Source organism: Reyranella sp., assembly GCF_965279625.1.
Lineage (GTDB): Bacteria > Pseudomonadota > Alphaproteobacteria > Reyranellales > Reyranellaceae > Reyranella.
On sequence record NZ_OZ257251.1, the window covers coordinates 2,187,513 to 2,298,850 of the forward strand.

Here is a 111,338-nt window from a genome sequence, read left to right on the forward strand (position 1 = left end):
CGCGTCGTGTTTCATAAGGAAGTTTGCCGACCCCACGCATGGGCGTGAGTGAACGCCAAGGGATTGCTTGAGAATGCTGCTAGTTTGCTCGCGCCTTTTTCCGGTTGTGGGGACTCTTTCCTGCATATTCGGCGGGTCATCGGTTGTACTATCTCAAGCCAACTCGTCTCTACAAGCAGAGAGTGTTTGTCGGCTTGCTTTGAACGATACGGGCGACCAGTGGGATCCCGCTTCTGTATCTGGCGTGGCTGAAGCCAAAAGACGTGGATACTCTGTCGCTCAATGTCGCGGTATTCTGTCGAATAGTGAACGAGCGAAACTGGATCCTCGAGCAGCCCAGCTACCATCCAGTTCAGTTGTTGCACAGCCCCGTCCCGATCCGCTGATCTTGGCAATCCAGTCCTCTTTGACTCTTTTGGGATTTGAGCTGGGAACAGTTGACGGTTTCGCAGGGGCAAAGACGACGGCAGCGATTGAGGAGTTCCAACGCAGCCTCAACGAACCCGCTGATCCGAAGCCGTCGGAAGCCCTGAAGATGCGCGTTCAGACTGTACTCCAAGAACGACTCGAGAAAGTCCGCGCGCTTGGCGCCAAGGCAACGATCGGAGATTGGCAACTATTGCGATCTCGCGACAAGCTTAGTGGGAAGTCGATGGTGCTTCTATCGACACAGAGTATCGAAGTTTCGCCCTCCCCCGATGGTGGACGTGTTCATGGTGAACTCGTTCTGAGATGTCGGGATGGGCAAACAGCAGCGCTTGTCTATTTTCTAAAATCTCTGCCGTCTTATCAGACCCCGGTATCTTATCGCCTCGACGATAAGCAAATCGTCGGAGCAACGTGGCAAAATGCGGTCGCGTCTGGTGCCGTCGGAATCTACAGCAGCAGCAGTTCTATCCCCTTCATAAAAAGTCTTATCGTTAGCAAGACCCTCGTCATTCGAGCACAACCAAAGGGCCAATTGGAATCCACGCTAACCTTCAAATTGGATGGTTTGCGCGAGGCCATACTTCCGCTTCGGCAAACCTGTGAATGGGACGGCTCTCAAAGCGCTCAAGAAGCCGATATGGCAAATGACACTATTGACGCCAATTATCTGACAGGGCCGCAACCGTCACCTCCACCGCCGCCGTACCGATACCGTTTGCCCTTTACCACTGGCCCTAAGCATTGACCTTTGACCATTCTCGGCTGGTGATTGAGTAACGACGGCAGAGTTGGAGGCGAAGACGCCCGGCGATGTCTCCGACCTTAGCCACGTCATCACGGGCATGGATGGCTGCCGGTCGCCGACCAATCCAGCACATCGAGATTGGAAAGTTTGGTGCGATCTCTTCGGGAGATTGCAGCATCGGGATGCACGGCGGGCTCCCCCATTCACATGCGGGACAGTCACGACCGCGTGACGAGACCGAGCGTTGCTCGGATACCAGCTGGGGAGCATCCAAGCCGGTACGGAATGTCGCGTTGACAGTCGGCCCCTAAGGGGTTTGCAAATCCCGAAGCGATCTGCTATATTCCGAAAGTCGCCGATGATTATGTTCGTCGCGTTCGCGGGAGCCGCCAGTCAACCGATTGGCGGCTTTTCCTTTTTATGGGAGCTGATGTGGTCGACCAGGCATCCCAGCCGGAAAATTCCGGCATCCCAATTGTGGGACATTACTCTTGACCATTGAAACAACATGAACACGAAGAGTACTAAGAACGGTACGACGAACCTGCTTGACCTTAAGACTCGCAAGAAGAACGACTTCGTACCGCTCGAAGAAGGGGCGTATACTCGGGCGCACGTCGCGCACATCGAAGCTGCTATGGAAGGCTTGGCCACCGGCAAGCTGCGCGGCATTCGGATGGTGAAGATCGATAAGCGTACCGGTCGCTATCGCATTACGATTGGGTATGGGAAGCGTAATACTTGGTTTCCCCAGCCCTACATTCCACAAGGGGAATTTGCGGAGTGTGACAATGCGGAAGACGCGATGCGGGCTATGCGGACCATTCTAAACGCCGCTCGCGCTGGAGAATTTGATGATGCTCTTGAAGACCTTCGCAAGAGGCGGCAGGAGCATGCTCAGAAGATGATCCGTGCTCGTGACAAGTGCGGATTCCACAGGATGCACCAGCATGAAGGACAGTCGCTGCTTCCTGCTCCGGTTGAGGTGCCGATGCAGCATGTCAGCCATGGCCGGACCGTGCAGGCAGAAGCCCTGTAGACCAGACGAGCTAGAAGAACAGGTCAGCCCTAACCGGCTGGCCTTTTTTTGTCCGGACGCCAACTTGCGGTCGCGACGCGCAGTCGTGACTTCCACCGCGTTTACGACCTCATCACAACTCGGCTGTCATGCCCAAGGGTTGTTCTTGGAGGATTTCTCTTCAAGCTCTCCCAGTTTTATCAGAAGCTCTGGGGCCACGGGATCGATACTGCGAGCTTTTGCAAGAAGCACTTCCTTTTGCTTTTGCAAATCGAGCATTGCTTCTTCCAGCCCTGAAATCATTGCGACTCGCGCTTCATGCTCTGATCCGAGCAGCTTCAACTCTTCATTGGGAAGCGAAAGCTTTTCCCTCTTGAAGGTGTACTGGAAATTAACAGTCTGCGTGCTGCCGCCGATAGCGTATGCAGAAGACGAGACCATCTCCCATCCAAGGCTGCCCAACAGGTCCAGCGTCGTCGAACTGAACCCTTCCATGTCCGTACTCGCGATGGCGTATTCGAACTTGCGAGCCTGCTCAATCGAGTAGGCTTGGGTCCGTTCACCGATTAACTTCGGGAAGTTTTCAATCTCATTGGTCAAATCAGCAAGCTGACCTTTGATCTCAGCTTGTTGATTCGCAAGACTCCTATACGGATCCAACAATTCTTTCGTTAGTTCCGCCGTTATCTCTTGGGCACGCTGCAGTGCAGCGGTCTCTGCCTCGCGCATCTCTCTCGATTTGCCAAACAACGCCATTTTCGTGCCCTCAGGAGAAGCGTCTAGCGCCTAGTTGGCTCTGATGGGGAGTCCTTATCATCAGCATTCTTGCGCTCGTCAGAAGGAGCGTTCGTGCGAGCAAATTCAATAGCCTTCCGGGCAAGTCTAGCATTCTCTAGGTCACTCATTGCAGTAAGGTAGTCACTTGTATTCCGCTCGGCTCTTCCGCGCTGCTCGCCCTCAACATTGCTAGCGAGAAATTTGAACACGAGATAAATCGGAACAAATAGAAGAAAAATTACAACGCCGGCAATTAGCGCGCCGCTGGAAACTGGAATTATCATGCCGAGCCCCGAATTGGTGCGTCTTTGCGAACGGCCATTTTTGATACTTGGGTTGCTTCTTTGCCCTGCTCCTAATCATTGCAGCGACGCAAAACATTTGCAACCGCGGCCTAGTGCTAAGGCCCGACGCCTACCAGTCGAAAGTTGCGCGTACGGACACTCTGTTACGCCTGCGCAGCTCCAGGAAGCAGGTCGGTCCTAACCGGCTGGCCCCTTTTTTGTCCGGACGCCAACTTACGGTCGTGACACTCAGTCGTGACGCCGGTCACACCTTGTCACAATCTGTCACAGTGAACGTTGACAGCGCGCCCTCGTGAACCTCAAAATGTCGTTGTGATCGGCACTTGAGCCTCAATAAAGTGAGGTTAGATGGCCCTCCGAAGGCAGAGGTCGTGAGTTCGAATCTCGCCGGGTCCGCCACTTCAGTCTTTGAGTGGGCACTGCTGCCGCGGCGCCGCTGGCGGTGAGCGTCTGGAGCCGCCGGGCCTTCGATCCCATGATACGCACCTCGCCCACATCGACCTCGATTCGCTGATCGAGCGCGCGCAGCTAAATGTCCAATAGTAATCTTGATTTCTTTGCCTCCATCCTCGTGGGGCTCCCGACGACTACATTCAGTTCACACAGTAGACGTAACGCTGGTGCAGGACAGTATCGACAGTTTCTGGCGGGACTAGTGCTACTCGTAGTTATGGTGCTCATCATCATCGGGCGTGGCTCGCCATTCCGCCGTTGGCCGCCCTCCAGCGCCGTCTTCTGCTCTGTACCCGCAAGGGCTACGCCAGCATGATGCACGTACGGCATATTGGCAGCTTTGCGCCCCATCTCGGTCACTGAAGCTCGCTGCCGGTCGCCTGTAAGCGGACTTCGTTGTGGCTGGTCGGCAACGGAAACGCGCTCCGTTAGCGGCGACCGCAAGGGTTGCCGAAAGCGGCCTTGCCGAGCAAGATTGAGGGCATGATCGTTACGGTAGCGTTCGATGTAAAAAATCACGTTGAGGTGATGGAAGGCTGGCCCATCAAAACGGGCAACATGACCTTCTTCCTGGAACGCGAAGCCAATGTGCTCAAGCGCGTTTGCGTTGCCTTCTCCGGCGTGGACGTTGCACAGGCTCCGCATGTGCAGCTCGCCGGGCCAAAGGCCGAGATTCCGCACATCACGATAACGGGAGGGGAGCATGCCTCCCTGGCCCGTAAAAACATAATGAATTGGCAGGCTGTCGTAAGCGGCCAACAGATTGTCGATCTGGACTACGACAATTACGAACTGCGCTTCCGTGCGGAAAAAGTGAGTGAGGAAGCAAGTATCCATATCAAATCATTTCGATCGAACCCCGACAATGTCCTGAATCAGGAGTGCGATTTCGAGCAGATCGGAAGAGCCTTTTGCGTAGGTCCGATTGCCGATGATCGGATCGAGTCGACCTCCCATTTTCGCGAAGGGCGACTCGCCTACGGTGCCGGCCGGTACATCGACGCGTACAATAACATGTACCTGTTTCTCGAGACGCGATTCTGCGATGGAAAGACCGGCAACGAAAAGCAGACAGATCTCCTGTCGACGCAAGTAGAGTTCTGTCAGGCTGTCGAGGACAATGCGAAGGCGTTTGCCAAGCAAAAGTCGACTAGAGCGCTTGCATTCAATCTCTTCAAACCTGGGGATACCACACGCGACAAGATTCGAACGTTGGTACTCCTGCGTGGAAAGCTGCGTCATCATTCGCTCAAGAGTCCGCAACGCTGGGATCCGAACAAGCAGAATGAGTACGAAGGTGCAGCACGGTTCCTGGGTGCTGTAGTCGGCGACATCGTCATCAAGGAATCGCTTGATGACATTTACGGGCCCGCTGCACTGCAATTGTTCCGAGAAATCTCGGTCGCTACAGGTCATGAGACTAAGATCAAGGTTAACACACATCGGCTCAACAAGGAGCGGATGCTGGTATTGGACATGAGCTATCCGACGACGGTCGTGTCCAGCAAGCTTTGCCTTTCGGCGCTCCGAAACGCCGTGCAAGCATGTGAGAAAGATGGGCAACTCGGGGATACGGTTCGATTGCAGGCTTCGACCAGCCGCTCCGAACTTGAGCTGTTCTCGTTGGATTTCGATGTTTGGGCCTACACCCAGAATCGAGAGATCGAAACTAAAGACCCTATCGTCTCGGTCCGGTGCGGCTTCGAGCATTATCAGGCCGGCCTCATCGTCCGCCATGAATTCTCGATCCCCGTTCCGGCCAGCAAGCTTTCGATTCCGGACGTGTGGAAGCTGCTACGAAAATGCTTCGACCATATCGAGGAAAGGGCCCCGACGACGCGGATCATGAGCCTGAAGCTGTATTTGCGGGACGGAGACAAAGCGTTTGTCGCATATCGCGTAGGCGCTCAGGTCACCAACTGAGCTGGATTGGCGATCGAGGCATTTTATGAGTTCGGTCGGACGGCAGCTTTCAGCGATACTAGTCCGGAAGATGACAGCCCGCTACCGGCCCAGGATCGGTCAACAGGTCCCGCGTTCGGTGCGCGTTTTCAGCCGGCTCTACGGTCACAGATCGAAGGGCGGGAAAACGGCCTGCAGGCGGTCGGAGGGACCCGTAGGCGGCACTAGGGTAGTGTTACAGCGAAGATGTAGTGCTCATCATCATCGGGCGTGGCCCGCCATTCGCGCAGAAGACTGCGGATATCCTCTCGCCCCCAGTTTGACCGGTCACAGCGGCAGCCAATGCGGGCTTATCGTAGTGTAGCCTGCTTTCCCGTGCCGGCCACTATTCGGGCACACCCCGATCGCAAGCAGGCCCTTCTGCCGTATCGGTCTTCTCGCCCATTCGTCGCGGGATGACCTTCAGCCGGGCGGGGTTAATGGCGACGCCTGAGCGGGTCAGGCGTGCCATCCTGCGACGGGGGAATGTCCCGTCGCCCCCAAGGTCGTCGAGGGATTTCTCCCCCGGGATTTCTCAGATGCGCTCGATGATGATCGCCGGCGCCATACCGCCGGCGGCGCACATCGTGACGAGACCGAACTGCTTGTCCTGCCGCTCGAGCTCGTCGAGGACGGTGCCGATCAGCATGGCGCCGGTCGCGCCGATCGGGTGGCCGAGCGCGATCGATCCGCCGTTGACGTTGACCTTGTCGCGATCGAGATCGAGATCGCGCACGAACTTCTCCGAGACGACGGCGAAGGCCTCGTTGATCTCCCAGAGGTCGATGTCGCTCGTCTTGAGACCGGCCTTTTCCAGGACCTTCCGCGCCGCCGGCACCGGCGCATTGAGCATCAGCTCGGGGCTGTCGCCCATGTTCGCCATGGCGACGACGCGGGCGCGCGGCTTGAGGCCATGGGCCTTGGCGTAGTCGGGCGACGCGAGCAGCACGGCGGCCGAGCCGTCGACGACGCCGGAGGAATTGCCGGCATGATGGACATGCTCGATCTCGAGGCCGGGATAGGCCTGCAGGATCAGCGAGCGATAGGTCATGCCCTTGTCGTCGAGCGGGATGTCGGCCATCGCGGCGAAGGCGGCCTTGAGGTTTGCCAGCCCCTCGCGAGTCGTCTGCGGACGCGGATATTCGTCGCGATCCAGGGCGAGCGTGCCGTCTTCCTTGTAGACGGGGATCAGGGACTTGGCGAAGCGGCCTTCGGCGATGGCGATCGCCGCACGCTGCTGGCTGATATAGCCCGCCTCGTCCAGCGCCTGGCGCGGGATCTTCTCCAGCGTGGCGATGGCGTCGGCGCAGATGCCCTGGTGCGTCTGGGGATGATGCAGGCGCAGGCGCAGATTGCCGTTGTCCATGACCGGCGGCCCGCTGCCGCGGCTGCGGTCCATGGACATCATCTCCGTCCCGCCGGCGACCACCAGGTCTTCCATGCCCGACTTGATGCAGGCGGCGGCGAGGCTCACGGCGCTGATGCCCGAACCGCAGAAGCGGTCGATCGTGATGCCGCTCGCCTTGACGTCGTAGCCGGCATCGAGGGCGGACATGCGACCGAGATCGCCGCTCTGCTTCGAGACCTGGGCGGCCGTCCCCCAGATCACATCGCCGACTTCCTTCGTGTCGATCTTGTTGCGGTCGGCGATCGCCTTGAGAACGGTCGCGCCGAGCTGTTGCGGGTGAACCTCCCACAGCGCGCCCTTGCCCGCCTTGCCGACGCCGCGTGGCGTGCGGCAGGCATCGATGATCCATGCTTCGGTCATTGCTTGATCCTTTCCTGGGTCTCGGTTCAGCGCGGCGCCATGCGGATGGCGCCGTCAACGCGTACGTCTTCGCCATTGAGGTAGCCGCAGGTGATCATCGTATGGGCGACCTGGGCATATTCCTCGGGGCGTCCCAGACGCTTGGGGAACGGGACCGAGGCGGCCAGCGCCGCCTTGACGTTGTCCGGCGCACGCGCGAGCAGCGGCGTGTCGAAGATGCCGGGCAGGATCGTATTGCAGCGAATTCCCTCATTGGAGAGGTCGCGCGCGACGACGAGCGTGATGCCGACGACGCCGGCTTTCGAGGCCGTATAGGCGACCTGGCCGATCTGGCCGTCCTCGGCCGCGACCGACGCGGTGTTGAGGATCACGCCGCGATCCCCGTCGGCCTGCGGGGCCAGCGTCAGCATACCCGCGGCCGACTTGGTGATGCAGCGAAACGTGCCGATGAGATTGACGTTGATGATGCGCTCGAAGTTCTCCAGCGGATATTCCTTGGGAGAACCGGTCGTCCGGTCGAGCGATGCGGTCTTCTGGGCGCCGCCGCCGACACCGGCGCAGTTCACCAGGATGCGCTCCTGCCCGTTGGCGGCCCGCGCCTTCGCGAACCCGGCCTCGACCTCTTCGGTCGACGTCACGTTGACCTTGCAGAAGACGCCGCCGATTTCCTTGGCGAGCGTCTCGCCCTGTTCCTCGTTGAGGTCGAAGATCGCGACCTTCACGCCGTGCGAGGCAAGCATGCGCGAGGTGGCGGCGCCGAGGCCGGACGCGCCGCCCGTAACGACCGCGGCCACTGTCTTGTCGAGTTGCATGAGCGAAAATTCCCCCGGGGATATGACTTCGTGAGTGGTTCGCCCGGATTGTTAGAGCATCGCGACCGCGCTTGGCCAGAGGCGTGGGTCCGCTCAACGAACCGTGGAGCCGCGATCCGAAAGCGACGATGGCCGACCGGCCCGCCCCGATCATGCTTGCCTTTGCGTTGCGAGAGGGGGTGCTCGTGTCTGGCCGGATCAATCCAGATCGACCTGTCCTGCAGGCTGGCCTCGAGAGAAGCGGTGTACCAGCGACGCCGGGGCCCCGCAGGGCCCCGGCACAGCGGCAGGTCAGAGACCGTGGTCCTCCCGCATCATCTCGGCGGCGCGTTCGCCGATGATGGCGCAGGGAGCCTGGGTGTTGCCGGTGGTGACCCGCGGCATGATCGAGCCGTCGGCCACCCGCAGCCCGCTGACGCCGTAGACCCGCAGCGTGGCGTCCACGACCGACATATCGTCCTGCCCCATCCTGGCGGTGCCGCTCTGGTGCCAGTAGGTGACGGCCGCGTCGCGGATGTAGGCGTCAAGGTCCTCGCCCTTCACCTCGCCCGGCATGGCTTCGCTGCTGGCGAAGGGACGGAAGGCCTGCGCGTTGCCCAGGGCGCGGCAGAGCTCGATACAGGACGAGGCCGTCGTCATGTCCCTGAGGTCCGACAGGAAGTTCGCGTCGATCGCCAGCGCCGCGGTCGGATCGGCGCTCTGCAGGCGCAGCCGGCCCCGGCTCTCGGGATGGGCGAGGCCCGCGAACATCGTCCAGCCGTGCGCCGGCACGCCGCGCAGCGCGGTGCGTTCGCTCGGCACCGGAAACTCGACCTGGCAGAACAGCAGATCGGGCGCGTCGAGGTCGGGACGGCTCTTCCAGTACATCGTCGCTTCGCTGCCGCTGTTCCGGGGGGCCAGAGGCTCCGACAAGGCCCAGGTACAGCCGAAGGACACATGGTCCTGCAGGTTGCGCCCGACGCCCGGCAGGTTCTGCACGACCGGGATCCCGAAGCGCTCCAGCTCGCGACGCTCGCCGATCCCCGAATGCATCAGGACCTTCGGCGTCTGGAGGGCGCCCAGCGACAGCACGACCTCCGTCCGCGCGCCGATGGTCATCGTCCGTCTCCCCTGGACGAGTTCCACCCCGGTCGCCCGCGTGCCCTGGAAGACCACCCGCCGCACGAGCGCGCCGGTGAGCACGGTCAGGTTCGGGCGATCGAGCCACGGATGGACATAGGCGCGGTACAGCGACTGACGCCGCCCGTCGCGCACCAGCATGTCGGTGATCGCGGCACCGCCAACCTGCTCCATCATCCGTCCGTTGGGATGATCGAACACGGGGATGTCGAGTTCGCGCGCAGCGTCCAGCATGGCCAGCGCGAGCGGGCTCGGCGAGGCAGCGGGCTGCACCCAGACCGGCCCGCCAGTCCCTCGATACGCGGGGTCGGGAGCGCCCTGCCAGTTCTCGATGCGGCGATAGATGTCGAGCACGTTTTCGTAGCCCCAGCGCCGATCGCCGGCCTCCGAGGCGAAGAACTCCCAGTCGCTCTTATGTCCACGGGCCCACACCATCACATTGATGCTCGACCCGCCGCCCAGCCCCTTGCCCATCGACATCGGGATCTCGCGCCCGTTGAGATGAGGATTGGGCTGCGCCTGGAACCCCCAATCGCGCTCGCTGCCGAGATTGGTTGGCCACAGGGCCGGATTCAGGACGGAGTCGGACTCGTCACTGCCGCCCGCCTCGAGCAGCAGGACCTGGACGTCGGCATTCTCGGCCAGCCGCCGGGCGATCACGGAACCGGAGGAGCCGGCACCGCACACGATGAAGTCGTAACTGGGCCGAAGCGCCGCCGTCAGCCGCGCCTGGTTTTCCCGCCCGCGCCGGGCAAAGTCTGAAACGGCAGTGTCGCTCATGAGAGTGGCTCCTTGGTTTTAATATTGCGATATTCTTTATCGCGATATGTCTTAGCTGGTATCGGCAGGCAGGCTTGTCAATCGCGATAATTATCGCGATATACTTTTCCCGGCTAAGCGCCGGACCACGGTCCCGGCGAGCGCAGGAGGCGAACGTGAAGAAGGCGAAGAACGGGACCGGCGCGCCTGTCCCCCTCGAGGAGCAGCTCTGCTATTCGATCTATTCGGCGAACATGGCGATCCAGCGCGCCTACAAGCCCCTTCTGGACGGGCTGGGGCTCACCTATCCCCAGTACCTCGTGCTCAACGTGCTCTGGGTCGAAGATCGCCGGGCGGTCGGCGTCATTGCCGACCAGCTCGGGCTCGAGTCGAGCACGCTGACGCCGCTGCTGAAGCGTCTCGAAGAGGCAGGACTGGTGCGCCGCACCCGCAATCCGGAGAACGAGCGGCAGGTCCTCGTGGAACTGACGCAACAGGGCGATGTGTTGCGAACCAGGGCCGGCTGCCTGGGCGAGGCGCTGCTGTCGGTTTCCGGCGAGACGGCACCGCGGCTGGCGACCCTCAACACCCATGTCCGGCGCTTGCGCGACGCGATTTATGCGAGGATCGGCGGCTGGAACCTCTCGGGCCGATAGCATCGCTCATGGTCTCCCTCAGGCGGTCGGAATGGTGCCGCCGTCGATCACGTACTCCGCGCCGGTGATGGTCGCTGCGCGCTCCGAGGCGAGGAAGGCGATGAGATTCGCGACCTCCTCCGGAGCCGAGGGACGGCCGATGGGAATGCCGCCCAGAGCCTTCATGATGATCTCCCGGCCTCCCGCTCTGTCGACGCCGGCGTCGCTTGCGATCCGCTCCGTCAGCCGGAGAGCGGCTTCCGTTTCGATCCAGCCCGGCGAGACGCGCACGACGCGCACGCCCCTGGGCGAGACCTCCTTCGAGAGGCTCTTGCTGTAGGTGGACAGTGCCGCCTTGGCGGCGGCGTAGGCGGTCGTTGCCTCCGGCAGCGGCAGACGGCTCTGGATCGAGCCGACATGGATCACGACCCCGCGCCCCCGCTCGATCATGCCGGGCACGAGCGCGCGGTCCAGCCGAACGGCGGGCATCAGATTGAGCTCGAGCTCTCTCGTCCATTCGGCGTCGCCCAGCGCTGCGAAGCCGCCGGCCGGCGACGAAGAACCACCGAGCATGTGGACCAGGATGTCGATGTCGCCAAGCCGTTCGCGCGCCGCGGCGGCCAGGTCGGTGCAGCCCTGCGCGGTCGTGAGATCGGCCGCGACGAACAGCGATTGCGGCAACGCATCGGGGCGCGATCGCGCCGTCGTGAGGACGTTCGCGCCGAGCTGGCGGAAGAGCGCCACCGTCGCCGCGCCCGCGCCGCGGGTGCCCGAGGTGATCAACGCGGTCCTGCCTTCGAGCTGGAGAAAGCCACTCATGCACCGATCCTCAGCGCCGCGATCCGCGCGTCTGCGAGCCGGAAGGCGAAGGTGAGCATCGCGGGGCTGCCTGGAAAGCGTCCGGTCACCCTGGCGCGAACGAGGGTCAGCCCCTCCTCCTCCCTGACCTCGCACGGCTCCGCCGTATGGCGGTACTGCTCCTTGGCGGCGCGCCACCACGCAGCGATGGCGGCATGACCGGCATGGGTCCTGCCTTCGTCGGTAACGACGGCATCGGACGCGAAGGCTTCCAGCGGAGCGGCATCGCCACCGGCCTGGTCGGCCTCGAAGTAAATCTGAAGGGGCGTCGGCAGCTTCATGGTCTTTTCCCTGCTGAGTGTGTCGGACGAGAACCATGTAAGCGTGGACAAGTGTTCCGATTAGATAGACAAACTAGGACGTGTAATCCCGCTTTTAGGGATAATCAGAATGTCCCGCCTCCTGCTCAACGAGCTCGATGCCGTGGTCGCAATCGCCCGCGAGGGGTCGTTTCGCGGCGCCGCGTTGGCGCTCGGCATGTCGACGACGGGGCTGAGCAACGCCGTGGCGAAGCTCGAGGCGCAAGTCGGCGTGCGCCTGTTCAACAGGACGACGCGCAGCGTCTCTCTGACGGACGCGGGCCGCGCCTTCGTCGAACAAGTGAACCCGGCGTTGCGCGATATCCATGGGGCCCTCGACGCCGTCCGCTCACAACAGGCGACCCCTTCCGGGACGCTGCGCATCAACGCCTTCGCCGCCGGGGCGCGCGAAATCATCTCGCCCCTGGTTCTCGAGTTTCTCCGCCGGCATCCCGACGTGCATGTGGACCTCGTGACCGAGGGGCGCCTGGTCGACATCGTCGCCGACGGTTTCGATCTGGGCCTGCGCCGGGCGGACCTCGTGCCCGCCGACATGATCGCCGTCCCGCTCGGCCGACCTCAGCGACATGCCGTGGTCGCCTCGCCCGCCTACTTCAAGCAGCATGGAAAGCCGCACACGCCCACCGATCTCGCCGGGCATCGATGCATCCGGACGCGTCTGCCGAACGGGGCGCTGTTCAGGTGGCACTTCGAGAAGCGTGGCGAATCGGTGCAAATCGATGTGAACGGGCCGCTCACTCTCGACGAAGCCAGCCTTGCGCGCGCGGCGGTTCTGGAAGGCATGGGCATCGGGTTTTTCCTGGAGCAGGACGTGCGCGCGGACATGGCAGCCGGCCGCCTCACCCGCGTACTCGACGACTGGACGCCGCCGATCGCCGACCTCTGCCTCTACTATCCGGGCCGGCGCTATCCATCGGCAGCTCTCAAGGCGTTCATCGGGCTGGCCCGCGAGCTCGGCCGGAAGGCGAGAGGGCGTGACGGTGCCTGATCGTCTCCCTTGAACGAAGGTATAGGGAGACTAGACGAACGAGCCCGGCCATTAACCGTTCTGGTGGGGCCCCTCAGAACGCCCGACGCGGTATGCAGCTTCCATCCTGCTCAGGAGGCTGCACCATGCATCTTTCACCTCTCGGTCTCATCGGACGCAAGACACGGACGATTCGTGTCGCAGCGCTGGTCCTCGCCCTATCGATCGCCGCGGCTGCTCCGACCTGGGCGCAGTCGTCCGGCCCACACCCGGCAACGCCAAACGATGACCCAATGCCCGTGGTCACGGCGGCGGCAGCAATCCGCGAGGTTCCGATCTACCTGAAGAGCATCGGGACAGCCGTTGCCAGCGAGACCGCCGTCGTCCGAAGCAAGATCGAGGGCAGGCTCGCTGAGATCGACTTTGCCGAAGGCCAGCCGGTGCAGGCCGGTGACCTCCTCGCGCGCCTGGACTCTCAGCCCGAGCAGGCAAAGCTGGATCAGTTGATTGCGATCCGCGATCGCGATCAGGCCCTTCAGGCAAGTACCACCGCGCCGAAGGTACGGGCCCACCAGCTCGAACGCTCGATCGCAAACGACGAAGCCCGCGTCGAACGGGCTCGCATCGAACGGAACGCCACCGACATTCGCGCGCCCGCTTCGGGCGTTGTGGGCAAGCCACTGCACCGCGTCGGCGACATCATCGCGCCTGCCGACAAGACGGGTCTTGTCGTCATCACCCGGATCGCCCCCATCTCCGTGGTCTTCCCGCTGCCGGAATTGATGCTGCACGCGATCCCGCCGCAATCGATGGGGGATGACCAGATCCAAGTACGAGCCTACGGCAAGGACAGGCTGCATCCGCTTGCCGAAGGTCGCCTCGTCCTCGGCGGCGATGGCAGCCCGCACGAGACGGCGACGGAACGGCTCGTTGCCACGTTTCCCAACACGGATCACGCTTTGTCGCCGGGCATGTCCGTCGACGTGGTGGTTCGCGGGAATGCCAAGCGCGCCGCACTTACCATTCCCCTGGCCGCCGTCCGGCAGTCCAACATCGGCTACTACACCTACATCGTTACCGGGAGCGAAACGGTGCACGCCCGCCCGCTCATCCTGGGAACGACCACAGATGATGTCGTGGTGGTCCGCGACGGCCTGCGCCCAGGCGATGTCGTCGTGACAGACGGTCAGGATCAGCTGAGCGAGGGCAGCCACGTCGCCATTGTCGGGGGTCCGTCGCCCGGACCAGCGCTGGAGTGAACGCGGAGCGGAGCAGCGATGAGTGGCGTCCTGCCCGCGCACACGGCAGGAGACTGCGACTGCGGACGGGTTTTTGCGCTTCTTGATCGGGACCGTGTGACCTAGACTTTTAGGTCTACGTTGCAAGCGGCCTCCAAAGATGGAGATCGTGGCGTCGAGTCTCGCCGCGGACGCCGTCTTCCCTACGGACAACAGCAAAGGACAGCCGCGTGGCGCCGACTTTCCTCAACCACTTCTTCTACGAATTTGTCACCCTGATCGTGATCCTCGATCCGGTGGCCACGGTGCCGATCTTTCTCATGGTCACGGCCGGACTGCCGAGGCGACAGTCGCTGCTGGTCGCGGCCTATGCGGTGGGTGTTGCGTTCCTGATCATGCTGTTCTTCATCCTGGTCGGACGGCCGCTTCTGTCCGCCCTGCATATACCGATGGCCTCGTTCCAGCTTGCAGGCTCGCTCATCCTGCTGCTGTTCGGGCTCAAGATGGTGCTGGGCAAGGTGACCGAGGAAGCCGCTTCCCTGCCGGCCGATGCGACGCCGTTGCAGCGAGCCGTCTTTCCGCTGGCCGTTCCCGGAATCGCCGGCGCAGGAGCGATCCTCACGGTCGTGCTGCTGACCGACAACACGGTGCGCTCGTTCGGCGAGCAGGTGACGACCACGGCGATCCTGGCCCTCTGCCTCTCGCTTCTCTTTGTGTCCTATGCCCTCGCGGGAACCCTCGTCCGCCTGCTCGGCAAGCCCGGCATCGAGATCGTGAGCCGGGTGTTCGGCCTCATCCTCTCGAGCATCGCCGTCACCGGACTCGTGATCGCCATCAAGCTGAGCTTCGGCCTCGGCTGAAGGCTCAGAGCCGCAGCACCCAGGCCTCGACTTTGCCCTTGCCCTTGACCTCGAGCTCGCCGCGCGCCTCGAAGACGAACTGGTCCTTGAGCTTCTCGTAGACCGGGCGCGTGACCTGCACCGAATCGGGAATACCGCCCGATTCCATGCGGCTCGCCAGGTTCACCGTATCGCCCCACAGATCGTAGATGTACTTGCTCTTGCCGATCACGCCGGCCACCACCGGACCGCTGTTGATGCCGACGCGCAGCTTCATCGACACGCCATGCTCCATCGCATGCTCGCGCGTGATGTGGACCATGCGGATCGCCATGCGCACCATGCGTTCGGCATGGTTGGGCACTGGGACCGGCAGGCCGCACACCGCCATGTAGGCGTCGCCCACGGTCTTGATCTTCTCGATGCCAAGCTCGCTCGCCGCGACATCGAAGCGGGTGAACAGGCCGTTCAGCAGGGTGACGACCTCGGACGGCGGCATTTCCGACGACAGCTGGGTGAATCCCACGAGATCGGCAAACGCGACCGTCACTTCCGCAAAGCCGTCGGCGATCCCCTTCTCGCCGCCGCGCAGTCGGTTGGCGATCGGCGCCGGCAGCACGTTCAGAAGCAGCTCCTCGTTCTCGCGGTTCTTCGATTCGATCACGACGTTCTTCTGGTTGATGTCGTCGATCATCCCGTTGAAGGCGAGGCAGAGCTGTCCGATCTCGTCGCGCGTCCGCACCGGCACATGGGCATCGAGATCGCCGGCCGCGAAACGGCGCACGCCGGCGGTCAGCTCGCGCAACGGGCCGAGCAGCGAGCGCGACAGCCAGGCGCCGGTCACGATCACCACGAGGAAGGCGATCGCGCCCACGATCAGGAGATCCCGCTCGAGGCGATAGACCGGCGCGAAGGCCTCCGAAGCGTCGATCTTGGCAACGAGCGCCCACTTGACGCCGGGAATTCTGATCGGCCCCCACGAGGCCAGTGTCGGAACGCCGCGATAGCCGACAACCTCGCCGACTCCCTCGACGCCGCCGATTGCCGCCCGGGTCGCGGCCGTGTCGGCATGCTGGTGAAGGATGGGCGAACCGTATCGCTTGATGGCGGCAAGTTCCTCTTCCGATGCGCCCCCCGCCTTCAGCTCGGAGAAATAGAGGTCGGCATTCTCGAAGTAGTTGCGGCCGCTCGAGCGAACCAGAAAATCCGGACCGATCAGGTAGGCCTCGCCGCTGGAACCGAAGCCCTCGTTGCGCCAGCGCCGGCCGCCGGTGACGATGGCGTCGATTTCCTCGATCGACAGTTCCGCGACCAGCACGCCGGTCACGACGCCCTGCTCGATCACCGGCGCCGCCATGAAGGCCGAGGGTAAGCCTTCCGCCGGCAGGTAGGCGGAGAAATCCTCGAGACACGTTGCCGACGGATCGGGCGAGGTGGCGCACCGGGCCGCCGCCGCCGCCAGATTGGAATGGCGATACGGGCCCGCCCGCAACGAGGTGGCGAAATCAGGGTCCTTGTCGACGGTGTAGATCAATCGCCCGGTCCGCGGGTCGACGATCATGAAATCCTGGAACCCCAGAGTGGCGCCCGCCGTCCGCATCAGCGGATGGTAGATCGCGTGGACCTTGCTGTAGGCGCTGCCGTCACCGGCATTGTCGAGCAGGTCCCTGCGGCCCGCGGGATGCGGATTTCTGACGATGTAAAGGTCCTGCAGAAAGTAAGGCGCGGCCGTCATGGGCAGGTATTCGTCCGCGCTCACGTCCTTGCCGAGCAGCTTGCGCACCGTCGGCATGTACTGGGTGTCGTACCAACCCTGCACGGCCTGCTTCACGCCCGCGGGGACTTCCTTCGCGTCCAGTTCATCCACGGCCTCTCGGAAGCCGCGCGTAGCGTCGACGACCATCTTCGAGGCGGCAAGCAGGCGCACCTCGTTGCGCACCGTACGGAAGTAGGACTCGACCTGATGGGCCTTGGTCTCGCGCGCCGCGGTGAGCTGGGCGAAGATCGCCCGCTCCAGCGCGTCGCGCGCCCGGATATAGCCCAGGACGCCGGTGATCATGACCGCGACCGCGCCCAGCAGCAGCAGGATCGCGAACAGCTTGGCGGCCAGCCCCCAACGGACGGGCCGTGGCTCGGCGACGATCTCCGTCATCGGGGGGCGCCCCCCTATCCCTTCTTCGCTCCGTAGGTACCGCCGGAATTGATCGCCCGGATTTCGGCCGCCGTCTTGGCCTTGCGCATCTTCTCGAGCTTCTCGGCCTCGTCGGCCAGCATCGCCTGGGCGTTCGTCAGCACCGCGCGGGCATGCTGGGCGGGGAACTTCACCGCGCCGTTCTCGTCCATGTGGATCAGCTCGCCCGGCGCCACGTCCATGCCACCGACCGACACGGGCGCGTTGACCGACTGCACCGCCATTTCGCCATGGCCGGCCGTGACGCCGCCCAGCAGCATCTGGAACTTCATGCGGCGGATCGCATCGACGTCGCGCGACGGGCCGTTGGACAGCAGGCCGACGCACCCGACCGCCTGCATCGAGGTCGTCATCATCTCGCCGGCAAGGCCCGCCTTGTTCATCAGCTCGGGCGGCCACTTCTGCTGGATGACCAGGATGGTCGGCTTCTTCATGGCATCAAGCGCGTCGACCACGTCCATGAAACTGAGGCGGCCAGCGAAGTTCGGATCCGGAAGGCCATACACGCAGGTGACGGCATAACCGATGATGGCGCCCATCTCGGGGTACATGCAGCGAATCGACGTGTCGGTGTACCAGTTCTCGGTCCACGGATTGTAGAGGCCGAGGCAAAGAGGATTCTTCGGATAGGTCGCAACGACGTTGGTAATGGTCGGCGTATCGATCTTGCGCAGCTCGGCGAACAGCTGGTCTTCGGAAAGCTCGGTCATGTCGATGGTTTCCCCTGGATACGGGTTCGTTCTTCGCGCGAATGGGAGCGGCGGGCAAGGCCCCCGCTCCCGCTCGCTCAGCGGGCTTGTCGCCGCTTCCACCACTCCGCGAGTTCGCCCACCACGCCCTTGCGGAAGGCGAGCACGATGACGACGAAGATGGCGCCCTGGATCACCAGGACGAACTCGCCGGTCGCGGCGAGATAGTTCTGCATCGTGATGATGATGAAGGCGCCGACCACCGGACCGACGATCGTGCCCAGGCCGCCGACCAGGGCCATCAGCACGACCTCGCCCGACATGGCCGCGCTCACGTCGGTCAGGGTGGCGAACTGGAGCACCATGGCCTTGGTCGCCCCGGCAAGACCTGCCAGCGCCGCGGACAGCACGAAGGCCAGCAACTTGTAGCGGTCGGCCTCGTAGCCCAGCGACTGCGCGCGCTGTTCGTTGTCGCGAATGGCCTTCAGCACCTGACCGAACGGCGAATGGATGATCCGGTAGATGGCGCAGTAGCCGAACACGAAGATCGCCAGCACGACGTAATAGAGAACCCGGTCATCCTTGGTCGGGATGAGTCCGCCCAGCAGCGCCTTGCGCGGAATGCCCTGCAGCCCGTCCTCGCCATGCGTGAACGGCGCCTGGACACAGAAGAAGTAGATCATCTGCGCGAAGGCCAGCGTGATCATCGCGAAATAGATGCCCTGGCGGCGGATCGCCAGCGACCCGGTGACCAGCCCGACCAGCGCGGCGCCGCAGACGCCCGCCAGCAGGCCAAGTTCGGGGGGCATGTCCCACGCCTTCACGACATGGCCGAAGAAGTAGCCCGCCGTGCCGAAGAACATGGCGTGGCCGAAGCTCATCAGGCCGACATAGCCCAACAGCAGGTTGAAGGCGCAGGCGAACAGCGCGAAGCATAGCGCCGTCATCAGGAACACCGGATAGGCGAACCACGGCGCGGCCAGCGCCAGCGCGGCCAGGACGACGACGAGGAGACGTTGCGCGTTCATTTGGTCTGCCCGAATAGGCCGGCCGGCTTGACCAGCAGGACGAGCGCCATGACGACGAAGATCACCGTGTTGGAGGCCGGCGGATAGAAGACCTTGGTCAGACCCTCGACCAGGCCGAGGCCAAAGCCGGTGACGATCGAGCCCATGATCGAGCCCATGCCGCCGATCACCACGACCGCGAAGACGACCAGGACGAGATTGACCCCCATCAGCGCCGAGACCTGCTGGATCGGCGCGGCGAGCACGCCGGCGAGCGCCGCAAGCGCCACGCCGAGCCCGTAGGTGAGCGTGATCAGCCGCGGCACGTTGATTCCGAAGGCCCTGACCAGCGTCGGGTTCTCGGTGGCCGCGCGCAGGTAGGCGCCGAGCTTGGTACGCTCGATGCCGTACCAGGTGGCGAGACAGACCACGAGCGCCGCCACCACGACGAAGGCGCGATAGGTCGGCAGGAACATGAAGCCGAGATTGAAGCCGCCCGGGATCGGGTTGGGATAGGGCGCCCCGGAGGAGCCCCACTTCCATTGGAAGAGGCCTTCGATCACCAGTGCCAGGCCGAAGGTCAGCAGGAATCCGTAGAGATGATCGAGATGGTAGATGCGTTTCAGCATCAGCTTCTCGAGCACGATGCCGAACAGACCGACGATGACCGGGGCGATGACGAGCGCTGCCCAGAACGGCACGTCGAGGAGGCCGAGCAGCAGCCACGCCGCGAAGGCGCCCATCATGTACTGGGCGCCGTGCGTGAAATTGATGACGTTCAGCATGCCGAAGATCACGGCCAGGCCGAGGCTGAGCATGGCGTAGAAGGCGCCGTTGATCAGGCCAAGCAGGAGCTGGCCGAACAGCGCCTGCGGAGGAATGCCTAAAAGTTCGAACATGGCGGCCTCATACCCCCAGATAGGTTTGCAGCTTGCCGATGCTCTGCTGCACGTCGCCCGAGGCGACCGTGTCGATCACGCGACCGTCTTCCATGACGTAGTGGCGGTCCGCAACGGTGGCCGCGAAATGGAAATTCTGCTCGACCAGCAGGATGGTGAAGCCGCGGCTCTTGAGCTGGCGGATGATCTCGCCGATGCGCTGGACGATCACCGGGGCCAGGCCCTCGGTCGGCTCGTCGAGCAGCAGCAGGGTGGCGCCGGTCCGCAGGATGCGGCCGATGGCCAGCATCTGCTGCTCACCGCCCGATAGCTTCGTGCCCTGGCTGGACCGCCGCTCCAGCAGGTTGGGGAAGAGCTTGTAGATTTCCTCGATGCTGAGCCCGCCCGGCTTGACGACCGGCGGCAGGCGCAGGTTCTCGTCGACGTTCAGGCTCGAGAAAATTCCCCGCTCCTCCGGGCAGTAGGCGATGCCGAGTCGGGCGATATGATCCGACTGCATGCCGATCGTCTCCTTGCCCTCGAAGGCAATCGAGCCGGTGCGCTTGCCGAGAATGCCCATGATCGACCGCAGGGTCGTCGTCTTGCCGGCGCCGTTGCGTCCCAGCAGCGTGACGAGCTCGCCGCGGCGGATCTCGAAGTCGACACCATGCAGGATGTGCGATTCACCGTACCAGGCCTGGAGGCCTGCGACTTTCAGCAATGTCTCAGCCATGACCTGTTCCGACATAAGCCTCGACGACGGCGGGGTGCTTGGAAACCGTGGCGTAGGGCCCCTCCGCCAGCACTTCGCCGCGCGCCAGAACGGTGATCGTGTCGGAGAGGTCGGCGACGACGGACATGTTGTGTTCGACCATCAGGACGGTGCGATCCTTGGAGACGGTGCGGATCAGGTCGGCGATGCGCCTGATGTCTTCCTGGCCGAGACCGGCCATCGGCTCGTCGAGCAGCATCATCTCGGGCTCGAGCGCCAAAGTCGTGGCGATCTCCAGGGCGCGCTTGCGGCCGTAGGGAAGGTCGACGGCCTGCGCCTCCGCGAACTCCGCGAGGCCCACGGCGGCCACCAGCTCCAACGCCCGCGCATCTAGCCGGGCGAGCACGCTTTCGGAACGCCAGAACTGGAAGGAAATACCGAGCTTGCGCTGCAGGGCGACGCGGACGTTTTCACGAACACTGAGATGGGGAAACACCGCCGAGATCTGGAAAGACCGCGCCAGGCCCATGCGCGCGATCGCCGCCGGCGAACTGCCGGTGATGTTGCGTCCGTTGAAGTGAATCTGGCCGGCGGTCGGCGACAGGAAGTGCGTCAGAAGGTTGAAGCACGTCGTCTTGCCGGCGCCATTTGGCCCGATCAGAGCGTGAATTGTGTGGCGCTTCACGCGCAGATTGACGTTCTTGACCGCGATGAAGCCCTTGAACTCCTTCGTCAGCCCGGTCGCCTCGAGAATTATTTCTTCTTTGGCCATCGGCTCTCCCTGTGTCGCGAATAAATCGAAGCTTTGCGCCGCTGTCCAGCACTGGCGTCGGATAAGACACACGGTTAGATTTCGGCCACTAGAAACGGGGAAAAACATTGGGAGGATTAGAACCGTGAAGTTCACAACCAGTATCAGGCACGCCGGAGCGGCGGCCGCCGTCGCCGGTCTCGCCGTCATCGGCCTGGCCGCCTACGCCCAGGCGCAGGCTCCCCAGCCGCTGAAGATCGGCGTCATGGAAGGCTTCTCCGGCGTATACGGCGACCTCACCCAGGGCGAAGTCGAGGCCATGCAGATGGCGATCGACGATTTCGGCGGGAAGGTTCTCGGCCGTCCGATCGAAATCCTGCAGGCCGACCATCAGACCAAGCCCGACGTCGGCGCGGCGATCGCCCGCAAGTGGTACGACGTCGACGGCGTGAAGATGATCACCGGCATCGGCACCTCGTCGGTGGCGCTGGCGGTACGCAAGATCGCCCAGGAAAAGGGCATGATCGACATCAACACCGGCGCGGCCTCGGCCGACCTGACCGGCGCGGCCTGCTCGGAAACGGGTGCGCACTGGGTGTACGACACCTACTCGCTGGCCAAGGTGACCGGCGGCGCGGTCGTCAAGGACGGCGGCGACTCCTGGTACTTCCTCACCGCCGACTACGCCTTCGGTCACGCGCTCGAGCGCGACGTGACCGCGGTCGTGACGGCGGCCGGCGGCAAGGTCCTGGGCGGCGTCAAGCATCCGCTCAGCACGCAGGACTTCTCGTCCTTCCTGCTGCAGGCCCAGGCCTCGAAGGCCAAGGTCATCGGTCTCGCCAATGCGGGCCAGGACACGATCAACTCGATCAAGCAGGCCGGTGAATTCGGCATCACCAAGGCCGGCCAGCGCCTCGCCGGACTGCTGGTCTTCTCGACCGACGTGGCCGCGCTGACCCTGCCGGTGGCGCAGGGACTCGTCCTCACCGAGGCCTTCTACTGGGATCTCAACGACGAGACCCGCGCCTGGACCAAGCGCTTCCGTGCGAAGAAGGACAAGATTCCCAGCATGCTGACGGTCGGCGTCTACAGCTCGACCCTGCACTACCTGAAGGCCGTGCAGGCCGCCGGCACCGACGATCCGAAGGCGGTGATGGCGAAGATGCGGGAGATCCCCGTCAACGACGTCATGACCAAGAACGGCAAGCTGCGCGAGGATGGCCGCCTGGAGCGCGACATGTACCTCTTCCAGGTCAAGACGCCGGCCGAGTCCAAGAGCAAGGACGACATCTACAAGCTGGTCGCCACGGTTCCCGGCAACGAGGCCTATCGTCCCATGAAGGATGGCAAGTGCCCGTTCGTGAAGAACTGATCCCTCGCGGATCGTGACAAAGGAAGGGGCGCCGCGAGGCGCCCCTTTTCTTTGACCCTCTGACCGCCGCGAGATGGATCGAGGATCGTTGCCTCCCCATTCACGTCAGGGCTATCGAGCATGAGGCAAGGGTCCCTCACTACGTTCGGGATGACACCGTTTGTTTGATCGGCGCACTGCGCAAAACCCAATAAGATTGTCATCGCGGGCGGAGTACCCCCCGCCCTGGAACGCAGTGAGGGACCTTTCGCTTTCTTGCGAAGTGAACGGCAACGACGCTTCAGTTCACATGCGATTGCCTTGCCATTCACATGGGGAGATGGCGGCGTCCTACATCGTCGGAGGGGCATGGGCTTCGTCTGATCGCTCTCCCTTCGGCGCTCCCGGACATTGCAAGCAATGTCCTGACGCTCATCGGCCGAGCTTTGCTCGGCCTACTACTCGATCTTGATGTTGGCGGCCTTCACCACCTTGCGCCACGCCTCGATCTCGCTCTTGGTGAACTCCATTAGCCCCTCGGGCGTCGTGAAGCTCGGCGCGCCGCCCATGTTCTCGAGCTTGGCCAGGATTTCGGGCGAGGTGCCCGCAGCGATGATGTCCTTGTTCAGCTTGAGGATGATGTCGCGCGGCGTGCCCTTGGGCGCGTAGAAGGCCGACCAGGTCGTGAATACCAGTTCCGGCATGCCGGCCTGCGCCGCACTCGGCACGCCCGGCAGCGCCGGGTAGGGTTCCGACTGCGTCACCGCCAGCGCGTCGGCCCATCCCGAGGCCAGGATCATCTTGGCGCTGCCGGTGTCGCAGATCATGAAGGTGATGATGCCGTTGTTCAGGTCGGGCGCGGCCTGCTGGTTGTTCTTGTAGGAGACGGAGACCGCGTCGATGCCGGCCTGCATCCGATAGAGCTCGCCCGCCACACGCGCAGAGATCGCGCCGGAGCCGAAATTGTGCTTGCCGGGCTCGGCCTTCAGCTTGAGCGTCAGCTCGGCGAGCGTCTTCACGCCCAGCTTCTTGGTGACCAGCACCGCCATCGGCACCAGGCTCATGCGCGTGATCGGCTCGAAGTCGGCGATCGGATCGTAAGGGAGCTTTTCGTAGAGCACGGGGTTGCCGGCATGCGTCATCGACGAAGTGGCGAGCAGCGTGTAGCCGTCGGGCTTGGCGTTCTTCACCGCCTCCGCCGCGATGATGCCGTTGCCGCCGCCCTTGTTGTCGACCAGCACCGGCTGTCCCCACATCTGAGACAGCTTGTCGGCGATCACGCGCATCGTCGTGTCGGTCGAAGCGCCCGGCGGGAATGGCACCACCAGCGTGACGCGCGATGACGGAAAGTTCTGCGCCCGGGCCGTCCCGGTCGCGATAAGGCCCGCTGCGCCCGCCAGCACGGCACGCCGGCTGGTCCTGCCTGTCCCGATCATTCGTTTCGCTCCCGTTTTCTTGACGGGAAGTATGGAAGGCCCCCCGTCTCTTGGCGAGCCACGTCGCATCACATCTGATGCGTGAGGGGAGCAAGGGAGAAGCGTCGCGTGGCCGTTAAGGATCGGCCCCTCAAAGGGGCCTGGGGAGGCAGTTGGGCGGTCGCATCGGTTTGATTTTCATTCGGCCTGAAGCCGATCGCCGGAAACTGGCCGCCCGCGCCGCGCTTCGCCGCATGCCCGGCATTTCCTTGACGTTGCGGAGCAATCCCCTGTCAGATGGGAATGCGCGTCCGGTCAACAGGACGCCGAGGAGAAACGCTCACGTGACCGTCCAGGACCGGCCCCTGAAGGGGGCCTGGGGCATGACCGCCCTGCTCTTCCTCTTCATGCTGATCAACTTCGCCGACAAGGTCGTCGTCGGCCTGGCAGCCGTTCCCCTCACACGGGATCTCGGTCTGACACCTCAGCAGTTCGGCGATATCGGCTCGGCGTTCTTCCTCCTTTTCGCGATCTCGGCGATCGTCGTCGGCTTCATCTCCAACCGCGTGAAGACCAAGCACACGCTGCTGGTCATGGCGATCATCTGGTCGGTGGTGCAGTTCCCGATGCTGGGCATGGTGAGCCTCGAGACGCTGATCGTCTGCCGCATCATCCTGGGCGCCGGCGAAGGACCGGCCGGCCCGGTCGCGACACACGCCATCTACAAGTGGTTTCCCGACTCGTTGCGCGGATTGCCGACGGCCGTCATCGCCCAGGGATCGGCCTTCGGCGTCATCATCGCCGTCCCCCTGCTCAACTGGATCATCGAGGCCCATTCCTGGCACTGGGCGTTCGGCGCACTGGGAATCGCCGGGTTGGCCTGGACCATCCTGTGGCTGATCTTCGGTCGCGAGGGCACCCTCGTCGACGCGCCGGTCAGTAACGGCAACGCCCCCAACGAGCGCATACCCTATCGCTACCTCCTCACCTGCCCCACCATTCTTGCCGTCTGCGCCGCGGGCTTTGCCAGCTACTGGGGACTGGCGCTCGGCCTCACATGGTTCACCTCATATCTGGTCGCAGGCCTCGGCTTCAGCCAGAAACTCGGCGGCAACCTCACCGTGCTCCCCTGGGTCTTCGGAGCCCTTGTCGTCCTGACCGGCGGCTACGTTTCCCAGCGGCTGAAGAGGAAGGGTGTTTCCAGCCGCCTCTGCCGCGGCGTGTTGCCCTGTCTCACCATCCTGGCAGGTGGATGCGCCCTCCCGTTCGTCGGCGCCATGCCGACGGATGGTCTCAAGATCGCCTTCCTGGTGTTCGGCTCGGCGATCGGCAGCACGATCTATGTCGTCCTTCCGATGATCATCAGCGAACTCACCCCGCATCCGCAACGCGCCGCGATGCTGGCGATCACCAACTCGGTCGTGACCTTCGCCGGCATTCTCGCGCCCCGGATCATGGGATCGATGATCCAGAATGCCTCGACGCCCGTTGCCGGTTACGAACAGGGTTACGTCATTCTCGGTGTGCTGCTTCTCGCCGGCGGTCTGACAGGCCTGCTCTTCATCCGCCCCGAGAAGGACCGCGCGCGGCTGGCCTCCCACGCCGTCGCCAGCCTGCCGCTTCAGCCCGCCCGCGCCTGAACCGGGCCGGCCAACACAGGAGGATCCGATGACGTCGTCGCTGCCCCGCCGTCCACTGCTGGCCGCTTTCGCCGTTGCACCTTTCATCGCCGCCAGGGGCGCTGCCGCCCAGGGAGAACTCGTGAACATCCAGAAGCAGCCAGTGGGGCGTCACCTATCCCGACTTCATGGACGGGCTGGTGCCGGTGGTGAGCGCGCCCAAGGGCTCGGGTGGCGAGGCCTCGGTCAAGGCGCTGATCGACGTGCTGGCCAAAGATCCGAACTGGAACGGCGGCCACTACTACGAGAATGGCGGCATCACCAGGGTGCTGACCGACATGCGCGTCGCCACCCTGAAGCGCTACGGCATCGACGAGCAGCTCGCCGAGCAGTTTCCCGACAAGGCCGCCCGTGAAGCCGAGATCGTCCGGCGCGCCGAGGGGTGGTCCAAGGTGTTCGACGGCAATTCGCTGGTCGTGCTGCGACGGGCCAGCGTGAACTTCGACGCCGAGAAGGACATGTCGAAGATCAAAGCCAAGGTGCTCTATGTGATCTCGCGCACCGACAAGCTCTTCCCGCCCTCGATCGCACCGGCGGTTATGGAAAAGCTGAAGGCCGCCGGTGTCACCGCCGACTATTTCGAGATCGACAGCGAACTCGGCCACTCCGCCTCCGGCCTCGACGCCGCCAAGTGGGCGCCGCGGCTCAAGGTCTTCATGGCGACCCTGCCGAAGGGTGCCTGATCCCTAGAACGGGCGGTCGCCGGTGACCGTCACGCGATGGCCGCTGCGCGTGTGGGGCCAGTAGTCCCACATGGCGCGATGCTGGGCGCAGCGATTGTCCCAGAAGGCGATCGAGTTCTCGCGCCAGCGGAAGCGGCACTGGAAGAGCGGATTCTCCATGTGCTGGTAGAGGTAGCGCAGGATCGCATCGCCCTCGTCGCGCGGCACGCCGATCAGCCGGCTGGTGAAGCCGGCATTGACGTAGAGGCACTTCCGGCCGGTCACCGGATGGGTGCGCACCACCGGATGCTCGGCGCGCGGATATTCGGCCTTGTCGGCCACGCCGATCGGCTTGAACAGGCCGCGATAGACCGGCTCGCCGTCGTGCAACGCCGTCATCCCGTCGAGATAGGCCTTCATGCGCTCCGAAAGCGCTTCGTAGGCGGCATACATGCTGGCGAACAGCGTGTCGCCGCCGCGCGGCGGGCAGGTCTTGATGTGGAGGATGGAGCCCATGGGCGGCTCGACCTCGCAGCTCACGTCGGTGTGCCAGCCTTCGCCGTTGGCGCGCGGGCTGTTCTTGTCGGAGTGGATGCGCATCATCTCCGGCATGCCCGGCTCGTGCGGCGCCGCCGGATGGACATGCAGGTCGCCGAACAGGCGGCCGAACGACATGTGCTGCTCCGGCGTCAGCACCTGGTCGCGGAAGAAGATCACGAGGTTCTCCGCGAGCGCGCGATGGATCTCGTCCTGCTGACGGTTGGACAAAGGTTTGCTGAGATCGACGCCGCCCAGCTCCGCGCCGATGATCGGGGTCAGCTTGTCGACGGTGATCGTCTCGTAGGGGGCGCTCTCATCGGCGTTGTGACGATAGCGCGGGCCGGCATTGGCGTTCAGTGAGCCTGACATGGGTATCTCCGTTGCCTATTCGTCGAGGGTGATCTTGTTTTCCTGGATCAGCTTCGACCAGACCTCGCCTTCGGTGGCGACGAACTGATCGAACTGTTCCGGCGTCCAGTCCTTGAGGACGACTCCGAGCTGCGCCGAGCGTTCGACCACGGCGTCGAACTTGGAAATCTTCCTCATGGCCGCGTTCAGCCTGTCGACGATCGGCTTCGGCGTTCCCGCCGGCGCGAACATCCCGTACCAGGCATCGAAGATGAAGCTCGGCAGGCCCGCTTCGGCCGTCGTGGGAATCCCGGGGAATGTGGGAAGGCGTGCCTCACTCGCCAGCGCGAGCGCCTTCACGTTGCCGTTGCGGATGTGAGATGCCAGCGACGGGGGGCTCATGACCGCCAGATCTACCTGCCCCGCCACGAGATCGGCGCTCACCGGTCCCGCACCCTTGTACGGGATGTGGACGAGGTCGATGCCGGCGGCCTTGTTGAGCAGCACGCCGCCGATGTGCGCCACCGAGCCCGGTCCGAAGGACGCGTAGTTCAACTTGCCGGGATTGGCCTTCGCGTAGGCGATGAAATCCTTGAGGTTATCGGCCGGCACCTTCTTGGCGATTACTATTAGCTGCGGCGCGATCGCGCCCATGGCGACACCCGTCAGGTCCTTGGGCGACCAGTTCAGGTTCTTGATCATCGCCGGATTGGCCGAATGGAAGGACGAGTACTGCATCAGCAGCGTGTAGCCATCCGGCTTGGCCTTCGCGACGAGCGCCGTGGCGATGTTGCCGTTCCCGCCGCCCTTGTTGTCGACGATGACCTGCTGGCCCAACTCCTTGGAAAGATGTTCGGCGAAGATGCGGCCCACGATGTCGGTGCCACCGCCCGGCGGCGCGGCGACCACCAGCGTGATCGGCCGGTCGGGATAGGCACCCTGCGCCTGCGAGCCCGGGCTCGCGATCATCGATCCGGCAGCGGCAGACGCGAGCGATAGGAGGTGGCGGCGCTTCATCCCTGGCTTCCTCTCTCGATCCGCCCCACGGCGGGTGCGGTTGACGAAGCGCTAGCACCGATCCACCCTATGCATGAAGTGCATTGTTTGCAGGTTTATTACTGAGGTTTTTGCACGAATGGACAAGCGGCTCCTCGAATCCTTCGTGGCCGTCTATCGGTCGGGGTCCCTTGTGGAGGCGGCCGAGCGTCTCAATATTTCGCAGTCGGCCCTGTCGCGCCGCATCACGGAATTGCAGCACCGGCTCGGCCTTGCCCTGTTCGAGCCGTCCGGGCGCGGCATGGTCGCGACCAGCGACGCGCACGATCTGTTGCCGCTGGCCTCGTCCGCTCTCGAAGGCATCGCCAGGCTCGAAGCCGCCGCCCGCGCCAACAGCGTCCAGCCCTCCGTCCAGATCACGGTCGCGGCGACGGCGCACACGATCGAGACCGTGGTGGCGCCAGGCATTGCCGACTTCGTGCGGGCCAAGCCGAACATCCGCATCGGCGTCATCGAGACAAACGGCGTCGAGATCGAGAATCTCGTGCTGAGCGGCGACGCGTCGATGGGCATCACCGGGCGCCCGCGTTACGACACGGGTCTCGTCGATCAGCAGATCGTGCGCCTCGACATCCTGGCGGCGTCGCCCCTGCCGTTCAGCGCGGGCGAGCGAAGGAGCGGTATCGATCTTCGGGCGCTGTGCGAACGCGACCTGCTGGTCCTGGACCGCGGGTACCAGTCGCGGCTGACCCTGGACGCGGCCCTTCGGCTGCTGTCGCTGTCGCCAAGCATTCGCCATGAAGGCGGTTCGGGAACGGTGATCCTGGCGCTGGCGCGGGCCGGCCTCGGCACGGCCGTCATACCGGCGACCACGCGCACCGACCTCCACACCGCCAAGATCATCGCCAACGGCATCGTCCTGGGCATGGACTTGGCCGCCATCTGGGATCCGGCGCTGCGCTGGCGTACCGAGGTCGAGCAGTTCGCCGACCGGCTCAGGGCCTCCTTCTCGCCGCGCAGTCGCTCACGACGCCGATGACGCGCGGCGTGACCGGATCGTCCGGGCAGCCCCTACCAGCAGCAACAGGCCCGCGATGGCGCCCAGCCCCACGATGACCGCATGCCGGCTGGCCCAGTCGGCGAGCCGCATCGACCAGGCCTCGCCCCGCTGTAGCCAGAAGGTGCGCGCCGCTTCGAAATCCGGTGGCGGACAAGCGGCCCCGAAGCTCTTGGCCCAGGGCTGATAGGCACCGGTCGCGACGTAACGGCGATAGATCCGGTCAGCGCGCGGCTGATCGTTGCCGGAGATGGCAAACCGCGCCGCCCAGCAGAGAGCGGCGGCATAAGCCTGCGATCGTTCAGGAAGGAGATCGGCGGCAGCGACGGCATGGTCGGACGCAATCAATCGATAGTGAAACCGGACATCGGGCTTCGGCGCGCTGGCCGCAAAGCGGCGCTGCTCGTCCGCCCCCAGCAGGGACGCGCTGCTGTAAGGCATGGGCGTGCCCTCCTCCGACGAACGCTGCCGGTCGGGAACGGGGCTCGTCTGTCCCACACCGGAGTCGAAGGAGCCGCCAAGAACCGCCTCGTCCGGCGGTCCTTCGGTGCCCATGATCTCCATGCCCCGCTTTCGGGCGAGCGTCGCTGCCGTGAACAGGGCTTCGGCTCGCGAGACGTTCTGCCAGGGCCATGCCGGCTGCGCCGCCTTGATCGCTTCGGCATAGGCACGCGCATCGACGGACGGCGGAGGCGAGTCCGGGTCCATCGGCATCGGTTTCGTCGAGAAGTAGGACTGCGCCTCCTGAAGACGCCCGTCGCGGACGAGTCGCCGCGCCAGCAGGTCGCGCAAGGAGGCGATCGGCGTCGAGACGAAGCCGTAACTGTCGTCCGGCCTCGATGCCTCGTCCCCATCTGCGGCCGGCAATCCGTCGACGAACGCCTTCAGTTCGTCGGTCGTCAGCACGCGCTCGGCGATGTAGGTGACATCGCCCCAGTAGGTGCGTGCGACCGGAAACAGCAGCCTCAGCGAATCCCCATACCGGCCCTCGCTCACAGTCATCACGGCCGTCTCTCCCCGCAGGCGAGTATTCGAGGCGTCATCGAGTTTGGCGGCGCCACCGGCACCGACCGCCGCATTCAGGGCAGCGGTCCAGTCGCGCACCGCCGCCGCACGATCGTTGCGCCGCAGGGCGAGCTTCGCGCGCACCCAGAGACCGAGGGGCCGCTCTGTCGTCACCGTCAGCTTTTCAGCGACGTCGTAGCGTGCCGCCTGATAGGCCAGGGCCGCCAAGCGGTCGAGATCGTCTCCAGCAGCGGGGATGGGTTGCGTGAGAACGGCATTGAACACAGATGTGACGGCCTGATCCTTCGGACCGGCAACGGAATCGTCGTAGATCGACGGCCCGTCGCGCGCGATCACGTAGGCGACCAGCAACTGCCGCACCAGCGGATCGGGCATGGCGCGGGCGAGCGCGTCACCGTTGGCGACCAGCAGACCGGCCACTTCGCGCAACGACAACAGCGCGACTTGCGATCCGTATGCCGCCTGCTCGACATAGAGACGGACAGCGCGTCCGATCAGCATGCTGACTTTGGCATAAGCGAAATCAGACGCCGGAACATTCCAGGGGACATCCAGCAGGCCTACCTGGACGAGATCGATCCTCGCCTCCTCGCCCAGGCTCGCAACCGCCAGACCCATCGGATCAGGCGCGCCCGCCTGCGCACGGTCGCGCACGGCCTGGAATGACTTGCGCGCCGCTTCGAACTGGCCTCTGAGCTGCTGGACCCGGCCCAGCATGTAGGCGGTCGCGACCGTCCGAATTCGTCGCAGCGCCGGTGGCAGGCGATCGATCGCCTCGAAATATTCGGTCGCCGTATCCAGACGGCCGGAGCGAAACTCGATCGCACCGGCGATATAGTCGAGGACCGCGACGGGGAGCCCTTCCCCCGCGATAAGCGCCTCCTTGCCGTTCTCTGCCCGGCGCGCCGCGTCGAGTTTCGCGAGCAGCCTGTCGACTGGCAGCGTCGCCCCTGCGGGAAGAATCGAAGCCCACGCGCCCGACCGCGCTTCCTCGCGTTCGGAAACGATGGCTTCGGGTTCGGCCTTAGCGCCGAACGTGTAGTCTGCGGTCCCGGTAAAGTGCCCCACCTCCACCACGACCAGCCTGTCGGCAGGCGCCGGCATGAGGCGCTTGATCTCGAAGGCGAAGCTGAGCCCGACCGGCTCGCTCACCGTTTCGGCACGGTCGTCGAAGAGCTGCCAGGGAAAGTTGGGGCCGCAGGCAAGGGCGACGCCGATGCTGGCAACGATTGCGAAGACAAGGAGTCCAAGTCTAGTTGACGACATGCAGTTGCCTTTCCGGCTGTACGCAGCGCGCCCAGCCGATCGTGCGTTTGGTCTGTGCCCGAAGCCGGCCGTTGCCGTTGCTTTCCAACACCCGCTGATCGGCCAGCCTGTCGGCGACCAACCTGAACCCATTGGCGCCATCGGCCGCCTGGCAGGCCGCGTCGAGACGGACCTGCGACGGCAGCCGTGCGTCCACCGAACCCTCGTTGGACAGGACCACATTCCACAGATCCGACTGCTCCGCCGGAACGAGGGCTGCGCTCACCTTTGCGGGCGAGAGCCGGTCGGTGACGACCGCGCGCCATGTCTTGAGGCTCCACGCACGGGTATCGGCCTCGGTCGGCAATCTAAACCAGACGACGCCGATCAATCCCGCCGGCGCGGAGCGTTGCAGCGCATGGAGAAGGCCGAGCACCGCTTCCGGCCGGGCATCCAGCACTTCGCCATCCTGCCCCGCGAGCAACGGCACTTCGCCTTCGACGCTGGCGAGGCGGCCGTTGCTACGCCAGGTCACGCGCACATCATAGGCGGGCAGCGCCACCCGGAACGGCCGACTGATGCGGCGGCCAAACTCCCGAACCCAGCGCTCGGCCTGGTCGGGATCGAACAGGCCGCGACGCGGATCGTCGATGGCGTGCACCTGCAGGACCACTTCGTCCAGGTCGGTGGCCAGATTTCCCAGAGCCGAGGATGACAGCCAGGTCGGCAGTGCCGTGATCGAGAGCGCGATCGATGACGGAAGGCGCGCGCGCAGCGCCGAGAGAAACTTCGCATAGGTCGCCAGCTTGGAGGTCGGGCAATCGTAGTCGATCTCGACGCCGGCGATCGACTGCAGAGTGTTTGGCGCCGACACCGTCGCGACAACGCGGTCGAGCAGCGCCACCATCCGGTCTTCGTCGAGCCGGCCGTCGATCCGGATCACGCTGATGACGGGGCGGCCGGTCGCGAGAATGTCGCTCCAGGGTACGGCAACCGTCGTCCAGCGGCCCGAGCGGTCGCCCTCGGCGAGAAGGATGCGCCAGCTGCGAATGATGTCGGCGGAACGTGAAGCGGCGGCGGTGACGGCAGGTGTCCAGATCCGCTGCCAGACATAGGCATCGTGCGGCAATGGCTCGGTTGTCGTGCGGATCGCCGACGTCGACGCCGACAGCCCCACCAGACACAGCAATATTGCTGTCAATGCACGCATGATGACCCTACGCGAGGCGTTCAGCCTCAGGTCCCCAGTCTACCCTTTCACGGCGCCGGCCGTCAGCCCCGACGACATGTAGCGGCGGAAAGCGTAGTAGATCGCCGCCGGCGGCAATGCGTAGAGGAAGCCCGCCGTCATCAGCAATTCCCACGGCGAATCGTCGGCCGAGAGGAAGTTGCCCAGCGCCACCGGCAAGGTGATCGCCGTGTCCTTCGACAGCAGCAGGAACGCATAGAGATATTCGTTCCAGGCGAGCAGCAGCGCATAGGTGCCGACGGCGATCAGCGACGGCACCATTAGCGGCAGGTAGATCAGGCGGAAGAGCTGGAACGGCGAGGCGCCGTCGATCATGGCGGCTTCGTCGAGTTCGACCGGCAGCTTGTCCGAGGCCTGGCGCAGGATCCAGATCGCGTAGGGCGAGGCGATGGTGGCCATCGCGATCACCAGCGCCCAGTCGTTGTTCAGCAGCCCGTACATGCCCATGGTCTTGTACATCGGCACCGCCAGGAACGCGGCGGGGATGAAATAGGTCAGCAGCGCGAGATTCATCACCGTGCGCCCGCCCTTCATGCGCAGACGGCTGATCGCGAAGGCCGCCGCCGTCGCGACGAACAGGGTGATCGCCGCCGTGCCGACCGAGATGACCACCGAGTTGAACATCTGCAGCCAGAAATGATTGAGGAAATGGTGCTTCTGGCCCAGCACCATCTCGAAATTGCGGAAGGTCGGGTTGGTCGGCCAGAGCTGGCCCGAGAAGGCCGCGTCCTTGGGCGAAATCGCGAACAGGAACATGTGGTAGATCGGGATCAGCGTCCACAGCAGCACCGGGATGCCGATCAGCAGCAATCCGGACTCGAAGCCGATGGTGCGCAGGAGCTTGCGCGGGCTCATCGCGAAAGACGCCGCATCATGAAGTAGACCAGCGGCAGAATCAGCGGCAACGCACAGACGATAGACGCCATGGCGAGCCCGACCTGGTCGAGTCGCAGGTAACGGATGCCGAGCGTGGCCAGCACATGCGTGAGGTCGGCGGGTCCGCCGCCCGTCAGCAGGTAGACGCTGTTGAAGTCGCCGACGGTGAAGATCATCGAGAGCAGGGTGCAGGTGACGTAGAGCGTGCTCATCGACGGCCAGGTGATGTAGCGGAAGCGATGCCAGGCGCCGGCGCCGTCGACCGAGGCCGCCTCGTAGAGCTCGCCCGGTATGGCCAGCCGGCCGGCCAGCAGGATCAGGGTCCAGAACGGCAACGACTTCCAGATGTGCACGAGCATCGAGAGCGTGAGGGCCAGCGCGGGATCGTTCAGCCAGTTCGGCCCATCCTCGGCCGTCAGTTTGAAGATGAGCTGGTTCACGACGCCCCACTCGGGATTGAGCATGAAGCGCACCGACAGGATGGTCGGGATCGACGGCACCGCCCAGGGCAGCACGAACAGCACGGCGAGCACCTTCACCCACCAGCGCTTGTGCGTGAAGAAGCCGGACAGGAACAACGCCAGCGCCATCTTCACGTTGATGGCGACGATCAGGAAGATGAAGGTGTTGATGACCGTCCGCAGGAAGATCGGATCGGCCGCAAGGTCGACATAGAGCTGCGGGCTGCGCGCCAGCCAGAAACTGTAGCCGACGGGAAACACCACGAAGCCGACGAAGATCGCGAGATAGGGCGCGACGAACAGCAGGCTCCAGGCCTGCCGCTCCGACAGCGCAAAGCCCGCCCACCGGGATTTCTCCCGGCGGGCCGCCGTGTCGATCGTGGTCGCCGTCATACGCGTACTCGCGAAAGCAGACTTACGAGTGAAAGGCTACTTGGCGACTTCCTTGATGCGGGCGATCAGCTCGTCGACGGCCTTCTCGACCGAGACCTTCTCGCTCACCACGCGGTTCATCGCCTTGGCCCACACATTCTCGTTGTTGAGGATGGTGAACTTGTAGTTCTTGGTGAACTCGAACGGCAGCGTGCCGGCCTTGAACTGGTCGTAGACCGCCTTGCGATGCTTGTCGGCTTGCCAGAACGGGCTCTCCTGGCTGGCCTTGGTCACCGGGAACCAGCGGCCGAGCGCACCTTCGACATAGGGGCGGAGGTTCTCTTCCTCGAGCAGGAACTTCAGGAACTCGCGCGCGCGCGGCTTGTTCTTGGAGTCCTGGAAGATCACGCCGACCTTGACCGCCGTGCGATAGACCATCGGCGTGCCGTCGGGCTTCTTGGGAAAGCCCGCGGTGGCGATCAGCTCGTCATAGGCCTTGCGGCCGGCGGCGCGCTGCTCGGGCGTGAGCTGCTCGTTGTTGGCATCGTCCAGCCACTTGGCGGCGATCGAGATCGTGTAGTTGTGCGTCATGATCGTCGTGCGATTGTGGAAGGCGACGTTGTTGTCGGGATCCTTCCAGGTCGTCGACGAGGGCGGCGAGCAGCCCTTGGTATAGACGTCGGTATAGTCGCGCAGGGCGGCGATCAGGCCTTCGCGCACCTTGGGATCGTCGACCAGCAGCTTGCCCGAATCGTCGACCAGCTTGACGTTGTAGGCGTCGACCCAGCTCAGGAACGACTGGAACGAGTCGGTCGATTCGACGCCCATCGGGCTGCCGATGCCGTAGACGCGGCTGCTGGTGGCCTTGCGGTAGGCCGGCTGGACCTTGTCGCACCAGAAGGACCAGTATTCCTTCCAGGTGCCGGGAATGTCGTTCTCCTTGAAGCCCGCCGTCGCCAGCATGTCCTTCCAGTACTGGATGTGCAGCGTCTGCTGCTTCAGGACGAAGCCGTAGAAGGCCTTCTTCTTGGCCTTGTCGTTGTAGAGGAGAGCCGTCTCGATGGTGACGGGCGCGAACCGGTCCTTGATCGGCTCGATGACGTCGGAGATGTCCTCGAGCTTGCCGTCGTAGGCCCACTTGCCCGCCACCTGCACGTCATAGGTGTCGGAATAGGCGATGTCCGGCGGTGAACCGGAGTCGAGGGCGGCGACCGTCTTGGGGATCATGTCCTGCACGGCGTACTGTGACAGGTCGACCTTCACGCCGGTCTTGGCCTCGAATTTCTTGATGGCGGCGAACAGCGCCTCGTCCTCGGACTTGTAGAAGCCCTTCACCCACCAGACGGTGAGCTTCTCCTGGGCAAAGCCCGGAACGGCCGAGAAGGCGATCGCCAGTGCCGCGGCACCCGCCAGAATCCGTCTCATGATTTCCTCGTTTTCTTAGTTGTCTGACAACTCGATTATCAGTCCGCTCTGCGGGAGTCGAGAAAAGACCTCAATGCCTGGGCGCATTGCACAGCGTGCGAGAAGGGCAGGCCATGACGTGACCGTCCGAAGATATTCAACTCGGCATCGGGCAGCCCCTTCAGCAGGTCGGCGATCACGCCCACCGGGATGAACGGACTGCCGTCGGGATGCAGCAGCAAGGTCGGACACCTGATGTCGGCCAGGCGCGGCGTCAGGTCGGCGCCGATCAACACACCGAGCGCATTCAGGATCGAGGCCCGCGACCACTTCTCCTGTTCGGTGGCGAACCAGGCAAGGCGTTCGGGCGACAACGCACCGTCATGGAAACGGTCGCGCAGGAAGGCGTCGGACCAGCCCTTCGAGCCGCCCTCGTCGAGCTGCCGCCGCCAGGCGTCTGCACGCTGGATCGAAGCGCCGAGATGGGCGCCGTTGCTGACAGTCAGCGTTGCGATCCTTGCCGGCCGGGAAAGCACCGCCGCCATTGCCACCGTCCCGCCGATCGATTCACCCACGAGGTGAAAGCGGGACAGCCCGGCCGCATCCGCCACGGCGAACAGGTCGTCGACCAGCAGGTCGAGCGACCATCTGAAATCCTCCGCTGGAATGTTCGAGCGGCCGTAGCCGCGCATGTCGAAGGTCACGAGCCGGTAGGCATCGGTCAGAGCCGGCCGCCAGCCCGCCCAGATCCAGGCGCTGGCGCCGATCCCGTGATGAAACAGGATCGGCAGGCGCGTCTCGCTCCACGGCGCCACCTGATCGACGATGTCGTAGTGAAGGGTCCCGTGCGCGGTGGCGGCGAAATGCATCGTCAGTCGGCGCGGATGCCCGCGCCCTTGATGACCTCTTCCCACTTCTTGCGATCGGCGATGATCGTCGCCTTGAATTCAGCCGGCGAACCGATGACCGAGTCCATGCCGTTCTCGACGAAGCGCTTCTGGACATCGGGCTTCGCCACCGCCGCCCGAAGGGCTTTGTTCCAGAGCTCGACCAGGTCAGCCGGCAGCCCCTTGGAGCCGAACACGCCAAACCAGTTCACCACCTCGAAGCCCGGCAGGAACTTCGATATCAGGGGCAGGTTGGGAAAGAGCGGCGAGGGCTTGGGCGAGCCGAAGGCGACCGGGATCAATCCGCCGCCGCCGATCTGGCCCAGGAACTCCGGCATGTTACCGAACATCATGTCGCAATTACCCGAGATCATGTCCTGGATGGCGGGCGCGCCGCCGCGATAGGGCACGTGCACCATGTTGATGCCGGCCATCTTCTTGAAGAGCTCGGCGGCGAGATGCTGCGAGGTGCCGTTACCCGCCGAAGCATAGGTGAGCTTGCCGGGGTTCTTCTTCGCGAAGTCGATGATCTCCGGAACCGTGCGGTACTGCATGTGCTTGCCGACGACCAGCATGTTGGTGACACCCGCGACGTTGGCGATCGGTGTCAGGTCGGTGTCGACGTTGATCGGCAGCTTCTGCCCAGGCATCACCGGCGAAACGCACATCGCCGCCATGGCGGCGAGGCCGATGGTGCGGCCGTCCGGCGTCGAGTTGGCCAGCGCCTCGTTGGCAATGAAGCCGCTGGCGCCGGTCTTGGTATCGACGATCACCTTCTGCCCGACTTCCGGCGTCAGGGCCTCCGCCATGATACGGCAGAGCAGATCGGCCGTGCCGCCGGGCGCGAAGCCGCAGAGAAAGCGGACGTCGCCTGAAATCTTCTGCGCCATGGCCGGCCAACCGGCCAGAGAACCGACCAGTGCCGCGGTGCCCGCGCTCGCGAAAGTTCTGCGTCGCATTTTTGTTTCCTCCCTGTGTTGCAAAAAGCCTAGCATACTTCTCGCATGAGCAAGCCCCTCCGCCGCGGCGTCCTCGCCGGCCTCGCCGCTCTGCCTCTGGCCTCGACGTGGACGCGGTCCCGCGCACAGTCACCTGACTTTCCCGACCGGCCGTTGCGCTTCATCGTGGGCTTCCCGCCCGGCGGCCCCAACGATCTGCTGGCGCGGCTGATCGCGCCCGGCATCGGCGAACGGATGAGTCGCACCGTCGTGGTCGAGAACAAGGCCGGCGCCAATGGTGAGATCGCGGCCAGCTTCACCGCCAAGAGCGCGCCCGACGGCGGCGTGTTCATGCTGGCATCCAACGGCTCGACCACCGTCGCGCCGGCGCTCGGCCGGACCCTCCCCTACGATATCCGCACCGACTTCATTGCCGTGGCACCCGTCGGCATCAATCCGATGCTGCTCGTCGTTCGCCCCGATCTCCAGGTCAACACCGTTGCCGAACTGCCGGACCTGGCGCGGGCGCATCAGGGAAAGCTGAACGGCGCCTCGGCCGGCGCCGGCGGTGCGACCCATCTGGCGCTCGAGCTTTTCAAGGTGATGAGCAGGCTCGACATCGTGCACGTCCCCTACAAAGGCGGGGGTCCGGCAATGGCCGACCTCATGGCGAGCCAGGTCGATCTGTATTTCGGCGGCCTCTCGACGGCGCTGCCTCACGTCAAAGCGGGAAAGATGCGCGGACTGGGACAGACCGGGCTCGTGCGGTCGGCCGCGGCCCCCAATATCCCGACCATCGCGGAGTCTGGGTTACCCGGCTACGAAGCCGCGATCTCCTATGGAGTCTTCCTGCCGGCCGGCGCACCGACGGCACTTGTCGAACGCCTGCACGCGGCCGTCGACGGCACGATCCGCGCGCCCGATATCGCGAAGAAATTCGTCGCGCTCGGGGCGGATCCGCAATTCGGATCGCCCGCGGAGTTCGCGGCCTATGTGTCCAACGACTTCGCCAAATGGGCCCGCCTCGCCAAGGAAGCGGGCCTCAAGGCGGAGTAACGTCTACTGGACGGACGAAAAGCCCGTCGGTGTCAGCATCTGCACCGAGACGTTCTCGACGATGGCGCCGTCCTTCTCGGTCTCGGCGCGCTTGGCCAGCCATTCCGGATCCGCCGCGAAGGCGTTCCACTTCTTCTCGCGGTCGGCAAGCGACTCCCAGGCGAGGAAGTAGGTCAGTTCCTGGTTCGACTCGCCGATCAGGGTCGTGAAGAAGCCGGCCTGCTTGATGCCGTGCCGCTCCCAGATCTTGAGCGTGATGGTGTTGAAGCGATTGAGCAGCGCCGGAAGACGGCCCGGCACGCACCTGTAGACCCGCATCTCGTAGATCATCGTCTCTCTCCCTAGAATTGCCCGCCGAAGCGCGGCACGAACCCATCGTCCTTGTGGTCGATGTGGCAGCTGAAGGGCGCCCCGAAGTGGCATGGCATCAGGCGCGCGCCGCTGCCGGCGCAATGTTCGAGCGCCTCGCGCCGGCTCTTGCGCGCGCCGGCACCGTCGGCGCAGGCAAAGCTGTTCCACTCGGGATGATAGACCTGCAGCGCATGGTGGAGGATGTCGCCGCAGAACAGCGCTTTCTCGCAGCGCGATTCGAACTTGATGGCGATCGTGCCCGGCGTATGTCCCGGTGCCGGCTCGACTTTCAGATTCTCGTCGAGCTGCGTCGCGTCGTCGACCATCTGCGTGAGGCCGGCCTCGACCACCGGCAGCACCGAGTCACGGAACGATCCGGCGTTGACCGGACCCGTCGCGGGGTCGCTGTCGAGCTTCAGATAGTGGTCGTAGTCGGTACGGCTGAATACGTACTTCGCATTCCTGAACGTCGGGACCCACCTGCCGTTCTCGAGGCGCGTGTTCCAACCGACATGGTCGACGTGAAGGTGCGTGCACATCACCATGTCGATCCCATCGGGCTCGACGCCGGCGGCCTTCAGCCGCTCGAGATACTTCGTCTCCATCAAATGCCATTTCGGCCGATGAGGACGCGACTTGTGATTGCCGACGCAGGTATCGATCAGGATGTTCTTGCCGCCGATTTTCAACAGCCAGCTATGGACGCTGAGCTTCAGGAAGGCGGAGGCTTCGTCGTAGTGCGCCGGCATCAGCCAGTCGCGGTGCCGCTCGACGACAGCGGGATCCCAATCCGGGAAGAAAGCCTTGGCGTCGAAGTTGGGTTCGTAGCTTTCCTCAATGCGCACGGCCGTTCCGGCGCCGAGCTTCACCTCGACCATGTCTGCCTCCCCTATTTGGCGGGGAGCTTAGCGTCGCGAGGCCGGTGCGGGAAAGTCGATCGTTTCGCTCGTACGTCGGAATCAGAAAGGCAGGCGCGCCGCATCGACACGCTCGACGTGCCAATGAGTGAGTGCCGCAATGGCAGCACCTCCGAGCGGCGCCGCGACGATCAGAGCGATGAAGTGAACACCAAGTGACCAGGGTTCGAACAGGCCTGGAGTGAGATACCCAACGGTCACGGTCGCCACGAAGAACAAGACGGCGAAACCAACGCCCCAGAGCAAGCCCCCCAAAGTGACGACGAGCGACGAAGCGGTCAACGAACGGCCGATGACATAACTCGCCCCGAAGGCGGCACCGGCGGCGACAAGCGCGGCAATCGTTTCCATCACGTCCTCCAATACGCTCTCGACTTGGGAGAAATCAGAGTCGACACTGCTGAGACACCTGCACTTTGAAACATTCAACCTCCGTCGAGAACCGACAAAAAACGCATGTCTGAATCTGCATTCGACTGGCTTTCCGCAGCGGAACTATCAAAACTCTTTGCGCGCGGGGAAGCGTCCCCCGTCGCTGTCGTCGATGCGATGCTGAAGCGTGCATCGAAGATGCAGCCTCATCTCAATGCGTTGGTGCTTGTTGATGAAGAAGGTGCGCAAGCCGCTGCAAAGGCGGCAGAATCGCGCTGGCACAAAGGCCAACCACTGTCGCCCTTCGATGGCATTCCGACGACGATCAAGGATACGACGAACGTCAAAGGCTGGCCCACGCGCTATGGATCGCATTCCACAGATGAGACTTCGGCTCACGACAACGCTGTAGTGGTTGACAGGTTCCTTGCAGCGGGAATGATCATTCTTGGCAAATCCACCACGCCCGAATTCGGCTGGAAGGCACTGACCGACTCGCCCTTGCAGGGCACCACGCGCAGCCCGTGGAATCTCTCCCACTCTCCCGGCGGCTCCTCGGGCGGCGCTTCCGCGCTCACTGCGGCCGGAATCAATCCGTTCAACCACGGCAACGATGGCGGCGGTTCGATCCGCATTCCCGCCAGCCATACGGGCCTGGTCGGCCTTAAGCCCTCCTACGGTCGCATCCCGCAGTTCCCCGCCGATTCACCGTTCGCCGACGTCATCAGCCAGGGCGTACTGGCGCGCACGGTGCTCGACACGGCGCTGGCCTTGAACATCACGGCCGGTCCCGATCCGCGCGACTGGCGCTCGCTGCCGGCGGATGCGCGAGACTACACGGTCGGCCTCGACGCCGGCGTGCGTGGATGGAAGATTGGCCTCAGCCTCGACCTCGGCCATGTGCAAGCCGATCCGGAAGTGCGCGAGCTCGTCACCGCAGCGGCGAAGCGCTTCGAGGAGCTCGGTGCTCATGTCGAGGAAGTCGGGCCGATGTTCGAGCCGCTGCAGGAGCATTTCGAACCGCTGTGGATCGGCAGCTTCGCCACCCGCTTCCGGCAGATTCCGACCCAGCTTCACGACAAGCTCGATCCCGGCCTGCGCGCCCTGATGGAAAAAGGCCTGGCGATAACGCTCGCCGACTATGCCAGGGCCTTCGAGGCGCGGAGCAGGCTCTCACGAGAGCTCGCGCTCTGGCATCGCAAGTACGACCTGCTGCTCGCGCCCGTAGCACCGACGGCCGCCCCTCCGGTGGATACGCTCTACAATTCGCAGGCTTTCCCGCGCTGGACCAAGGGAGCGCCCTACACGCTGCCCTGCAACCTCACCGGCCAGCCGGCAGCTTCGATGCCCGCGGGTCTCACCAAGGCCGGGCTTCCCGTCGGCATCCAGATCATCGGCCCGCCCCGCGCGGACGAGGTCGTTCTGCGGGCCATGCGCGCCTACGAAGGCGCGAGCGACTGGGCATGGCCGCAGCCGAAGGTGCTGGAGACGTTGAAAGCTTTGTGACGTCGAAGCGCCGTCAGACGGCGTTCGAAACCTTGTTCGGCGTTGGGCGAACGACGCGCAACGCGATGACGAGGACCCGGTAGCCGAGAAAGCCGGCACACAGGGCACTGGCTGCCGCGACGTAGCCGGGCGTGATCAAGGCGTCTCCGAGCATCGAGGAAACGAAATCTATGACGGACAGGGCGGCGAGAATGATCGCTGCAATGAGACCGTCCACTGTCGCCGGCAGTGAAACAAGGCCTGCGTCCTTGTTCGACTGAAGGGTCAGCATCCATCCGCGGATGCGGCCGATCAACGATCCCAATGCGAAGGCCGCGACCCAGAGGATGTCGAAGAGGACGCTCGAGTCGAACACCCCGGCGAGCAGCATCAACGTCGCCATCAGCGCGAAGCCTCCCGGCAGGGCCACGCGACCCAGCGTCGTGACGCCGCCGCGCGACTGCGCCGCCATCGTCCAGAGGCAGAGGGCGGCAAAAAGGAGCGTAAGCCCGTTCGACAGGCTCAAAGTCGAAACCATTTAGGAAGCAAACGACACGGCACGACGCGAGTAAAGCGCTGAGGCTGCACAGACACTGTCGGCATCACGCTTTTACAACTAAAGCCCACGGGAAATTGACTGGGCCTCACAAGGCGTGAAGGCGAGGATAAAGCCGTCAAATCGCTGAAAATTCAGGGGGAAAACGACATGACTATCCAATCGAGGTATGGGGCGGTGGCCGCGACGCTGCTTGCCGTGACTATTTCGGCCACGTCGTCGCAGGCCCAGCAGCCGCCACCCCAATTCCCCAACATGACGTTCTTCATCACCAGCGCGGGCGGCCCACAGGGCGCCAACTATGGCGGTCTAGAGGGTGCCGACCGGCATTGCCAGACGCTCGCCACCAAGGCCGGCGCCGGCAGCAAAACCTGGCGCGCCTACCTCAGCACGCAGGCAGTCGGCGGCGCGACCGCGGTCAATGCCAGGGACCGCATCGGCAAGGGTCCCTGGGTGAATCCCAACGGCGTGCAGATCGCGGCCAGCGTCGAAGATCTTCACTCGGCCAACAACAAGCTCACCGCCGAAACAAGCGTCGCCGAAACCGGCAAGCTGATCCCCAGCCGGCTCTACACGGTGAACCAGCACGACATCCTGACCGGCACTCAGGCGGACGGCACCGCCTTCCCGCCGGACAAGGACATGACCTGCGGCAACTGGACGAAAAATGGAGAAGGCAGCGCCATGGTCGGTCACACCGATCGCATGGGACTGCGCGACGATGCGCCCTCCAAGTCATGGAACACGTCTCATCCATCGCGCGGCTGCGACCTGCCTGCCCTGGTGACGACGGGCGGCGTCGGCCTGCTCTATTGCTTCGCCGCCAACTGACGAAGACTTATAGTCAAACGACAGCGGCGCCGGTTTTACCGGCGCCGCTGCTTGACCTTTGGTTCGCGAGATCAGGCGTCGGCTTTGACGCCGGCCGTGGTGATCACCTTCTCCCACTTGTCGATCTCGCTTTGCAGGAACTTGCCCGTATCCTCCGGCGTCGCGCCGACGGGGATCACGGCCTGCTCGGCTAGCCGCTTGCGCAGCGCCTCGTCCTTCACCGCCTTCGAGACCTCGGCCGACACCTTGTCGACGATCTCCTTGGGCGTGCCGGCCGGCGCAAGGAACATCACCCAGGTCGCCGATTCGATCAGCGGACCGCCCGCCTCCACGATGGTCGGCACTTCCTCGACACCCGGCACGCGGTCCTTCGACAGCATGGCGAGAGCGCGAATCTTGCCGGCGCGGACCTGCGCCATCACGCCGATCGGCGCATCGATCAGCAGCTGGATGTTGCCCGAGGCGAGGTCGGCCAGTGCCGGCGCCGTCCCCTTGTAGGGCACGTGCTCCATCTGGATGCCGGTCACCTGCTTCATCAGCTCGCTTGTGAGATGCGCGGCGGCACCGACGCCCGACGAGCCGTACGAAAGCTTGCCGGGGTTCGCCTTGGCGTAGGCGATCAGCTCGGCCACGTTCTTCACCGGCAGGCCGTTGGTGACACAGATGATGAGCGGCGCGACGCCGACCAGCGACACCGGCGCAAAGCCCGAGACCGGATCGAACTTGAGCTTGCCGGCATAGAGGGTCTTGTTGGCGGCATGCGCGGCGATCACCGTCAGGAAGGTGTAGCCGTCCGGGGCGGCGTTCGCGACGATCTCGGCCCCGATCAGCGAGTTGGCACCGGGCTTGTTGTCGACCACGAAGGTCTGGCCGACATTCATCTTCTCGAGCGTGAGCCGTGTCGTCACGTCGGTGAGGCCACCGGCCGTATAGGGCACGACCCAGCGGATCGGCTTGTTGGGCCATGACTGGGCGCGCGCAGCACCCGGCATCAAGGCAGCCGCCGCCGTTGCCGCGAGCGCCGTGCGGCGATTGATCTTCTTCATGTGTTTTCCTTCTTCCCTGTCTGTTTTCAGTCCAGATCAAGACCGTTCATGCCGGCATTCTTGCGCGCCTTCCTGGCGATCTCGCCCAGCACCTTGCCGGCCTGCACCGGATCCATGATCTGGTCGACCGTCGGGCCCTTATGCCAGCCCTCGGCGACGGCGAAAATGCCATTCCCGGCCTGGAAAACGCGGCCCGTCACCTCACGGCTGTCCTCGCTCACCAGCCAGGTCGCGACCGGGGCGATCCACTTCGGGTCGCGGCGCTTCTTGTCCTCTTCCGAGTATTCGCGCAGGTCCTCGGTCATGCGCGTGAAGGCCGAAGGCGAGATCGAATTCACGGTGACGCCATAGCGCGCAAGTTCGCGGGCGGCGATGATGGTGAAGGAGGCGATACCGGCCTTGGCCGCGCCGTAGTTGGTCTGGCCGATATTGCCGTAGATGCCCGAAACCGAGGTGGTGGTGATGATGCGTGCGTCGACCGGGCCGCCCTTCAGCTTGGCCTGGTCCCGCCAGTAGGCCGCCGCATGGCGGGCCGGCGCGAAAGTGCCCTTCAGGTGCACCTTGATGACGGCGTCCCACTCGTCCTCGCTCATGTTGACGAGCATGCGGTCGCGCAGGATACCGGCGTTGAGCACGATGGCGTCGAGCTTGCCGAACGCCTCGACCGCCTGGTCGATCATGTGCTTGGCGCCGTTCCAGTCGGAGACATCATCGCCGTTGGCCACGGCCTCGCCGCCCATCGCCTTGATCTCGTTCACGACCTGCTGCGCCGGGCCCACGTCGTTGCCCTTGCCGGCCCGGTCGCCGCCCAGGTCGTTCACGACCACCTTGGCGCCATGTTCGGCCAGCATCAGGCAATGTTCCCGGCCGACGCCGCGGGCGCCGCCCGTCACGATCGCAACCCGTCCTTCGCACAATCTCGCCATTGCTCCCTCCCGTCTTTTGCGTGTCTGAACCCTATCGTCCTGGGCTAGTCTACCGGGGCTCAAGGGAGGATCGCCATGGACACGCTGCCGCTCGTTACCCCGGAACAGGTCGGACTTTCCGCAGCGCGGCTCGACCGCGTGCGCACCTGGATGAATGGATGGGTCGACAGCGGAAAGCTGGCCGGCATGGTCACGTGCGTCATGCGCAAGGGCGAACTCGCCTTCGCCGAGGTCGCGGGCAAGTCGGACCTGGCCCGCAACACGCCGATGCGCGCCGACACGATCTTCCGCATCTATTCGATGACCAAGCCGCTCACCTCGACGGCCATCATGATGCTCTACGAAGAGGGCAAGTTTCAGCTCGACGACCCGATCTCGAAGTTCATCCCCGCCTTCGCCAACCCGCGCGTGATGTCGGGCGGCAGCCGCGGCAAGATCGAAACCGTGCCGGCCGAGCGCGAGATCAACTTCCGCGACCTGCTCACCCACACGTCGGGCCTGACCTACGGCTTCATGGAGAGCAATCCGGTCGATGCCGCCTATCGCGCCAAGCAGGACGGGGTCGATTTCCAGACGGCCGACACCAGCCTGAAGCAGGTGGTCGAGCGGCTGGCCCAGCTGCCGCTGATCGCGCAGCCGGGCAAGGCGTGGAACTACTCGGTCTCCACCGACGTGCTGGGCTATCTGGTCGAGGTGATCTCCGGCCAGCCCTTCGAGAAGTACCTGAAGGAGAAGGTCATCGATCCGCTCGGCATGGTCGATACCGACTTCCATGTCCCGGCGTCCAAGCACGATCGCTTTGCCGCCAACTACGCCGCCGGCCCCGGCGGCAGGCTCGACCTGATCGACGATCCGGCCAAGAGCCGCTACCTCGCGCCGCGCAAGGTCAACTCGGGCGGCGGCGGGCTGGTCTCGACGGCCTCCGACTATCTGCGTTTCTGCAAGTTCATGCTGAACGAGGGCGAACTCGACGGCGTGCGTTTGCTGGGCCGCAAGACGGTCGAGCTGATGACCATGAATCACCTCAACGGCGACATGGCCGACATGGGCACACCGCGCTTCTCGGAATCGACCTACACCGGGATCGGCTTCGGGCTCGGCTTCTCCGTGATGCTCGACCCGGCCAAGGCCTACATTGCCGGCACGCCCGGCGAATATGCCTGGGGCGGCGCCGCCTCCACCGCCTTCTGGATCGATCCGGTCGAGGACATGGCCGTGGTGCTGCTGACGCAGCTCATGCCCTCCTCGACCTATCCGATCCGCCGCGAGCTGCGCGTGCTCACCTACCAGGCGATCATCGACTGAGGGCTGAAACCATGCGTAACACCGGCAGCATAGAAGTCCGCAAGCTCCATCCGCTGTTCGGCGCGGAGATCACCGGCATCGACATCACGCGTCCGCTCTCGGCGCGCGAGTTCGGGCCGATCCGCGCCGCCTTCGAGGAGCATTCCGTGCTCCTGTTCCGCGACCAGGCGATGGACGACGACACGCAGATCGCCTTCAGCGAGAATTTCGGCCCGCTCGAGACGACGCTCAGCGCCAATCCCGCCGCCGGCACCAAGTTCGCGCGGCAGTCCAACCTCGACATCATGACCGGCGAGCCGATCCCGCCGGACGACATGCGCATGATCTACCAGAAGGCCAACTACTTCTGGCACTCGGACTCGTCCTTCAAGCGCATCCCGTCGCTGTGCTCGATCCTGACGGCGCGGATCTGCCCGCCCGAAGGCGGCAACACGGAATTCCTGAACATGCGCGCGGCCTGGGATGCGCTGCCGCCGGCCCTGCAGGCGACGATACATCCGCTGGTCGCGGAACATGCGCTCGCGCACTCACGCGACCGGGTGCAGAAGGGCATCCTGAGCGCCAAGTCCCTGTCGGAACTGCCGCCGGTCAAGCAGCGCATGTTCCGCGACAACCCGATCAACGGCCGTCGCGCGCTCTATATCGGCGCCCATGCCGGCCGCATTCTCGACTGGCCCGAACCGATGTCGAAGGCGATCCTGTGGGAGCTGGCGCAACGCGCCGAGCAGCCGGAATTCATGATGTCCCATGCCTGGCGCGAGGGCGATGTGATCGTCTGGGACAATCGCGCCGTCCTGCATCGCGCCACCTACTACGATGCGACCAAGCACAAGCGTCTGATGCAGCGCACGACCATTGGCGGCGACGAACTGACGGTCCCGCAGTAACAGATGGCCGAACCCGCTTCAGCTGGTCCGCTCCCCGACGGCATGCCGTCGGGGCCACGGCGCCTCGCCGCCGTGGCGACCATCACCATCGGCCTGTCGATGGCGGTGCTCAGCAATTCGATGACCAATCTCGCCCTGCCCTACATCGCGAACGACCTCGCGATCACGGCGGAAAGCTCGATCTGGATCGTCAACGCCTACCAGATCGCCCTGATGATCATGCTGCTGCCGATTGCGGCGCTGGGCGACATCGTGGGCTACCGCACCGTCTATCGCTGGGGCCTGGTCGTCTTCTCGCTGGCCTCGATCGGCTGCGTTCTGGCGCCCTCGCTCGCCTGGCTGATCGGTGCGCGGACGCTGCAGGGGCTGGGCGGTGCCGCCATCATGGCCATCCAGCCCGCCCTGGTGCGCTCGATCTATCCGCGCGCCGCGCTCGGCCGGGGATTGGGCTTCAACACGACCGTCGTGGCGACCTCGCTGGCCGCGGGACCCAGCCTCGGGGCCGCCCTCCTCGCGATCACGAGCTGGCCGATCCTGTTCGCCGTCTACATCCCGCTGGGCGTGATCTCCTTCTTGCTTGCCGCCCGCTACCTGCCGGTGACGACCCATGCCAAGCGCCCGTTCGACGTGCTGTCGGCGGTCCTGTCCGGAGGCATGTTCGGCCTGCTAATCTTCGGCATCGACGGCGTCGGCCATGGCCATCCCCTGCCGGTGATTCTCGCGGAGCTGGTCGGCTCGGCCCTGCTCTGCACGCTCTTCGTCTGGCGCCAGCGCAGTCTCGCCGACCCGATGATGCCGATCGACGTCTTCGCCCGGCCGATCTTCTCGCTCTCCATATCGGCCTCGACCTGCACCTTCGCGGCACAGGGCCTCGCCTTCGTCAGCCTGCCCTTCTTCTTCCACACCGTGCTCGGGCGCGACGCGACCGCGACGGGGCTGTTGCTGACGGCATGGCCGCTGGCGCTGGCGGCCGTGGCGCCGATCGCCGGCCGGCTGGCAGACCGCCACCATGCCGGCGCGCTCGGTGCGATCGGCCTCACCTGCATGGCCTCGGGTCTGATCCTGACCGCGCTGCTGCCGCCGGACCCTTCCGCCGCCAACATCATGTGGCGGCTGGTCCTGTGCGGCGCCGGCTTCGGCATCTTCGCCTCGCCCAACAACCGGCTGATGATGAACGCCGTACCGCGCGACCGCAGCGGCAGCGCCGGTGGCATCATCGCCTCGGCCCGGACGCTCGGTCAGACGATGGGCGCCGCGCTGGTCTCCCTGGTCTTCGGCCTGTTCGATTTCTCGGGCGGGGGTGCCGCCGATGCGGCACGGGCCGCCATCTGGCTGGCCGCCGGCTTTGCCCTCACCGCGCTGATCGTGAGCAGCCTGCGCCTACGGCACTGACGCCGCGTGCATCTCGCGGAACAGCGAGGGCGCCATGCCGAAACGGCGCTCGAATGCCTGGCCCAGCCGCGCCGAGGAGCGCAGGCCGACCCGGCCCGCGATCGTCTTGAGCGGCAGGCCCTTGGCCAGCAGGGTACGCGCCGCATCGAGCCGCAGCCCTTCGACGAAATGTGCCGGCGTCTTGCTGGTGGCCTCGACGAACTTGCGATAGAAGCTTCTTTCCGAGAGTCCGGCGCGAGCGGCCAACGCCGGAACGTCGAGCGGCTCCCCAAGATGGGCCTGCATCCACTCGATCAGGCGCGCAAACGGCGCGTCGGCCTCGGTCTGCACCTGCAGGAGCGGGCTGAACTGCGACTGGTAGCCGGGCCGCCGTGCGTAGAGCACGAAGTGCCGCGCGATCAGATTGGCCGTCTCCGCGCCGAGATCGGCTTCGACCAGCGCCAGCGCCATGTCGATGCCGGTCGTCACGCCGGCCGAGGTCCACACCTTACCGTCGACGATATAGAGCGCCTCGGCATCCACGGTCAGCGCGGGGAACTTCTCGGCGAGCCGCCGGCAGCTCGCCCAGTGCGTCGCCACCCGTTTGCCGTCGAGCAATCCGGCGGCCGCCAGCACGAAGGCGCCGGTGCAGACCGAGCCGAAGCGACGCGTCTGCGGCGCCACCCTGAGCAACCAGCGCCGCACATCCTCGCGCGCCATCACCGCCTTGAGCCCCCGCGATCCGCCCGCGACCAGCAGCGTGTCGTAGCGCCCGCCAAAGCGGCGGCTCACCAGCGATACGCCGCAATTCGAAGCGACCGCGCCGCCGTCCGGTGAGACGATTTCCACCTCATAGACAGGACGCTCACGCCCCTCGTTGGCTGCCCCGAACACGGCGGCGGGACCGGTCACGTCGAGCAGCTGGCAGCCCTCATAGGCCAGGAGGGCGATGCGGTGCGGCTTGGGCATTGGCAGAAATTACACACTCTTTGTCATTTCTGCCAGCGGGTCGAAGCGGATATACACGCACATTGTCATCCCGAGCCAGCGAGGGACCTTCACTACTACCGTGCAAAGGTCCCTCGCTGCGCTCGGGATGACACCTCTTTTGAACTCGTGAAAAGGAATTCCCATGGCAGACACGGTTCACATCGGCATCCTGCTCTTTCCAGATGTCACGCAGCTCGACGCGACCGGCCCCGCCCAGGTCCTGTGCCGCGTACCCAACGCCAAGCTTCACATGATCTGGAAGACGCTCGATCCCGTGCGGACCGATTCCGGCTTCTCGATCGTGCCGACGACCACCTTCGCCGACTGCCCGCAGCTCGACGTGATCTGCGTGCCGGGTGGCGGCGGACAGGTCGCGCTGATGACCGACGAGGAAACACTCGCCTTCCTGCGCAAGCAGGCAGAGGGCGCGCGCTACGTCACTTCGGTCTGCACCGGCTCGCTGGTGCTCGGCGCCGCGGGCCTCCTGAAGGGCTACAAGTCCGCCTGCCACTGGTCGTCGCGCGAGTTCCTGCCGGCCTTCGGCGCCATCCCCGTGGCCGAGCGCGTGGTGCGCGACCGCAATCGCGTATCGGGCGGCGGCGTCACGGCCGGTATCGACTTCGGCCTCACGCTGGTGGCCGAACTGGCCGGCGACGAGGTCGCCAAGACCATTCAGCTGACGCTCGAATACGATCCGCAGCCGCCGTTCGATTCCGGCAGTCCCGAGAAGGCCGGTCCCGAGCGCGTGCAGCGATTGAAGGAACGCATCCACGGCATGCTGCAGAAGCGGCAGCAGGCAAACGATGAGGCTGCGGCCAAGCTCGCTTGAACAAGCCATTGTTCAGGGAAAGGGCCGTCCCTTGCACCGCCACTGAGCCAGACCTAGGTTTGGACGGTGAACAAGCTCGAACTGAAGGTCCCGCCGCCAGCCGCCGCTTTGCTCGCAGCCCTTGCCATGTGGTTGGTAGCCTACGGCTTGGACGGCCTCTCGTTCGCGTTGCCGGAGCGGCAGGTGGTCTCGATCGTGCTGGCCGCTTCGGGAATCGCAATTTCCGCGGCCGGCACCTGGTCGTTCTGGCGCGCCCGAACGACCGTCAACCCGACCAGACCCGAAGCCGCCTCGTCGCTCGTCGCGACAGGAGTCTTTCACTTCACTCGAAATCCGATGTATCTCGGCCTCTTCCTCGTTCTGGCAGGATGGGCCGCCTATCTGGCGAACGCAGCTGCCCTGCCGGGCCCGCTGCTGTTCGCTCTTTACGTCACCCGCTTCCAGATCTTGCCCGAAGAGCGAGCGCTCACCACCAGGTTCGGCGCGGAGTTCGACGCCTACAAGCTCCGGACCCGGCGCTGGATCTGATGCGCGAGAAGGTATTGAAGATGCCGGCAACCAACCCGCTGCCGACGGCAGCGAAGGTCGCGTGGAAGATTGCCTGATCGAGCATCAGCCCTCTCCCACGAGGCGCTGCAGCACGGCGTCGAGCGTCACCATGCCTCGACGAAAGTCGCCACCCGCCGGAAACTCCAGGCGTCCGGCATCGATCGCCTCATCGAGATCCGCGAGCTTCGCCGCATAGTCGGCGCCGAGGCCCGCCGCCACCAGCGCGACCACCGACTGTTCGCGCGACGACGGCACCGCGGTCACCGGTTTGTCCAGCAGACGCGACAGGACCGCCGCCGCATCGAGCGCCGAATAGGGCGCCGGCCCCGCGAGATCGACGATGCGCGTCCCCGGTCGGGGCTCGAGCAGTAGCTCCGCCGCGACACGGCCGACATCCAGCGCCGACACCGCCTCGTGGCGTTTGTCGAGCGCGGCCTTGCCTGTGGGCAGCACGCCCGCTTCGCGGGCCACCGGCAGCATGCCCGCCCAGTTCTCCAGGAATTCGCGCGGCCGCAGGAACACCAGGGAGGGCGCGACGTCGGCAAGGGCCGTTTCGAAGTCATGCAGGACCTGCACGATGCCGTTGCCCTCGCTGAGATGCGCGCCGACCGACGAGAGCGCCACGACGTGCGGCACCTCTGCCGCTCGCACGGCGGCGGCGATCGACCGGGCGATAACACGCGATTCGGCCAGCACGTTCCGAGCCTGGTACGGCGGGACCAGCATCACGAAGGTGGCCTGCGCGCCCGCGAAGGCCGCGGCGAGGCTCTCCGTTTGCGACGCGTCGCCACGCAGGGTCTCGACGCCGAGCCCTTGCGCGCGCACTGGATCGCGGGCCACCGCGCGTAACGCGATGCCGCGTTGCTTCAGGGCTTCGAGCGCTGCGCCACCGACCTGACCGGTGGCTCCCATGATGACGAACATTGCGACCTCCAGGGTTGTGAGGCCGCACCTAGCATTGCGGTACGCTTCTCATAAGTACGCACATTTTTTATACTAGGTATCAGTCATGGATACGGAAGGTGTGCGCGATGGCTGAGACGAAGGCTCCCTGGTGCCCCGTTACGGCGACGGTCGAGGTGATCGGCGGGCGCTGGAAGCCCACGATTCTTTTCCAACTGAAGGACCGGCCGCGGCGCTTCAACGAGCTCAGGCGCCTCGTTCCGGGTATCACGCAGCGCATGCTGACCCTGCAGCTGCGCGCGCTGGAGCAGGACGGAATCGTGTCGCGCAAAGTGCACGACACCATCCCGCCTCATGTCGAATACTCGTTCACAAAAAAAGGATTGAGCCTCGGCCCCATCCTCGATGCGATGGAGGAATGGGGCGATGCGAATCGTCCGCGCAAGCGCGGACGGGCCGAGGCGCGCTAGTTGGCGCCGGCCGTCGCGCTTTCGATGGTGATGGCCTTGCCGGCCGCCATGTCGAACTTGAGACGACGGACATAGTCGAGGTCGCGGCCGGTGACGCGCACGAAGCGGCTGCCGTCGGGATAGTCGATGGCGTGGATCGCCCCGACATCGTAGACGCCGGCACGGCCGGGTTCGAGGCGATAGGCCTTCACCTGCTCGAGCTTGGCGTCGCCGGCGTCGTTGCCGCCATCGACGCGCTTGTACTCGCTCATGTCGGTGTACTTCACCGCCTGGCCATAGACGGCCCACGAGGCGCCGTGATCGTGCGGCGGGCTCTTGTGCGGCTTGGGATTGCAATGCGCCAGCACGACGAAGCCGAGGTCCTTATCCTCATAGAGCTTGCGCGTACCGATCGGCGCGGCCGGGCCGACTGCCTCATCGACGAAGGACGGGTTGGACAGCAGCTTCTCCAGCAGCACGCGAACCTGCTCGCGGCCAGCAGATCCTTCATGCGTCTTGAGCGCAACCTGTGCGTCCTTGACGAACGCATCGAGCGTGTAGGTCATGCGGCAGCTCCTCCAAGCCAATGGCAGGCGGAAATGATCCGCCTGCCTGCCTCTTCCTGTCAACGTCCGCCGAAGATGCGGCGGGCGATCACCATGCGGTGGACCTCAGACGGTCCCTCGTAGACCCGCATGGTGCGGACCTTCTGCGCCATGATCGACAGCGGCAGCTCCTGCGTCACGCCCATGGCGCCGAACGCCTGCTGGGCATGGTCGATCACCTCGCTGGCCATCTCGGTCGCATAGACCTTGATCATCGAGGCCTCCATTCGCACGTCCCGGCCTTCGTCCTGCTTCACCGCGGCATCCATCACCATCAGGCGGCAGGCATGCAGCTTCATCGCCGCATCGGCCACCCACCACTGGACGGCCTGGCGGTCGGAAAGCTTCTCGCCGAAGGTGACACGCTGGCTGGCATGCTCGACCAGCATGTCGAGCGCGCGCTGGGCCATGCCGACGCACCACGAGCCCATCTGCAGGCGGCGAATCGTGAGGCGCATCTGCATGGGCGCGAAGCCCGCACCGATGCGGCCCAGCACCTGCGTCTCGGGGACACGGCAATCCTCGAACACGACCTCGTAGGTGCGTTGGCCGGCCAGCATCGGGATGGCGCGGGCAACGACGAGACCGGGCGTGCCCTTGTCGATCAGGAAGGCGGTGATGCCGCCGCGGGCGCCGAGATTGGGGTCGGTCACCGCCATGGCGATGGTGAAATCGGCCTTGGCGATGCGGCTGATCCAGATCTTGCGACCGTTGATCACCCAGTCGGTGCCGTCCTTGACCGCCCGGGTCTTCATGCCCGCCGGGTCGCCGCCCGCGCCGGGCTCGGAAATGGCGATCGCCGAGCTGGTCTCGCCAGCGGCGTAGGGCTCGAGGTACTTCTTGCGCTGCTCAGGGCTCGCGGTCGCCAGCAGCATGTGCAGGTTGGGCGAGTCGGGCGGAAAGGTGAAGGGCACGCAGGTGTAGCCCAGCTCCTCGTTGACGCCGACCAGCGCCACGGCCGGAAGATTGGCACCGCCGGCTTCCTCCGGCACGTCGAGCGCCCACAGGCCGAGATCCTTGCACTGCTTGAAGAGCTTGGCGTTCTCGTCATCGGACAGCGACGCCTGCTGGCCCGTGGCGAAACGCTCGAGCACGTTCTTCTCGAGCGGCATGAGCTCGTTGCGCACGAACTTCTTCACGAGATCGCGCAACATCTGATGTTCTTCGTTGACCTGATACATGTCCATTCCTCCTGACTAGATTACGTCGGCTTTCCGATACCCTTGTTGACGAAGTCGAGCGTGTAGGCCCGGGCCACATCCAGCCCCCTCGGCAACACGTCGACATCGGTCATCGATTGATAGAATCCCTGCCAGCGCGCATCCGTCATGGCGCCGATTCCGCCCTGCAATGCATCCCCCGACATTACGATGCCACGCTCGTTCATCACCTTGATCGCATACTCGATACGATCGTCCGTCTGTTCCGGATTGGCCTTCTTGATGAGCGCATTGGCAGCCTCGATTGCCGGCCCGCCCTCGAGATACTGCGCCCAGCCCTGGAGCGTGGCATCGACGAAGCGCTGGATGAGGTCGCGCTTCTCGGCTGCCAGCTTGCGCGAGATGGCGATGGTGGTCTGGTAGGCACTGAAGCCTGCATCGGCGATCAACAGGTACGGCGGCATGCGCCCGATGGCCTTCGAGATCGAATAGGGCTCCGAGGAGATGAAGCCCTGCTGCACGACGTTCTTGTCCGCGAGATAGGGCGCCATGTTGAACGTGTAGGACCGGAGCTGGTCGTCGCGCAGCCCGAACTTCTTTCGGAGATACGGCCAGTAGGTGACGCGTCCGCCGTTCCCGATGAGCAAGGTACGCCCCTTCAGATCCTCGAAGCCGTCGAAGCCGGTGTCGGGATGGCCGATCAGGACCTGCGGATCCTTCTGGAAGATCGAGGCGATGGTGAAGAAGGGCGCATCCTCACGCACATAGGTGCAAGCCTCGAAGCTGTTCGACATGGTCATGTCGACGCGACCGGCGAGCAGGAGCTGGCTGATGTTCAGACTTGGTCCGCCTTGGCGGATGTCGCACTCGATGCCGGCCTTGCGATAGAGGCCGGCGGCGACCGACTGGTAGTAGCCGCCATGCTCGGCCTGGGCGCGCCAGTCGGTCTGGAAGACGATCTTGTCGAGCGTCTGCGCGCGGGCCGGCCGCGCCAGTGGCAACAACAGCGGCCCGGCAGCGAGGCCAAGGGCAGTCCGGCGATTGAGGCGATAGGCTGTCATGGCACCAGCCTCTCGCCACGGCGATCGAAGGTGAGCGCCACCAGTTCGCGAATCGCAACGTTGGAATCGCCCAGCGCCTGAACCGACGGCAGCCAGACGTCCCACCACACGGTCGCATCGTCGGGCAGACTCCAGTCGACGCCGAAGATCGCGAAGTCGAGGCCGCCCTGCGCCGCAAGCTTGGCCACGCGCGGTACGTGATAGGCCGACGTGACGATCGCGACCCGCGCGCCCTTCACGATGTCGCGCACGTTGCGGATGTTCTCGATCGTGTTCAGCGCCTTGCCCTCGGAAACGATCGCATTGTCGGGAACACCCAGGTCGAGCAGGAAGCGCCGCATGGCCTCGGCCTCGGTGGTGGCGGGGCCGCCTTTTTGTTCGATGAACGATCCGCCGCTCACGATGATCTTCGGCGCAGCGCCCGCATGATACAGTCGCGCCGCAAGCCAGATGCGGTCGGACCCGTCGGTGAGTTCGGGTTCCTTGGTGTACGGCGGCGAGGCGGCCTTGATGCCGCCGCCCAGCACGACGATGGCCTCGTAGCAGCAGGGCTGATTGCCAGCGACGAGGGTGCGAGCCTTGGCTTCAAGGTGTCCCATCAGCATCCCCGACACCGGCGAAAAAGACAGGATGAGTGTCTGGAAGATCGCGAGTCCCAGGATCGCGGCCGCGACACGACGCAAGCCCATCGCACGCATCGTCAGCCACAGCACGACGCCGACCGCCAGCGAAGCCGGCGGCACCATCATGTTGGCGAGGATCTTCAGGAGGACGAAAGTGTTCATGCCGGCTCGTATCGCGTTCCGGCTATACTAGAACAAGGCGCAGCAGGCTCGCTCAAACGAGCGCCATGATCGCCCTGCGATGACAGGAGCTCACGCGCAAAAAGAAGGGCGGGTCCAGCCTGCGCCGGAACCCGCCCAATCTTGACTCGTAGAGAACGAGTTAGATCGCGTCCTTGAGATCCTTCGCGACTCGGAAGGCAACCTTCTTCGACGCCTTGATCTTGATCGCTTCGCCGGTCGCCGGGTTGCGGCCCATGCGCGCCGGACGGGCGCGGACCTGCAGGATGCCGAGGCCGGTGATGCGGACCTTGGCGCCCTTCTTGAGGTGACGAACGACCAGGCCGACGAACTCGTCGAGAGCGCCGCTCGCGTCCTTCTTGGTCATGCCCGTCTTTTCGGCCAGCTCAGCTGCGACCTTCGAAAGCGGAATGGTGGGAACGGTAGTGGGTTTGGTAGCCATGTTGAGGGGGTCCCTTACATTTCTTGGTTTCGCCAACGTCTCCTGACGCCCCAGGGCACCGTTGACGGCGCCAAGGTTATCCACGAATCGATCCCCCGCAAGTCCGGAATGCACGGAAAATGTCGATTTTTGGGGCTTTTTGGGCCATCAAAGCCAGTCATCCACAGATTGCAGAGAGCATTAAGCGTGTCGAGTCCCGCCCTGATCCCGACTTTCAGCACCGCCGTGAACACGTGGCAGTGCGACGAGAACGACCACCTGAACGTCCAATTCTACACCGAGTTCGCCCATGAGGCCTCGGCCAGCCTGTTGGCGAGCCTGGGCTTCGGACCACGCGCGCAGCGTGCGGTCGGGGCCCTGACACGCGCGGTCGACGATCATGTCCGCTACGTTCGCGAGTTCCGCGTGGTCGAGCCGGTCGAGGTCCACTCCGCGCCGGTCGAGGTCGGCGAGCGCGAGATCGTCGCCTATCACGAAGTCCGCAATCCCGCGAAGGGCGAGGTCGCCGCCACGATCCGTCGCACCATCACCTGCGACCGTCCGTGGCCCGCCGAGTTCCGCGCGCGCGCCGAAGCTGCGTGCATCGCCCTGCCCGACACAGCGCGGCCGCGCAGCGTCGGCAAGCTCTCTCTGCCCGACCTGACGCTCGCCGAATCAGCATCGGTCGGCCTGATCGAGGTCGGCCGAACGCAGATCACGCCCGACGAATGCGACGAGCGCGGCGAATTGCTTCCGCGTCACCAGTTCGGCCGCTATTCCGACGGGGCGCCGGTCCTGTGGAACCATCTGGGCTTCGACCGCGCCGCCATGCAGGAGCGCGAGGAAGGTTCGGTCGTGGTCGAGATGCTGAACCACTATCGCCGGCCGTTGCAGGCTGGAGACCTTGCCGTGGTAATGAGCGGACTGGCGAGCTTCTCCGACAAGGTCCTCGTCTTCACCCACTTCCTGTTCGAGGCCGAGAGCGGCACGCTTGCTGCTTGTGCCGAGGCGGTGGGCATGAAGTTCGACCAGAAGGTCCGCAAGATCATGACCTTCACGCCCGAGGATCGCGCCCGGCTGGAAGCCTGCCGGCTCAAGCTATGAGGAGACGGTGATGGACGAGAAGACGAAAACGGCCGCCGGCATCGCCGCCGGCCTGCAGGGCATGACCTACGACGACAAGCGGCTCGCCGAGTTGGCGGCCGAGGTCGAGATCCTGAACGATGCCGTCCGCAAGGCCGCCGCCCAGCGCCTCACCTTCGACGACGATCCGGCCGCATTTGCCAGCGTCATGGCGAAGGCAGCCCGCACATGAGTCCCGCGACAAGGAACGACGATCTCGCCCTCGAGGATCTGACGGCGATCGCCGACGCGATCGCAGAGGGGCGCATCACCTCGGTCGAAGCGACCGAAGCCTGCCTCGCCCGCATCGAGACCTGGCAGCCGCGCACCAACGCCTTCCTCCGCGTCTACCGGGAAAAGGCCTTGGCGCAGGCGAAGGCGATGGATGCCGAACTCGCCGCCGGCAGGAGTCGCGGGAAGCTGCATGGCGTGCCGATGGCGCACAAGGACATGTACTACCGCAAGGGCGAGGTCTCGACCGGCGGCAGTGCGATTCGTCGCGACTGGACGGCACCCGCGACGGCGACGGTGCTGGGCAAGCTCGATGCAGCTGGCGTGGTCGAACTGGGATTCCTCAACATGGCGGAATTCGCCGCCGGCCCGACCGGACACAACGTTCATCACGGTCATTGCCGCAACCCGTGGGACCAGATGCGCGTGACCGGCGGAAGTTCCAGCGGCTCGGGCGCCTCGGTGGCTGCCCGCATGGTCTACGGCGCGCTGGGTTCAGATACCGGCGGTTCGATACGACTGCCGGCGGCCGCGTGCGGCGTGGTCGGCATGAAGGCGACCTACGGCCGCGTCAGCCGCGCCGGCGCCGTCGCGCGTTCGTGGAGCCTCGATCATGTCGGCCCTCTGTCCCGCACGGTGCGCGACAATGCCCGCATGCTGGGCGTCATCGCCGGCCACGATCCCGACGACTCGACAACCAGCGAGAAGCCTGTGCCCGACTACGAAGCGCTGCTCGACGGTGGCGTCGCCGGGCTACGCATCGGGCTTGCTCTGCCGAAGGAAGGACTTGCGCCCCTGGACGCAAAGATTGGCGCGGCAATCCAGGCCGCCGCCGACGCGCTGGGCCGACTCGGCGCCAAGGTCTCGACCGTCACGCTGCCGGACTTCACAGCGCTCTATCGCGCGGCCGAGGTCATGGTGAAATGCGAGGCGGCCGCCATGCACCGGCCATGGATGGAGAAGACGCCGGAGCTCTACGCCAACCAGGTGCGCACGCGCATGGAGGCGGGCTTCTTCATCCCGGCGACGCAGTATATCGACGCGCTGCGGCTGCGCGCGCATTTCGTGACGGAGTTCCTGTCGACGGCGATGGACGGGGTCGACGCTGTGCTGCTGCCGGCGATCCCCTTCCCTTTGCCCACGATCGAGGAGACCGATACGGAGTCCAAGGGCGGTCCGGCTGTCCTGAAGATGGTGGCGGGCTTCACCGGTCTCACCCGGCCGTTCAACACGCTGGGCATTCCCGCCCTGTCGGTGCCGTGCGGCTTCGACGTCAATGGCGCACCGATCGGAATGCAACTGGTCGGCCGGCCGTTCGACGAGGCGATGCTCTACCGGATCGGTCACGCCTATCAGGGCGCGACCGACTTTCACAAGCGCGTGCCGGTCTAGCTGGGGACGCGCGCCTCCAGTCGCGCGTTCAAGAAGAGAAGACGCGCCACTTCAGCGCGGGGCTACCCCGCGCGCAGTGGCGCGCACCCGGCGTCAGACCGCCAGATTCACCGTCACGCTCTTGCGCTGCGTGAAGCTGTCGAGCATGCCTTCGAGCGAGAATTCGCGGCCGAGACCGCTCTGCTTGTAGCCACCGTACGACATGCCGGGAGTTTGGCCGCCGCCCTGGTTCACCTGCACCCAGCCCGATTCGATCGCATGCGCGGCGCGCAGGCCCTTGCCGATATTGTGCGTCCAGACATACGCCGCGAGGCCGTAATGACTCTCGTTGGCCATGCGGATCGCGTCGGCCTCGTCGCTCCAGCGGATCGCCACCAGCACCGGCCCGAAGATTTCCTCGCGCGCGAGACGCCAGTCGTTCGAGCGGTCGGCGAACACCGTCGGCATGGTGAAGTAGCCTTCGCTCAACGGGCCGGTCTTGGGTGGCAGGCCACCGAACACCAGCTTGGCGTCGGAGCGGTCGAGCCCGTCCTGCACATACTTGCAAACCTTGGTGTACTGCTTGTTGTTGATGATCGAGCCGATGTCGCTCGCCTCGTCGAGCGGATCGCCGATCTTGAGCGCCGTGACCTTCTTCTCCAGCTTCGCGAGGAAGCTGTCGAAGATGTCTTCATGCAAGAACATACGCGAGCCGGCGGTGCAGCTCTGGCTCTGGCGGGTGAAGCGCATGGCATTGATGATGCCGTCGACCGCCCAATCCTCGTCGGCATCCGGATAGACGATCGAGGGGCTCTTGCCGCCCAGTTCGAGCGACACCGGCACGATACGCTCGGCCGCGGCGCGCATGATCACCTTGCCGACCTCGGTTGAGCCGGTGAAGGAGAGCTTGCGGATCTTCGGATGGTTGGCTAGCGCGCCGCCACATTCCTCCCCGTAGCCGGTAATCACGTTCAGCACGCCGGGCGGCACGAACTCGTTCGTGATGTCTGCCATCATCAGCACCGCAAGCGGCGCGTCCTCGGCCGCCTTCATCACCAGCACGTTGCCGGCGCAGAGCGCGGGCGCGATCTTGAGGGCGCCCAGCATGACCGGCGCGTTCCACGGGATGATGGCACCCACGATACCGAGCGGCTCGCGGCGCGTGTAGGACAGCACGCTCTCGCCCAGCGGCACGGTCTCGCCCTTCAGCTCCGACGCGAGGCCACCGAAATAGCGGAAGATGTCGGCCGCCAGCTTGGCCTCGCCACGCGCCTGGGTGCGCAGCGCGTTACCGGTCTCCATGGCGATCGTGCGCGCCATCTCCTCGACGCGCGCTTCCATCGCCTCAGCGATCTTGAGCAGGAGCTTGCCGCGCTCGCGCGGTACGACGTTCTTCCAGGACGGAAACGCATTCTCGGCGGCGGTCACGGCCAGCTCGACGTCCGCGGCGCCGGCGTGCGGCACCTGGGCGATCGACGTCTTCTTGCCGGGGTTCTCGATCGTGATGACCTTGCCGGACACGCTGCCGATCCACTTGCCGCCGATCAGCTGGCCCTTGGGCTGGTAGGTGCCCGATGCGGGCGACAGCTTGGTGGGGGTCACGGTATCCATGGGCTTTCTCCGGATTTTGAGGGCGGGAGTTTGGCCCGCAGGACGCGGCGCTACAAGCAGAACGACCCTCTCCTAGCCCTTCTTCTTGGAGGGTTTGCGCTTTCGCTTCGCGGTCAGCTCGCCGTATTTCATGCCTTCCAGCTTCAGCCCGTCCGGATCGAGGAAGAAGACGGCATAGTAATCCTCGTAATACTCGGCGGCCGGATCGACGATGCGCACGCCCTGCTCTTCCAGGTAGCCCTGCAGCGCGTCGACGTCGCGCCGGCTGCGCAGCTGGAATGCATAATGATGGAAGCCGACATCGCCGATCCGATAGGTCTTTCGCCCCTCGGCCGGCGCGATCCAGAAGCGGGTTTTGCCGTTGGTCCAGCCGATGGTCGACGGATACTCATCCGAGATTTCGAAGCCCAGGAACGCGAACAGCCCGCCATAGAAGACCTTCGACTTCTCATAGTCTCTGACGCGGATGGAGATGTGGTCGATGCCCACGACACGGGAGACGGGAGCAGACCTCTTGGAACGGGCCATCGCGTCGGCATCCTCTGGATTTCCAGTGGCGACAACGTGCCGAATATCGGATTGTTTCGCCGTCATTCGAAGAGGGACGAGATGAAGCGATTCCTGAGCGGCCTTGCCGTGACCCTGGGCTTCCTGGCCGCCGGCAGCGCCTGGGCGGGCACCTTGGACGATATCGCCAAGAATGGCGTGCTCCGCGGCGGCTTCCGCGAGAACGCCCATCCCTTCGCCTACAAGGGCGCGAACGGCCAGCCCGCCGGCTTCATGGTCCAGCTCTGCGAGGCGGTCGCCAAGGACATCGCCCAGCAGCTCAAGCTACCCGGCCTCAAGGTCGAGTTCGTGCCTGTCACGACCGAGAACCGCCTCGACATGATCAAGCAGGGCAAGATCGACCTGCTCTGCGACTCGCTCACCGAGACGCTCGACCGCCGCGCCGTGGTCGACTTCTCCATCACCACCTTCGTCGACGGTACGAGCTTCGCCATCCGCAACGACGGCCCGCGCGACATGCAGGAATTCGCCGGCAAGAAGGTCGGCGCGGTTGCGGGCACCCTGACGGAAGAAGAGCTGCGCAAGGCGCTGGCCTCGCTCCAGGTCAAAGCCACCGTCGTTCCCTTCACCGACTTCACGGCGGCCATGACGGCGCTGGAGAAGGGCGAGATCTCGGCCTACTTCGCCGGTGGGGCAATGCTCACGGCGATGATCAAGGACCACAAGGACGCGGCCAAGATCCTGCTGGCGAACACCTATCTCAGCCTCGAGCCCTTTGCCCTGGCCATGAAGCTCGGCGAAGGCCCCTTCCGCCTCGCCGTCGACCGGGCGCTCAGCCACATCTATCGGTCGGGGCAGATCGCCACGATCTTCAGCAACGTGTTCGGCAAGAATGCGCGGCCGACGCAGCAACTGCAGACGCTCTATATGATCGCGACCTTGCCGGAATAGGTCGCAAGGCCCATCTCCAGCCGATGCCACGTCCCTTCCGCCTCTCCGTGCTGGACCAGTCGATCGCCGTCTCAGGCCGGCCGCAGGACCAGTCCATCCGAAACACCGTGTCGCTTGCGAAGCACTGCGAAGCGCTGGGTTACGAGCGCTTCTGGGTATCGGAGCATCATAATCACCCGACCATCGTCGGGACCGCGCCCGAGATCGTGATGGCCGCAATCGCGGCCACGACGGACCGGATCCGCATCGGCAGTGCCGGCATCATGCTGCCGCACTACTCGCCCTTCAAAGTGGCCGAGGTGTTCCGCGTGCTCGACGCCCTGGCGCCGGGCCGCATCGACATGGGCCTCGGCCGAGCGCCGGGGTCGGACGGCCGCACTGCCTTCGCCCTCAATCCCGCGGCCAACGAACGGCCCGAACATTTTCCTGCCGACGTGCGCGACCTGATCGCCTGGGTCCATAACGAACCGCTGGTCGAGCGCCATCCCTTCGCGACGGTGAAGGCCTTTCCCCAGAGCGCGACCGCGCCCGAGGCCTGGATCCTGGGCAGCTCCGACTACGGCGCCCAGGTCGCGGCGCTGTTCGGCTTGCCCTACTGCTATGCCTGGTTCTTCAGCGACGGCGCCGGCGGCGAGCGTGCCATCGATCTCTACAAGAAGAACTACCGCCCGAGCGCGCGCCATCCCGAGCCGCATTCCGCCCTCTGCGTCTGGGCGCTGGCCGCCGACACGATGGAGAAGGCGCAGTACCATTTCACGTCGCGGGCGCTGAGCCGGATCAATCGCGACAAGAACATCCTGGGTCCGTTGCTGCCGCCCGACGAGGCGGCCCAGGCGCCGGTCACCGCCTACGAAGCGGCGAAGATGGAACAGTTCCGTAAGGATACCTTCGTCGGCACCGGCCCCGAAGTGGCAGCGCGCATCACCGAATTGAAGGACCGCGTCGGCGTCGACGAGATGGCCGTCGTCACCTGGACCCACGACGAGCAGGTCCGCCGCGACAGCTACACCGAACTCGCCAAGGCCTACGGCTTCGCGCCGTAGGCGACAGTTCTTTCAGACCACAAGACCTCATCCTGAGGAGGGCCGACGGGCCGTCTCGAAGGATGGCAAACAGGCACGGTGCTCATGCCCATGCTGGTAGGTGAAACGTCTTTGAAGGACTCTACCGCGTTTCGGTCCAGCTCTCCGAGAAGGCCAATGCCGAAGTGCTGAAGGGGCGCCCTTCGCGTTCGCGCGGCCAGGGCTTGCCGCGGGCCTGCTGGCCGTTCAGCGTCAGGCGGCCGGAGAGCGCCGGAACAAGCACGGTGCAGACGCCGTAGGGCCGCGGATTCGGCTCCTGGTTGGGCTCGGTGTGGATCAGCAGCGGATCGCCGATATCGTGCCAGGTGAGCGCGATCTCGGCATCGGCCGCCGACACATATTCGGTCCAGAAGTAGCGCGGGTCGCCCGACTTGCTGAAGTCGGCATCGATGACCGGGATCGACAGGTCCTTCAGCTCGGGATTGAGCATCCCCTGCACGGTCTGCTGCAGCCAGCGTGCCATGGCGATGTTGTCGGAATAGATGCGCCAGTGGCCGTGCGTCAGCTCGCTCTTCAGGTAGAGCACGTGTCCCGGCCCGGCCTTGCAGAACAGGATCCGCCAGTAGCTGGCATCGGTCGAGTTGGGATCGCCGTCCTTTTCGCTGAGGCGAAGGAACGGGTTCTCGCCGGTCAGGACGACGCGGTGCGGGTCGGCGACGCTCATCTTCTCTCCCCCTGTGTTTGTGTCTACGTGCGCAACCGGGATACCGGCTGGGCGTTCAGGAGACCTAGCCTAGCAGGAGGTCCCGTATGGGCGAAGTGTTTGGACGCACGACGATGAAGGTTCTGGCCGGTTTCGTCGGAGCTTCCCTGATCACCTGCACCGTCATGGCACAGACGCAGAACGACCCGCCGGGCCGCGTGGGGCGTCTCGCCTTTGTGGAGGGCACCGTCTCCTTCCACGATGACGAAGAGAATGGCTGGAGCAAAGCCGTCGTCAACACGCCCCTGACGACCGGCGACGCCCTGTGGACCGAGCCCAATTCCCGCAGCGAGGTCTCGCTTGCAGGCACGCGCATCCGCATGGACGGGTCCACCGAGCTCGACATGACGCAGATCGACGACCGGCAGGTACGCTTGCAACTGGCGCAGGGTCGGGTCGACGTGAAGACGACCACCCAGATGGAGGCCACGCAGCCCTATGAGATCGTGACGCCGCGCGGGACTATCACGCTCCAGCAGCAGGGTGACTACTATGTCGAGGCCGGCTCGCAGCAGGACCCGACGCGCCTCGGCGTGCGGGCCGGCGCGGCCCAGATCCAGGGACTCAATGGACAGACGCTGGCCGTGCGGCCTGGTGAGGTCGGCGAAGTCTACGGCGACGGCTCTTCGATGCAGCTCAAGACCGTGCGCGCCGCCCCGCCGGCCCCGGCCGCCTCGTGGGCCGCGCGCGACAAGCAGGTCGTCTACGACCAGCAGCCGCAATACCTGCCGGCCGGCATGACCGGCTACGAGGACCTCAACGGCTACGGCAACTGGGTCAACGACGGCAGCTATGGCCAGGTCTGGGTGCCGCGTTCGCCGCCGGCCGACTGGGCGCCCTATCGCACCGGCCACTGGTCCTACGTGAAGCCGTGGGGCTGGACGTGGATCGACGAACAGCCGTGGGGTTTCGCGCCGTACCACTATGGGCGTTGGGCCAACAGCAATAACCGCTGGGTCTGGGTCCCGCCGCAGCGCGAGGAGCGCCCGGTCTATGCACCGGCGCTGGTGGCGTTCGTGGGCGGCCTCGAACTGGCGGCGCAGCTCGGCAACCAGGGCCGCAATAGCGGGCCCGTTGGCTGGTTCCCCCTGGGGCCCCGCGAGGCCTATGTCCCGCCCTATTCCACTAATCGCGACTACTATCAGCGCATCAACCGCGCGGCGCGCATCCAGGACCGCGACCTCAACGATCGCTGGGAAGGGGCTCAGCGCCGTGAGGCTTTCGTTGCGGGTCAGAACTCGGTGCTGGCGAACCAGCGTTTTGCGACGATCGTGCCGTCGCAGACATTCGTTCGCTCGCAGCCTGTCCAGCGCGCGGCCCTGAAAGTCACTGCCGATCAGATGGCGAAGGCCGCCGTAGCGCCCGTCTCCGCGCCGCCCGCGCCCACCGCGTCCTTCGCCGCCGCGCCCAATGCCAAATCTGCCGCGAACCCGACCGACGACAAGTCCCCGGCCGAGGCCAAGGGCCAGGCGGACGCGAAGGGCAAGGCGGCTGATGCCCCGGCTTCGAAGACCGTCGAGGCGGACATGCAGACCTTGTCCAAGCCCAAGGCCGCCGAAACCGACAGGAAGGCCGCCGCGCCGGGTCCGAAGATCGCTTCGACCGACAGCAAGGCAACCACCGGCGACAAGGCCGACACCAGGATAGCCAAACCGGCAACGCCACCTCTGCAGCCGCGGCAGGGCGCCGCCCCTCCAGCGCTCAAGGAGACGGACAAGGAGACGGACAAGGCGGCGCCGGAGCAGGCCAAACAGGAGCCTGGAAAGTCGGAACCGGCGAAGCAAGATACCGGGAAGCCTGCGGCCCCGTCGCAGAAGGAGGCCGCGCCGGCGCCCCCGAAGCCCGCACTCGCCTCGCCCGACCCGTCACCGTCAAAGCGCGATGACAGTAAGCGCGACGACACCAAGCGGTCCGAGCCGAAGCAGGCCGCGCCCTCCTCCGAGAGGCCGGTCGAGCCACAGTCTCGCCAGGAAGAGCGCAAGCAGGCGGCCCCCGAACCGCAGAAGCCGAACGCGGCCCCCCAGCCGAAGCAGGACGAGCCGAAACAGGCGACGCCCGCTCCGCAGCGATCCCCGGCCGCCACTCCCCAGCCGCGTCCGGAGGCGCCCCGACAGGCTGCCCCGCAGCCGGCGCCGAAGCCCGAGGCTGCGCCCCGTCAGGAAGCACCGCGTCAGGCTGCTCCCGCTCCGGCCCCGCCGCCGCAGCAGGCCCAGCCGCAGCGCCAGCAGCCTCAGCCTCAGCCGCAACAGCAGGCTCCCAAGGATCGGGAGACCCGGGCACCGGCCCCGCAGCAGCAACAGCAGATTGCCCAGCCGCCGAAGCCCGAGCCGCAGCAGCAGCAGCGGAACAACAGCAAGAAGGACAAGGACTAGCTCGTCCTCCTTGGGCGGCAGACCTGAAGCTTTGGCCTACAGAACCTGGTTGCGCAGTGTCGTCTCGCCCCGCCACAGGCGGTCGAGATTCTCGATCAGGATGTCGATGACGTTGTCTTCGTAGGCGCGTGTCTCGCCTGCCGTGTGCGGGGTGACGAAGACATTGGGCATCGTCCAGAGCGGCGATGCGGCCGGCAAGGGCTCCTCGACGGTGACGTCCAGTGCCGCCGCCCAGATCTTGTTTCCTTCCATCGTCGCGATGAGCGCCGCCTCGTCCGCGACCTTGCCGCGAGCGACATTCACGAAGACCGACGAAGGCTTCATCGCCGCGAAGGCCGGCGCACTCATCAAGCCGGTCGTCTCAGGAGTCAGTGCGCAGGTCAGCGCCACGATGTCGGCCTGTGGGACCAGCTTCACCAGGTCGTCCATGGCGTAGATTTCGTCGGCCCCATTGGTCCCGGCCTTCGGGTCGCGGCGGATGCCGATCACCTTCATGTCGAAGGCCTTGGCGAGCTTCGCGAGATGGCTGCCGATCCGGCCCATGCCGACGATCAGGAGCGTCTTGCCGCCCAGCTCGTCCTCGCGCTGGGTGAGATCGCCCAGCATGCCGCGCCACACCTTCTTGTGCTGGTTGTCGCGCGCCTCGGGCAGCCGGCGGAAGATCGCGAGGATCAGGGCCAACGCGTGTTCGGCCACGGCGCGGGCATTGACGCCGGCACCGCTCGCCAGACGGATACCCTTGGCACCCAGCAATTCCTTGGAATACTGGTCCATGCCGGAGCTGATCGACTGGATGAACTTCAGCTTCGTGGCGTGGGGAATGATGTCATTCTTCCACATGCCCGAAGCGGAGACGACGTCGGCCTCGCCGACCCTCTGCACGAACTCGTCGTAGCTGCGCACCTGGAAGCTGTTGATGCCGGTATTCCGGGCATCGAACCGCGCTTTCATCTGGTATGCCGCATGCGCGAAGCAGATTGTCAGCTTATCTCTCGTCGGAAACATGGAACTCCCCCTGCACAAGGTGCCACACTAGCCCGAACGACCACCCTGGGGGAACAAGATGAGCCGCAATCCGCTTCGTGAACGCCTGAACGAGGGCAAGCCGACACTCGGCACGCACATCCTGTCGGCGTGGCCGACGCTGGTCGAGCTCATCGGCCATTCCAAACAGTACGACTATGTGGAATTCACCGCCGAGTACGCGCCCTTCACCATGCACGATCTCGACAATCTCGGGCGCTCGTTCGAGCTGATGGGCATGTCGGGCATGATCAAGATCGAGCAGACCCAGTACACGCACCAGGCCATGCGGGCGATCGGCTCGGGCTTCCAGAGCGTGCTGTTCGCCGACATCCGCTCGGTCGAGGACGCCAAGGCCGCCGTCGACGCCGTGCGTGCCGAGACCACGATGGCCCAGGGCGCACGCGGCCGCGGTCGCCTTGGCGTCGGCATGCGGCGCGACGTCGGCACGGTCCGTACGGGCGGCTCGCCCGCCTATGTCGATGCGCTGAACGAAGTCGTGATCGCCATCATGGTCGAGAAGAAGTCCTGCGTTGACGATCTCGACGCCATCCTCGACGTGCCGGGCCTCGACATGGTGCAGTTCGGCGCCTCCGACTTTTCCATGAGTATCGGCCTGACCGGGCAGGCCAACCATCCCGACGTGGTGGCGGCCGAGAAGAAGACGATCGAGACGGCGCTGAAGAAGGGCCTGCATCCCCGCGTCGAGCTGCGCGATCCCAGCCAGGCGGCCAAGTATCTCGACATGGGCGTGAAGCATTTCTGCATCGGCTGGGACGTCCGCATCCTCGCCGACTGGTGGGACACCAAGGGTGCCGAGATGCGCGGCATGCTGGGCGACAAGCCCGCAGCGCCGGCCAAGGCGCCTGCGAAGGCCGGCAACTACTAACTCTGCGAGCCCCACATGAAGCCACCGATCGCGTCGCGACACCCGTCGCGGCGCACCCTGCACGGCGTCACGATCACCGACGACTACGCGTGGCTGAAGGACGAGAAGTGGCAGGAGGTGCTGCGCGATCCATCCCTGCTCCATCCCGAGATCCGCGCCTATGTCGAGGCGGAGAACGCCTATGCCGAGGAGAGGCTCGGGCCGACGCAGGCGCTTCAGAAGACGCTGGTCGCGGAAATGCGCGGCCGCATCAAGGAAGACGATTCCGGCGTGCCGACGCCGGACGGGCCGTTTTCCTATCTCTGGAAGTTCCGCGAAGGCGGCCAGCACCAGCAGATCGGCCGCACGCCGCGCGACGGCGGCGAGATGCAGACGATCCTCGACGGCGATGCGCTGGCGAAAGTATCGGACTATTTCAAGTTCGGCGGCACGCGCCATTCGCCAGACCACCGGCTCGAGGCGTGGAGCGCCGACCTGCGCGGCTCGGAATACTTCACCCTGCGCATCCGGCGCTGGGATACGGCAGAGGACCTGCCCGATGTCCTGACGGAGACGAGCGGCAGCGTCGTCTGGGGCCGCGACTCCTCGTTTTTCTTCTACGTCCAGGTCGACGACAATCATCGTCCTCTGAAAGTCTACCGGCACCGGCTGGGCACGGCCCAGGCCGACGACGTCCTCGTCTACGAGGAGCACGACACCGGCTGGTTCACCCGCATCGGCGAGAGCGCCAGTGGCCGCTTCTGCGTCATCTCGGGCGGCGACCACGACACCACCGAGGAACGGTTGATCGATCTCTCGATCGCCGACGCAGCGACGCGCCTGATCGCGCCGCGCGAAAAGGGCGTGCGCTACAGCGTGGCCGATCGCGGCGATGAGCTGTTCATCCTCACCAACGAAGGCGGCGCGATCGATTTCAAGATAGTCACCGCGCCGCTCGCCGCTCCGAAGCGCGCCAACTGGCGCGAGCTGGTCCCGCACCGGCCGGGCACCTACATCCTGGGCGTCGATCTTTATGCCGCCCATCTCGTGCGGCTGGAACGCACCAATGCCCTGCCCTCGATCGTGATCCGCGATCTGGCGACCGGGGCCGAGCATACGATCGCCTTCGACGAGACCGCCTATTCGCTCGACATGATCGGCGGGTACGAGTTCGACACGAAGGTCATGCGCTTTGCCTATTCGTCGATGACGACGCCGGGCGAAGTCTACGACTACGACATGGCGACGCGGCAGCGCACCTTGCGCAAACGCCAGGAGATTCCGTCCGGTCACGATCCCGCCGCCTACGTCACGACGCGCATCACGGCGATTGCGCACGACGGCGCCGAGGTGCCGGTGTCGATCCTGCATCGTCGCGACCTGGTGCGCGACGGCCGCGCACCGCTCCTGCTCTACGGCTACGGCTCCTACGGCATGGCCATGCCGGCGTCCTTCTCGGCCAACCGCCTGTCGCTGGTCGATCGCGGCTTCGTCTATGCCATCGCCCATATCCGCGGCGGCTCGGACAAGGGCTGGTCGTGGTATCTCGACGGCAAGCGCGAGAAGAAAACCAACACGTTCGACGATTTCGTCGCGGCCGGCCATGCGTTGATCGAGGCGAAATACACGTCGGCCGGACGCATCGTCGGCCATGGCGGCAGCGCCGGCGGCATGCTGATGGGCGCAGTCGCCAACCGTGCGCCTGACCTGTTCGCCGGCATCCTCGCCGAAGTACCGTTTGTGGATGTGCTGGCGACCATGCTCGACGACAAGCTGCCGCTCACGCCGCCGGAATGGCCCGAATGGGGCAATCCGATCACCGACGCCGCGGCCTTCAACTACATCCGCTCCTACTCGCCCTATGACAATGTGACGGCGCAGCATTATCCAGCGATCCTGGCGATGGCCGGCCTCACCGATCCGCGCGTCACCTACTGGGAGCCCGCCAAGTGGGTGGCCCGGCTGCGCGCGACCATGACGGGCGGCGGGCCGGTCATCCTGCACACCAACATGGGTGCGGGCCACGGCGGCGCCTCGGGCCGTTTCTCCCGCCTCGACGAGGTGGCGATCGGATACGCCTTCGCGCTCGACACGGTTGGCCTTGCAGGAGTGAAACCATGAAGGCGCGCATCGACACGCTCCTGAGCGAAGCCGTGCAGCGCGGCGACGTGCCCGGCGTCGCGGCCGTCGCGACCGACGGCAACGGCACGATCTACGAGGGCGGCTTCGGCAAGGCGATCCTGGGCCAGGATGCCGACATGACCCCCGACACCGTCATGTGGATCGCCTCCATGACCAAGGCGGTGACCGGCGCGGTCGCCATGCAGCAGGTCGAGCGCGGCACCCTGAAACTCGATGCGCCCGCGAAGGGAGTGATCCCCTATCTCGGCGAAGTAAAGGTGCTGGAAGGCTTCGACGCGGACGGCAAGCCGCGGCTGCGCAAGCCCGTACGCGACATCACCTTGCGTCATCTGCTGACGCATACCGCGGGCTTCGGCTACGACATCTGGAACCCCGAAATCCTGCGGTATCGTGAGGTCATGGACGTGCCGACCATCGGCACCGGCCTCGACAAGTCGCTGACCACGCCCCTCCTCTTCGATCCCGGCGCGCGCTGGCAATACGGGATCGGCATCGACTGGGCTGGCCAGATGGTCGAGGCCGTCACGGGCAAGAAGCTGGGCCAGGTGATGCACGACGATCTGTTCGGGCCACTCGGCATGGACAGTACTGCCTTCCGTATGACCCCGGCGATGCGCGCCCGCCTGGCCCGTGTCCATCACCGCAAGGCCGACGGCAGCCTCGTCGCCGACCTGAAGCGCGAAGTCCCGCAGAATCCCGAATTCGAGGCGGGCGGCGGCGGTCTCTACTCGACGGCCAACGATTACCTGAAGTTCGTGCGCATGGTGCTGAACGATGGCATGTCGGCACGCGGCGAAACGGTGATGAGGCCCGAGACAGTCGATGCGATGGCCGGCAACGCGATGGGCGATTCGACGGTGAGCCTGCTCAGGACGGTAATGCCGGCTTTGTCCAACGATGCCGAGTTCTTCCCCGGCATCGCCAAGCAATGGGGCCTGAGCTTCATGATCAACAACGAAGAGGCCCCGACCGGCCGCTCGGCCGGCAGCCTCTCGTGGGCCGGCCTGCCGAACACGTACTACTGGATCGACCGCAAGAAGCGCCTGGGCGGCGTCTACATGACGCAGATCCTGCCCTTCGCTGACGTGAAGTCGCTGCCTCTCTTCCACGCCTTCGAGAGCGCGGTTTACGGGCGCTGAGGCAACACCCTGTCGTCCTGAGCGCAGCGAAGGACGTAGCGGAGCGACCAAAGGACTGCGTGGTTGGCGCAAGATCCTTCGCTACGCTCAGGATGACATTGGGGGCGTGCCCGCCAAACCGAACAGTTCCGTGTCCTCGCGGACGCCCCGCAGATGGTGGCGGCCGAGAGAGACAAGCCGGTCGCGGCTTGCGGTCGCCGCTTCCGCGAAGGCTTGCGACATCAGCAGCGCCTGGCCCAGCGGCTCGCACAGCGCCTCGATACGCGAGGCTTCGTTGACGGCTGGCCCGATCACCGTGAAATCGAGCCGCGTGTCGGAGCCGACATTGCCGTAGAGCACGCGGCCGATGTGCAGGGAGATGTCGAGCGTCGTCGCGGGTTGTCCGGCGTTTCGCCGCTCCACGTTCAGCGCGTCGACGCGGGCCAGCACCTCTTCCGCCGCCGCGAGCGCCGCGGCGCAGACCTCGGCACGATCGTGGAGGACCACGCCGAACGCCGCCAGCATCCCGTCCCCCATGAACTTCAGCACCTCCCCGTCGCGTGTGACGACCGGCTGAACCATGCAGTTGAAGTAGTCGTCGAGCAGCGCGATCAGCTCACGACCGGGCATCGTGTCGGCCAGCGCCGTGAAACCTCTGAGGTCGGTGAAGAGCACCACGGCCTCGACACTCTGCGCCTCGCCGCGCAGCACGGTGCCGGAGAGCACGCGGCTCGCCGGGTCGTTGCCGAGATAGGCCGCCAGCAGGCCATGGCCGATACCGCGCAGGCTCGTTGCCTTCACCGCGACGGCGAAGACCGGCAGCACCTCGCGCAGGAAGGCGACATCCTCGTCGCGGAAGCCGCCGGGCCGACCGGTCGACGCGGAAAAGACGAGCCACAAGCGCTCGGCATGCTCGACCTCGGTTGGGCTGCCGACCTGCGGCGACAATTCGCCAAAAGGCTGCACCCAGCCGATCCATTCGGTCATACCGGCGGTGCGCAGTTCCTCGAAAACCGGGACGTCCGGCAACGCTTCATTCGTGTCCAACCGACAGCGCCGTTCGGCGATACCGTCGCGCAGCATCACCGCGAACGGGCTGTTCCGAACTTGCGTCGAGTCGATCTCGGAATGGGCGATTTCGAAATGCTGGTTGACGCCCTCCGCCGCATCCCAAATCAGGCTGCGCGCCCGCACCATGGGATGCAGCGTGTTCATGCCCACGAACAGGCGCTCGATCCGCAGGCCCGCCTCGTTCAGGCGGCGGCCAAATCCGTCAACAATGTCTTCCAGCGGCATGTTGCGCAGACCTGCCTGGGCCAGCCATCCGGCGAGGGGGGCAGATTTCATCGACAGGGTCTCCGGGCATCGATAAATCGGTGGAACGTGGGTAGCCACTCTCGTGGCAAGGATAGACCTCAAAGCAAGGGCACGCCTATGGCGAACACCGGTCCCACGCAGAAGCCCCTTTGCCAGGACGACCTAGACGCGCGGCTGAAGACGAGCCGCTCCTTCGAAGCCGCGGTCTTCACCTCCGCCGTCGCGCTCGATGAACTCGACCTCAAGGAATGCCTGTTCACCGATTGCCTCTTCGATCTGCCGGCCGTCCGCGGCGCCGATTTCTCCGGAGCGCAGTTCAAGGACTGCCGTTTTTCACCGGGCCGGTTCGCAAGCTGCAAGTTCGCGGGCGCTCGATTTCAGGGCACCAATTTCTTCGACGCCGACCAGAAGAAGGGATGTACCTTCGCCTTCTGCGATCTGCGGGACGTCGAAGCGGAAAAGTGCAACTTCGCGGTCAGCACCTTCGAACGCTGCGACATGCATGATTTCCGGGCTCGGGAATGCAGCTTCCGGGGCGTGCGCTTCCACGCCTCCACCTTCACCAAGGTAATCTCGAAGCGGGTGATCGTCACCCGGGGGCGTTTCGAGGCCTGCAACTTCACCTTCACCGACTTCTCAGGTGTGTCGCTCGAAAGCTGCGAGTTCCTGACCTGCAAGTTCCTCGACACGGCCTTCTTCGACGTCAATCTCACCGACGCAATCATGCGCGACTGCACTCTCGACAAGGCCGAATGGGAGCGTGCCAATCTGACCCGCGCGGATTTTCGCGGCTCGACGATTTCCGGGCTGAACCTGGCTGTGCTGTCTGGCTACACGGGGCTGATGATCGGTGAAAGCCAACAGACGGAACTTCTCGAACGGCTCGGCGTCTCGGTGCACCCCGACTAAAGTCTCTCCGATTGGCGGAGAATCGCATCATCCCAACAAGGGCCTCACCCCGAGGAGCGGTCCGCAGGACCGCATCTCGAAGGGTGGAACCAGCACCGCGCCTGTTGCCCATCCCTCGAGGCGCACGCCTGCGGCGTGCTCCCCAGGATGAGGGAGTGCGAGCGATCTTAAAGCAGACTCTAGAGCCTAGGCTGGTGGCAGTACCATCGTGCCCTTCGGCAACGCGGCGCAGTGATCGTAGATGTCGCTGGGTCGCGTGAACCAGACTTTGTCCTTCTGCGGATGGTTCACGATGTGCGACAGCGCCTCGCGCAGCGCCCGCAGCCGGTAGGGCTGGCCCACGATCATCGTGTGGAGCGCGATGCCACAGACCAGCGGCTGCTTCGCTGACTGCCGCAGCAGCTCCTCGAACTGGCCGATGATCATGTCGCGGAACTCCTCGCCGCTGTGATGGCGCACCAGCACCTGCGGACTGTCGTTGACCTCGATCGGATAGGGCACGCTCATCAGCGGGCCGGAGCGGGTCTTCATCCAGATCGGCTGGTCGTCGTTGGGCCAGTCCATCAGGAAATCGTAGCCGGTCTCCTTGAGCAGGTCGGGCGTGACGCGGGTCGAGGCCATCCACGGCGCCATCCAACCGCGCGGCCGCTTGCCCGATGCCTTTTCGATGGAGTCGCTGATCTCCTGCAGGAAGCGCTTCTCGTCGGCCTCCCACATGCCGCCATGGCGTTCGGCATTGGTGCGGCCATGGCCGATGAACTCGTCGCCGCGCGCCTTGAGCGCGTCGACGATCTGCGGCGCATAGTCGAACACCGTCGTGTTGATCAGGTGCGCGGCAGGCAGGTTGAGCTCGTCGAACATCTCCAGCAGGCGCCACACACCGACCCGGTTTCCATAGTCGCGCCACGCAAAGGTGCGCGGATCGGGCGGCGGGTTGGCGACGGTAAGGAGATGCCCCTCGCCCGCGCCGAAAGCGAAATGTTCGATGTTGAGGCCGAGATAGACCGCGAGCCGCTTGCCCTCGGGCCAGGAATAGTCCTTGCGCTCGGTGATCGGCGAATAGGGATAGCGGTCGTGATACGGCAGCTTGATCGTGTGCATCCCTACCTCTTGACGACCGCAACCTTGTTGTCGGTCTGCTCGGTGTTCATTCGCCGGAACCGGTCGACCGCCTCGGCATGGAAGGCCCGCTCCTCGGGTCCGGCTTCCTGCAGCGGCCGCCGCTCATCGTCGAAATGTCCATATCTGTCCTCGCCACGCACCAGCATGGCGCTGACCCGCGTCGACGATGTGCAACGCGCCGACGTCGGGACATAACTTATGCCCAGCCCGATCCGCCGATCGTTCGAACGGTTGGGCCGCGAATTGTGCACGAGGTGCGTGTGGTGCAGCGAGAACTGGCCAGCCTTCACCGGCATGAACGCCGTCCGGCTGCGATCGAAGTCGCCCGCCAGTTCCTGCCCTCGCGACAGAAGGTTCTCGGGGTCCTGCATCTCCGCGTGCGGCAGCTGGCCGAGCTTGTGCGACCCCGGCACGACCTCCATGCAGCCCGCTTCGACCGGCGCGTCGGAGAGCGCCACCCAAGCGGTGACGTGGCAGGCGGGTTCCAGCGCGAAGTAGGTCGCGTCCTGGTGCCAGCTCACATAGGCGCCGGAGCCTGCATCCTTGGGCCAGACGCTGAGATGGAACAGGCGGATGTCGGGACCGATCAGATCCTCGACCGCATCGAGCACCTCAGGGGAATGCACGATCTCATCGACCCAGGGAAACAGGAGATGCGGCTTGAAATTGTGGCCGCGCGTCAGCTTCTGGCCCTGGGCGCGCTCGAAGGCCTCGAGCCTGTCGCGCCAGGCCCGCGTGCGCTCCGCCCCGAAAGCGTCGACCGGGCAGACATAGCCGTCACGGGAATAGCCTGCGACTTGCTCGGGCGTGAGCTTCTTCGGCATGTCAGTGCGCCGTCCAGCCGCCATCGACGAACAGCAGCGATCCCGTGGTGAAGGAGGAGTCGGAAGAGGCGAGGAAGAGCGCGGCTTTGGCAACCTCCTCCGGCTGGCCGATACGGCCCATCGGATGACGCACCTTCCAGAAGGCGCGGGCGGCTTCGGGATCGGGTTGCCGCTTCAGCGAGCGCGCCGGCATCGGCGTGTCGATGACTCCGGGCATCAGCGCATTGATGCGGATGCCCTGGGCCGCATGATCGACGGCGACCGTCTTGGTGAAGGAGACGATGGCGCCCTTGGAGGAGATGTAGGCCACGTTGGTGCCGAGGCTCGACTGCGCGAGCTGCGAGCCCAGCGTGACGATGGCGCCCGACTTGGCCGCAAGCATCGGCTGGATGGCGTGATGGACCCACAGGAAGGTGCCCTTCACATTGATCGCGAAGGTGCGGTCCCAGGTCGCCTCGTCGACCTTGTCGACCGTGCCGCCGAACGAGGCGCCGGCCGCGGTGACCAATACGTCGACTCGGCCCCATTTCTCGAGGACCTTTGCCACGCCGGCACGCGCCTGGTCGTTGTTGCTGACATCGGCCGGGATGACGAGGGTCTCGCTGCCGATCTCGGCGGCGACCTTCGCCAACCCCGCCTCGTCGAGATCGACCAGCGCGACCTTTGCGCCTTCGGTTGCGAACAGCCGGGCGGTCGCGGCACCGATGCCGGAGGCCGCGCCCGTGACGATAGCCACCTGATCCTTGAGCTTCATGGCGGGAACATTAGCCCGCTGCTGCGCCCCTTGTCAGTGCGTCAGCGTGGGCGCTTGCGCAACGGACGTTTGCTCTGCGCGCGACGCGCCAGCATGTTCAGCCCCTCGACCAACCCGGAGAACGCCATCGCGGCGTAGATATAGCCCTTGGGCACGTGCACGCCCATGCCGTCGGCGATCAGGGTCATGCCGATCATCAGCAGGAAGCCCAGCGCCAGCATCACGATGGTCGGATTGTGCCCGATGAACCGCGCCAGTCCATCGGCCGCCGCCAGCATCAGGCCGACCGCCACAACGACGGCGATCACCATGACCGGGATATCGTCGGTCATGCCCACGGCGGTGATGATGCTGTCGAGCGAAAAGACCAGGTCCAGAATCAGGATCTGGCCGATTACGCCCGCCACGGTGACGCGCGCGGCGGAGGCGACCGAAACCTCCTCGTCCTCATGCTCTGCGGCGACATGGTCTCTGATCTCGCTGGTCGCCTTGTAGATCAGGAAGAGGCCGCCGCCGATCAGGATGAGGTCCCGCCAGGAAAATCCGTGCCCGAACAGTGAAAAGAGGGGCGAGGTGAGCTGGACGATGAAGGCGACGCTGCCCAGCAGGCCAAGGCGGAGGAACACCGCCAGCCCGATGCCGATGCGCCGGGTCCTGGACCGCTTCTCCTCCGGCAGTTTGTTGGTCAGGATGGAGATGAAGATCAGGTTGTCGATGCCCAGCACGACTTCCATGACGATCAGGGTCGCGAGCGCGGCCCAGGCCTGGGGATCGCGGGCGAGGGCGAGGAGTTCTTCCATGGTCGCAACATAGGTCATTGCTGCCTCCCGCCAAGAGACCTTTCTTTTACACAGCCGACCCGGTAAGCCCGGAACCGATGCCTTCCCCCGCCGCCCCGCCGCGGCCCTCCCCCGCCAGCCTCCCGCCTGCCGCTCCGACGATCGCCATCGTGCTGCTGTCGGTGGCCGCCTTCGCGTCCGCCGCCAACATGCGCGTGATCGACCCGCTGCTGGTGCAGCTCTCTGCCGCCTTCGGCGTCACCGTCGGCGCGGCCTCGATCGCGGCCACCGCCTTCCTGTTCGCAAACGGCGTCTTCGTGCTGGTGCACGGCCCGTTCGGCGACCGCTACGGCAAGATGCCGGTGGTCGCCATCGCCTGCATCGGTGCCGCCCTGTGCTGCATGCTGAGCGCCGTCTCGGCATCGCTTGGGATGCTCACCCTGGCGCGCTTCCTGACGGGCGTAACCGGCTCGGCGATCATCCCGCTGGCCATCGCCTGGGTCGGCGACAATGTGAGTTATGAAAAGCGACAGGCGACCCTGGCCCGCTTCCTCACCGGCCAGACGCTCGGCCTGATGACCGGATCGGCCCTGGGCGGCGCCATCGGCGACTGGCTGGGCTGGCGTTCGGTCTTCTGGGTGCTGGCCGCGATCTACATCCTGGCCGGCGGCGCGTTGTTCGCCGTCATGCGCGCCCGGCCCGACATCGCCCGCCCGGGCGAGCGGGCGGCAGGCTCGATGATCAGCCAGATGGTCCGCGTCCTCAAACGGCCCTGGGCGATGACGGTCATCCTGGTCGTCGCGCTCGAGGGCGGTGTCTTCTGGGGCGCTTTCACCTTCGTCGGGGCCGACCTGCACCAGCGCTTCGACCTTGGCTTCGCCGCCATCGGGCTCGCCGTAGCCGCCTTCGGCGCCGGCGGCTTCCTCTATGTGATGATGGCGCACCATCTCGTGCGCATCCTGGGCGAGCGCGGTCTCTGCACCTGGGGCGGCACGGGACTGGGCATCGCCTTCGCCGCCATGGCGCTGGCGCCGAACGCCGAGGTCGAATTTGCCGCCATCGTCCTGTCGGGCGTGTCGTTCTACATGTTCCACAACACGCTGCAGACCAACGGCACCCAGATGGCGCCGGAGGCCCGCGGCGCCGGCATGGCGCTGTTCGCGCTCTGCCTGTTCGTCGGCCAGGCGATCGGCGTGCCCATCGCCGCTCCGATCGTCGACCGCTGGGGCGCGCCGCCCGTCTTCTGGGCGGCCGCCATCGTGCTGCCGCTGCTGGCCTTCTGGTTCTCCGCCGCGATCGGCCGCCGCGCTCAGTTGACCGGCGAAACCCGGAACTGATAGGGCGCCTCGAGCTCCTTGCATTCCTCCGGCGTGAGCGCGATCTCGGTCGACTTGGCGGCCGACGTCAGTTGGTCGAGATCGGTGGCGCCGATGATCGGCGAGCCCATGTAGGGCTTGTGCAGCAGCCAGGCGAGCGCCGCCTGGGCCGGCGTGCAGCCCTTCTCCTTGGCAGTTTTCTTCAGCCGCTCGACGATCTCCCAATCGCAGTCGCGATAGGTGCCGTCCTTCACGACCGTGTCGTTCTTCGCCCGCTCGGTGGTCCCGCCGCCCTCCTTGCTGCGGTTGCCCGCCAGGAAGCCACGCGCCAGCGGCGAATAGGGGATGAGCCCGACGCCCTGCTCTTGGCAGAGCCGGTTCATCTCGGGCTCCTCCTCGCGCTGGACGAGGTTGTAGAGGTTCTGCATGGCAATCGGCCGGGCGTAGCCCTTCCAGTCGGCGATCATAACCATCTGCGCGAACTTGTAGGCCGGCATGGTCGAGCCGCCGATGTAGCGGACCTTGCCCGAGCGCACGATCTGGTCGAGCGAGTACATGGTCTCCTCGATCGGCGTGTGCGGATCGAGGCGATGGACCTGGTAGACGTCGATATAGTCGGTCTGCAGGCGCTTGAGCTGGGCGTCGACCGAGGCCATCAGATGCTTGCGACCGGTGCCGACATCGTTCTGGTTCTCGCTCATGCGGATGCCGACCTTGGTCGACAGCACGAAGTCCTCGCGCCGGGCCATCTTCATGAGCGTGGCGCCCATGATCTCCTCGGAACGCCCGAAATTGTAGGTGTCGGCGGTGTCGAAGAAGGTGATGCCGACGTCGAGCGCGCGCTTGAAATAGGCCGGTGCTTCCGACTCGTCGAACTTGCCCCAGCCCCGCCGGCCCTTGGCGCCCCACGAATTTCCGCCGAGACAGATCCGGCTGACGATCAGGCCCGAGCGGCCGAGCGGTCCATACTTCATCGATACCCCCTCCAAAAAGCTGCGGCACCGGTCGCTTCCGACCGATGCCGCCTATCCAAACTCCGCCTTCGTGCGGGCGCCTAGCCCAGCACTTCCTTGTTCACGCAGTTCGCCGCATTGGGCCTGCCGTCAAACACGCTCAGGATGTTCTCGATGGCGGTGACGGCCATGCGGTCGCTCGCCTCCTTGGTGACGCCCGCCATGTGCGGGCTGAAGATCACGTTCTCCAGGGTGAACAGCTTGTTGGCCGGATCCGGCGGCTCCTTGTCGAGCACGTCGAGGCCGGCGCCGCGCAGCTTGCCGGTGCTCAGCGCCTCGTACAGCGCATCCTCGTTCACGATGCCGCCGCGCGCGGTGTTCACCAGGAACGCTTCGGGCTTCATGAGGCCCAGCGTCTCCTTATTGAAAAGGTTGATCGTTTCGGGGGCCTTCGGGCAATGGATCGACACGAAATCGACCTTGGGCAGGATCGCCTTGAGGTCGGTCACCTTGGTGGCGCCGGCCTTCTGGATATCGGCCTCGGAGATGTTCGGATCGAGGACGAAGACTTCCATGTCGAAGGCGACGCAACGTTTCACCGTGCGCGAGCCGATGCGGCCCATGCCGACGACGAGGATGGTCTTGCCGGAAAGATCGGCCGGCAGGTCGGAGAGGCGCTGCAGCCAGCCCTTCTCACGCACGAACCGGTCGTACTTCTTCACGAGGCGCGCCGAGGCCAGCAGCATGTACATCGCATGCTCAGCCACCGAAACAGAGTTGGCGATGCCGGTGGTCATCAGGGGAATCTTGCGCTTGTTCAGTGCGGGAATTTCGACGGCGTCGAAGCCGACGCCGAGACGCGCCACCACCATCATGCCGGGTGCCGCGTCGAGCTCGGCCTGGCGGAACGGCGTCGCGCCCAAGGTCACCGCATTGGCGTCCGCGAGCTTCGGATGCAGCGACGGCACCGTGTCGTCGGTCAGGATCTCGTAGTCGACATCGTCACGCGCCTTGAGGACGGCAATTCCCGCCTCCGGCATGCGGCCAACGATCAGCACCTTCTTGCGGTTCTTGCCTGTATTCGGACCCGTATTCATCGTTTCCCCTGCGATCTTGTCATTCAAACGGGCGCGATCCTAGGGCCGGGCGGCGCGGGAGGCCAGAGCCCGCAACTAGGGCAGGTAATTCAACGGCAACCGCGTCGTGGACTTGATCTCCTCCATCGCGAACATCGAGGTCACGTCGGACAGCTCGATCTTGGCGATCAGGCGCTTGTAGAAGGCGTCGTAGGCCTCGATGTCGGGCAGCGCCAGGCGGATCAGGTAGTCGATTTCACCACTCATGCGATAGCAGTCCATGACCTCGGGAAACGAGGCGATGGCCTTGGCGAAGCGGGTCAGCCACTGGGCGCTGTGCTGGGCCGTGCGCACCGCCACGAAGACGGTGACGCCGGCATTGACCGCCTTGCGGTCGAGCAGCGCCACGCGCGAGCGCACGATGCCCTCCTCCTGCAACCGGTTGATTCGCCGCCAGCACGGCGTGGTCGACAGGCCGACGCGCTTTGCCACCTCGGCCAGCGGCATGTCGGCATTGTCCTGGAGGCAATCCAGAATCTTCTTGTCAAAGGAATCGAGTGTGAATTTTCCGGCCATAGACCTTTCCGAGGAATGACGTTCTCAACCTTGGCGGTACAGACGCAAAGGTAGCAAGCTGTTTCCGCCCCCGGCCGCTACAATTCCTCGCATGATCCGCCGCTTCACCGAACATCCCTCCTCGGTCAACGAGACCTACTTCCAGCACATGGGCATGGCCTTCGGGTTCGGCGCCAGGATGCTGATCGGCTCGCTGGCCTGCTTCGTTCACGGCTTCTTTCCGTGGCTGTGCCTGACCCGCGGCAGCGACACAGTCCGCGCGCTTCATCACCGCATGGTCAGCCATCGCGTGGTACGTCCGGCCAAGGACGATGCCACCGTCGTCGCGGCGGGCGACTAGCCCCGCTCTCCAGCTTCGTTGGTTTGCCCGTCGCGACGTTCTTCCTCGCGACGATTGCCTTCGCCGCGCGCCCGGCTGAAGCACAGGACCGCGCCAGGGCGCCGGTCACCGCGTCGATAAATTTCGTCGCCGATGTCGATCAACCAGAACCTGTTCAAGCGCGGCTTTCGACGCGCTGCACTCGCGCGCGAATTTCGCCGCTTTCAAGGCAGCCGGCGGCCATGGCGCGTTCCATGAAATGCGGCCACGAGATAAATCCCGCGGCGGCCCTTTGGAATACCACGATGGGGACCTACCTTGAGGAAAGGCGGCTGCCGGGACGCCGTCAATAGAGTCCGCAACCCCTTCCCGACATGTTACGTTTTCCCAGCGGGGGAGCGACCAGAAGCGGAGGCTGTAATGGAAACACCGGTACGGATCAGCTATCAGGGCGGCACGCCGAGCGAAGCGTTGAACACGCTCATTTCCGAACACATCGACACGCTCGAGAAGCTTCATGGCCGCCTCACTTCCTGTCAGGTAATCGTGCAGGTTCCCGACCGCCATCACCGCAGCAGCAACCTCTTCAGCGTCAACATCCACATCGCGCTGCCGGGCCATATCGACGTCAACATCGATCACACGTCGCATGACGACGAGCGGCTTGCCGATCCGACCTTCGCGGTGAACGATGCGTTCCGGCGCGCCAAGCGCCAGATCAAGGAACGGGCGCGCAAGCAGCGCGGCGAAGTAAAGAATCTCCACGAGCGCATCGATCGCACGCTGGATCGTGCCGAAGGCTAGAGACCGCGTGGGAATCTAGCGCCGGCGCGGCACGCCTTTTTCGTCGAGTCTCTCGCGCACCAGGAAGACTCGATCGCCGCCCCAGAATATCTCGCCATCGAGGACGAAGCTCGGGACTCCGAAGATTCCCGACGCTTCTGCCTCGCTGCGCAGAGCGTCGTGGCGGGCACCGCCTTCGCCCTCGATGAACGCGGCGAAACCCTGAGGCGCCCCAGCCTGCGCGAGGACGGCACCGACCGCTTCCACGCTCTCGGGATCGAGATCGCGGCGCCAGAAACGCTCGAACGCCAGGTCGTTGTAGGCGCGGAACACGCCGTGCTGCCGGGCATAGAGCATGCCGGTATTGATCGGCCTTCCGTTGTAGATCTTCTTCGGGCCCATCAGGGTCAGGCCCTGCTTGTTGGCGAAACGCCTCGCGTCCATGTAGGCATAGCGCACGCGGCGCCAGTGATGCGGATCGCGCTGCTCGACCGAGCCCTGGAACGAGGCGATGTCGAGCGTGTAGGGCCGCCAGTCGAGGTCGATCTCGTAGTCGGCCTCCAGTTCGTAAGCCCACGCCTTGGCCACGAAGGCGTAGGGGCTGACATAGTCGCTCCAGAGGATGACCGTCGCGCGCTCCGTCACGGTGTGCGCGTCTCCCGCCGCCACAGCCACCAGAAGGCGCCGCCGACCGCGACGACCATCAACGTGCCGACCAGGAGCAGCATGGCGGAATCCTGGATCCACGCCACGACCGGCACCGACACAGCGAGGAAGAGGCCAACCAGGCAGATGCGCCAGACCCGCGCGTGAACACCCGCCACGAAGGTGCCGAGCGCCAGCAGGATCAACAGTGCAAGGCTGGTCGCGTTGTCGTTCACGACGCCGCGCACCTCGGGCAGGAACATCAGCCACATCGCCGCCAGGAAGGCGAGCCAGTGGAGCGCCTGCGTCACGATGAGCCGCAGGTGATCGGCCGTCTTGTCGACTTCCCGCCACCCCGACATCACGCAGGCGAGGCCATAGATCGGCGCCAGCACCATCCAGTAGGCGTAGGTCGTGGGCCCGCGAAACCCGGTCAGGATGACGCCGCCGACCGCCAGCGCCAGCATGGCCACATACGGGAGTTCCCGCAGCAGCCAGTGCCGGCTGGCGCCGTCGCCGGCGGTGCTCAACGCGGGTCCTTCGCCAGCCGCTTCTCGACCACGCGCGCCCACAGGGTCGAGCCCAGGGTGAGCGCCTCGTCGTTGAAGTCGTAGCTGGGATTGTGGACCTCGCAGCCGCCTTCGCCGCCGCCATTGCCAATGTTGATGAAGGCGCCCGGCACCTGTTCGAGCATGTAGGAGAAATCCTCGGAGGCCATCACGAACGGGCCTTCGCGGTTCATGTTCTCCGGACCCACGATCTCCGCCGCCACGTCGGCGATGAACTTCACCGCGTCCTTGTCGTTGACGAGCGGCGGGAAGGCGATGCGCACATCGGCCTTGGCGCTGCCGCCCAACGTCTGGGCGATACCGCTGGAGATGGTCTCGATCCGCTCCTTGATCAGCGCCATCGTCTCCTTCTTGAAGGCGCGAATCGTACCGCGCAGCACGGCTTCCTGGGGGATCACGTTGTAGGCGTCGCCCGAATGCATCTGCGTCACCGAGATCACCGCCGAATCGAGCGCCGCCACGTTGCGCGACACGACGCTCTGCAGCGCCGAGATGATCTGCGTCGCGATGATGACCGGATCGATGCCCGATTCCGGCCGCGCGCCGTGGGCGCCCTTGCCGGTGATGTGGATGTCGAACAGGCCACCGCCGGCCATCTGCGGGCCCGAGCGGATGGCGAACTTGCCGACGTCGAGCTTCGGCCTGTTGTGCATGCCGAAGATGATCTCGCAGGGGAACTTCTGGAACAGCCCGTCCTTGACCATCGCCTCGGCGCCGCCGCGGCCTTCCTCGGCCGGCTGGAAGATGAGATGCACCGTACCGTCGAAGTTGCGCGTCGACGCGAGATACTTGGCGGCGCCCAGCAGCATGGCCGTGTGGCCGTCATGGCCGCAAGCATGCATCCTGCCCTTGTGCTGGCTGCGGTGATCGAACGTGTTGAGTTCGTCCATCGGCAGCGCATCCATGTCGGCGCGCAGGCCGATGGCACGCGGATTGTTGCCGACACGGATGGTACCGACGACGCCGGTCTTGCCGATCCCCGTCGTGACCTCGCAGCCCCACTCCTTCAGCTTCTGGGCCACGATGGTGCTGGTGCGCTCCTCCTCGAAGCCCAGTTCCGGGTGCGCATGGATGTCGCGGCGGAGGGCGGTCAATTCGGCGGCAGCGGCGGCAATCAGCGGTTCGATTTTCATGGCGGTCAGGACTCCAGCAGGAAGGCGGTCATTACACGACGAAACTCCGCGCCGTGCACGTTCGGATATGCATGGCCTCCGTCCGGCAGCACATAGGCACGCGCGCCCGGAATCAGGCGCACCAGCTCCTCGGTGAAGTAGAGCGGCGTGACCGTGTCGTCGCGGGCGCAGACCGCGAGGGTGCGCGCTGTCACCTTCTGCAGCTGCTCGCGCCGATCGTACGCCACGATGGCCGCGATGCGCGACAGAACGATCTCGGGAACGGGAATCGTGTCGAGTCCCTTAGCCTCGGCGGCCACGAGATCGGCATCGTGATCACGCACCCAGGACGGTGAGTTCAGCGCCAATGCGCTCGACTTCAGGTAGGCGGCCGGCCCCAGCTCCCGCAGCATCAGCGCGCGCACCTCGAACAGGCGCCGGAAGAAGGCATCCGTCTTGGCCCAGGTGGCGCTCAGCACCAGCCGGTCGATCCGCCCCGGATGCTCGATCGCGAGGATCTGCCCCATCGCACCGCCGGTCGAATGCCCGCACCAATGAACTTTGTCGTAGCCCAGCCCCTCGATGAGCTGCAATGCATCGTCGGCCATCTGCTCGACGCTGTAGTCGATCCTCGACAGGCTGCTGCGCGCCGTGCCGCGATGATCGTGCACGACGACGGTGAATGTCTTCGCCAGCTCGGACACGTTGTCGCCCCACCAGCGGCCATCGCCCCCGAGGCCAGCGACGAGAAACAGCGTGGGGCCGCTCCCATGGACCTCGTAATAGAGTTCGGCGCCGTCGCGCAGCTTGAACAGGGCCATTCCGTCTCCTCGGCGATTTGCTATGTTCGCCCTTGGAGGTAAGCGCACCATGAAGCGCCTGTCGATTCTTGCATTGATCCTGATTGGCGGCTGCACTCCGAAGGAGCAGCCGTTGACCAACATGATTCCGCGGCCATCGCCCGACGAAGCGACGCCGACCGGGATCGCCTATCTCTGCGACGGCCGCAAGGAAGTGTCGGTAATCTACGCCAAGAATCGCGCCTCGGTGACGCTGGGCGACCGGACATGGCGCCTCGAATACCAGGGCAGCGCGCCGGGCTTCCGTTACGCCAGCACGAGCACCGAATGGGCCGGCCGCGACGATCTCGCCACGCTGCGGGAAACCGCCGGCAATCCCCTTGCCTTCAACTGTCGCCCGACCCGCCGCACGACGTGAGGCGCTCTATCTAAGCCAGAGCTTGATGGCGTAGCCGACCAGCGCCGTGACCCCGACGCCGGCGGCCCACAGGCCGACGAACCACAGCCACTGACGCGGCCCGGGCATCACCGACCGCCCATCAGTGATAGCCCTCGTGGCCGGTCTTGCCGCGGAACACCCAGTAGGAATAGCCGGTATAGGCCAGGATGATCGGCACCATGATCAACACGCCGGGCAGCATGAACGCCAGGCTGTCATGCGGTGCGGCGGCATCCCAGATCGAGACCGACGGCGGCACCACGTATGGATAGAGGCTGACACCGAGGCCCGCGAGGCCCAGCCCGAACAAAGCGAGCGCCATCAGGAACGGCGTGTAGTGGTGCCCGCGACGCAGGCTCCAGAACAGCACGAAAGTGACGATCGCCACCAGGACCGGCACCTGGGCCGTGAACAGAACCTGCGGCCAGGCGAACCAGCGCATCCAGTAGGCGTCGCGCAGGAAGGGCGTCGCGGCACTCACCGCCGCCATCGCCACGATCGTCGCAATCCCGAGGCGAAAGGCCAGCCGATGGCAACGCTCCTGTAGCGAGCCTTCGCTCTTCATCACCAGCCAGGTCGAGCCCAGCAACGCATAGCCGCAGACGAGGCTCACGCCGACGAGGAGGCTGAACGGGGTCAACCAGTCGAACCAGCCGCCGGCATAGGTGCGGTTCTGGACGGCAATGCCCTGGAGCAGGGCGCCCAGCGTGATGCCCTGCGCCAGCGCCGCCACGATCGAGCCGCCGGTGAACGCCACGTCCCAGAGCGGGCGATGACGCGGATCGCGCCAGCGGAACTCGAAGGCCACGCCGCGGAAGACCAGCGCCAGCAGCATCGCGATGATCGGCGCATAGAGCGCCGAGAGGATCATGCCGTAGGCCAGCGGGAAGGCCGCCAGCAGCCCACCGCCGCCCATCACCAGCCATGTCTCGTTGCCGTCCCACACCGGCGCCACCGAATTGATCGCGCTGTCGCGCTCGCGACCGACCGGCAGGAACGGGAAGAGGATGCCAACGCCGAGGTCGAACCCGTCCATGACGACGTAGGCCAGGATGGCGAAGGCGATGATGAAGGCGAAGAACATAGGAAGGTCGAACGGCATGATCAGGCCTCCTTGCCGGTCGCGAGCGATTCGGCCACCGCCGGGGCGGGCGTGATGCCCGCGGCCCGCACAGGCTGGTCGCGCCGCGGCCCCTCCTCGCCGAGATGCGGCGGATGGGACATGAGCTTCAGGATGTAGTAGGTGCCGGCACCGAAGGCGAAGAAGTAGACGACGACGAAGGCCAGCAGCGACGCACCGACGGCCGGCGCGTCCAGCGCGGACGCCGAATCGACCGTGCGCAGCAGGCCATACACCGTATAGGGCTGGCGACCGACTTCCGTCGTCACCCATCCGGCGATGACGGCGACGAACCCGGCCGGTCCCATTGCCAACGCGAACCGGTGCAACAGCGGCCAGTCGTAGAGGCGCTTGCGCACGCGCGCGAGCAGGCTGAAGGCCGCGAGGGTCAGCATCAGCATGCCCATGCCGACCATGATCCGGAACGCCCAGAACACGACGGGCACCGGCGGCCAGTCTTTGCGGTCGACCGTGTCGAGCCCCTTCAGCGGCGCGTCCCACGAATGCTTCAGGATCAGCGACGAGGCCTTGGGAATCTCGACGGCGAACAGGTTCTTGCCCGCGGCTTCGTCCGGCCAACCGAACAGGACCAGCGGCGCGCCGTGGGGATGGCTCTCGAAGTGGCCTTCCATGGCCATGACCTTGACCGGTTGGTGCTCCAGCGTGTTCAGCCCGTGCTGATCGCCGGCGAATATCTGCAGCGGTGCCACCACGGTGATCATGCCCATCGCCATCGAGAACATGACGCGCGCGCCGTCGTTCGCGCCCTTTTCGGCAGGTTTGGCGCGCAGCAGATGCCACGCGCCGACCGCGCCGACGACCAGCGCCGTCGTCAGATAGGCGCCGAAGACCGTGTGCACGAGGCGGTAGGGAAAGGACGGGTTGAAGACGATCGCCCACCAGTCGGCCGGCACGAACTGGCCACCCGCGTTGATCGCGTAGCCGGCCGGCGTCTGCATCCAGCTGTTGGCGCTCAGGATCCAGAAGGCCGAGAAGAAGGTGCCGACCGCAACGGCGAGGGTCGCCGCGAAATGCAGCCCCTTGCCCACACGATTCATGCCGAACAGCATGACGCCCAGGAACCCTGCCTCGAGGAAGAAGGCCGTCAACACCTCGTAGGCCATCAGCGGACCGACGATCGGCCCCGCTTTGTCGGAGAAGACCGACCAGTTGGTGCCGAACTGGTAGGACATCACGATGCCCGAGACGACGCCCATGCCGAAGGCGAGGGCGAAGATCTTCAGCCAGTACTTGAATAGGTCGAGATAGACCTGTCGTCCGGTCCACAGCCACAGCCCCTCGAGCACAGCGAGGTAGCTCGCCAGGCCGATCGAGAAGGACGGGAAGATGAAGTGGAACGAGACGGTGAAGGCGAATTGCAGTCTCGCGAGGAAGATGGCGTCCAGTCCCTCGAACATCACGTTCTCCCTAAACGATGCGCGACGCGTATGCGGGCGACTTCAGTGCGACGACCAGGACGTCCAACGCCGCCACAAGATCGGAGCGACTACGCGCCGCGCCCAGCGCGATGCGAATCGCATGCTCCGGCTCTCCATCGACGCTGAAACTGTCGCTCGTGACCACGGCAAGCCCCTGTCGCTGAAGGTGCGCTGCGAATTCGGCGCGGGTCCACGTCTTGGGCAATCTCAGCCAGACGTGAATCCCCTTCGGGTGAGCCGCGTAACTCTGGCCGGAAAGCGCCTTGATCGCCAGTCCTTGTCTTGCCGCAGCCTCGGCAGCGACGGCCGAAACGATGGCGTCGGCACTTCCGTCGGCGAACCAGCGCGAGACCAGCGCAACCATCAACGGCGCCGGCATCTGCGACACGGTGCGCAAGGCGTTGGCAACGCCAGACGCGGCCGCACGATCGGGCGTCAGCACATGGGCCACGCGCAAGCCCGGCGCCATGCACTTCGAAAGCGTCATGGCGAGATAGCTGCGCTCGGGAATGAGCGTCGAAATCGGAAGAGGGTTCGGCTCGAAACTTCCATAGGCGTCGTCCTCGATCAGCATCAGATCGTGACGACGAATGGCCGCCGCAAGCTCTTCGCGACGTTGTGACCCGATCGTCGCTGTCGTCGGATTGTGAATCGTCGGCAGGAGATAGACCGCCTTTGGCGCGTGTAGGCGACAGGCTTCTGCGAGCGCTTCGGGATTCATGCCCTCGCCATCCGAGGCCACACCCACGAGACGCACACCGAGCGCCGCGGCTGCCGACCTGAAGCCGGGATAGGTCATCCTGTCGGTCAGCACGACGTCGCCCGGCCGGGTCACCGCCAGGAGCAGCGCCACCAGCGCGCTCTGCGTGCCGGGCGAGATGACGAGCCGGTCGGCCTCGACCGTGGGCACGCGCCGCCGCAGCCAGTCGGCCGCAATGCCGCGGTCCACCAGGCTGCCGCCCGCCTGCTGGTAGCTCATGAGATCGGAGAAGCCGTGATCGCGCTGCAGGGCCGACAGCCCGCGCACAATACGACCTTCGAGATCGGCTTCGATGGGTGACGGCGGCAGGTTCATCGACAGGTCGACGTCGATACCCGCCGCGACCCGGGCAGCTGGCCGCGTGCGGCTTTCGGCGACAAAAGTGCCCTGCCCCACCCTTGCATCGGTCAGGCCCCGGCGGCGCGCCTCATTGTAGGCACGCGTCACAGTCGTCAGATCGACGTTCAAGCTTCTGGCCAGCGCCCGATGGGTCGGCAGGCGTTGGCCGCGATGAAGGCGGCCCGAGGCGATATCGCGCTGAAGCGCCTCAACGATGCCCTCGTAGACCAGCCCGCCAGCCTCGAGTGTAGGGCTCCAATCCATACAATCTTGCTCCTTGTCCTTGAATGTATGGCCACACGTATGGATATACAAGCTGACAATTTATGGAGGACATGATGGCTGGGAAGGGTGGTCTCTATCTTCTGCGGGGCATGCTGGGACGCTGCCCGGCCTGTGGCGAGGGCAAGCTGTTCCGCGCTTTCGTGAAAGTGGCCGATCGTTGCAATGCCTGCGGCGAGGACCTGCACCATCATCGCGCCGACGACTTCCCGGCCTATCTGACGATCTTCCTGGTGGGCCATCTCGTCGTGCCGATCGCGATGTATGTCGAGATCGCCTACCAGCCGTCCTACTGGCTCCATACCTTCCTATGGGCGCCCATGGTGATCATCCTGTCGATCGGCCTGCTTCAGCCGATCAAGGGCGTGATCGTCGCGCTGCAGTGGCACATGGGCATGCACGGCTTCGCCGAAGCGAAGCAGGCGCGTGCCGAGCCCTGCTAGCCGCCCTCTTAGCCGAAAGCCGCGAAGACCTCGGCAATCGCTGCCGTATCGAGCCCCGCGCGCAGGCAGGTTTCGAGCAACACCCGCGCCTTCAGCGGATTGAGGCGGCCGCCCCAGATGAGGCCCGCCTTGCGCAGCGCGATCTCCGAACTCGGGCCGCCATAGGTGTGATGCAGCAGCGGGCCGCCACCGGCCCGCGGCGTCACCACAGTCGGGATGATCTCGGCGAGCTGTCCCACGAGGGAGGCCACCCGCTCGGGCACATGACCGCCGCCCATCGCGGCCAGCACCACGCCGCGATAACCAAGCTGGTCGCGATGATCGACCATCGTTTCGAGAATGTAGCCGGGCTCGTCCAGTCCCATCCACAGCAGCGCCACAGGCTGCTCCCTGCCCTCGGCCGCCGCTCCCAACCGCTTGCGCGCCGCTTCGACCGGCGTGCGCACCGGCAGCGACAACGGCACGACCCTCTCCTCGACCAGTGCCGCCAGCGGGCCGGTCTGCGGCGACGCGAAGGCATTGAGCCGACTCGGGTGGATCTTCAGCACCTCGGACGCGGCATAAATCTCGTCCAGCATCACCACCACGACGCCCAGCTCCTTGGCGTGTGCCTTCACCCAGGAATCGCAGGCCACACGCACGGCAGCCAGCAGGTTGCCCGGACCATCCGGCGAAGTGAGCGCGGGATTGCGCATCGCCGCCGTCACGATAACCGGAATGTCGCGCGCGACCAGCAGGTCGAGCAGGAAGCTCGTCTCTTCCAGAGTGTCCGTCCCCTGGGTGACGACCACGCCGTCGACGTCGAGGCTCATAATCTTCTTCGCGAGCGCGTGGATCTGATCGAAGGACAGCGAATGGCTGCCGACCCGCGACACCGTCTCGGCGCGAATGTCGGCGAGCTTGGCCAGCAGCGGCACGGCGGCGACGAGATCGTCGGCACCCAGCCCCATCTGCATCGCACCCGAGGCATCCGGTGCCGTCGCAATGGTGCCGCCGAGGGCCAGGATCTGGATACGCGGAAGAGTCATGACAAAAGCCTCAGGGAACGAAAGAAACGCTCGGCCTCCGGCGCGCGCATCGCATCGGCCGGCGCGAGGTAGCCAAGAGAGACGTAGCGGCGCCCCTTCAGCAGCACGAGCTGCCGCAGCGCAGTGCCGCCGGCGAGCGGACCGACCGATTCGACGGCCGGCGCGCCCTGCACCGTCTTCCAGTCGACGCTGGTCCATTTGCCGCCGGCCAGGCGCTGCGCGCGATCGTCGAGGGTGGATTGCAGGTTGAGCTTCGGCTGCCGCACGTCGACGTCGGCGGGATAGAGCGCGCTCTGCGCCACGAATGAGAGCCGGCGATATTCGAGACTGTAGGAGTGATAGACGAAGGGCGTGCCGCCCGGCGAGACCGTATCGAGCACCTTGTAAACGGGTGCACCCGGCATCTCGACGAAGAACGACTTGTCCGCGCCCTCGACCGGAAACCACGAGACCGATTGCGCCGCCGCGTCGGCCGCCAGCAGGGCCACCGGCAGCACAAGCAAAGACCGTCTGTAGTGTGTCATTCGGCAGCCTGGGCCGGGCCGAATTTCTCGCGGGCTTCCGCCGCGGTGTAGTAGCCGCGCACCACGTCGCGGGCGACCGCCTCGGCGCTGCGCCTGACAGGATCGCCGAAGCCACCGCCGCCCGGCGTCGACACGCGCACCACGTCGCCGACACCGATCTCGATGTCCTGGTCCTTGGAAATGTGCGGCGGATGGTAGGCCTTGCCGCCCTGGTCGACCTGCACCGTGTTGGTGCCGCCGGCACTGCCGCCCAGCACGCCCTGCGGGCCGGTACGGCCATGATCCATCACCATCGAGACGCGGGCCTCGCCGCGACGGAGCTTGATGGCGTAATTGATCCCGAAGCCGCCGCGGAACTCGCCGGCGCCGCCCGAGCCTTCGCGCAGGGAGAACTCCTCGAACAGCACGGGGTAGAACTGCTCCAGCACCTCGACCGGCGGCATCTTGGAAATGCCGATCGTCGAGCAGCCGTTGCTCAGACCGTCACCGCCCTGGAAGCCGCCATAGCCGCCGCCGGTGAAGAGATACATGATGTAGTTGCGCTTGCGCTCGGGATCGTAGCCGCCGATGCCCAGGTTGCCGGAGGTTCCGGCGGGCGCGGCGAACAACAGGTCGGGAATGGCCTTGGTGAGGGCCGCGAACACCGCCTCGGCGATGCGCTGGCTCACCTCGGCCGCGCAACCAGACACCGGCCGGGGATACTTCGCATACAGGAACGTGCCTTCGGGCTCGACGATGCGCAGCGGCTCGAAAGTGCCGGCGTTGATCGGCACGTCGGGAAAGACGTGCTTCACCGCGAGATAGATCGCCGACTTGGTCGTGGCGATCACGCTGTTCATCGGGCCGCGGCAGGGCGGGCTCGATCCGGTCATGTCGAAGGTGAGCTCGTCGCCCTTCTTCGTGATCTTCATCCTGATCGTGAGCGGCTCGTCGACGACGCCGTCGCTGTCGACCTGCGAGGTGCCTTCATAGACGCCGTCGGGAATGTCGGCGATCTTGGCGCGCATCTGCCGTTCGGCACGATGGCGCATCTCCGCGATCGCCGCCCGCACCACGTCGGCGCCGTAGCGGTCGATCAGCTCGGTGAGCCGCACCTCGCCCGTGGTGAGCGCGGCGGCTTGCGCCTTGATGTCACCGATGCGCTGATCGGCGATGCGGATGTTGGACATGATGATGGACAGGATCTCCTGGTCCATCTCGCCCTTCTTGAAGAATTTCACGGGCGGCAGCCGCAGGCCCTCCTGCTCGACCTCGGTCGCGCTGGCGGAGAAGCCACCTGGCACCATGCCGCCGACATCCGGCCAGTGGCCGGTGTTGGCCAGCCAGGCGAACAGCTCGCCCTTGTAGAAGAACGGTTTCACGAAGCGGACGTCCATCAGATGCGTGCCGCCGAGATAGGGATCGTTGACGATGAACACGTCGCCCGGATCGACCTTGCCGGCATAATGCGTCTTCACCCTCTCGATCACGGCGCGGGTGGAAAACTGCATGGTACCGACGAATACCGGCAGGCCGAGCTCGCCCTGGGCGATCAGCGAGCCGTCGACGGTGTCGTAGATGCCGTCAGAGCGGTCCATGCCCTCGGAGATCACCGGGGAGAAGGCCGCACGCACGAAAGCCAGGTCCATCTCGTTGCAGACCTGGACCAGGCCGTTCTGGATGACTGTCAATGTGACGGGATCGAGGTTCGACATGTCCGAATCACTAGCACAGGCCATGCCTCCCTGCGCTATGATGCCGTTCAAATCCCCCACTTTTCGAAGCGGAATCCCCATGAACGCGCCCCTCGATGCGGACAATCTCGATTTGATGAAATTCGGCGTCGGCCAGCCGGTGCCGCGCCAGGAGGACCCCACCCTGCTGAAGGGCCAGGGCCGCTACACCGACGACATCAACCTCCCCGGCCAGGCCTATGCGGTGATGGTCCGCAGCCAGGTGGCACACGGACTCCTGAAAGGCATCGACGCAGAGGAAGCGCGTGGCATGCCGGGCGTCCTGGGGATCTGGACCGGAGCCGATCTCAACGCCGCGGGCTACGGCGCGCTGAAGACCGTGATGATGGTGCCCAACCGCGACGGCTCGCAGATGAAGACGCCGACCCGCTATTCGCTCGCCACCGACAAGGTGCGCTTCGTCGGCGATCCGGTGGCCTTCGTCGTCGCCGAGACCGCGGCTCAGGCCCGGGATGCAGCCGAAGCCGTCGTGCTCGACATCGAAGCGCTGCCCGCCGTCACCGAGGCGCGCGCGGCTGCCCAGCCGGGCGCGCCGACCGTGTTCGACGACGTGCCGGACAATGTCTGCGCCGACTTCCAGTATGGCGACAGTGCCGTGGTTGCCGACGCCTTTGCCAAGGCCGCGCACGTGACGAAGCTCCACATCGTCAGCAACCGCATCGTCGTCTGCGCGATGGAGCCGCGCACGGCGATCGGCCACTACGACAAGGAGACCGACCGCTCGACGCTCTATGCCGGCTGCCAGGGCGTTTTCGGCCTGAAGAACCAGATGGCCGCCCTGCTAGGCATCAAGCCGGCGCAGATGCGCGTCGTCACCGGCAATGTCGGCGGCTCCTTCGGCATGAAGGGCTCGCCCTACCCCGAATATGCCGGCCTCTTCCACGCCTCGAAGATCCTGGGCCGTCCGGTGAAGTGGACCGACGACCGCTCGGGCAGCTTCCTCAGCGACCAGCACGGGCGCGACCATGATTTCGATGCCGAGCTGGCCCTCGACAAGGACGGCACCTTCCTGGCCGTGCGTCTCAAGGGCTACGCCAATCTCGGTGCCTACCTCTCGAATGTCGGTGCGGCCATGGGCGCGCTGGGCGTCTCTCGCAATCTCGCCGCGGTCTACCGTACGCCGCTGATCGAGGTGCAGACCAAGGTGGCCTTCACCCACACCTCGCCGATCGGCGCCTATCGCGGCGCCGGCCGGCCCGAGGCCAACTATTTCATGGAACGCCTGATCGCCACCGCCGCCCGCGAGATGGGTCTCGACCAGATGGAGATGCGCCGGCGCAATCACATCAGGCCCGATGAAATGCCCTACAAGACCGCGTCGGGCACGACCTACGACAGCGGCGAGTTCACCGTGCTGCTCGACAAGGCGCTGGAGCTGGCGGACGTGTCGGGCTTTGCCGCCCGCAAGCAGGAGAGCGCCAGCCGCGGCAAGCTGCGCGGGCTCGGCATCGGCGACTATCTCGAAGTGACGGCGCCGCCCACGAACGAGATGGGCGGCCTCCGCTTCGAGGAGAATGGCGACGTCACGATCATCACCGGCACGCTGGACTATGGTCAGGGCCACTGGTCGGCCTTCGCGCAGGTGCTCACGACCAAGCTCGGCATCCCGTTCCACCGGATCAAGCTGAAGCAGGGCGACAGCGACCTGCTGATCGCCGGCGGCGGCACCGGTGGCTCCAAATCGATCATGGCGTCGGGCGCGGCGATCGTCGAAGCGTCTGACAAGGTGATCGAGAAGGGCAAGGAGATCGCGGGCGTCGCACTCGAAGCCTCCGCCGCCGACATCGAATTCAAGCTCGGCCGCTTCGAGATCGTCGGCACCGACCGCGGCATCGGCATCCTGGAACTGGCCAGCAAACTGCGCAGCGGCATGAAGCTGCCCGAGGGCGTGCCCACTACGCTCGACGTCAGCCACGTCCACGAGGCGGCTCCGTCGGCCTATCCCAACGGCACCCATGTCGCGGAGGTCGAGATCGACCCCGATACCGGCCATGTTGAGGTCGTGAAGTATACGATGGTCGGCGACTTCGGCACGGTGATCAATCCCCTGCTGGTCGAGGGCCAGAGCCATGGCGGCGTGGTCCAGGGCATCAGCCAGGCGATCTTCGAGCATGTCGTCTACAGCGAGGAAGGCCAGCCGCTCACCGGCAGCTTCACCGACTATGCGATCCCGCGGGCGGGCGACGCCCCGTCCTTCAAGATCGACTACCATTCGGTGCCGGCGAAGACGAATGTGCTGGGCGCCAAGGGCTGCGGCGAGGCCGGCTGCGCGGGCTCCCTGCCCTCGGTGATGAACGCCATTTCCGACGCGCTGGGCGGCAAGCACATCAACATGCCGGCGACGCCGGAGCGGGTGTGGGCGGCGCTCAACGGCTGACGGGCACCGCGAGGAACGATTGCCTCCCGTTGGAGAGACGCCGCTGATCGGCTATGAGCAGGCCCGATGAAGCACAAGCGTCTCTGGTTCTCGGGCATCTTCGCGGTCCTGCTCGTGGCGGTCACGGTGGCCGGCCTCGAACTGCTGAGCTCATTCGTCGTGCCGCCCTGGCCGGCGCGTGAGTTGCGGCCGATCGAGGTTTCCAACGCGTCCGTCGCGAGCACGCTCACCGGCACACAGCCGGTTCCGACCTACAACAGCTGGGGCATGCGCGATCGCGAGCATCCGCTGCAGAAGCCGGCCGGAACCTTCCGGACGGTCCTCGTCGGTGACAGCTTCCTCGAAGGCGCCTTCGTCGAAAAATCGGTCGGCATGAGGCTGGAGCAGCTCTGGCAATCGCAAGGCCACCGCGACTGGGAGGTGACCAGCCTCGGCATCTCCGCGACCGGGCCGCCTCAATACTACTACCGCATCCGCAACATCGCCCTGTCGCTGCAGCCGGACGCGCTGGTCGTCATGTTCTTCTCGGGCAACGACTTCGTGTCAGATGCGCTTTCGCCGTGGCGCATCCCGCCGCCCATCGCCGAGCGGCCGCAACCTTCATGGCTCGGCGCCGTCGCTCCCCGTCTCACCTGGTTGCTCGTGAACCGGCTTGGCCTGTCGGAGTTCGGTCGCGGCAACAAGGCGCCGCCGGACGAGGCGCAGAAGATCATCAAGCTGCCGCGTGCCGAACGCCTCGATGCGATGGTCCGGCTGGTCAAGACCTACTACTACCCCGACAAGGACGAGAAGGTGATCCGCGAGATCCTGTCGCGCGGCGGCGACAAGTTCTGGGACCGGCTCGAACCGCGCGACCGCGACGAGGAGTATATCCAGGCCTGGTGGCTCGCCAGCATGGTCGACTGGGAGACCGCCAACTGGACGGTGCCGTTGACCCCGGCGGAGCTCGAACAATCCTTGGACAAAAAGGCGATCGCCGCGACCATGACCTGGCTACTGGGTGCCCGCGACCTGGCGCGCGAACGCGGGATCGAGTTCGCGATCGCTCTGGCCCCCGTAGGCGTGGTCGATCCAAGCTATGCCGAATTCTGGAGCCCCTGGCCGCAATACATGAGCTTCCCCAGGCAGCGCGAGCTCATGCATCGCAAGTTGCGTGCGGAGCTGGAAGCGCAGGGCATAACGGTCGTCGACCTGGAAGACGATTTCAAGGGTGTGGCGAACACCTACCGGGTCTCGGACGGCCATTGGACCGAGCTCGGCACCGAAATCGCGGCCAAGCGCCTGGCCGCCGCGCTCGCGAAGATGCGGGAGGCTCGCTAGAGCCTCCCGCTGAACGACGTCAGGCCGGCGTGAACATCGGCAGCGGCGGGCCGCCATCGGTCGGCTTGAAGACCACCGTCACCGCCTGTTCGCACTTCAGCTTGTCGAAGTCGCAGTCGACGATGTTGGTCAGCATGCGCGGACCTTCGGCCAGGGTGACGTAGCCGATCGCGTAGGGCACCGGCGCGCGGCGCATCACGCTGTAGGAATAGATCGTGCCCTTGCCCGACGCCTCGACCCATTCGGTCTTGTCGCTGAAGCAGAACGGGCAGATCGTGCGCGGATAGTGGTGCGCCTGGCCGCAGCTCGTGCACTTGCGCACCAGCAGCTTGCCCTTGCCGGCGGCGTCCCAGTAGGCCTGCGTCTCTTCGCTGATGGCGGGAGGCGGCAGCTTGCGTTCCTTGGTGTCGGCCATGGTCTACTCTCTCTCCAGAATGACGGTCGCGCTGCCGTGGCGCAGGCCGAGCGAGCCGCCCGTGCCGTGCGCGATCGCCAGATCGCAGTTCTTCACCTGCACCTTCGGGTGCGCCTCGCCGCGCAACTGGCGCACGGCCTCCAGCACCTTGGTGAGGCCGCCACGGTTGGCGGGATGGTTGCTGCACAGGCCGCCGCCATCGGTGTTGAACGGCAGCTTGCCGGTGCCCGAGATCAGGTTTCCATCGGCCACGAAGGCGCCGCCCTTGCCCTTCTCGCAGAAGCCGAGATCCTCGAGCTGCATCAGCACCGTGATGGTGAAGCTGTCGTAGATCGAGGCGTACTTCATGTCGGAAGGCTTGACGCCGGCTTCGGCGAAGGCGGCCGCGCCGGTGAAACGCGCGCCCGAGTAGGTGAGATCGACCTTTCCACCCATCTGCGTCTTGATGAACTCCGACGAGCCCAGCAGCTTGACCTTCGGCCGCTTGAGCTTGGCCGCGATCTCCGGTGCCACGACGACGATGGCGCCGCCGCCGTCGGTGATGACGCAGCAGTCGAGCCGGTGCAGCGGATCGGAGATCATCGGCGAGTTCACGACCTCCTCGACCGTGACCACGTCCTTCAGTAGCGCATGCGGATTGTATTGCGCGTGATGCGAGGCCGCGACCTTGATCCAGGCGAGCTGCTCGGAGGTCGTGCCGAACTCGTACATGTGACGCATGGCGCAGTTGGCGTACATGTTCACGACCGTCGGGCCGTAGGGGAATTCGAACGGGTCATCGGGGGTCGGCGTGCCGCCGCGGCTGCGCGGCACGGTGCCGGTCGCCATGCCCTCGGCGCGCGGCCGGCCAGCCAGGGTGATCAGGGCCACCTTGCACTTGCCCGCGGCGATCGCTTCGGCAGCGTGGCCGACATGCAGCACGTAGGACGAGCCGCCGGTGTCGGTCGAATCGACGTGACGGACCTTGAGGCCCATGTACTCGACCATGGACATCGGCCCGAGGCCCGGTGCGTCGCCGGCGCAGAAATAGCCGTCGACATCGTCCTTGGTGAGACCCGCATCCTCGAGCGCGCCCTTGGCACACTGCGCGTGGATCTGCGCGAGCGAGATATCCTTCGCGAGTCGCGTCGGATGCTCGTAAATTCCGGCAATATAGGCCTTGCCCTTGATGCTCATCGGCGAGCCATCCCCCTGGTCAATTGTGCAGCGCACATGGTGGGGGATCGGAGCCTCACAGGAAAGTGCGCACTTTCGCAGCGAAGAACGATGCTAGGCTCTGCGAAACGACCGGGGAGCCACGTCACATGATCTTCCGTCTTCTTTTCGCAACCCTGGCGGCGGTCTTTGCGGTTGCGGGCGCCGTACAGGCCCAGGGTAAGGCCGAGCTTCTCTGGTACAGCCAGGCCGCCTTCAAGCTCACGACCCAGAGCGGCAAGGTCATCATGATCGACCCCTGGATCATGGGCGCCACCCGGATCCCGCCGGAACTGAAGGATCTCGACAAGATCGGCAAGGTCGACCTGATCCTGGTGACCCATGGCCACGGCGACCATCTCGGCGACGCGATGGAGATCTCGAAGAGGAACAATGCGCCCATCTGGGCGCCGGCCGGCCTCAACCAGACCCTGGCGACGCTCGGCCTGATGCCGGCGAATCTCGTGCCGCGCATGAGCAAAGGCGGCACCATCGAGCCCTTCCCTGGCGTGAAGATCACCATGGTCCACGCCGACCATTCCTCGGAAATGATCCTGAAGGACCCGGCAACCGGCAAGGACACGAGTTTCGCTGCGGGAGAGCCCTGCGGCTTCATCATCGAGCTCGAGGACGGCTTCAAGATCTACCACATGGGCGACACCGGCCTGTTCGGCGACATGAAGCTGATCGGCGAATACTACAAGCCCGACCTGGTCCTGATTCCGATCGGCGGCCACTATGTGATGGATCCGAAGGCCGCCGCCTATGCCACCAAGGAGCTGATCAAACCCAAGATGGCCTGGCCGATGCACTATGCCAGCAACCCGTTCCTCAGGGGCACGCCCGCGCAATACAAGGCGGCGATGGGCCAGACCTCGATCGAGGTGATCGACGCCGAGCCGGGCACCAAGAAGCAATTCTAGTGCTGGGGGCGCGCCACTCCAGTGGCGCGATCATCAGGCAAAAGAAAGACGCGCCACTGGAGTGGCGCGCCCCCAGCAATGACTAGTCACCCGCGACGTCGCGCGCGCCGGGCGTGCGGTTTCGGAACTCCTCGGGGGCTTCGCGGCCGGCGTCTGTGAAGGCCTTTTTCACCGCGGCGACGTTGGGTCCGAAGATGCCCTTGCGGTTGTCCTTGGCCCACTGGTTCGAGTTGACGATCGTGTCGAGCGAGCCCTGGAAGCGCGGCATCACATAGCGCGCGAACAGCTCGTAGGAGCGCAAGATCTGCTCCCGCGTCGCCCATTCGTGGGCGCGGAACAGGACGCCGCCGAAGCCGCCATTGGAAAAGCCCAGCAGGCGCTCGATGCCCTTGGCCACCGTGTCCGGGCTGCCGACCAGGGTCGTACCCATCTTCACGCCGTCGCGCAGTGGATCGTCGGCGCGGCCCGGCGGGCGGCCCAGCGTATCCTCGAAATAGGTCACGGTCTCGCGGCGCTCGCCGGCATGGACCTCGCGCAGCGCCTGCTCGTCATCCTCGGTCACGTGGCAGTTCACTACCACGCGCCACTTGGAACGGTCGGCGGTCTTACCGTGCTTGGCGGCGGTCTCCTCGTAGATGCCCCACTGCTTGCCGAGCATCTCCGGCCCGCCGGGGATGCCGGCGCCGATCGACAGTACGCCGAGCCCGTGCTTGCCGGCGGCGATCATGCCGGAGGGCGTGATGGTGCTGGCGCAGGCGATGGGGAAATGCGGGTAGCTGTAGGGCGCGAGGTGCAGCCGGGCCTCCTTCAGCTCGAACCAGTCGGTCTTCATGGTGACCGGCTCCTTGCATTCGAGCAGGCGCATGATTGCCTCCAGCGCCTCCTCCATGCGCGGCCGCTGGGTCGAGGGGTCGATGCCCATCATGTAGGCATCCGACGGCAGCGCACCGGGCCCGCAGCCCAGCATGGTACGGCCGCGCGACATGTGGTCGAGCTGCACGAAGCGGTTCGCGACCATCAGCGGATGGTGATAGGGCAGGCTGGTGACGCCGGAGCCAAGGCGAATGTAGCGCGTGCGCTCGATCGCGGCGCCGATGAAGACTTCCGGCGACGCGATGGTCTCCCAGCCGGCGGAATGATGCTCGCCGATCCAGGCTTCGTCGTAGCCCAGCTCGTCGATCCACTCGATCAGCTCCATGTCGCGCGCCATCGCGAGAGTGGGATTCTCGCCGACGCGATGGAACGGCGCCAGGAAGATGCCGAACGTTAGTCCCTTGTGATTACCGGTCTGTGCCATTGAAGTCCTCCGTCACCCGCGACGGTAGCATGCACGCGACGTTGACCGCAGCACCGGCTTGCGCAGATCATCGATCGATGACCGAGGCCTCTTCTCTCCCGCTCGCACGTTTCAAAATCGTCGAAGTGAACGACGCAAACGTGCCATTCTGCCTGCGTTTGGCGACGTCGCTTGCCGCAAAGATCGCCGCCGATCTCGGCGCCGACGTGCTCAAGCTCGAACCACCGGGAGGCGATCCGGTCCGGCGCGCGCCACCCTTGCTGCCGCAGGGCGAAAGCGCGCTCTTTCATTTTCTCAACACGTCGAAGCGGTCTCTGGCGCTCGATCTGTCGAGCGAGGCCGGTCGCGCCACGCTCGCCAATCTGGTCGACGGCGCCGACGCCGTGCTGTTCGAGGAGACGGCTTCCGTTGCGGCGATATTGCGCGCGGGCAAGGCGACGCCGATCGAGATCGCCGCCTTCCCGATCGAGATGGATGCGGCGCAACGTCCGGTCAGCGAACTGGTGATCCAGGCGCTGGGCGGGCTGATGCATATGGTCGGTGAGCCGGCGCGCAAACCGCTCAAGCTCGGCGGTCATCAGGCTTCGTATCCCGCCGGGCTCACCGCCTTCACCGGACTCATGTCAGCCCTCGCCGCGCGGGACACAGGACGCCGGGCGCCTCCGGTACGCGTGTCGCTCGCCGAGGTCATGCAGTGGGTGAACTGGAAGGCGGCATCCGGCGCTGCCGCGTCGGGCACCTCGCCCGGCCGAGAGGGCAGGAACTCGGAGTTCCAGGTCCTGCCTTGCCGCGACGGTCATGTCGCCGTCGTCTACACCTTGACGCAGTGGCCGGCGACGCGCGCCCTGGTCGGCGATCCCCGGCTCGACGATCCGAAATTCAGCACGCGCGCCGGCCGTCGCCAGAACATCGCCGAACTCTATGCGGCGCTCGCGCCGTGGTTCACCGACAAGACCCGCGAGGAAATCCAGAAGGTCGCGCAGGCCAGGGGCGTGCCCTTCGGTCCGATCTTCTCGCCCGCCGAACTGCTGCAGACCGAGCAGTATGTCGCGCGTGGCTTCCTGGCCGACATGGCTCATCCCACCGAGGGCACGCTGCGCCTGCCGCAATTGCCCGTCCAATGGAACGGCCGCTCCTTCGCGCCACGGCCCGCGCCTGCCCTCTCTCCTCCCCATTCAAATGGGGTGGTGCCCTCGTCGCACGAGGGCGGAGGGGTCAGGAACGGCCGCTCGCAATTCATGCCCCCTCCGTCGCGGAAGACCGCCACACCTCCCCATTTGAACGAGGAGGAGAGGAGGAGTGGTGATCGTCCCCTCGCCGGCGTGCGCGTACTCGATTTCGGTCTGCTCACGGCCGGCGCGAACACCTCGGCCATGCTGGCCGATCTCGGGGCCGACGTGATCAAGATCGAGTCCGGGGCCTATCTCGATCCCTTCCGCGTCATCGGCAAGATCGACAATGATGAGGGCTGGTGGAACCGCTCGCCGCAGTTCCGCTTCACCAACCGCAACAAGCGCGGGCTGACGCTGAACCTCAAGGATCCCGAGGGCCAGCGCGTGATCCGCGAGCTGGCCGCGAAGTGCGATATCGTGGTCGAGAACTTCCGCCGCGGCGTGCTCGACCGCGCCGGCCTCGGCTACAAGGATCTGAGCGCCCTCAATCCGCGTCTGGTGTTCGCCGCCATCTCCAGCCAGGGCGATACGGGACCGGAGCGTATGAACGTGTCGTTCGGCAGCACGCTCGACGCGACCTCGGGCATCGCCTCGCTCACCGGTTACGAGGGCGAGGAGCCGCGCATCTCCGGCATGGACGTGAACTATCCCGACCAGATCGTCTCGTTGTTCGCCACCGGCATCGTCATCGCGGCCGTCACGGAAGCGCGCCGCACCGGCCAGGGCGCCTTCCTGGATTTTTCCCAGCGCGAAGTCGCCTCGTTCACCCTGGGCGAGGAGATCCTCGCGGCTTCGGCCGATCCGAACCATCGGCTGGCGCCACGCGGCAATACCGAAGCGGGCGTGGCGCAGCAGAATTCCTATCAATGCGGCGACGGCAAATGGCTGGCCGTGACCCTCGACACAGCTGATCCGTCGATGGCGACCTTCTGCGCCGGCAAGGACCGCGACGCTGCACTGAATGCACTGCTGGCCAAAGGCATTGCCGTAGCGCCCTGCCTCGACGGCAACGACCTGCTGCGCGACACCGCGCTCCAGGGCGTCACGCTGGTGCGCGACGAGAAGGGCGGCCTCGTGAAGGGACTGCCCTACCGGCTCGACGGTGAAGGCCTCGTCATCGAGCGGCCGGCGCCGGATCTCGGCCAGCACACCGATGAGGTGCTGCGCGAACTCCTGGGCTACGACGATGCCCGCCTGAAGCAATTGAACGACAGCGGCGTGACCTCGACCACGCCCACCATCGGAGAGGTTTGAGCCATGCCGCGCGCCGAAGTGCACAAGTTGATGGAGCGCATGGCGATCCCCGCCATCGCCGCCCCGATGTTCCTGGTTTCCAATCCCGCTCTGACGCTGGCGTGCTGCGGCGAGGGTCTGATGGGCAGCTTCCCCGCCCATGGCACGCGCAGCCGCGAGGAGTTCCAGGCCTGGCTCGACGAGATGGTCGAGGGCATGAAGCGGCTGGAGGATGCCGGCAAGAAGCCGGCGCCCTGGGCCGTGAACCTCGTCGTCCATGCCTCGAACCCGCGCTACCAGGGCGACCTCGAACTGGTCGAGAAGTACAAGGTGCCCGTGGTGCTCACCTCGAAGGGCGCGCCGGGCGATGCCATCAAACGCATCCATGGCTGGGGCGCCGTCGCCCTGCACGACATCGCCAACCGGCGTCATGCCGAAAAGGCGCTGGAAGCCGGCGTCGATGGCGTGATCGCGGTCGCGGGCGGCGCCGGCGGCCATACCGGCACGATCAATCCCTTTGCGCTGATGAACGAAGTGCGCCAGCTCGGGGACAGCTTCGCCGTCGTGCTGGCCGGCGGCCAGACGACCGGCCGCGACGTGCTGGCGGCCGAGGCGATGGGCGCCGACCTCGCCTATATTGGCACGCGCTTCATCGCCACCCAGGAGGCGATGGCCGCACAGGCGCACAAGGACATGATCCTCGCCACACGTGCCACGGACGTGTTCCTCACCGCCTCGGTCGACGGTGCCCCGGCAAACTGGCTGACACCGAGCCTGCTCGCGGCCGGCATCGACCTCGACGTGCTACGCACGACCCTGCCCGGCAAGATCGTCGGCGCCCAGGAGAACAAGAAGCGCTGGAAGGACATCTACACGGCCGGCCACGGCGTCGGGAACATCGACGACGTGCCGACTGCGGCGGATCTCGTCCGGCGCCTCGTCAGCCAATACCGCGAGGCGAAGTCTGAAATGGCACGCGCTCTCACCGGCCGCGCCGCAGCGTAGACGATGGGCGCCCCCCTGCTCTAGGTTTCGGCTCCAGAGTTTCGAGGGGGTATCCGCGTGAAGACAAAGGCAGCCGTCTGTTTCGAGGCCGGCAAGAACCTCGAGATCGAGACCGTCGATCTCGAAGGGCCGAAGTTCGGCGAGGTCCTGGTCGAGATCAAGGCGTCGGGGGTCTGCCACACCGACGAGTTCACACGCTCCGGCGGCGATCCCGAGGGCCTGTTCCCGGTGATCTTCGGCCATGAGGGCGCGGGTGTCGTGGTCGATGTCGGACCGGGCATCGTGTCGCTGAAGAAGGGCGACCACGTGATCCCGCTCTACACGCCGGAATGCCGCCAGTGCAAATCCTGCGTGTCGGGCAAGACCAACCTCTGCACATCGATCCGCGCCACCCAGGGCCAGGGCGTGATGCCCGATGGCACCTCGCGATTCTCGATCAAGGGCAAGAAGATCCATCACTACATGGGCTGCTCGACCTTCTCGAACTACACGGTGCTGCCGGAGATCGCGCTGGCGAAGATTCGCCCCGACGCACCGTTCGACAAGGTCTGCTACATCGGCTGTGGTGTCACGACCGGCATCGGCGCCGTCATCAACACCGCCAAGGTCGAGGCCGGCGCCAATGTCGTGGTGTTCGGTCTCGGCGGCATCGGCCTCAACGTGCTGCAGGGCGCGCGCATGGTCGGCGCCAACATGATCGTCGGCGTAGATCTCAACCCGGCCCGCGAGGCGCTCGGTCGCCAGTTCGGCATGACGCACTTCGTCAATCCGAAGGACCTCGGCGACAAGGACCTGGTCGCGCATCTGGTCGAGCTGACCGACGGCGGCGCGGATTACAGTTTCGAATGCGTCGGCAGCACCAAGCTGATGCGCCAGGCGCTGGAATGCTGTCATCGCGGCTGGGGCAAGTCGGTCATCATCGGTGTCGCCGGCGCCGGCCAGGAGATCGCCACGCGCCCGTTCCAGCTCGTCACCGGCCGCACCTGGATGGGCACCGCCTTCGGTGGCGCCAAGGGCCGCCGAGACGTGCCGAAGATCGTCGACTGGTACATGGACGGGAAGATCGACATCGATTCGCTGATCACCCACACGATGCCGGTCGAGAAGATCAACGACGCGTTCGACCTGATGCACAAGGGCGAGTCGATCCGCAGCGTCGTCACGTTCTGATCGTTCCCTTCCAGCTGCGCATTCCGGAGGAAGCCACGCCATGACCGTGCGAAAGCTGGGCGGAGCCACCATCGAGAAGGTCGAGGAAATCTGCGGTCCGGGTTTCAAGCCCGGCCGCATGTTTCCCCGGTTCGACCAGGAGGCCTTCGACGCCCAGAAGGGCTGGATGGTGCCGGAGCACGTGCAGGAGGGCAGCGACCGGCTGATCGGCTCGGTCCACACCTGGATCGTGAAAACGCCCCGGCACACGATCCTGATCGACACCTGTCTCGGCAATCACAAGCAGCGCCACAATGCCGGCTGGAACAACCTCGACACGCCGTTCCTCAACCGGCTCGAGGCCTGTGGCTGCCCCGCGGAGTCCGTCGACTTCGTGATGTGCACCCATCTGCACGTCGACCATGTCGGCTGGAACACCAAGCTTGAGAACGGCCGCTGGGTGCCGACCTTCCCCAATGCGAAATACCTGTTCGCCAAGCGCGAGTACGCGCACTGGGAGAGCGAGCGAAAGGCGCAGGGCGAAGGCAAGGTGAACGACGGCTCGTTCGACGATTCGGTGCTGCCGATCGTCGAGGCCGGCAGGGCGGTGATGATCGAGAGCGACCACCAGCCCGATCCGCTCCTCACCATAAAAGACTATCCCGGGCACACGCCGGGTTCGGTCGCGATCAACCTGAAAGATCAGGGAAAGCAGGCCTGCTTCTCGGGCGACATCATGCATCACCCGATTCAGGTCTATCACCCCGACTGGTCGAGCCAGTTCTGCTGGGACCAGGCGATGTCGGCCATCTCGCGCCGCAAGCTTCTCGAGGACTGCGTCGAGAGCAATGCCCTCCTCTGCCCCGCACACTTTCCCGGCGCCAATGCGGGCTACGTCAAGCCCGAAGGCAACTCCTTCCGTATCGAGTGGGATCGATGACCCGACGCTTGGCTGGGGGCGCGCCACTCCAGTGGCGCGATCATCTCGGGAACCAGCAAAGACGCGCGACTGGAGTGGCGCGCCCCCAGCAGGACGCATCATGAAGCTCGAACCGCTGCTCACCGGCCTCACCTTCGGCGAAGGTCCGCGCTGGCACGACGACCGGCTCTATTTCTCCGACTTCTATGTCCACCAGGTGCGGACCGTCGACGAGAGCGGCAAGACCGAGACGATCGTCGAAGTGCCCGGACAGCCCTCCGGGCTGGGCTGGCGTCCCGACGGCACGATGCTGATCGTCAGCATGACCGACCGCCGGCTGATGCGCTTTGCGGGCGGCAAGCTCGGCGTCGAGGCCGAGTTGGGCGCGATCGCGACCGGCCTGTGCAACGACATGATCGTCGATGCCAAAGGCCGCGCCTATATCGGCAATTTCGGCTTCGACCGTCACGCCGGCGAGAAGCCGCGTCCCGCCGTGTTGGCCCGCGTCGATCCCGACGGCTCCGTCCATGCCGCCGCCGACGACTTGATGTTTCCTAACGGCACCGTCATCGCGCCCGACGGCAAGACGATGATCATCGGCGAGACCTTCGCCAAGCGGCTCACGGCGTTCGACATCGGCGAGGACGGCACCTTGTCCAACCGGCGCGTCTGGGCCGAGACGCCGACCTGTAACCCCGACGGCATATGCCTCGATGCCGAGGGCGGCATCTGGGTCACCGGCGCCTTCACCCATCATATGATCCGCGTGCTCGAAGGCGGCAGGGTCACCCACGACCTCGATCTCGGCGAACGCGCGGCCTATGCCTGCATGCTGGGCGGCCGCGACCGCCGCACCCTGTTCGTCGTGACCAACAGCGGCAGCGGACCGGCCATCGCCGGGAAGAAGGACGGCCGCATCGAGACGATGCGGGTCGACGTGCCGGGCGCCGGCCTGCCCTAGGAGGAATTCATGAAGGGTCCCGAGGACGATGCCGGTCTGGCCGGCAAGGTGGCGATCATTTCTGGCGGCGGCGCGGCCGGGGACGGTATCGGCAACGGCCGCGCAGCGGCGATCCTGCTGGCTCGCGCCGGTACCCACGTGCTGGTGGCCGACCGCGACCTCAAGCTCGCGGAGCGCACGGTCGAGATGATCAAGGCCGAGGGGGGCCTGCATGCCGCGGCCCATGCCGGCGACATGACGCAGGAGGCCGAGTGCAAGCGGCTGGTCGACGCCGCCGTCGACCGATGGGGCCGGCTCGATTTCCTCGACAACAATATCGGCATCGGCAGCCGTGGCTCGGTCGTCGAGGAAAAGCCCGAGGACTATCGCCGCGTGATGCAGGTGAACGTCGAGACGATGTTCCTGCTCTCCAAGCATGCGATCCCGGCGATGATCAAGACGGCCAAGGGCGGCGCGATCGTGAACATCTCGTCGATCTCCGCGCTGCGGCCGCGCGGCCTCACGACCTACACGACCTCGAAGGCCGCCGTGATCGGCCTCAGCCAGGCGATGGCGGTCGACCACGGCCGCGACAATATCCGCGTGAACTGCATCTGCCCCGGCCCGGTCTACACACCGATGGTCTATGCCCGCGGCAACGGCATGAGCGAGGCCGCGCGCGCCCAGCGCGCCAGGGCCTCCGTCCTCAAGACCGAGGGCACGGGCTGGGACGTCGGGCACGCCGTGCGCTTCCTGCTGAGCAATCATGCCCGCTACATCACCGGCCAGGTCCTCGTCGTCGACGGCGGTGTGACCCTGCAGGGGCCGGAACGCGATTCACAAGATCACTGAAGCAACGAACCAGTAAGGGAGAAACAACCAAGATGGCCCGCCTGCCCTATCTCGAGCCCGACCAGGTCGCGCCCGAGTATCGCGACATGCTCAAGCGCAACACCAACCTGCACAAGCTTCTGGTCAACTCGCCCGACATGGCGCGGGCCTTCAGCGGGCTGGGCGGCTACATCCGGTTCAAGAGCAAGCTCGATCCCCGGCTGCGCGAGCTGGCCATCCTGCAGGTCGGCTGGCTGGAGAAGTCGGAATACGAATTCACCCACCATGTGAAGATCGGCAAGGAATTCGGCGTCACCGACGAGGACATAAAGGGCCTGATCGCCGAGACCGAGGGGAAGCCCTCCCAGCTCGAACCGCTCGCCAAGGTGATCCTAAGAGGCGCGCGCGAGATGGTGAAGGACCTCGCGATGTCCGACGCGACCTTTGCGGAGATCAAGAAGGACCTGTCCGACGAGCACATGACCGACCTCGTGCTCACCATCGCCTTCTACTGCGCCGTCGTCCGCGTGCTCGCCACCATGCAGATCGACAACGAGCCGCAGTACAAGGAAGTACTGAAGCAGTATCCGATCCCGGGAGTGAAGTGATGCGCCTGAAAGATCGAGTCGCCATCGTCGTCGGCGCCGGCCAAAGCCCGGGCGAAGGCATGGGCAACGGTCGCGCCACCGCCCTCACCTTCGCGCGCGAAGGCGCCAAGGTCGTCTGCGTGGATCACAATCTCGACTCGGCGAAGGAAACCGTCGAGATGATCGGCGTCAACCAGGGCACCGCGGCCGCCTTCAAGGCCGACGTGACCAGCAACGCCGACCTCAAGGCGATGGTCGACGACGCGCACGCCCGCTGGGGCCGCATCGACATCCTGCACAACAATGTCGGCGTCTCGCTGTCCGGCGGCGACGCGGAGCTGCTCGACATCACCAGCGAGGCCTTCGACCGCTGCGTGGCGATCAACCTGAAGAGCTGCATCTTTGCCGCCAAGTACGTGCTGCCGATCATGCGCGAGCAGCAGAGCGGCGTGATCATCAACATCTCGTCGATGGCGGTCATCACCACCTATCCCTACGTCGCCTACAAGGCGACCAAGTCGGCGATGGTGTCATTCACCGAGCAGCTCGCCTACCAGAACGCGCAATACGGCATCCGCGCCAACGTCATCCTGCCCGGCCTGATGAACACGCCGATGGCTGTCGACACGCGGGCGCGCACGTTCAACAAGAGCCGCGCCGAGGTCGAGGCCGAGCGCGATTCCAAGGTGCCGCTGCGCAAGAAGATGGGAACCGGCTGGGACGTCGCCAATGCCGCCCTCTTCCTCGCGTCGGACGAGGCGAGCTTCATCACCGGCGTGACCCTGCCGGTCGATGGCGGCGCCAGCGTGCGGCGCGGCTAGGGCACGATCCTTGCGTCGGTTGATGCCATGAACCGACTTGCCGGCAAGACCGCCCTCATCACCGGTGCCTCCTCGGGCATCGGCCGTGCCATTGCCAAGAAGTTCCAGGCGGAAGGGGCGACCCTCCTGCTGATGGACATCACGGAGACGGTGGTCGAAGGCGGCGAGCCGACACACAGGATCCTGAACGTGCCCTTCTTTCAGGGCGACGTGTCGAAAGAGGCAGACGTCGAGGAGGCGGTGCGCCGGGCGGCGCTGCCGACAGGCCGGCTCGACATCGTGGTCAACGACGCCGCTATCCGTTCGGCGAAGAAGCTCACCGACACCAGCCTCGAGGAATGGAACCGGGTGATGGAGGTGAACGTCACCGGCGTGTTCCTGATGTGCCGCGCCGCAGTGCGCCGGATGCTGACGCAGGAGATCCGCAACGAGGCGCGCGGGCGCATCGTCAACATCTCCTCGCAGCACGGCATGATCTCCTCGCCCGAGGATTTCTCCTACGGCGTCTCGAAGTCGGCCGTCGTCTACATCACGCGCCAGATCGCCTCCGACTACGGCCGCGACAGCATCATCTGCAACGCCGTAGCGCCGGGCAAAATCCTGACCGGCAAGACCGGCCGTGCGATCGAGCCGCGCTTCATTGACTATTCCCATGCCCGCACGCCGCTGCCGCGCCTCGGACGTTCCGAGGATGTGGCCAATGCGGCCCTTTTCCTGGCCTCCGACGAAGCGACCTTCATCACCGGCGAGAACTTGATGGTCGACGGCGGCTGGATGGCGAACTGACCGGCAGCAGGCCGGCGAGCACCTGAAGGAAGGCGTGCACGAGACGCGCCTTCTGACGTTCCTTGAGATGCACGACATGGGCGTAGGTATAGATCTCGGCATCCGCGATCGGCAGCTTCCGGATGCGCGGATCGGGGATGAACTCCGCCTCCGACACCACGCCCATGCCGATCCCCTTGGCCACGGCCTCGCGGATCGATTCGCGGCTGCCGATCTCCATCACGACCTTGGGCCGTACATCGGCCTCCCGCATCGCCTGGTCGAAGGCGCGGCGCGTCGTCGATCCCGCCTCACGCACGATCAGCCGCTGCCCCTCCATGTCGCGCGCGCGGATGCTGCGGCGCTGCGCGAAAGGATGATCGATGGGACAAAAGGCGATCACCCGGTGGCGGCGATAGGGAATGGCGACCAGCCGCGGATCGGGATCGACATGGGCCAGGACCGCCACGTCGGTCCGGTAGTCCAGAAGATCGCGTAGCGTGTCGCGCGAATTGCCGACGGTGACCGAGACATAGAGGCCGGGATGGCGCGCGTTGAAGGCCGCCAGCATGTCGGTGACATGATAGGGACCGACAGCGCCCACGCGCAGGTGACCGGTCTTGAGGCCGCGCGTTTCGTTGAGATAGTCGGCCGCTTCCTTCTCATCGGCAAAGAGCCGGCGCGTGATGTCGAGAAGTCCGCCGCCGGTCTCGGTGAGTTCGATGCGCCGGCCGCGGC

Annotated in this window: 108 protein-coding genes (1 of these 108 only partly in view); 47 read left to right on the forward strand and 61 right to left on the reverse strand. The window is 65.2% G+C overall.

Annotation, left to right across the window (positions count from 1 at the left end):
* Positions 1–244: 244 nt before the first annotated feature.
* Together ACQY78_RS10690 and ACQY78_RS10695 are read left to right on the forward strand one after the other, a co-directional pair.
* Positions 245–1,174 (forward strand): type VI secretion system-associated protein TagO, encoded by a 930-nt coding sequence (locus tag ACQY78_RS10690; protein WP_428685402.1) that lies wholly within the window; start codon positions 245–247, stop codon positions 1,172–1,174.
* 508 nt (positions 1,175–1,682) lie between these two features.
* Positions 1,683–2,213, forward strand: coding sequence for a hypothetical protein (locus tag ACQY78_RS10695; protein WP_428685404.1), 531 nt, complete (start codon positions 1,683–1,685; stop codon positions 2,211–2,213).
* A gap of 126 nt (positions 2,214–2,339) precedes the next feature.
* Here the strand turns inward: ACQY78_RS10695 and ACQY78_RS10700 are convergent, their stop codons facing one another.
* Entirely contained in the window at positions 2,340–2,948 is a 609-nt protein-coding gene (locus tag ACQY78_RS10700; RefSeq protein WP_428685406.1) for a hypothetical protein, read from the reverse strand.
* Between the two features lie 1,262 nt (positions 2,949–4,210).
* Here ACQY78_RS10700 and ACQY78_RS10705 point away from each other — a divergent pair.
* A complete protein-coding gene (locus ACQY78_RS10705) occupies positions 4,211–5,650 on the forward strand; it encodes a hypothetical protein (RefSeq protein WP_428685408.1) in 1,440 nt (479 codons plus the stop codon).
* A 553-nt stretch (positions 5,651–6,203) separates the two neighbouring features.
* Here ACQY78_RS10705 and ACQY78_RS10710 read toward each other — a convergent pair.
* The 3 genes from ACQY78_RS10710 to ACQY78_RS10720 all read right to left on the reverse strand — a co-directional run bounded on the left by ACQY78_RS10710 (position 6,204) and on the right by ACQY78_RS10720 (position 10,147).
* Complete coding sequence (locus ACQY78_RS10710) at positions 6,204–7,436, reverse strand: acetyl-CoA C-acetyltransferase (protein ID WP_428685410.1); 1,233 nt, start codon at positions 7,434–7,436, stop codon at positions 6,204–6,206.
* A gap of 26 nt (positions 7,437–7,462) precedes the next feature.
* A complete protein-coding gene (locus ACQY78_RS10715) occupies positions 7,463–8,248 on the reverse strand; it encodes an SDR family NAD(P)-dependent oxidoreductase (protein ID WP_428685412.1) in 786 nt (261 codons plus the stop codon).
* A 291-nt stretch (positions 8,249–8,539) separates the two neighbouring features.
* Positions 8,540–10,147 carry a GMC family oxidoreductase gene (locus tag ACQY78_RS10720; RefSeq protein ID WP_428685414.1) on the reverse strand — a complete coding sequence of 536 codons (1,608 nt, stop codon included), beginning with the start codon at positions 10,145–10,147 and terminating at the stop codon, positions 8,540–8,542.
* A gap of 155 nt (positions 10,148–10,302) precedes the next feature.
* Here ACQY78_RS10720 and ACQY78_RS10725 point away from each other — a divergent pair, with 155 nt between their 5' ends.
* A complete protein-coding gene (locus ACQY78_RS10725) occupies positions 10,303–10,782 on the forward strand; it encodes a MarR family winged helix-turn-helix transcriptional regulator (protein WP_428685416.1) in 480 nt (159 codons plus the stop codon).
* Positions 10,783–10,800: 18 nt separating this feature from the next.
* Here the strand turns inward: ACQY78_RS10725 and ACQY78_RS10730 are convergent, their stop codons facing one another.
* Together ACQY78_RS10730 and ACQY78_RS10735 are read right to left on the reverse strand one after the other, a co-directional pair.
* Positions 10,801–11,580 carry an SDR family oxidoreductase gene (locus tag ACQY78_RS10730; RefSeq protein WP_428685418.1) on the reverse strand — a complete coding sequence of 260 codons (780 nt, stop codon included), beginning with the start codon at positions 11,578–11,580 and terminating at the stop codon, positions 10,801–10,803.
* Complete coding sequence (locus tag ACQY78_RS10735; RefSeq protein WP_428685420.1) at positions 11,577–11,900, reverse strand: nuclear transport factor 2 family protein; 324 nt, start codon at positions 11,898–11,900, stop codon at positions 11,577–11,579. Before ACQY78_RS10735 ends, ACQY78_RS10730 begins: the two co-directional genes overlap by 4 nt.
* Before the next feature lie 109 nt (positions 11,901–12,009).
* Between ACQY78_RS10735 and ACQY78_RS10740 the strand changes: the two genes are divergently transcribed.
* The 3 genes from ACQY78_RS10740 (at position 12,010) to ACQY78_RS10750 (ending at position 15,004) form a co-directional block, all read left to right on the forward strand.
* A complete protein-coding gene (locus ACQY78_RS10740; RefSeq protein ID WP_428685422.1) occupies positions 12,010–12,927 on the forward strand; it encodes a LysR substrate-binding domain-containing protein in 918 nt (305 codons plus the stop codon).
* 272 nt (positions 12,928–13,199) lie between these two features.
* Positions 13,200–14,165, forward strand: coding sequence for an efflux RND transporter periplasmic adaptor subunit (locus tag ACQY78_RS10745; protein ID WP_428685424.1), 966 nt, complete (start codon positions 13,200–13,202; stop codon positions 14,163–14,165).
* A 209-nt stretch (positions 14,166–14,374) separates the two neighbouring features.
* The gene (locus ACQY78_RS10750; protein WP_428685426.1) at positions 14,375–15,004 is read left to right on the forward strand and encodes a MarC family protein; all 630 of its coding nucleotides are present in this window, start codon (positions 14,375–14,377) and stop codon (positions 15,002–15,004) included.
* 4 nt (positions 15,005–15,008) lie between these two features.
* On the opposite strand, the gene ACQY78_RS10755 is transcribed toward ACQY78_RS10750, so the two are convergent.
* From ACQY78_RS10755 to ACQY78_RS10780, 6 genes are all read right to left on the reverse strand, one after another.
* A complete protein-coding gene (locus ACQY78_RS10755) occupies positions 15,009–17,135 on the reverse strand; it encodes an adenylate/guanylate cyclase domain-containing protein (protein ID WP_428685428.1) in 2,127 nt (708 codons plus the stop codon).
* Between the two features lie 14 nt (positions 17,136–17,149).
* A complete protein-coding gene (locus tag ACQY78_RS10760) occupies positions 17,150–17,884 on the reverse strand; it encodes an RraA family protein (protein WP_428685430.1) in 735 nt (244 codons plus the stop codon).
* A gap of 77 nt (positions 17,885–17,961) precedes the next feature.
* Positions 17,962–18,891, reverse strand: coding sequence for a branched-chain amino acid ABC transporter permease (locus ACQY78_RS10765; RefSeq protein WP_428685432.1), 930 nt, complete (start codon positions 18,889–18,891; stop codon positions 17,962–17,964).
* Positions 18,888–19,769 (reverse strand): branched-chain amino acid ABC transporter permease, encoded by an 882-nt coding sequence (locus ACQY78_RS10770; RefSeq protein WP_428685434.1) that lies wholly within the window; start codon positions 19,767–19,769, stop codon positions 18,888–18,890. The genes ACQY78_RS10765 and ACQY78_RS10770 overlap by 4 nt, the downstream gene beginning before the upstream one ends.
* A 7-nt stretch (positions 19,770–19,776) precedes the next feature.
* Positions 19,777–20,481: an ABC transporter ATP-binding protein gene (locus ACQY78_RS10775; protein WP_428685436.1), complete on the reverse strand. Its 705-nt coding sequence runs from the start codon at positions 20,479–20,481 to the stop codon at positions 19,777–19,779.
* Positions 20,474–21,232: an ABC transporter ATP-binding protein gene (locus ACQY78_RS10780; RefSeq protein WP_428685438.1), complete on the reverse strand. Its 759-nt coding sequence runs from the start codon at positions 21,230–21,232 to the stop codon at positions 20,474–20,476. Before ACQY78_RS10780 ends, ACQY78_RS10775 begins: the two co-directional genes overlap by 8 nt.
* A gap of 124 nt (positions 21,233–21,356) precedes the next feature.
* Between ACQY78_RS10780 and ACQY78_RS10785 the strand changes: the two genes are divergently transcribed.
* Positions 21,357–22,583, forward strand: coding sequence for an ABC transporter substrate-binding protein (locus ACQY78_RS10785; RefSeq protein WP_428685440.1), 1,227 nt, complete (start codon positions 21,357–21,359; stop codon positions 22,581–22,583).
* 437 nt (positions 22,584–23,020) lie between these two features.
* Here ACQY78_RS10785 and ACQY78_RS10790 read toward each other — a convergent pair whose 3' ends face one another.
* Entirely contained in the window at positions 23,021–23,998 is a 978-nt protein-coding gene (locus tag ACQY78_RS10790) for a Bug family tripartite tricarboxylate transporter substrate binding protein (protein WP_428685442.1), read from the reverse strand.
* A 323-nt stretch (positions 23,999–24,321) separates the two neighbouring features.
* Between ACQY78_RS10790 and ACQY78_RS10795 the strand changes: the two genes are divergently transcribed.
* Positions 24,322–25,617, forward strand: a complete 1,296-nt coding sequence (locus tag ACQY78_RS10795; RefSeq protein WP_428685444.1) for an MFS transporter — start codon at positions 24,322–24,324, stop codon at positions 25,615–25,617.
* Between the two features lie 167 nt (positions 25,618–25,784).
* Complete coding sequence (locus tag ACQY78_RS10800; protein WP_428685446.1) at positions 25,785–26,339, forward strand: hypothetical protein; 555 nt, start codon at positions 25,785–25,787, stop codon at positions 26,337–26,339.
* A 3-nt stretch (positions 26,340–26,342) separates the two neighbouring features.
* Here the strand turns inward: ACQY78_RS10800 and ACQY78_RS10805 are convergent, their stop codons facing one another.
* Together ACQY78_RS10805 and ACQY78_RS10810 are read right to left on the reverse strand one after the other, a co-directional pair.
* Complete coding sequence (locus ACQY78_RS10805) at positions 26,343–27,227, reverse strand: TauD/TfdA dioxygenase family protein (RefSeq protein ID WP_428685450.1); 885 nt, start codon at positions 27,225–27,227, stop codon at positions 26,343–26,345.
* Positions 27,228–27,242: 15 nt separating this feature from the next.
* The gene (locus ACQY78_RS10810) at positions 27,243–28,223 is read right to left on the reverse strand and encodes a Bug family tripartite tricarboxylate transporter substrate binding protein (RefSeq protein WP_428685452.1); all 981 of its coding nucleotides are present in this window, start codon (positions 28,221–28,223) and stop codon (positions 27,243–27,245) included.
* A gap of 118 nt (positions 28,224–28,341) precedes the next feature.
* Here ACQY78_RS10810 and ACQY78_RS10815 point away from each other — a divergent pair, with 118 nt between their 5' ends.
* The gene (locus ACQY78_RS10815) at positions 28,342–29,241 is read left to right on the forward strand and encodes a LysR family transcriptional regulator (RefSeq protein WP_428685454.1); all 900 of its coding nucleotides are present in this window, start codon (positions 28,342–28,344) and stop codon (positions 29,239–29,241) included.
* Here ACQY78_RS10815 and ACQY78_RS10820 read toward each other — a convergent pair.
* The 7 genes from ACQY78_RS10820 to ACQY78_RS10850 all read right to left on the reverse strand — a co-directional run bounded on the left by ACQY78_RS10820 (position 29,227) and on the right by ACQY78_RS10850 (position 37,738).
* Positions 29,227–31,437, reverse strand: a complete 2,211-nt coding sequence (locus tag ACQY78_RS10820) for a hypothetical protein (RefSeq protein ID WP_428685456.1) — start codon at positions 31,435–31,437, stop codon at positions 29,227–29,229. The two genes, ACQY78_RS10815 and ACQY78_RS10820, sit on opposite strands and share 15 nt — an antisense overlap.
* Positions 31,438–31,537: 100 nt before the next feature.
* Positions 31,538–32,740: a DUF3142 domain-containing protein gene (locus ACQY78_RS10825; protein ID WP_428685458.1), complete on the reverse strand. Its 1,203-nt coding sequence runs from the start codon at positions 32,738–32,740 to the stop codon at positions 31,538–31,540.
* Positions 32,741–32,779: 39 nt separating this feature from the next.
* Complete coding sequence (locus ACQY78_RS10830) at positions 32,780–33,634, reverse strand: carbohydrate ABC transporter permease (RefSeq protein WP_428685460.1); 855 nt, start codon at positions 33,632–33,634, stop codon at positions 32,780–32,782.
* Positions 33,631–34,509 (reverse strand): carbohydrate ABC transporter permease, encoded by an 879-nt coding sequence (locus ACQY78_RS10835; RefSeq protein WP_428685462.1) that lies wholly within the window; start codon positions 34,507–34,509, stop codon positions 33,631–33,633. The genes ACQY78_RS10830 and ACQY78_RS10835 overlap by 4 nt, the downstream gene beginning before the upstream one ends.
* 36 nt (positions 34,510–34,545) lie before the next feature.
* A complete protein-coding gene (locus ACQY78_RS10840; protein WP_428685464.1) occupies positions 34,546–35,913 on the reverse strand; it encodes an ABC transporter substrate-binding protein in 1,368 nt (455 codons plus the stop codon).
* 38 nt (positions 35,914–35,951) lie between these two features.
* Positions 35,952–36,761, reverse strand: coding sequence for an alpha/beta fold hydrolase (locus ACQY78_RS10845; RefSeq protein ID WP_428685466.1), 810 nt, complete (start codon positions 36,759–36,761; stop codon positions 35,952–35,954).
* A gap of 2 nt (positions 36,762–36,763) precedes the next feature.
* On the reverse strand, positions 36,764–37,738 hold the full coding sequence (locus ACQY78_RS10850) for a Bug family tripartite tricarboxylate transporter substrate binding protein (protein WP_428685468.1): 975 nt from the start codon (positions 37,736–37,738) through the stop codon (positions 36,764–36,766).
* Positions 37,739–37,783: 45 nt separating this feature from the next.
* Between ACQY78_RS10850 and ACQY78_RS10855 the strand changes: the two genes are divergently transcribed.
* Positions 37,784–38,773 carry a Bug family tripartite tricarboxylate transporter substrate binding protein gene (locus ACQY78_RS10855; RefSeq protein ID WP_428685470.1) on the forward strand — a complete coding sequence of 330 codons (990 nt, stop codon included), beginning with the start codon at positions 37,784–37,786 and terminating at the stop codon, positions 38,771–38,773.
* 3 nt (positions 38,774–38,776) lie between these two features.
* On the opposite strand, the gene ACQY78_RS10860 is transcribed toward ACQY78_RS10855, so the two are convergent.
* The 3 genes from ACQY78_RS10860 to ACQY78_RS10870 form a co-directional block, all read right to left on the reverse strand.
* Complete coding sequence (locus ACQY78_RS10860) at positions 38,777–39,103, reverse strand: NIPSNAP family protein (RefSeq protein WP_295139782.1); 327 nt, start codon at positions 39,101–39,103, stop codon at positions 38,777–38,779.
* 11 nt (positions 39,104–39,114) lie between these two features.
* Positions 39,115–40,002, reverse strand: coding sequence for an MBL fold metallo-hydrolase (locus tag ACQY78_RS10865; RefSeq protein ID WP_428685472.1), 888 nt, complete (start codon positions 40,000–40,002; stop codon positions 39,115–39,117).
* An 81-nt stretch (positions 40,003–40,083) separates the two neighbouring features.
* Entirely contained in the window at positions 40,084–40,392 is a 309-nt protein-coding gene (locus ACQY78_RS10870; RefSeq protein WP_428685474.1) for a hypothetical protein, read from the reverse strand.
* A gap of 105 nt (positions 40,393–40,497) precedes the next feature.
* Here ACQY78_RS10870 and ACQY78_RS10875 point away from each other — a divergent pair, with 105 nt between their 5' ends.
* Positions 40,498–41,919 (forward strand): amidase, encoded by a 1,422-nt coding sequence (locus ACQY78_RS10875; RefSeq protein ID WP_428685476.1) that lies wholly within the window; start codon positions 40,498–40,500, stop codon positions 41,917–41,919.
* Between the two features lie 13 nt (positions 41,920–41,932).
* Here the strand turns inward: ACQY78_RS10875 and ACQY78_RS10880 are convergent, their stop codons facing one another.
* Positions 41,933–42,436: a hypothetical protein gene (locus tag ACQY78_RS10880; protein ID WP_428685478.1), complete on the reverse strand. Its 504-nt coding sequence runs from the start codon at positions 42,434–42,436 to the stop codon at positions 41,933–41,935.
* Between the two features lie 168 nt (positions 42,437–42,604).
* Between ACQY78_RS10880 and ACQY78_RS10885 the strand changes: the two genes are divergently transcribed.
* Positions 42,605–43,285 carry a lectin gene (locus ACQY78_RS10885; protein ID WP_428685480.1) on the forward strand — a complete coding sequence of 227 codons (681 nt, stop codon included), beginning with the start codon at positions 42,605–42,607 and terminating at the stop codon, positions 43,283–43,285.
* 71 nt (positions 43,286–43,356) lie between these two features.
* Here the strand turns inward: ACQY78_RS10885 and ACQY78_RS10890 are convergent, their stop codons facing one another.
* Both ACQY78_RS10890 and ACQY78_RS10895 read right to left on the reverse strand, forming a co-directional pair.
* Positions 43,357–44,331 carry a Bug family tripartite tricarboxylate transporter substrate binding protein gene (locus ACQY78_RS10890; protein WP_428685482.1) on the reverse strand — a complete coding sequence of 325 codons (975 nt, stop codon included), beginning with the start codon at positions 44,329–44,331 and terminating at the stop codon, positions 43,357–43,359.
* A gap of 26 nt (positions 44,332–44,357) precedes the next feature.
* On the reverse strand, positions 44,358–45,257 hold the full coding sequence (locus ACQY78_RS10895) for an SDR family NAD(P)-dependent oxidoreductase (RefSeq protein WP_428685484.1): 900 nt from the start codon (positions 45,255–45,257) through the stop codon (positions 44,358–44,360).
* Between the two features lie 75 nt (positions 45,258–45,332).
* Here ACQY78_RS10895 and ACQY78_RS10900 point away from each other — a divergent pair, with 75 nt between their 5' ends.
* The 3 genes from ACQY78_RS10900 to ACQY78_RS10910 are packed head-to-tail and all read left to right on the forward strand — an operon-like array spanning position 45,333 to position 48,841.
* Entirely contained in the window at positions 45,333–46,562 is a 1,230-nt protein-coding gene (locus ACQY78_RS10900) for a serine hydrolase domain-containing protein (protein ID WP_428685486.1), read from the forward strand.
* A gap of 11 nt (positions 46,563–46,573) precedes the next feature.
* Positions 46,574–47,449: a TauD/TfdA dioxygenase family protein gene (locus tag ACQY78_RS10905; protein ID WP_428685488.1), complete on the forward strand. Its 876-nt coding sequence runs from the start codon at positions 46,574–46,576 to the stop codon at positions 47,447–47,449.
* 3 nt (positions 47,450–47,452) lie between these two features.
* Positions 47,453–48,841 carry an MFS transporter gene (locus tag ACQY78_RS10910; protein ID WP_428685490.1) on the forward strand — a complete coding sequence of 463 codons (1,389 nt, stop codon included), beginning with the start codon at positions 47,453–47,455 and terminating at the stop codon, positions 48,839–48,841.
* Here the strand turns inward: ACQY78_RS10910 and ACQY78_RS10915 are convergent.
* Entirely contained in the window at positions 48,830–49,789 is a 960-nt protein-coding gene (locus ACQY78_RS10915; RefSeq protein ID WP_428685492.1) for a GlxA family transcriptional regulator, read from the reverse strand. The two genes, ACQY78_RS10910 and ACQY78_RS10915, sit on opposite strands and share 12 nt — an antisense overlap.
* Positions 49,790–49,952: 163 nt before the next feature.
* On the opposite strand from ACQY78_RS10915, the gene ACQY78_RS10920 reads away from it, so the two are divergent.
* Both ACQY78_RS10920 and ACQY78_RS10925 read left to right on the forward strand, forming a co-directional pair.
* On the forward strand, positions 49,953–50,639 hold the full coding sequence (locus tag ACQY78_RS10920; RefSeq protein ID WP_428685494.1) for a DJ-1/PfpI family protein: 687 nt from the start codon (positions 49,953–49,955) through the stop codon (positions 50,637–50,639).
* A gap of 66 nt (positions 50,640–50,705) precedes the next feature.
* Positions 50,706–51,167, forward strand: coding sequence for a methyltransferase family protein (locus ACQY78_RS10925; RefSeq protein ID WP_428685496.1), 462 nt, complete (start codon positions 50,706–50,708; stop codon positions 51,165–51,167).
* Between the two features lie 84 nt (positions 51,168–51,251).
* On the opposite strand, the gene ACQY78_RS10930 is transcribed toward ACQY78_RS10925, so the two are convergent.
* Positions 51,252–52,112 (reverse strand): NAD(P)H-binding protein, encoded by an 861-nt coding sequence (locus ACQY78_RS10930; RefSeq protein ID WP_428685498.1) that lies wholly within the window; start codon positions 52,110–52,112, stop codon positions 51,252–51,254.
* Between the two features lie 107 nt (positions 52,113–52,219).
* Between ACQY78_RS10930 and ACQY78_RS10935 the strand changes: the two genes are divergently transcribed.
* Entirely contained in the window at positions 52,220–52,561 is a 342-nt protein-coding gene (locus tag ACQY78_RS10935) for a winged helix-turn-helix transcriptional regulator (RefSeq protein ID WP_428685500.1), read from the forward strand.
* Here ACQY78_RS10935 and ACQY78_RS10940 read toward each other — a convergent pair.
* From ACQY78_RS10940 to ACQY78_RS10960, 5 genes are all read right to left on the reverse strand, one after another.
* Entirely contained in the window at positions 52,558–53,106 is a 549-nt protein-coding gene (locus ACQY78_RS10940) for a hypothetical protein (protein ID WP_428685502.1), read from the reverse strand. The two genes, ACQY78_RS10935 and ACQY78_RS10940, sit on opposite strands and share 4 nt — an antisense overlap.
* 59 nt (positions 53,107–53,165) lie before the next feature.
* A complete protein-coding gene (locus ACQY78_RS10945; protein ID WP_425067545.1) occupies positions 53,166–54,326 on the reverse strand; it encodes an acyl-CoA dehydrogenase family protein in 1,161 nt (386 codons plus the stop codon).
* A 20-nt stretch (positions 54,327–54,346) separates the two neighbouring features.
* Positions 54,347–55,366, reverse strand: coding sequence for an ABC transporter substrate-binding protein (locus tag ACQY78_RS10950; RefSeq protein WP_428685504.1), 1,020 nt, complete (start codon positions 55,364–55,366; stop codon positions 54,347–54,349).
* Entirely contained in the window at positions 55,363–56,151 is a 789-nt protein-coding gene (locus ACQY78_RS10955; protein WP_428685506.1) for a YdcF family protein, read from the reverse strand. The genes ACQY78_RS10950 and ACQY78_RS10955 overlap by 4 nt, the downstream gene beginning before the upstream one ends.
* 160 nt (positions 56,152–56,311) lie before the next feature.
* On the reverse strand, positions 56,312–56,611 hold the full coding sequence (locus tag ACQY78_RS10960; protein ID WP_298309615.1) for an HU family DNA-binding protein: 300 nt from the start codon (positions 56,609–56,611) through the stop codon (positions 56,312–56,314).
* Positions 56,612–56,797: 186 nt separating this feature from the next.
* Between ACQY78_RS10960 and ACQY78_RS10965 the strand changes: the two genes are divergently transcribed.
* From ACQY78_RS10965 to ACQY78_RS10975, 3 genes are read left to right on the forward strand one after another with little or no spacing between them, the layout of a single operon-like run.
* Entirely contained in the window at positions 56,798–57,694 is an 897-nt protein-coding gene (locus tag ACQY78_RS10965; protein ID WP_428685508.1) for an acyl-CoA thioesterase, read from the forward strand.
* Positions 57,695–57,704: 10 nt separating this feature from the next.
* Positions 57,705–57,905, forward strand: a complete 201-nt coding sequence (locus tag ACQY78_RS10970) for a hypothetical protein (protein WP_428685510.1) — start codon at positions 57,705–57,707, stop codon at positions 57,903–57,905.
* Positions 57,902–59,335: an amidase gene (locus ACQY78_RS10975; RefSeq protein ID WP_428685512.1), complete on the forward strand. Its 1,434-nt coding sequence runs from the start codon at positions 57,902–57,904 to the stop codon at positions 59,333–59,335. The genes ACQY78_RS10970 and ACQY78_RS10975 overlap by 4 nt, the downstream gene beginning before the upstream one ends.
* Positions 59,336–59,428: 93 nt before the next feature.
* Here ACQY78_RS10975 and ACQY78_RS10980 read toward each other — a convergent pair whose 3' ends face one another.
* Both ACQY78_RS10980 and ACQY78_RS10985 read right to left on the reverse strand, forming a co-directional pair.
* On the reverse strand, positions 59,429–60,925 hold the full coding sequence (locus ACQY78_RS10980; RefSeq protein WP_428685514.1) for an aldehyde dehydrogenase family protein: 1,497 nt from the start codon (positions 60,923–60,925) through the stop codon (positions 59,429–59,431).
* A gap of 72 nt (positions 60,926–60,997) precedes the next feature.
* Positions 60,998–61,453: a VOC family protein gene (locus ACQY78_RS10985; protein WP_428685516.1), complete on the reverse strand. Its 456-nt coding sequence runs from the start codon at positions 61,451–61,453 to the stop codon at positions 60,998–61,000.
* Between the two features lie 81 nt (positions 61,454–61,534).
* Here ACQY78_RS10985 and ACQY78_RS10990 point away from each other — a divergent pair, with 81 nt between their 5' ends.
* Positions 61,535–62,383 carry an amino acid ABC transporter substrate-binding protein gene (locus ACQY78_RS10990; protein ID WP_428685518.1) on the forward strand — a complete coding sequence of 283 codons (849 nt, stop codon included), beginning with the start codon at positions 61,535–61,537 and terminating at the stop codon, positions 62,381–62,383.
* Positions 62,384–62,406: 23 nt separating this feature from the next.
* A complete protein-coding gene (locus ACQY78_RS10995) occupies positions 62,407–63,426 on the forward strand; it encodes an LLM class flavin-dependent oxidoreductase (RefSeq protein WP_428685520.1) in 1,020 nt (339 codons plus the stop codon).
* 121 nt (positions 63,427–63,547) lie between these two features.
* Here ACQY78_RS10995 and ACQY78_RS11000 read toward each other — a convergent pair whose 3' ends face one another.
* Positions 63,548–64,129 carry a hypothetical protein gene (locus ACQY78_RS11000; protein ID WP_428685522.1) on the reverse strand — a complete coding sequence of 194 codons (582 nt, stop codon included), beginning with the start codon at positions 64,127–64,129 and terminating at the stop codon, positions 63,548–63,550.
* Positions 64,130–64,215: 86 nt separating this feature from the next.
* Between ACQY78_RS11000 and ACQY78_RS11005 the strand changes: the two genes are divergently transcribed.
* Positions 64,216–66,540, forward strand: coding sequence for a DUF6600 domain-containing protein (locus tag ACQY78_RS11005; protein ID WP_428685524.1), 2,325 nt, complete (start codon positions 64,216–64,218; stop codon positions 66,538–66,540).
* A 36-nt stretch (positions 66,541–66,576) separates the two neighbouring features.
* On the opposite strand, the gene ACQY78_RS11010 is transcribed toward ACQY78_RS11005, so the two are convergent.
* Entirely contained in the window at positions 66,577–67,491 is a 915-nt protein-coding gene (locus tag ACQY78_RS11010; protein ID WP_428685526.1) for a D-2-hydroxyacid dehydrogenase, read from the reverse strand.
* Between the two features lie 112 nt (positions 67,492–67,603).
* Between ACQY78_RS11010 and ACQY78_RS11015 the strand changes: the two genes are divergently transcribed.
* From ACQY78_RS11015 to ACQY78_RS11025, 3 genes are read left to right on the forward strand one after another with little or no spacing between them, the layout of a single operon-like run.
* Positions 67,604–68,452 (forward strand): HpcH/HpaI aldolase family protein, encoded by an 849-nt coding sequence (locus ACQY78_RS11015; protein ID WP_428685528.1) that lies wholly within the window; start codon positions 67,604–67,606, stop codon positions 68,450–68,452.
* Between the two features lie 15 nt (positions 68,453–68,467).
* On the forward strand, positions 68,468–70,552 hold the full coding sequence (locus ACQY78_RS11020; RefSeq protein ID WP_428685530.1) for a S9 family peptidase: 2,085 nt from the start codon (positions 68,468–68,470) through the stop codon (positions 70,550–70,552).
* On the forward strand, positions 70,549–71,712 hold the full coding sequence (locus ACQY78_RS11025) for a serine hydrolase domain-containing protein (protein ID WP_428685532.1): 1,164 nt from the start codon (positions 70,549–70,551) through the stop codon (positions 71,710–71,712). The genes ACQY78_RS11020 and ACQY78_RS11025 overlap by 4 nt, the downstream gene beginning before the upstream one ends.
* A gap of 87 nt (positions 71,713–71,799) precedes the next feature.
* On the opposite strand, the gene ACQY78_RS11030 is transcribed toward ACQY78_RS11025, so the two are convergent.
* Complete coding sequence (locus ACQY78_RS11030; RefSeq protein WP_428685534.1) at positions 71,800–73,038, reverse strand: adenylate/guanylate cyclase domain-containing protein; 1,239 nt, start codon at positions 73,036–73,038, stop codon at positions 71,800–71,802.
* Positions 73,039–73,125: 87 nt separating this feature from the next.
* Here ACQY78_RS11030 and ACQY78_RS11035 point away from each other — a divergent pair, with 87 nt between their 5' ends.
* Positions 73,126–73,917 carry a pentapeptide repeat-containing protein gene (locus ACQY78_RS11035; RefSeq protein WP_428685536.1) on the forward strand — a complete coding sequence of 264 codons (792 nt, stop codon included), beginning with the start codon at positions 73,126–73,128 and terminating at the stop codon, positions 73,915–73,917.
* Between the two features lie 186 nt (positions 73,918–74,103).
* On the opposite strand, the gene ACQY78_RS11040 is transcribed toward ACQY78_RS11035, so the two are convergent.
* The 4 genes from ACQY78_RS11040 to ACQY78_RS11055 are packed head-to-tail and all read right to left on the reverse strand — an operon-like array spanning position 74,104 to position 77,417.
* Complete coding sequence (locus ACQY78_RS11040) at positions 74,104–75,018, reverse strand: polysaccharide deacetylase family protein (protein WP_428685538.1); 915 nt, start codon at positions 75,016–75,018, stop codon at positions 74,104–74,106.
* Positions 75,019–75,020: 2 nt separating this feature from the next.
* Positions 75,021–75,863, reverse strand: coding sequence for a phytanoyl-CoA dioxygenase family protein (locus tag ACQY78_RS11045; protein WP_428685540.1), 843 nt, complete (start codon positions 75,861–75,863; stop codon positions 75,021–75,023).
* 1 nt (position 75,864) lies between these two features.
* Positions 75,865–76,617: an SDR family oxidoreductase gene (locus tag ACQY78_RS11050; protein ID WP_428685542.1), complete on the reverse strand. Its 753-nt coding sequence runs from the start codon at positions 76,615–76,617 to the stop codon at positions 75,865–75,867.
* A 41-nt stretch (positions 76,618–76,658) separates the two neighbouring features.
* Complete coding sequence (locus ACQY78_RS11055; RefSeq protein WP_428686356.1) at positions 76,659–77,417, reverse strand: TerC family protein; 759 nt, start codon at positions 77,415–77,417, stop codon at positions 76,659–76,661.
* Positions 77,418–77,494: 77 nt separating this feature from the next.
* Between ACQY78_RS11055 and ACQY78_RS11060 the strand changes: the two genes are divergently transcribed.
* Positions 77,495–78,733, forward strand: a complete 1,239-nt coding sequence (locus ACQY78_RS11060; RefSeq protein ID WP_428685544.1) for an MFS transporter — start codon at positions 77,495–77,497, stop codon at positions 78,731–78,733.
* Here ACQY78_RS11060 and ACQY78_RS11065 read toward each other — a convergent pair.
* The 3 genes from ACQY78_RS11065 to ACQY78_RS11075 all read right to left on the reverse strand — a co-directional run bounded on the left by ACQY78_RS11065 (position 78,706) and on the right by ACQY78_RS11075 (position 81,317).
* The gene (locus tag ACQY78_RS11065) at positions 78,706–79,686 is read right to left on the reverse strand and encodes an aldo/keto reductase (RefSeq protein ID WP_428685546.1); all 981 of its coding nucleotides are present in this window, start codon (positions 79,684–79,686) and stop codon (positions 78,706–78,708) included. The genes ACQY78_RS11060 and ACQY78_RS11065 overlap by 28 nt on opposite strands.
* Before the next feature lie 80 nt (positions 79,687–79,766).
* Positions 79,767–80,762, reverse strand: coding sequence for a hydroxyacid dehydrogenase (locus ACQY78_RS11070; RefSeq protein ID WP_428685548.1), 996 nt, complete (start codon positions 80,760–80,762; stop codon positions 79,767–79,769).
* Between the two features lie 75 nt (positions 80,763–80,837).
* Positions 80,838–81,317: an Lrp/AsnC family transcriptional regulator gene (locus ACQY78_RS11075; protein WP_428685550.1), complete on the reverse strand. Its 480-nt coding sequence runs from the start codon at positions 81,315–81,317 to the stop codon at positions 80,838–80,840.
* A gap of 91 nt (positions 81,318–81,408) precedes the next feature.
* On the opposite strand from ACQY78_RS11075, the gene ACQY78_RS11080 reads away from it, so the two are divergent.
* The gene (locus ACQY78_RS11080; protein WP_428685552.1) at positions 81,409–81,657 is read left to right on the forward strand and encodes a DUF6356 family protein; all 249 of its coding nucleotides are present in this window, start codon (positions 81,409–81,411) and stop codon (positions 81,655–81,657) included.
* A 399-nt stretch (positions 81,658–82,056) separates the two neighbouring features.
* A complete protein-coding gene (locus tag ACQY78_RS11085; RefSeq protein ID WP_425067575.1) occupies positions 82,057–82,440 on the forward strand; it encodes an HPF/RaiA family ribosome-associated protein in 384 nt (127 codons plus the stop codon).
* Positions 82,441–82,455: 15 nt separating this feature from the next.
* Here the strand turns inward: ACQY78_RS11085 and ACQY78_RS11090 are convergent, their stop codons facing one another.
* Genes ACQY78_RS11090 through ACQY78_RS11105 form a run of 4 tightly spaced genes read right to left on the reverse strand, consistent with a single transcriptional unit; the run spans position 82,456 to position 85,566 of the window.
* The gene (locus ACQY78_RS11090) at positions 82,456–83,064 is read right to left on the reverse strand and encodes a DsbA family protein (RefSeq protein ID WP_428685554.1); all 609 of its coding nucleotides are present in this window, start codon (positions 83,062–83,064) and stop codon (positions 82,456–82,458) included.
* Positions 83,061–83,594 (reverse strand): hypothetical protein, encoded by a 534-nt coding sequence (locus ACQY78_RS11095; RefSeq protein ID WP_428685556.1) that lies wholly within the window; start codon positions 83,592–83,594, stop codon positions 83,061–83,063. The genes ACQY78_RS11090 and ACQY78_RS11095 overlap by 4 nt, the downstream gene beginning before the upstream one ends.
* Positions 83,591–84,766 (reverse strand): M20 aminoacylase family protein, encoded by a 1,176-nt coding sequence (locus ACQY78_RS11100; RefSeq protein ID WP_428685558.1) that lies wholly within the window; start codon positions 84,764–84,766, stop codon positions 83,591–83,593. The genes ACQY78_RS11095 and ACQY78_RS11100 overlap by 4 nt, the downstream gene beginning before the upstream one ends.
* Before the next feature lie 5 nt (positions 84,767–84,771).
* The gene (locus ACQY78_RS11105) at positions 84,772–85,566 is read right to left on the reverse strand and encodes an alpha/beta fold hydrolase (protein WP_428685560.1); all 795 of its coding nucleotides are present in this window, start codon (positions 85,564–85,566) and stop codon (positions 84,772–84,774) included.
* Between the two features lie 49 nt (positions 85,567–85,615).
* Between ACQY78_RS11105 and ACQY78_RS11110 the strand changes: the two genes are divergently transcribed.
* Positions 85,616–85,963 (forward strand): MliC family protein, encoded by a 348-nt coding sequence (locus ACQY78_RS11110; RefSeq protein ID WP_428685562.1) that lies wholly within the window; start codon positions 85,616–85,618, stop codon positions 85,961–85,963.
* A gap of 121 nt (positions 85,964–86,084) precedes the next feature.
* Here the strand turns inward: ACQY78_RS11110 and cydB are convergent, their stop codons facing one another.
* From cydB to ACQY78_RS11125, 3 genes are read right to left on the reverse strand one after another with little or no spacing between them, the layout of a single operon-like run.
* Positions 86,085–87,092, reverse strand: a complete 1,008-nt coding sequence (gene cydB, locus ACQY78_RS11115) for a cytochrome d ubiquinol oxidase subunit II (RefSeq protein ID WP_425069926.1) — start codon at positions 87,090–87,092, stop codon at positions 86,085–86,087.
* Complete coding sequence (locus tag ACQY78_RS11120) at positions 87,089–88,522, reverse strand: cytochrome ubiquinol oxidase subunit I (RefSeq protein WP_428685564.1); 1,434 nt, start codon at positions 88,520–88,522, stop codon at positions 87,089–87,091. Before ACQY78_RS11120 ends, cydB begins: the two co-directional genes overlap by 4 nt.
* Before the next feature lie 10 nt (positions 88,523–88,532).
* Entirely contained in the window at positions 88,533–89,906 is a 1,374-nt protein-coding gene (locus ACQY78_RS11125; RefSeq protein WP_428685566.1) for a PLP-dependent aminotransferase family protein, read from the reverse strand.
* Positions 89,907–89,980: 74 nt separating this feature from the next.
* On the opposite strand from ACQY78_RS11125, the gene ACQY78_RS11130 reads away from it, so the two are divergent.
* On the forward strand, positions 89,981–90,367 hold the full coding sequence (locus tag ACQY78_RS11130; RefSeq protein ID WP_428685568.1) for a DUF983 domain-containing protein: 387 nt from the start codon (positions 89,981–89,983) through the stop codon (positions 90,365–90,367).
* Positions 90,368–90,375: 8 nt separating this feature from the next.
* Here ACQY78_RS11130 and ACQY78_RS11135 read toward each other — a convergent pair whose 3' ends face one another.
* From ACQY78_RS11135 to ACQY78_RS11145, 3 genes are read right to left on the reverse strand one after another with little or no spacing between them, the layout of a single operon-like run.
* Entirely contained in the window at positions 90,376–91,395 is a 1,020-nt protein-coding gene (locus ACQY78_RS11135; RefSeq protein ID WP_428685570.1) for an asparaginase, read from the reverse strand.
* Positions 91,392–91,919, reverse strand: a complete 528-nt coding sequence (locus ACQY78_RS11140; RefSeq protein ID WP_428685571.1) for a hypothetical protein — start codon at positions 91,917–91,919, stop codon at positions 91,392–91,394. Before ACQY78_RS11140 ends, ACQY78_RS11135 begins: the two co-directional genes overlap by 4 nt.
* The gene (locus tag ACQY78_RS11145; protein WP_428685573.1) at positions 91,916–93,613 is read right to left on the reverse strand and encodes a hydantoinase B/oxoprolinase family protein; all 1,698 of its coding nucleotides are present in this window, start codon (positions 93,611–93,613) and stop codon (positions 91,916–91,918) included. Before ACQY78_RS11145 ends, ACQY78_RS11140 begins: the two co-directional genes overlap by 4 nt.
* A 79-nt stretch (positions 93,614–93,692) precedes the next feature.
* Here ACQY78_RS11145 and ACQY78_RS11150 point away from each other — a divergent pair, with 79 nt between their 5' ends.
* Entirely contained in the window at positions 93,693–96,029 is a 2,337-nt protein-coding gene (locus ACQY78_RS11150) for a xanthine dehydrogenase family protein molybdopterin-binding subunit (protein ID WP_428685575.1), read from the forward strand.
* Positions 96,030–96,095: 66 nt separating this feature from the next.
* The gene (locus tag ACQY78_RS11155; RefSeq protein WP_428685577.1) at positions 96,096–97,349 is read left to right on the forward strand and encodes an alginate O-acetyltransferase AlgX-related protein; all 1,254 of its coding nucleotides are present in this window, start codon (positions 96,096–96,098) and stop codon (positions 97,347–97,349) included.
* 19 nt (positions 97,350–97,368) lie between these two features.
* On the opposite strand, the gene ACQY78_RS11160 is transcribed toward ACQY78_RS11155, so the two are convergent.
* Together ACQY78_RS11160 and ACQY78_RS11165 are read right to left on the reverse strand one after the other, a co-directional pair.
* Positions 97,369–97,764: a Zn-ribbon domain-containing OB-fold protein gene (locus ACQY78_RS11160; RefSeq protein WP_428685579.1), complete on the reverse strand. Its 396-nt coding sequence runs from the start codon at positions 97,762–97,764 to the stop codon at positions 97,369–97,371.
* 3 nt (positions 97,765–97,767) lie between these two features.
* A complete protein-coding gene (locus ACQY78_RS11165; protein ID WP_428685581.1) occupies positions 97,768–98,940 on the reverse strand; it encodes a thiolase domain-containing protein in 1,173 nt (390 codons plus the stop codon).
* Between the two features lie 128 nt (positions 98,941–99,068).
* Between ACQY78_RS11165 and ACQY78_RS11170 the strand changes: the two genes are divergently transcribed.
* Positions 99,069–99,881 (forward strand): metal-dependent hydrolase, encoded by an 813-nt coding sequence (locus tag ACQY78_RS11170; protein WP_428685583.1) that lies wholly within the window; start codon positions 99,069–99,071, stop codon positions 99,879–99,881.
* Between the two features lie 82 nt (positions 99,882–99,963).
* Here ACQY78_RS11170 and ACQY78_RS11175 read toward each other — a convergent pair whose 3' ends face one another.
* Complete coding sequence (locus tag ACQY78_RS11175; protein ID WP_428685585.1) at positions 99,964–101,178, reverse strand: LLM class flavin-dependent oxidoreductase; 1,215 nt, start codon at positions 101,176–101,178, stop codon at positions 99,964–99,966.
* Positions 101,179–101,303: 125 nt separating this feature from the next.
* Here ACQY78_RS11175 and ACQY78_RS11180 point away from each other — a divergent pair, with 125 nt between their 5' ends.
* From ACQY78_RS11180 to ACQY78_RS11220, 9 genes are all read left to right on the forward strand, one after another.
* Positions 101,304–103,604, forward strand: a complete 2,301-nt coding sequence (locus ACQY78_RS11180; RefSeq protein ID WP_428685587.1) for a CaiB/BaiF CoA transferase family protein — start codon at positions 101,304–101,306, stop codon at positions 103,602–103,604.
* A 3-nt stretch (positions 103,605–103,607) separates the two neighbouring features.
* Positions 103,608–104,588 (forward strand): NAD(P)H-dependent flavin oxidoreductase, encoded by a 981-nt coding sequence (locus ACQY78_RS11185; protein ID WP_428685589.1) that lies wholly within the window; start codon positions 103,608–103,610, stop codon positions 104,586–104,588.
* A 57-nt stretch (positions 104,589–104,645) separates the two neighbouring features.
* Entirely contained in the window at positions 104,646–105,758 is a 1,113-nt protein-coding gene (locus ACQY78_RS11190) for an S-(hydroxymethyl)glutathione dehydrogenase/class III alcohol dehydrogenase (RefSeq protein WP_428685591.1), read from the forward strand.
* Between the two features lie 40 nt (positions 105,759–105,798).
* Entirely contained in the window at positions 105,799–106,677 is an 879-nt protein-coding gene (locus ACQY78_RS11195; RefSeq protein WP_428685593.1) for an MBL fold metallo-hydrolase, read from the forward strand.
* Positions 106,678–106,777: 100 nt separating this feature from the next.
* Positions 106,778–107,617: an SMP-30/gluconolactonase/LRE family protein gene (locus ACQY78_RS11200; RefSeq protein WP_428685595.1), complete on the forward strand. Its 840-nt coding sequence runs from the start codon at positions 106,778–106,780 to the stop codon at positions 107,615–107,617.
* Between the two features lie 9 nt (positions 107,618–107,626).
* Positions 107,627–108,448: an SDR family NAD(P)-dependent oxidoreductase gene (locus ACQY78_RS11205; protein ID WP_428685597.1), complete on the forward strand. Its 822-nt coding sequence runs from the start codon at positions 107,627–107,629 to the stop codon at positions 108,446–108,448.
* Between the two features lie 32 nt (positions 108,449–108,480).
* Entirely contained in the window at positions 108,481–109,035 is a 555-nt protein-coding gene (locus ACQY78_RS11210; RefSeq protein ID WP_428685599.1) for a carboxymuconolactone decarboxylase family protein, read from the forward strand.
* Complete coding sequence (locus ACQY78_RS11215) at positions 109,035–109,835, forward strand: SDR family NAD(P)-dependent oxidoreductase (protein ID WP_428685601.1); 801 nt, start codon at positions 109,035–109,037, stop codon at positions 109,833–109,835. Before ACQY78_RS11210 ends, ACQY78_RS11215 begins: the two co-directional genes overlap by 1 nt.
* Positions 109,836–109,862: 27 nt before the next feature.
* On the forward strand, positions 109,863–110,621 hold the full coding sequence (locus tag ACQY78_RS11220; RefSeq protein ID WP_428685603.1) for an SDR family NAD(P)-dependent oxidoreductase: 759 nt from the start codon (positions 109,863–109,865) through the stop codon (positions 110,619–110,621).
* On the opposite strand, the gene ACQY78_RS11225 is transcribed toward ACQY78_RS11220, so the two are convergent.
* On the reverse strand, positions 110,575–111,338 hold the 3' portion of the coding sequence (locus ACQY78_RS11225) for a LysR substrate-binding domain-containing protein (protein ID WP_428685605.1). The gene runs 148 nt beyond the window's last position; only the last 764 of its 912 coding nucleotides appear in the window; the start codon falls outside the window, past its right edge; its stop codon occupies positions 110,575–110,577. The genes ACQY78_RS11220 and ACQY78_RS11225 overlap by 47 nt on opposite strands.

Coding starts and splice junctions, on each gene's coding strand:
- ACQY78_RS11200 (WP_428685595.1), top strand. CDS start 106,778: ATGAAGCTCGAACCGCTGCTCACCGGCCTCACCTTCGGCGAAGGTCCG.
- ACQY78_RS11135 (WP_428685570.1), bottom strand. CDS start 91,395: ATGACTCTTCCGCGTATCCAGATCCTGGCCCTCGGCGGCACCATTGCG.
- ACQY78_RS10760 (WP_428685430.1), bottom strand. CDS start 17,884: ATGACCGAGCTTTCCGAAGACCAGCTGTTCGCCGAGCTGCGCAAGATC.
- ACQY78_RS10695 (WP_428685404.1), top strand. CDS start 1,683: ATGAACACGAAGAGTACTAAGAACGGTACGACGAACCTGCTTGACCTT.
- ACQY78_RS10865 (WP_428685472.1), bottom strand. CDS start 40,002: ATGGTCGAGGTGAAGCTCGGCGCCGGAACGGCCGTGCGCATTGAGGAA.
- ACQY78_RS11195 (WP_428685593.1), top strand. CDS start 105,799: ATGACCGTGCGAAAGCTGGGCGGAGCCACCATCGAGAAGGTCGAGGAA.
- ACQY78_RS10840 (WP_428685464.1), bottom strand. CDS start 35,913: ATGAGACGGATTCTGGCGGGTGCCGCGGCACTGGCGATCGCCTTCTCG.
- ACQY78_RS10975 (WP_428685512.1), top strand. CDS start 57,902: ATGAGTCCCGCGACAAGGAACGACGATCTCGCCCTCGAGGATCTGACG.
- ACQY78_RS11015 (WP_428685528.1), top strand. CDS start 67,604: ATGAGCCGCAATCCGCTTCGTGAACGCCTGAACGAGGGCAAGCCGACA.
- ACQY78_RS10770 (WP_428685434.1), bottom strand. CDS start 19,769: ATGTTCGAACTTTTAGGCATTCCTCCGCAGGCGCTGTTCGGCCAGCTC.
- ACQY78_RS10835 (WP_428685462.1), bottom strand. CDS start 34,509: ATGACGGCGACCACGATCGACACGGCGGCCCGCCGGGAGAAATCCCGG.
- ACQY78_RS11070 (WP_428685548.1), bottom strand. CDS start 80,762: ATGAATACGGGTCCGAATACAGGCAAGAACCGCAAGAAGGTGCTGATC.
- ACQY78_RS11080 (WP_428685552.1), top strand. CDS start 81,409: ATGATCCGCCGCTTCACCGAACATCCCTCCTCGGTCAACGAGACCTAC.
- ACQY78_RS10775 (WP_428685436.1), bottom strand. CDS start 20,481: ATGGCTGAGACATTGCTGAAAGTCGCAGGCCTCCAGGCCTGGTACGGT.
- ACQY78_RS11110 (WP_428685562.1), top strand. CDS start 85,616: ATGAAGCGCCTGTCGATTCTTGCATTGATCCTGATTGGCGGCTGCACT.
- ACQY78_RS11100 (WP_428685558.1), bottom strand. CDS start 84,766: ATGAAAATCGAACCGCTGATTGCCGCCGCTGCCGCCGAATTGACCGCC.
- ACQY78_RS11170 (WP_428685583.1), top strand. CDS start 99,069: ATGATCTTCCGTCTTCTTTTCGCAACCCTGGCGGCGGTCTTTGCGGTT.
- ACQY78_RS11085 (WP_425067575.1), top strand. CDS start 82,057: ATGGAAACACCGGTACGGATCAGCTATCAGGGCGGCACGCCGAGCGAA.
- ACQY78_RS10985 (WP_428685516.1), bottom strand. CDS start 61,453: ATGGCCCGTTCCAAGAGGTCTGCTCCCGTCTCCCGTGTCGTGGGCATC.
- ACQY78_RS10720 (WP_428685414.1), bottom strand. CDS start 10,147: ATGAGCGACACTGCCGTTTCAGACTTTGCCCGGCGCGGGCGGGAAAAC.
- ACQY78_RS11040 (WP_428685538.1), bottom strand. CDS start 75,018: ATGCACACGATCAAGCTGCCGTATCACGACCGCTATCCCTATTCGCCG.
- ACQY78_RS10915 (WP_428685492.1), bottom strand. CDS start 49,789: ATGCCCAAGCCGCACCGCATCGCCCTCCTGGCCTATGAGGGCTGCCAG.
- ACQY78_RS10780 (WP_428685438.1), bottom strand. CDS start 21,232: ATGGCCAAAGAAGAAATAATTCTCGAGGCGACCGGGCTGACGAAGGAG.
- ACQY78_RS10980 (WP_428685514.1), bottom strand. CDS start 60,925: ATGGATACCGTGACCCCCACCAAGCTGTCGCCCGCATCGGGCACCTAC.
- ACQY78_RS10995 (WP_428685520.1), top strand. CDS start 62,407: ATGCCACGTCCCTTCCGCCTCTCCGTGCTGGACCAGTCGATCGCCGTC.
- ACQY78_RS10955 (WP_428685506.1), bottom strand. CDS start 56,151: ATGAACACTTTCGTCCTCCTGAAGATCCTCGCCAACATGATGGTGCCG.
- ACQY78_RS11155 (WP_428685577.1), top strand. CDS start 96,096: ATGAAGCACAAGCGTCTCTGGTTCTCGGGCATCTTCGCGGTCCTGCTC.
- ACQY78_RS10740 (WP_428685422.1), top strand. CDS start 12,010: ATGTCCCGCCTCCTGCTCAACGAGCTCGATGCCGTGGTCGCAATCGCC.
- ACQY78_RS10920 (WP_428685494.1), top strand. CDS start 49,953: ATGGCAGACACGGTTCACATCGGCATCCTGCTCTTTCCAGATGTCACG.
- ACQY78_RS11025 (WP_428685532.1), top strand. CDS start 70,549: ATGAAGGCGCGCATCGACACGCTCCTGAGCGAAGCCGTGCAGCGCGGC.
- ACQY78_RS11060 (WP_428685544.1), top strand. CDS start 77,495: ATGCCTTCCCCCGCCGCCCCGCCGCGGCCCTCCCCCGCCAGCCTCCCG.
- ACQY78_RS10930 (WP_428685498.1), bottom strand. CDS start 52,112: ATGTTCGTCATCATGGGAGCCACCGGTCAGGTCGGTGGCGCAGCGCTC.
- ACQY78_RS11125 (WP_428685566.1), bottom strand. CDS start 89,906: ATGGATTGGAGCCCTACACTCGAGGCTGGCGGGCTGGTCTACGAGGGC.
- ACQY78_RS10730 (WP_428685418.1), bottom strand. CDS start 11,580: ATGAGTGGCTTTCTCCAGCTCGAAGGCAGGACCGCGTTGATCACCTCG.
- ACQY78_RS10895 (WP_428685484.1), bottom strand. CDS start 45,257: ATGGCGAGATTGTGCGAAGGACGGGTTGCGATCGTGACGGGCGGCGCC.
- ACQY78_RS10970 (WP_428685510.1), top strand. CDS start 57,705: ATGGACGAGAAGACGAAAACGGCCGCCGGCATCGCCGCCGGCCTGCAG.
- ACQY78_RS11010 (WP_428685526.1), bottom strand. CDS start 67,491: ATGAAAGCGCGGTTCGATGCCCGGAATACCGGCATCAACAGCTTCCAG.
- ACQY78_RS11205 (WP_428685597.1), top strand. CDS start 107,627: ATGAAGGGTCCCGAGGACGATGCCGGTCTGGCCGGCAAGGTGGCGATC.
- ACQY78_RS10910 (WP_428685490.1), top strand. CDS start 47,453: ATGGCCGAACCCGCTTCAGCTGGTCCGCTCCCCGACGGCATGCCGTCG.
- ACQY78_RS10800 (WP_428685446.1), top strand. CDS start 25,785: ATGGACGGGCTGGTGCCGGTGGTGAGCGCGCCCAAGGGCTCGGGTGGC.
- ACQY78_RS11130 (WP_428685568.1), top strand. CDS start 89,981: ATGGCTGGGAAGGGTGGTCTCTATCTTCTGCGGGGCATGCTGGGACGC.
- ACQY78_RS10700 (WP_428685406.1), bottom strand. CDS start 2,948: ATGGCGTTGTTTGGCAAATCGAGAGAGATGCGCGAGGCAGAGACCGCT.
- ACQY78_RS10870 (WP_428685474.1), bottom strand. CDS start 40,392: ATGGAAACGATTGCCGCGCTTGTCGCCGCCGGTGCCGCCTTCGGGGCG.
- ACQY78_RS11150 (WP_428685575.1), top strand. CDS start 93,693: ATGAACGCGCCCCTCGATGCGGACAATCTCGATTTGATGAAATTCGGC.
- ACQY78_RS11065 (WP_428685546.1), bottom strand. CDS start 79,686: ATGAAGTATGGACCGCTCGGCCGCTCGGGCCTGATCGTCAGCCGGATC.
- ACQY78_RS10855 (WP_428685470.1), top strand. CDS start 37,784: ATGAGCAAGCCCCTCCGCCGCGGCGTCCTCGCCGGCCTCGCCGCTCTG.
- ACQY78_RS10745 (WP_428685424.1), top strand. CDS start 13,200: ATGCCCGTGGTCACGGCGGCGGCAGCAATCCGCGAGGTTCCGATCTAC.
- ACQY78_RS11185 (WP_428685589.1), top strand. CDS start 103,608: ATGCCGCGCGCCGAAGTGCACAAGTTGATGGAGCGCATGGCGATCCCC.
- ACQY78_RS10735 (WP_428685420.1), bottom strand. CDS start 11,900: ATGAAGCTGCCGACGCCCCTTCAGATTTACTTCGAGGCCGACCAGGCC.
- ACQY78_RS10790 (WP_428685442.1), bottom strand. CDS start 23,998: ATGATCGGGACAGGCAGGACCAGCCGGCGTGCCGTGCTGGCGGGCGCA.
- ACQY78_RS10990 (WP_428685518.1), top strand. CDS start 61,535: ATGAAGCGATTCCTGAGCGGCCTTGCCGTGACCCTGGGCTTCCTGGCC.
- ACQY78_RS10905 (WP_428685488.1), top strand. CDS start 46,574: ATGCGTAACACCGGCAGCATAGAAGTCCGCAAGCTCCATCCGCTGTTC.
- ACQY78_RS10755 (WP_428685428.1), bottom strand. CDS start 17,135: ATGACGGAGATCGTCGCCGAGCCACGGCCCGTCCGTTGGGGGCTGGCC.
- ACQY78_RS11035 (WP_428685536.1), top strand. CDS start 73,126: ATGGCGAACACCGGTCCCACGCAGAAGCCCCTTTGCCAGGACGACCTA.
- ACQY78_RS10960 (WP_298309615.1), bottom strand. CDS start 56,611: ATGGCTACCAAACCCACTACCGTTCCCACCATTCCGCTTTCGAAGGTC.
- ACQY78_RS10860 (WP_295139782.1), bottom strand. CDS start 39,103: ATGATCTACGAGATGCGGGTCTACAGGTGCGTGCCGGGCCGTCTTCCG.
- ACQY78_RS11045 (WP_428685540.1), bottom strand. CDS start 75,863: ATGCCGAAGAAGCTCACGCCCGAGCAAGTCGCAGGCTATTCCCGTGAC.
- ACQY78_RS10845 (WP_428685466.1), bottom strand. CDS start 36,761: ATGCATTTCGCCGCCACCGCGCACGGGACCCTTCACTACGACATCGTC.
- ACQY78_RS11175 (WP_428685585.1), bottom strand. CDS start 101,178: ATGGCACAGACCGGTAATCACAAGGGACTAACGTTCGGCATCTTCCTG.
- ACQY78_RS11020 (WP_428685530.1), top strand. CDS start 68,468: ATGAAGCCACCGATCGCGTCGCGACACCCGTCGCGGCGCACCCTGCAC.
- ACQY78_RS10950 (WP_428685504.1), bottom strand. CDS start 55,366: ATGACAGCCTATCGCCTCAATCGCCGGACTGCCCTTGGCCTCGCTGCC.
- ACQY78_RS11210 (WP_428685599.1), top strand. CDS start 108,481: ATGGCCCGCCTGCCCTATCTCGAGCCCGACCAGGTCGCGCCCGAGTAT.
- ACQY78_RS10830 (WP_428685460.1), bottom strand. CDS start 33,634: ATGAGCCCGCGCAAGCTCCTGCGCACCATCGGCTTCGAGTCCGGATTG.
- ACQY78_RS10765 (WP_428685432.1), bottom strand. CDS start 18,891: ATGAACGCGCAACGTCTCCTCGTCGTCGTCCTGGCCGCGCTGGCGCTG.
- ACQY78_RS11050 (WP_428685542.1), bottom strand. CDS start 76,617: ATGAAGCTCAAGGATCAGGTGGCTATCGTCACGGGCGCGGCCTCCGGC.
- ACQY78_RS11000 (WP_428685522.1), bottom strand. CDS start 64,129: ATGAGCGTCGCCGACCCGCACCGCGTCGTCCTGACCGGCGAGAACCCG.
- ACQY78_RS11145 (WP_428685573.1), bottom strand. CDS start 93,613: ATGTCGAACCTCGATCCCGTCACATTGACAGTCATCCAGAACGGCCTG.
- ACQY78_RS11215 (WP_428685601.1), top strand. CDS start 109,035: ATGCGCCTGAAAGATCGAGTCGCCATCGTCGTCGGCGCCGGCCAAAGC.
- ACQY78_RS11030 (WP_428685534.1), bottom strand. CDS start 73,038: ATGAAATCTGCCCCCCTCGCCGGATGGCTGGCCCAGGCAGGTCTGCGC.
- ACQY78_RS10945 (WP_425067545.1), bottom strand. CDS start 54,326: ATGTATCAGGTCAACGAAGAACATCAGATGTTGCGCGATCTCGTGAAG.
- ACQY78_RS10810 (WP_428685452.1), bottom strand. CDS start 28,223: ATGAAGCGCCGCCACCTCCTATCGCTCGCGTCTGCCGCTGCCGGATCG.
- ACQY78_RS11140 (WP_428685571.1), bottom strand. CDS start 91,919: ATGACACACTACAGACGGTCTTTGCTTGTGCTGCCGGTGGCCCTGCTG.
- ACQY78_RS11005 (WP_428685524.1), top strand. CDS start 64,216: ATGGGCGAAGTGTTTGGACGCACGACGATGAAGGTTCTGGCCGGTTTC.
- ACQY78_RS10890 (WP_428685482.1), bottom strand. CDS start 44,331: ATGAAGAAGATCAATCGCCGCACGGCGCTCGCGGCAACGGCGGCGGCT.
- ACQY78_RS11160 (WP_428685579.1), bottom strand. CDS start 97,764: ATGGCCGACACCAAGGAACGCAAGCTGCCGCCTCCCGCCATCAGCGAA.
- ACQY78_RS11075 (WP_428685550.1), bottom strand. CDS start 81,317: ATGGCCGGAAAATTCACACTCGATTCCTTTGACAAGAAGATTCTGGAT.
- ACQY78_RS10715 (WP_428685412.1), bottom strand. CDS start 8,248: ATGCAACTCGACAAGACAGTGGCCGCGGTCGTTACGGGCGGCGCGTCC.
- ACQY78_RS10825 (WP_428685458.1), bottom strand. CDS start 32,740: ATGCGTGCATTGACAGCAATATTGCTGTGTCTGGTGGGGCTGTCGGCG.
- ACQY78_RS11105 (WP_428685560.1), bottom strand. CDS start 85,566: ATGGCCCTGTTCAAGCTGCGCGACGGCGCCGAACTCTATTACGAGGTC.
- ACQY78_RS10850 (WP_428685468.1), bottom strand. CDS start 37,738: ATGCGACGCAGAACTTTCGCGAGCGCGGGCACCGCGGCACTGGTCGGT.
- ACQY78_RS10900 (WP_428685486.1), top strand. CDS start 45,333: ATGGACACGCTGCCGCTCGTTACCCCGGAACAGGTCGGACTTTCCGCA.
- ACQY78_RS10940 (WP_428685502.1), bottom strand. CDS start 53,106: ATGACCTACACGCTCGATGCGTTCGTCAAGGACGCACAGGTTGCGCTC.
- ACQY78_RS10705 (WP_428685408.1), top strand. CDS start 4,211: ATGATCGTTACGGTAGCGTTCGATGTAAAAAATCACGTTGAGGTGATG.
- ACQY78_RS10710 (WP_428685410.1), bottom strand. CDS start 7,436: ATGACCGAAGCATGGATCATCGATGCCTGCCGCACGCCACGCGGCGTC.
- ACQY78_RS10875 (WP_428685476.1), top strand. CDS start 40,498: ATGTCTGAATCTGCATTCGACTGGCTTTCCGCAGCGGAACTATCAAAA.
- ACQY78_RS10885 (WP_428685480.1), top strand. CDS start 42,605: ATGACTATCCAATCGAGGTATGGGGCGGTGGCCGCGACGCTGCTTGCC.
- ACQY78_RS10935 (WP_428685500.1), top strand. CDS start 52,220: ATGGCTGAGACGAAGGCTCCCTGGTGCCCCGTTACGGCGACGGTCGAG.
- ACQY78_RS11055 (WP_428686356.1), bottom strand. CDS start 77,417: ATGGAAGAACTCCTCGCCCTCGCCCGCGATCCCCAGGCCTGGGCCGCG.
- ACQY78_RS10805 (WP_428685450.1), bottom strand. CDS start 27,227: ATGTCAGGCTCACTGAACGCCAATGCCGGCCCGCGCTATCGTCACAAC.
- ACQY78_RS11120 (WP_428685564.1), bottom strand. CDS start 88,522: ATGTTCGAGGGACTGGACGCCATCTTCCTCGCGAGACTGCAATTCGCC.
- ACQY78_RS10880 (WP_428685478.1), bottom strand. CDS start 42,436: ATGGTTTCGACTTTGAGCCTGTCGAACGGGCTTACGCTCCTTTTTGCC.
- ACQY78_RS11220 (WP_428685603.1), top strand. CDS start 109,863: ATGAACCGACTTGCCGGCAAGACCGCCCTCATCACCGGTGCCTCCTCG.
- ACQY78_RS11165 (WP_428685581.1), bottom strand. CDS start 98,940: ATGAGCATCAAGGGCAAGGCCTATATTGCCGGAATTTACGAGCATCCG.
- ACQY78_RS10815 (WP_428685454.1), top strand. CDS start 28,342: ATGGACAAGCGGCTCCTCGAATCCTTCGTGGCCGTCTATCGGTCGGGG.